Annotated in this window: 121 protein-coding genes, 2 tRNA genes and 1 pseudogene (1 of these 124 only partly in view); 46 read left to right on the forward strand and 78 right to left on the reverse strand. The window is 62.8% G+C overall.

The genetic code is table 11. From position 1 onward, the window contains the following. Window positions 1–53: 53 nt before the first annotated feature. Window positions 54–428 (forward strand): cupin domain-containing protein, encoded by a 375-nt coding sequence (locus GRX03_RS11670; protein WP_159764383.1) that lies wholly within the window; start codon window positions 54–56, stop codon window positions 426–428. Here the strand turns inward: GRX03_RS11670 and nucS are convergent, their stop codons facing one another. From nucS to GRX03_RS11685, 3 genes are all read right to left on the reverse strand, one after another. Beyond that, window positions 429–1,160, reverse strand: coding sequence for an endonuclease NucS (nucS, locus tag GRX03_RS11675; RefSeq protein WP_368278371.1), 732 nt, complete (start codon window positions 1,158–1,160; stop codon window positions 429–431). A gap of 45 nt (window positions 1,161–1,205) precedes the next feature. Further along, window positions 1,206–1,706, reverse strand: coding sequence for a hypothetical protein (locus tag GRX03_RS11680; protein ID WP_159764384.1), 501 nt, complete (start codon window positions 1,704–1,706; stop codon window positions 1,206–1,208). Window positions 1,707–1,772: 66 nt separating this feature from the next. Further along, window positions 1,773–1,943 (reverse strand): DUF7535 family protein, encoded by a 171-nt coding sequence (locus GRX03_RS11685; RefSeq protein ID WP_159764385.1) that lies wholly within the window; start codon window positions 1,941–1,943, stop codon window positions 1,773–1,775. 138 nt (window positions 1,944–2,081) lie between these two features. On the opposite strand from GRX03_RS11685, the gene GRX03_RS11690 reads away from it, so the two are divergent. Then, a complete protein-coding gene (locus tag GRX03_RS11690) occupies window positions 2,082–2,561 on the forward strand; it encodes a redoxin domain-containing protein (protein WP_159764386.1) in 480 nt (159 codons plus the stop codon). 73 nt (window positions 2,562–2,634) lie between these two features. Then, on the forward strand, window positions 2,635–2,946 hold the full coding sequence (locus GRX03_RS11695; RefSeq protein WP_159764387.1) for a CGCGG family putative rSAM-modified RiPP protein: 312 nt from the start codon (window positions 2,635–2,637) through the stop codon (window positions 2,944–2,946). A 257-nt stretch (window positions 2,947–3,203) separates the two neighbouring features. Here GRX03_RS11695 and GRX03_RS11700 read toward each other — a convergent pair whose 3' ends face one another. From GRX03_RS11700 to GRX03_RS16580, 3 genes are all read right to left on the reverse strand, one after another. Next, window positions 3,204–3,437 (reverse strand): hypothetical protein, encoded by a 234-nt coding sequence (locus GRX03_RS11700; RefSeq protein WP_159764388.1) that lies wholly within the window; start codon window positions 3,435–3,437, stop codon window positions 3,204–3,206. 258 nt (window positions 3,438–3,695) lie between these two features. Further along, complete coding sequence (locus GRX03_RS11705; protein WP_159764389.1) at window positions 3,696–4,673, reverse strand: phosphoadenosine phosphosulfate reductase family protein; 978 nt, start codon at window positions 4,671–4,673, stop codon at window positions 3,696–3,698. Between the two features lie 162 nt (window positions 4,674–4,835). Next, a complete protein-coding gene (locus GRX03_RS16580; protein WP_201289228.1) occupies window positions 4,836–4,997 on the reverse strand; it encodes a hypothetical protein in 162 nt (53 codons plus the stop codon). Window positions 4,998–5,100: 103 nt separating this feature from the next. Here GRX03_RS16580 and GRX03_RS11710 point away from each other — a divergent pair. From GRX03_RS11710 to GRX03_RS11720, 3 genes and pseudogenes are all read left to right on the forward strand, one after another. Next, window positions 5,101–5,633, forward strand: a pseudogene (locus GRX03_RS11710) (IS6 family transposase). Window positions 5,634–5,726: 93 nt separating this feature from the next. Next, window positions 5,727–6,614 (forward strand): DNA-3-methyladenine glycosylase family protein, encoded by an 888-nt coding sequence (locus tag GRX03_RS11715; RefSeq protein ID WP_159764390.1) that lies wholly within the window; start codon window positions 5,727–5,729, stop codon window positions 6,612–6,614. A 50-nt stretch (window positions 6,615–6,664) separates the two neighbouring features. After that, window positions 6,665–6,943 carry an acylphosphatase gene (locus GRX03_RS11720; RefSeq protein ID WP_159764391.1) on the forward strand — a complete coding sequence of 93 codons (279 nt, stop codon included), beginning with the start codon at window positions 6,665–6,667 and terminating at the stop codon, window positions 6,941–6,943. On the opposite strand, the gene GRX03_RS11725 is transcribed toward GRX03_RS11720, so the two are convergent. The 8 genes from GRX03_RS11725 to GRX03_RS11760 all read right to left on the reverse strand — a co-directional run bounded on the left by GRX03_RS11725 (window position 6,944) and on the right by GRX03_RS11760 (window position 15,280). Beyond that, window positions 6,944–9,610 (reverse strand): valine--tRNA ligase, encoded by a 2,667-nt coding sequence (locus GRX03_RS11725; protein ID WP_159764392.1) that lies wholly within the window; start codon window positions 9,608–9,610, stop codon window positions 6,944–6,946. Window positions 9,611–9,777: 167 nt separating this feature from the next. Further along, the gene (locus GRX03_RS11730; protein ID WP_159764393.1) at window positions 9,778–10,107 is read right to left on the reverse strand and encodes a YbjQ family protein; all 330 of its coding nucleotides are present in this window, start codon (window positions 10,105–10,107) and stop codon (window positions 9,778–9,780) included. Window positions 10,108–10,209: 102 nt separating this feature from the next. Then, window positions 10,210–11,136 (reverse strand): HFX_2341 family transcriptional regulator, encoded by a 927-nt coding sequence (locus GRX03_RS11735; protein WP_159764394.1) that lies wholly within the window; start codon window positions 11,134–11,136, stop codon window positions 10,210–10,212. Window positions 11,137–11,485: 349 nt separating this feature from the next. After that, entirely contained in the window at window positions 11,486–12,442 is a 957-nt protein-coding gene (locus GRX03_RS11740) for an LLM class flavin-dependent oxidoreductase (RefSeq protein ID WP_159764395.1), read from the reverse strand. Window positions 12,443–12,486: 44 nt separating this feature from the next. Then, entirely contained in the window at window positions 12,487–13,182 is a 696-nt protein-coding gene (gene queC / locus GRX03_RS11745) for a 7-cyano-7-deazaguanine synthase QueC (protein ID WP_159764396.1), read from the reverse strand. A gap of 1 nt (window position 13,183) precedes the next feature. Next, entirely contained in the window at window positions 13,184–13,957 is a 774-nt protein-coding gene (locus tag GRX03_RS11750) for a 7-carboxy-7-deazaguanine synthase QueE (protein WP_159764397.1), read from the reverse strand. Next, complete coding sequence (locus tag GRX03_RS11755) at window positions 13,941–14,414, reverse strand: 6-pyruvoyl trahydropterin synthase family protein (protein WP_159764398.1); 474 nt, start codon at window positions 14,412–14,414, stop codon at window positions 13,941–13,943. Before GRX03_RS11755 ends, GRX03_RS11750 begins: the two co-directional genes overlap by 17 nt. A 50-nt stretch (window positions 14,415–14,464) precedes the next feature. Next, complete coding sequence (locus tag GRX03_RS11760) at window positions 14,465–15,280, reverse strand: phosphorylase family protein (RefSeq protein WP_159764399.1); 816 nt, start codon at window positions 15,278–15,280, stop codon at window positions 14,465–14,467. Window positions 15,281–15,368: 88 nt separating this feature from the next. Here GRX03_RS11760 and GRX03_RS11765 point away from each other — a divergent pair, with 88 nt between their 5' ends. Continuing rightward, on the forward strand, window positions 15,369–15,674 hold the full coding sequence (locus GRX03_RS11765; RefSeq protein WP_159764400.1) for a hypothetical protein: 306 nt from the start codon (window positions 15,369–15,371) through the stop codon (window positions 15,672–15,674). 3 nt (window positions 15,675–15,677) lie between these two features. On the opposite strand, the gene GRX03_RS11770 is transcribed toward GRX03_RS11765, so the two are convergent. From GRX03_RS11770 to trpD, 5 genes are read right to left on the reverse strand one after another with little or no spacing between them, the layout of a single operon-like run. Further along, window positions 15,678–16,124: a metal-dependent hydrolase gene (locus GRX03_RS11770; protein WP_159764401.1), complete on the reverse strand. Its 447-nt coding sequence runs from the start codon at window positions 16,122–16,124 to the stop codon at window positions 15,678–15,680. A 40-nt stretch (window positions 16,125–16,164) separates the two neighbouring features. Beyond that, a complete protein-coding gene (gene trpG, locus GRX03_RS11775; protein WP_159764402.1) occupies window positions 16,165–16,770 on the reverse strand; it encodes an anthranilate synthase component II in 606 nt (201 codons plus the stop codon). After that, complete coding sequence (gene trpE / locus GRX03_RS11780) at window positions 16,767–18,341, reverse strand: anthranilate synthase component I (RefSeq protein ID WP_159764403.1); 1,575 nt, start codon at window positions 18,339–18,341, stop codon at window positions 16,767–16,769. The genes trpG and trpE overlap by 4 nt, the downstream gene beginning before the upstream one ends. Then, window positions 18,338–18,988: a phosphoribosylanthranilate isomerase gene (locus GRX03_RS11785; RefSeq protein WP_159764404.1), complete on the reverse strand. Its 651-nt coding sequence runs from the start codon at window positions 18,986–18,988 to the stop codon at window positions 18,338–18,340. The genes trpE and GRX03_RS11785 overlap by 4 nt, the downstream gene beginning before the upstream one ends. Continuing rightward, a complete protein-coding gene (gene trpD, locus GRX03_RS11790; RefSeq protein WP_159764530.1) occupies window positions 18,985–19,986 on the reverse strand; it encodes an anthranilate phosphoribosyltransferase in 1,002 nt (333 codons plus the stop codon). The genes GRX03_RS11785 and trpD overlap by 4 nt, the downstream gene beginning before the upstream one ends. A gap of 186 nt (window positions 19,987–20,172) precedes the next feature. Here trpD and GRX03_RS11795 point away from each other — a divergent pair, with 186 nt between their 5' ends. Next, the gene (locus tag GRX03_RS11795) at window positions 20,173–23,214 is read left to right on the forward strand and encodes an FAD-binding and (Fe-S)-binding domain-containing protein (protein ID WP_159764405.1); all 3,042 of its coding nucleotides are present in this window, start codon (window positions 20,173–20,175) and stop codon (window positions 23,212–23,214) included. Here the strand turns inward: GRX03_RS11795 and GRX03_RS11800 are convergent, their stop codons facing one another. Beyond that, window positions 23,215–24,165, reverse strand: a complete 951-nt coding sequence (locus GRX03_RS11800) for a D-2-hydroxyacid dehydrogenase (protein ID WP_159764406.1) — start codon at window positions 24,163–24,165, stop codon at window positions 23,215–23,217. Window positions 24,166–24,295: 130 nt separating this feature from the next. Here GRX03_RS11800 and GRX03_RS11805 point away from each other — a divergent pair, with 130 nt between their 5' ends. Both GRX03_RS11805 and mfnA read left to right on the forward strand, forming a co-directional pair. After that, window positions 24,296–24,712 carry a hypothetical protein gene (locus GRX03_RS11805; protein WP_159764407.1) on the forward strand — a complete coding sequence of 139 codons (417 nt, stop codon included), beginning with the start codon at window positions 24,296–24,298 and terminating at the stop codon, window positions 24,710–24,712. A gap of 88 nt (window positions 24,713–24,800) precedes the next feature. Continuing rightward, the gene (mfnA, locus tag GRX03_RS11810) at window positions 24,801–25,859 is read left to right on the forward strand and encodes a tyrosine decarboxylase MfnA (RefSeq protein WP_159764408.1); all 1,059 of its coding nucleotides are present in this window, start codon (window positions 24,801–24,803) and stop codon (window positions 25,857–25,859) included. Between the two features lie 2 nt (window positions 25,860–25,861). On the opposite strand, the gene GRX03_RS11815 is transcribed toward mfnA, so the two are convergent. The 3 genes from GRX03_RS11815 to GRX03_RS11825 are packed head-to-tail and all read right to left on the reverse strand — an operon-like array spanning window position 25,862 to window position 28,437. Further along, window positions 25,862–26,524, reverse strand: a complete 663-nt coding sequence (locus GRX03_RS11815; protein WP_159764409.1) for a DUF7504 family protein — start codon at window positions 26,522–26,524, stop codon at window positions 25,862–25,864. Continuing rightward, window positions 26,521–27,381, reverse strand: coding sequence for a GAF domain-containing protein (locus tag GRX03_RS11820; RefSeq protein ID WP_159764410.1), 861 nt, complete (start codon window positions 27,379–27,381; stop codon window positions 26,521–26,523). Before GRX03_RS11820 ends, GRX03_RS11815 begins: the two co-directional genes overlap by 4 nt. A 45-nt stretch (window positions 27,382–27,426) precedes the next feature. After that, a complete protein-coding gene (locus GRX03_RS11825) occupies window positions 27,427–28,437 on the reverse strand; it encodes a class I SAM-dependent methyltransferase (RefSeq protein WP_159764411.1) in 1,011 nt (336 codons plus the stop codon). 272 nt (window positions 28,438–28,709) lie between these two features. On the opposite strand from GRX03_RS11825, the gene GRX03_RS11830 reads away from it, so the two are divergent. The 5 genes from GRX03_RS11830 to GRX03_RS11850 all read left to right on the forward strand — a co-directional run bounded on the left by GRX03_RS11830 (window position 28,710) and on the right by GRX03_RS11850 (window position 34,323). Then, complete coding sequence (locus GRX03_RS11830; RefSeq protein WP_159764412.1) at window positions 28,710–29,882, forward strand: CaiB/BaiF CoA transferase family protein; 1,173 nt, start codon at window positions 28,710–28,712, stop codon at window positions 29,880–29,882. Window positions 29,883–30,134: 252 nt separating this feature from the next. After that, window positions 30,135–31,265: an AI-2E family transporter gene (locus GRX03_RS11835; protein WP_159764413.1), complete on the forward strand. Its 1,131-nt coding sequence runs from the start codon at window positions 30,135–30,137 to the stop codon at window positions 31,263–31,265. A 97-nt stretch (window positions 31,266–31,362) separates the two neighbouring features. Next, window positions 31,363–31,731 (forward strand): ArsR/SmtB family transcription factor, encoded by a 369-nt coding sequence (locus GRX03_RS11840; RefSeq protein ID WP_159764414.1) that lies wholly within the window; start codon window positions 31,363–31,365, stop codon window positions 31,729–31,731. 97 nt (window positions 31,732–31,828) lie between these two features. Beyond that, window positions 31,829–32,791, forward strand: a complete 963-nt coding sequence (locus GRX03_RS11845; protein ID WP_159764415.1) for a sensor histidine kinase — start codon at window positions 31,829–31,831, stop codon at window positions 32,789–32,791. Window positions 32,792–32,793: 2 nt separating this feature from the next. Further along, the gene (locus GRX03_RS11850; RefSeq protein ID WP_159764416.1) at window positions 32,794–34,323 is read left to right on the forward strand and encodes a bacterio-opsin activator domain-containing protein; all 1,530 of its coding nucleotides are present in this window, start codon (window positions 32,794–32,796) and stop codon (window positions 34,321–34,323) included. Between the two features lie 6 nt (window positions 34,324–34,329). Here GRX03_RS11850 and GRX03_RS11855 read toward each other — a convergent pair whose 3' ends face one another. Continuing rightward, on the reverse strand, window positions 34,330–34,911 hold the full coding sequence (locus GRX03_RS11855) for a response regulator (protein ID WP_159764417.1): 582 nt from the start codon (window positions 34,909–34,911) through the stop codon (window positions 34,330–34,332). Window positions 34,912–35,018: 107 nt separating this feature from the next. On the opposite strand from GRX03_RS11855, the gene aglF reads away from it, so the two are divergent. Beyond that, entirely contained in the window at window positions 35,019–35,810 is a 792-nt protein-coding gene (aglF, locus tag GRX03_RS11860; RefSeq protein ID WP_159764418.1) for a UTP--glucose-1-phosphate uridylyltransferase AglF, read from the forward strand. Window positions 35,811–35,825: 15 nt separating this feature from the next. Then, on the forward strand, window positions 35,826–37,343 hold the full coding sequence (locus GRX03_RS11865) for a hypothetical protein (protein ID WP_159764419.1): 1,518 nt from the start codon (window positions 35,826–35,828) through the stop codon (window positions 37,341–37,343). A gap of 4 nt (window positions 37,344–37,347) precedes the next feature. Here the strand turns inward: GRX03_RS11865 and GRX03_RS11870 are convergent, their stop codons facing one another. Continuing rightward, window positions 37,348–38,601, reverse strand: coding sequence for a YncE family protein (locus tag GRX03_RS11870; RefSeq protein ID WP_159764420.1), 1,254 nt, complete (start codon window positions 38,599–38,601; stop codon window positions 37,348–37,350). 176 nt (window positions 38,602–38,777) lie between these two features. On the opposite strand from GRX03_RS11870, the gene GRX03_RS11875 reads away from it, so the two are divergent. After that, window positions 38,778–40,253: an aldehyde dehydrogenase family protein gene (locus GRX03_RS11875; RefSeq protein ID WP_159764421.1), complete on the forward strand. Its 1,476-nt coding sequence runs from the start codon at window positions 38,778–38,780 to the stop codon at window positions 40,251–40,253. A gap of 101 nt (window positions 40,254–40,354) precedes the next feature. Continuing rightward, a complete protein-coding gene (locus GRX03_RS11880; RefSeq protein WP_159764422.1) occupies window positions 40,355–40,555 on the forward strand; it encodes a hypothetical protein in 201 nt (66 codons plus the stop codon). A 6-nt stretch (window positions 40,556–40,561) separates the two neighbouring features. On the opposite strand, the gene GRX03_RS11885 is transcribed toward GRX03_RS11880, so the two are convergent. Beyond that, entirely contained in the window at window positions 40,562–41,365 is an 804-nt protein-coding gene (locus GRX03_RS11885) for an iron-sulfur cluster assembly protein (protein ID WP_159764423.1), read from the reverse strand. Continuing rightward, the gene (locus GRX03_RS11890) at window positions 41,365–42,423 is read right to left on the reverse strand and encodes an amidohydrolase family protein (protein ID WP_159764424.1); all 1,059 of its coding nucleotides are present in this window, start codon (window positions 42,421–42,423) and stop codon (window positions 41,365–41,367) included. Before GRX03_RS11890 ends, GRX03_RS11885 begins: the two co-directional genes overlap by 1 nt. Window positions 42,424–42,712: 289 nt before the next feature. Between GRX03_RS11890 and GRX03_RS11895 the strand changes: the two genes are divergently transcribed. The 5 genes from GRX03_RS11895 (at window position 42,713) to GRX03_RS11910 (ending at window position 44,772) form a co-directional block, all read left to right on the forward strand. Then, window positions 42,713–42,783, forward strand: a tRNA-Gly gene (locus GRX03_RS11895). Window positions 42,784–42,847: 64 nt separating this feature from the next. Next, on the forward strand, window positions 42,848–43,396 hold the full coding sequence (locus GRX03_RS11900; RefSeq protein ID WP_233739927.1) for an SWIM zinc finger family protein: 549 nt from the start codon (window positions 42,848–42,850) through the stop codon (window positions 43,394–43,396). Window positions 43,397–43,607: 211 nt separating this feature from the next. Next, window positions 43,608–43,733, forward strand: a complete 126-nt coding sequence (locus GRX03_RS16910; protein ID WP_267902776.1) for a hypothetical protein — start codon at window positions 43,608–43,610, stop codon at window positions 43,731–43,733. Beyond that, window positions 43,726–44,160 carry a ribbon-helix-helix domain-containing protein gene (locus GRX03_RS11905; protein WP_159764425.1) on the forward strand — a complete coding sequence of 145 codons (435 nt, stop codon included), beginning with the start codon at window positions 43,726–43,728 and terminating at the stop codon, window positions 44,158–44,160. The genes GRX03_RS16910 and GRX03_RS11905 overlap by 8 nt, the downstream gene beginning before the upstream one ends. A 132-nt stretch (window positions 44,161–44,292) precedes the next feature. After that, window positions 44,293–44,772: a hypothetical protein gene (locus GRX03_RS11910; protein ID WP_368278381.1), complete on the forward strand. Its 480-nt coding sequence runs from the start codon at window positions 44,293–44,295 to the stop codon at window positions 44,770–44,772. Between the two features lie 407 nt (window positions 44,773–45,179). Here GRX03_RS11910 and GRX03_RS11915 read toward each other — a convergent pair whose 3' ends face one another. The 11 genes from GRX03_RS11915 to GRX03_RS11960 form a co-directional block, all read right to left on the reverse strand. Beyond that, on the reverse strand, window positions 45,180–45,770 hold the full coding sequence (locus GRX03_RS11915; protein WP_159764426.1) for a hypothetical protein: 591 nt from the start codon (window positions 45,768–45,770) through the stop codon (window positions 45,180–45,182). 105 nt (window positions 45,771–45,875) lie between these two features. Continuing rightward, window positions 45,876–46,283 carry a hypothetical protein gene (locus tag GRX03_RS11920; RefSeq protein WP_159764427.1) on the reverse strand — a complete coding sequence of 136 codons (408 nt, stop codon included), beginning with the start codon at window positions 46,281–46,283 and terminating at the stop codon, window positions 45,876–45,878. After that, entirely contained in the window at window positions 46,280–46,414 is a 135-nt protein-coding gene (locus GRX03_RS16915; RefSeq protein ID WP_267902777.1) for a hypothetical protein, read from the reverse strand. Before GRX03_RS16915 ends, GRX03_RS11920 begins: the two co-directional genes overlap by 4 nt. Window positions 46,415–46,618: 204 nt before the next feature. Further along, window positions 46,619–47,701 (reverse strand): hypothetical protein, encoded by a 1,083-nt coding sequence (locus tag GRX03_RS11925; RefSeq protein ID WP_159764428.1) that lies wholly within the window; start codon window positions 47,699–47,701, stop codon window positions 46,619–46,621. Next, window positions 47,698–48,549: a hypothetical protein gene (locus tag GRX03_RS11930; RefSeq protein ID WP_159764429.1), complete on the reverse strand. Its 852-nt coding sequence runs from the start codon at window positions 48,547–48,549 to the stop codon at window positions 47,698–47,700. The genes GRX03_RS11925 and GRX03_RS11930 overlap by 4 nt, the downstream gene beginning before the upstream one ends. Next, window positions 48,546–49,115 (reverse strand): hypothetical protein, encoded by a 570-nt coding sequence (locus GRX03_RS11935; RefSeq protein WP_159764430.1) that lies wholly within the window; start codon window positions 49,113–49,115, stop codon window positions 48,546–48,548. Before GRX03_RS11935 ends, GRX03_RS11930 begins: the two co-directional genes overlap by 4 nt. Window positions 49,116–49,117: 2 nt before the next feature. Continuing rightward, window positions 49,118–50,755, reverse strand: coding sequence for a hypothetical protein (locus tag GRX03_RS11940; protein WP_159764431.1), 1,638 nt, complete (start codon window positions 50,753–50,755; stop codon window positions 49,118–49,120). A 139-nt stretch (window positions 50,756–50,894) separates the two neighbouring features. Continuing rightward, window positions 50,895–51,107: a hypothetical protein gene (locus tag GRX03_RS11945; RefSeq protein WP_159764432.1), complete on the reverse strand. Its 213-nt coding sequence runs from the start codon at window positions 51,105–51,107 to the stop codon at window positions 50,895–50,897. Then, window positions 51,104–51,628 (reverse strand): hypothetical protein, encoded by a 525-nt coding sequence (locus GRX03_RS11950; protein WP_159764433.1) that lies wholly within the window; start codon window positions 51,626–51,628, stop codon window positions 51,104–51,106. Before GRX03_RS11950 ends, GRX03_RS11945 begins: the two co-directional genes overlap by 4 nt. A gap of 9 nt (window positions 51,629–51,637) precedes the next feature. Beyond that, window positions 51,638–52,027: a hypothetical protein gene (locus GRX03_RS11955; RefSeq protein WP_159764434.1), complete on the reverse strand. Its 390-nt coding sequence runs from the start codon at window positions 52,025–52,027 to the stop codon at window positions 51,638–51,640. Between the two features lie 3 nt (window positions 52,028–52,030). Next, on the reverse strand, window positions 52,031–52,246 hold the full coding sequence (locus GRX03_RS11960; RefSeq protein WP_159764435.1) for a hypothetical protein: 216 nt from the start codon (window positions 52,244–52,246) through the stop codon (window positions 52,031–52,033). 250 nt (window positions 52,247–52,496) lie between these two features. On the opposite strand from GRX03_RS11960, the gene GRX03_RS11965 reads away from it, so the two are divergent. Then, window positions 52,497–53,099, forward strand: coding sequence for a site-specific integrase (locus GRX03_RS11965; RefSeq protein ID WP_159764436.1), 603 nt, complete (start codon window positions 52,497–52,499; stop codon window positions 53,097–53,099). Window positions 53,100–53,124: 25 nt separating this feature from the next. Here the strand turns inward: GRX03_RS11965 and GRX03_RS11970 are convergent, their stop codons facing one another. Together GRX03_RS11970 and GRX03_RS11975 are read right to left on the reverse strand one after the other, a co-directional pair. Then, on the reverse strand, window positions 53,125–53,943 hold the full coding sequence (locus tag GRX03_RS11970; RefSeq protein ID WP_159764437.1) for a hypothetical protein: 819 nt from the start codon (window positions 53,941–53,943) through the stop codon (window positions 53,125–53,127). A 30-nt stretch (window positions 53,944–53,973) separates the two neighbouring features. Beyond that, a complete protein-coding gene (locus GRX03_RS11975) occupies window positions 53,974–54,492 on the reverse strand; it encodes a type IV pilin (RefSeq protein WP_159764438.1) in 519 nt (172 codons plus the stop codon). Window positions 54,493–54,965: 473 nt separating this feature from the next. Between GRX03_RS11975 and GRX03_RS16780 the strand changes: the two genes are divergently transcribed. Further along, a complete protein-coding gene (locus GRX03_RS16780; RefSeq protein WP_159764439.1) occupies window positions 54,966–55,475 on the forward strand; it encodes a type IV pilin in 510 nt (169 codons plus the stop codon). 136 nt (window positions 55,476–55,611) lie between these two features. On the opposite strand, the gene GRX03_RS11985 is transcribed toward GRX03_RS16780, so the two are convergent. Next, complete coding sequence (locus GRX03_RS11985) at window positions 55,612–55,872, reverse strand: hypothetical protein (RefSeq protein ID WP_159764440.1); 261 nt, start codon at window positions 55,870–55,872, stop codon at window positions 55,612–55,614. Between the two features lie 42 nt (window positions 55,873–55,914). Further along, window positions 55,915–56,241: a MarR family transcriptional regulator gene (locus tag GRX03_RS11990; protein ID WP_159764441.1), complete on the reverse strand. Its 327-nt coding sequence runs from the start codon at window positions 56,239–56,241 to the stop codon at window positions 55,915–55,917. Between the two features lie 218 nt (window positions 56,242–56,459). Here GRX03_RS11990 and GRX03_RS17075 point away from each other — a divergent pair, with 218 nt between their 5' ends. The 8 genes from GRX03_RS17075 (at window position 56,460) to GRX03_RS12030 (ending at window position 59,767) form a co-directional block, all read left to right on the forward strand. Continuing rightward, the gene (locus GRX03_RS17075) at window positions 56,460–56,744 is read left to right on the forward strand and encodes a sigma factor-like helix-turn-helix DNA-binding protein (protein ID WP_159764442.1); all 285 of its coding nucleotides are present in this window, start codon (window positions 56,460–56,462) and stop codon (window positions 56,742–56,744) included. Window positions 56,745–56,871: 127 nt separating this feature from the next. Then, window positions 56,872–57,609: a PD-(D/E)XK nuclease family protein gene (locus GRX03_RS12000; RefSeq protein ID WP_201289229.1), complete on the forward strand. Its 738-nt coding sequence runs from the start codon at window positions 56,872–56,874 to the stop codon at window positions 57,607–57,609. Next, a complete protein-coding gene (locus GRX03_RS12005; RefSeq protein WP_159764443.1) occupies window positions 57,602–57,826 on the forward strand; it encodes a hypothetical protein in 225 nt (74 codons plus the stop codon). The genes GRX03_RS12000 and GRX03_RS12005 overlap by 8 nt, the downstream gene beginning before the upstream one ends. Next, the gene (locus tag GRX03_RS12010; RefSeq protein WP_159764444.1) at window positions 57,823–58,230 is read left to right on the forward strand and encodes a hypothetical protein; all 408 of its coding nucleotides are present in this window, start codon (window positions 57,823–57,825) and stop codon (window positions 58,228–58,230) included. Before GRX03_RS12005 ends, GRX03_RS12010 begins: the two co-directional genes overlap by 4 nt. Then, a complete protein-coding gene (locus GRX03_RS12015; protein WP_159764445.1) occupies window positions 58,223–58,420 on the forward strand; it encodes a hypothetical protein in 198 nt (65 codons plus the stop codon). Before GRX03_RS12010 ends, GRX03_RS12015 begins: the two co-directional genes overlap by 8 nt. Then, window positions 58,417–58,566, forward strand: coding sequence for a hypothetical protein (locus tag GRX03_RS12020; protein ID WP_159764446.1), 150 nt, complete (start codon window positions 58,417–58,419; stop codon window positions 58,564–58,566). The genes GRX03_RS12015 and GRX03_RS12020 overlap by 4 nt, the downstream gene beginning before the upstream one ends. Next, on the forward strand, window positions 58,563–58,703 hold the full coding sequence (locus GRX03_RS12025) for a hypothetical protein (protein WP_159764447.1): 141 nt from the start codon (window positions 58,563–58,565) through the stop codon (window positions 58,701–58,703). Before GRX03_RS12020 ends, GRX03_RS12025 begins: the two co-directional genes overlap by 4 nt. A 143-nt stretch (window positions 58,704–58,846) precedes the next feature. Beyond that, complete coding sequence (locus GRX03_RS12030; RefSeq protein ID WP_368278385.1) at window positions 58,847–59,767, forward strand: tyrosine-type recombinase/integrase; 921 nt, start codon at window positions 58,847–58,849, stop codon at window positions 59,765–59,767. A gap of 282 nt (window positions 59,768–60,049) precedes the next feature. On the opposite strand, the gene GRX03_RS12035 is transcribed toward GRX03_RS12030, so the two are convergent. The 3 genes from GRX03_RS12035 to GRX03_RS12045 all read right to left on the reverse strand — a co-directional run bounded on the left by GRX03_RS12035 (window position 60,050) and on the right by GRX03_RS12045 (window position 62,128). Beyond that, window positions 60,050–60,694, reverse strand: a complete 645-nt coding sequence (locus GRX03_RS12035; RefSeq protein ID WP_159764448.1) for a hypothetical protein — start codon at window positions 60,692–60,694, stop codon at window positions 60,050–60,052. A 167-nt stretch (window positions 60,695–60,861) separates the two neighbouring features. After that, entirely contained in the window at window positions 60,862–61,173 is a 312-nt protein-coding gene (locus GRX03_RS12040; RefSeq protein WP_159764449.1) for a sulfurtransferase TusA family protein, read from the reverse strand. Further along, window positions 61,166–62,128 (reverse strand): CopD family protein, encoded by a 963-nt coding sequence (locus GRX03_RS12045; protein ID WP_159764450.1) that lies wholly within the window; start codon window positions 62,126–62,128, stop codon window positions 61,166–61,168. Before GRX03_RS12045 ends, GRX03_RS12040 begins: the two co-directional genes overlap by 8 nt. An 89-nt stretch (window positions 62,129–62,217) precedes the next feature. On the opposite strand from GRX03_RS12045, the gene GRX03_RS12050 reads away from it, so the two are divergent. After that, entirely contained in the window at window positions 62,218–63,081 is an 864-nt protein-coding gene (locus GRX03_RS12050) for a hypothetical protein (RefSeq protein WP_159764451.1), read from the forward strand. Window positions 63,082–63,088: 7 nt separating this feature from the next. Here GRX03_RS12050 and GRX03_RS12055 read toward each other — a convergent pair whose 3' ends face one another. From GRX03_RS12055 to GRX03_RS12090, 8 genes are all read right to left on the reverse strand, one after another. Then, window positions 63,089–63,754, reverse strand: a complete 666-nt coding sequence (locus GRX03_RS12055) for a helix-turn-helix domain-containing protein (protein WP_159764452.1) — start codon at window positions 63,752–63,754, stop codon at window positions 63,089–63,091. 128 nt (window positions 63,755–63,882) lie between these two features. Then, entirely contained in the window at window positions 63,883–64,341 is a 459-nt protein-coding gene (locus GRX03_RS12060) for a metal-dependent transcriptional regulator (protein ID WP_159764453.1), read from the reverse strand. 68 nt (window positions 64,342–64,409) lie between these two features. Beyond that, entirely contained in the window at window positions 64,410–64,685 is a 276-nt protein-coding gene (locus GRX03_RS12065; protein ID WP_159764454.1) for a DUF7521 family protein, read from the reverse strand. Beyond that, window positions 64,682–65,059, reverse strand: coding sequence for a winged helix-turn-helix domain-containing protein (locus GRX03_RS12070; protein WP_159764455.1), 378 nt, complete (start codon window positions 65,057–65,059; stop codon window positions 64,682–64,684). Before GRX03_RS12070 ends, GRX03_RS12065 begins: the two co-directional genes overlap by 4 nt. 70 nt (window positions 65,060–65,129) lie before the next feature. Beyond that, window positions 65,130–66,938 carry a multicopper oxidase family protein gene (locus tag GRX03_RS12075; RefSeq protein ID WP_159764456.1) on the reverse strand — a complete coding sequence of 603 codons (1,809 nt, stop codon included), beginning with the start codon at window positions 66,936–66,938 and terminating at the stop codon, window positions 65,130–65,132. Between the two features lie 200 nt (window positions 66,939–67,138). Then, window positions 67,139–67,648 carry a hemerythrin domain-containing protein gene (locus GRX03_RS12080; RefSeq protein WP_159764457.1) on the reverse strand — a complete coding sequence of 170 codons (510 nt, stop codon included), beginning with the start codon at window positions 67,646–67,648 and terminating at the stop codon, window positions 67,139–67,141. Between the two features lie 63 nt (window positions 67,649–67,711). Next, window positions 67,712–68,485 carry a sulfurtransferase gene (locus GRX03_RS12085; RefSeq protein WP_159764458.1) on the reverse strand — a complete coding sequence of 258 codons (774 nt, stop codon included), beginning with the start codon at window positions 68,483–68,485 and terminating at the stop codon, window positions 67,712–67,714. A gap of 68 nt (window positions 68,486–68,553) precedes the next feature. Further along, complete coding sequence (locus tag GRX03_RS12090) at window positions 68,554–70,842, reverse strand: PAS domain S-box protein (protein ID WP_159764459.1); 2,289 nt, start codon at window positions 70,840–70,842, stop codon at window positions 68,554–68,556. Window positions 70,843–71,047: 205 nt separating this feature from the next. Here GRX03_RS12090 and GRX03_RS12095 point away from each other — a divergent pair, with 205 nt between their 5' ends. Both GRX03_RS12095 and GRX03_RS12100 read left to right on the forward strand, forming a co-directional pair. Next, on the forward strand, window positions 71,048–71,914 hold the full coding sequence (locus GRX03_RS12095; protein WP_233739931.1) for a M48 family metallopeptidase: 867 nt from the start codon (window positions 71,048–71,050) through the stop codon (window positions 71,912–71,914). Between the two features lie 68 nt (window positions 71,915–71,982). Next, a complete protein-coding gene (locus GRX03_RS12100; protein ID WP_159764460.1) occupies window positions 71,983–72,876 on the forward strand; it encodes a ketopantoate reductase family protein in 894 nt (297 codons plus the stop codon). 43 nt (window positions 72,877–72,919) lie between these two features. On the opposite strand, the gene GRX03_RS12105 is transcribed toward GRX03_RS12100, so the two are convergent. Together GRX03_RS12105 and GRX03_RS12110 are read right to left on the reverse strand one after the other, a co-directional pair. Beyond that, entirely contained in the window at window positions 72,920–73,294 is a 375-nt protein-coding gene (locus tag GRX03_RS12105; protein WP_159764461.1) for a NifU family protein, read from the reverse strand. A 57-nt stretch (window positions 73,295–73,351) separates the two neighbouring features. Further along, entirely contained in the window at window positions 73,352–73,672 is a 321-nt protein-coding gene (locus GRX03_RS12110; RefSeq protein WP_159764462.1) for a DUF5783 family protein, read from the reverse strand. A 174-nt stretch (window positions 73,673–73,846) separates the two neighbouring features. Here GRX03_RS12110 and GRX03_RS12115 point away from each other — a divergent pair, with 174 nt between their 5' ends. After that, window positions 73,847–74,665 carry an alpha/beta hydrolase gene (locus tag GRX03_RS12115; RefSeq protein WP_159764463.1) on the forward strand — a complete coding sequence of 273 codons (819 nt, stop codon included), beginning with the start codon at window positions 73,847–73,849 and terminating at the stop codon, window positions 74,663–74,665. Between the two features lie 45 nt (window positions 74,666–74,710). On the opposite strand, the gene GRX03_RS12120 is transcribed toward GRX03_RS12115, so the two are convergent. From GRX03_RS12120 to GRX03_RS12130, 3 genes are read right to left on the reverse strand one after another with little or no spacing between them, the layout of a single operon-like run. Beyond that, window positions 74,711–76,135, reverse strand: coding sequence for a single-stranded-DNA-specific exonuclease RecJ (locus GRX03_RS12120; RefSeq protein ID WP_233739933.1), 1,425 nt, complete (start codon window positions 76,133–76,135; stop codon window positions 74,711–74,713). 26 nt (window positions 76,136–76,161) lie between these two features. Continuing rightward, a complete protein-coding gene (locus GRX03_RS12125) occupies window positions 76,162–76,896 on the reverse strand; it encodes a phosphoglycolate phosphatase (protein ID WP_159764465.1) in 735 nt (244 codons plus the stop codon). Window positions 76,897–76,936: 40 nt separating this feature from the next. After that, the gene (locus GRX03_RS12130) at window positions 76,937–77,776 is read right to left on the reverse strand and encodes an ABC transporter permease subunit (protein WP_159764466.1); all 840 of its coding nucleotides are present in this window, start codon (window positions 77,774–77,776) and stop codon (window positions 76,937–76,939) included. Window positions 77,777–77,865: 89 nt separating this feature from the next. On the opposite strand from GRX03_RS12130, the gene GRX03_RS12135 reads away from it, so the two are divergent. Then, window positions 77,866–78,102 carry a hypothetical protein gene (locus tag GRX03_RS12135; RefSeq protein WP_159764467.1) on the forward strand — a complete coding sequence of 79 codons (237 nt, stop codon included), beginning with the start codon at window positions 77,866–77,868 and terminating at the stop codon, window positions 78,100–78,102. 13 nt (window positions 78,103–78,115) lie between these two features. On the opposite strand, the gene idsA3 is transcribed toward GRX03_RS12135, so the two are convergent. From idsA3 to GRX03_RS12165, 6 genes are all read right to left on the reverse strand, one after another. Next, window positions 78,116–79,150 (reverse strand): geranylfarnesyl diphosphate synthase, encoded by a 1,035-nt coding sequence (gene idsA3, locus GRX03_RS12140; protein WP_159764468.1) that lies wholly within the window; start codon window positions 79,148–79,150, stop codon window positions 78,116–78,118. 2 nt (window positions 79,151–79,152) lie between these two features. After that, window positions 79,153–80,499 (reverse strand): RNase J family beta-CASP ribonuclease, encoded by a 1,347-nt coding sequence (locus GRX03_RS12145; RefSeq protein ID WP_159764469.1) that lies wholly within the window; start codon window positions 80,497–80,499, stop codon window positions 79,153–79,155. A 237-nt stretch (window positions 80,500–80,736) separates the two neighbouring features. Further along, the gene (locus GRX03_RS12150; protein ID WP_159764470.1) at window positions 80,737–81,450 is read right to left on the reverse strand and encodes a hypothetical protein; all 714 of its coding nucleotides are present in this window, start codon (window positions 81,448–81,450) and stop codon (window positions 80,737–80,739) included. A gap of 66 nt (window positions 81,451–81,516) precedes the next feature. After that, on the reverse strand, window positions 81,517–82,257 hold the full coding sequence (locus GRX03_RS12155; protein WP_159764471.1) for an isopentenyl phosphate kinase: 741 nt from the start codon (window positions 82,255–82,257) through the stop codon (window positions 81,517–81,519). After that, window positions 82,254–83,243, reverse strand: a complete 990-nt coding sequence (gene mvk / locus GRX03_RS12160) for a mevalonate kinase (RefSeq protein WP_159764472.1) — start codon at window positions 83,241–83,243, stop codon at window positions 82,254–82,256. The genes GRX03_RS12155 and mvk overlap by 4 nt, the downstream gene beginning before the upstream one ends. 27 nt (window positions 83,244–83,270) lie before the next feature. Further along, entirely contained in the window at window positions 83,271–84,428 is a 1,158-nt protein-coding gene (locus GRX03_RS12165; protein WP_159764473.1) for an ABC transporter ATP-binding protein, read from the reverse strand. A 326-nt stretch (window positions 84,429–84,754) separates the two neighbouring features. Here GRX03_RS12165 and GRX03_RS12170 point away from each other — a divergent pair, with 326 nt between their 5' ends. Then, on the forward strand, window positions 84,755–87,130 hold the full coding sequence (locus tag GRX03_RS12170) for a methyl-accepting chemotaxis protein (protein ID WP_159764474.1): 2,376 nt from the start codon (window positions 84,755–84,757) through the stop codon (window positions 87,128–87,130). Window positions 87,131–87,142: 12 nt separating this feature from the next. Here the strand turns inward: GRX03_RS12170 and GRX03_RS12175 are convergent, their stop codons facing one another. The 4 genes from GRX03_RS12175 to lonB form a co-directional block, all read right to left on the reverse strand. Further along, window positions 87,143–87,571 carry a dCTP deaminase gene (locus tag GRX03_RS12175; RefSeq protein ID WP_159764475.1) on the reverse strand — a complete coding sequence of 143 codons (429 nt, stop codon included), beginning with the start codon at window positions 87,569–87,571 and terminating at the stop codon, window positions 87,143–87,145. Between the two features lie 43 nt (window positions 87,572–87,614). Continuing rightward, a complete protein-coding gene (locus GRX03_RS12180) occupies window positions 87,615–88,616 on the reverse strand; it encodes a zinc ribbon domain-containing protein (RefSeq protein WP_159764476.1) in 1,002 nt (333 codons plus the stop codon). 70 nt (window positions 88,617–88,686) lie between these two features. Then, window positions 88,687–89,565, reverse strand: coding sequence for a lysostaphin resistance A-like protein (locus GRX03_RS12185; protein ID WP_368278388.1), 879 nt, complete (start codon window positions 89,563–89,565; stop codon window positions 88,687–88,689). Between the two features lie 2 nt (window positions 89,566–89,567). Beyond that, window positions 89,568–91,832, reverse strand: coding sequence for an ATP-dependent protease LonB (lonB, locus tag GRX03_RS12190; RefSeq protein WP_233739936.1), 2,265 nt, complete (start codon window positions 91,830–91,832; stop codon window positions 89,568–89,570). A gap of 166 nt (window positions 91,833–91,998) precedes the next feature. Between lonB and GRX03_RS12195 the strand changes: the two genes are divergently transcribed. Next, a complete protein-coding gene (locus tag GRX03_RS12195; RefSeq protein WP_159764477.1) occupies window positions 91,999–92,502 on the forward strand; it encodes a nicotinamide-nucleotide adenylyltransferase in 504 nt (167 codons plus the stop codon). A gap of 160 nt (window positions 92,503–92,662) precedes the next feature. Then, complete coding sequence (gene dnaG / locus GRX03_RS12200; protein WP_159764478.1) at window positions 92,663–94,015, forward strand: DNA primase DnaG; 1,353 nt, start codon at window positions 92,663–92,665, stop codon at window positions 94,013–94,015. Here dnaG and GRX03_RS12205 read toward each other — a convergent pair. From GRX03_RS12205 to GRX03_RS12235, 7 genes are all read right to left on the reverse strand, one after another. Then, window positions 94,008–94,448: a GNAT family N-acetyltransferase gene (locus tag GRX03_RS12205; protein WP_159764479.1), complete on the reverse strand. Its 441-nt coding sequence runs from the start codon at window positions 94,446–94,448 to the stop codon at window positions 94,008–94,010. The genes dnaG and GRX03_RS12205 overlap by 8 nt on opposite strands. Window positions 94,449–94,450: 2 nt before the next feature. Further along, window positions 94,451–95,791 (reverse strand): TIGR00297 family protein, encoded by a 1,341-nt coding sequence (locus GRX03_RS12210; protein WP_368278390.1) that lies wholly within the window; start codon window positions 95,789–95,791, stop codon window positions 94,451–94,453. A 54-nt stretch (window positions 95,792–95,845) separates the two neighbouring features. After that, a complete protein-coding gene (locus GRX03_RS12215; RefSeq protein ID WP_159764480.1) occupies window positions 95,846–96,598 on the reverse strand; it encodes an SIR2 family NAD-dependent protein deacylase in 753 nt (250 codons plus the stop codon). A gap of 40 nt (window positions 96,599–96,638) precedes the next feature. Further along, entirely contained in the window at window positions 96,639–97,610 is a 972-nt protein-coding gene (locus tag GRX03_RS12220) for a DUF368 domain-containing protein (RefSeq protein ID WP_368278392.1), read from the reverse strand. 26 nt (window positions 97,611–97,636) lie between these two features. Further along, complete coding sequence (locus GRX03_RS12225) at window positions 97,637–100,885, reverse strand: oligosaccharyl transferase, archaeosortase A system-associated (protein WP_159764481.1); 3,249 nt, start codon at window positions 100,883–100,885, stop codon at window positions 97,637–97,639. A gap of 60 nt (window positions 100,886–100,945) precedes the next feature. Beyond that, window positions 100,946–101,422 (reverse strand): DUF5804 family protein, encoded by a 477-nt coding sequence (locus tag GRX03_RS12230; RefSeq protein ID WP_159764482.1) that lies wholly within the window; start codon window positions 101,420–101,422, stop codon window positions 100,946–100,948. 100 nt (window positions 101,423–101,522) lie between these two features. Next, complete coding sequence (locus GRX03_RS12235; RefSeq protein ID WP_159764483.1) at window positions 101,523–102,206, reverse strand: enoyl-CoA hydratase/isomerase family protein; 684 nt, start codon at window positions 102,204–102,206, stop codon at window positions 101,523–101,525. 60 nt (window positions 102,207–102,266) lie between these two features. Here GRX03_RS12235 and GRX03_RS12240 point away from each other — a divergent pair, with 60 nt between their 5' ends. From GRX03_RS12240 to GRX03_RS12255, 4 genes are all read left to right on the forward strand, one after another. After that, window positions 102,267–102,947: a DUF7114 family protein gene (locus tag GRX03_RS12240; RefSeq protein ID WP_159764484.1), complete on the forward strand. Its 681-nt coding sequence runs from the start codon at window positions 102,267–102,269 to the stop codon at window positions 102,945–102,947. A 60-nt stretch (window positions 102,948–103,007) separates the two neighbouring features. Then, a tRNA-Thr gene (locus GRX03_RS12245) sits at window positions 103,008–103,079 on the forward strand. A gap of 196 nt (window positions 103,080–103,275) precedes the next feature. Then, entirely contained in the window at window positions 103,276–104,400 is a 1,125-nt protein-coding gene (locus tag GRX03_RS12250; protein ID WP_159764485.1) for a tyrosine-type recombinase/integrase, read from the forward strand. A gap of 244 nt (window positions 104,401–104,644) precedes the next feature. Next, window positions 104,645–104,890 carry a ribbon-helix-helix domain-containing protein gene (locus tag GRX03_RS12255; protein WP_159764486.1) on the forward strand — a complete coding sequence of 82 codons (246 nt, stop codon included), beginning with the start codon at window positions 104,645–104,647 and terminating at the stop codon, window positions 104,888–104,890. Between the two features lie 86 nt (window positions 104,891–104,976). On the opposite strand, the gene GRX03_RS12260 is transcribed toward GRX03_RS12255, so the two are convergent. From GRX03_RS12260 to GRX03_RS12270, 3 genes are all read right to left on the reverse strand, one after another. After that, on the reverse strand, window positions 104,977–105,462 hold the full coding sequence (locus tag GRX03_RS12260; RefSeq protein WP_159764487.1) for a hypothetical protein: 486 nt from the start codon (window positions 105,460–105,462) through the stop codon (window positions 104,977–104,979). 13 nt (window positions 105,463–105,475) lie between these two features. Next, window positions 105,476–105,778, reverse strand: coding sequence for a ribbon-helix-helix domain-containing protein (locus GRX03_RS12265; protein WP_159764488.1), 303 nt, complete (start codon window positions 105,776–105,778; stop codon window positions 105,476–105,478). Between the two features lie 156 nt (window positions 105,779–105,934). Continuing rightward, window positions 105,935–109,862 carry the 3' portion of a hypothetical protein gene (locus tag GRX03_RS12270; RefSeq protein ID WP_201289230.1) on the reverse strand. Its footprint extends 593 nt past the window's final position, so only the last 3,928 of its 4,521 coding nucleotides appear in the window; its start codon lies beyond the right edge, outside the window — the gene reads right to left on this strand; its stop codon occupies window positions 105,935–105,937.

A 109,862-nucleotide genomic window follows, 5' to 3' on the forward strand; every position in this document is an offset into this window, starting at 1 on the left:
TATGCCAGTAGTACACTCACCGACGAACAGTCCGAGCCGTTCTCTTTGCACCTATGCCTAAGACGACCATCGAAGCCGAACGGGCCTTCGACGACGAGCAGTTCGCGACCTCCGGCGTCTTCCAGAGCGACCGGATGAAAGTCGTCTGTGGCTACTTCGAGCCAGGGCAGTTCATCCCCGTCCACGCGCCGGGCAGCGACGTGATGATCCACATCAAATCCGGTACGGGCGTCGTCCGTGAGGGGCCGACCGAACACGAGGTGTCGCCCGGCGATATCGTCGTCGTTCCCGCCGATACCGACCGCGGAATCAAAGCCGACGACGACACTCGCCTCGAAGCAGTACTCGTGACGGCACCGCCGCCGACCGACGAGGAACACGCGCCGGTCCGGGCAGGGCTGAGAAACGACGAGTTCGACCCGCAGTGATCACTCCGGGTCCGGAGAGAGCGAGACGAATTCGAGTCCGCGGCGTTCGAGCAGGTTGTGCGCCCGGTCAGTCACGGAGGGCGCGACGAGGATTCCACGGACCGTCCGGCCCGCGTGCAGGTCGGATTCCAGCGCCTCTACGTACCGGTTGAGTTGGCTCACCGCGTCCGGTCCGACGCGGCGGCGCTTGAGTTCGACCGCCACGGCGTTGTCGTCGCTGTCGGTTCCGTAGATATCCACCGCGCCGGCGGACGTCTCCCGTTCGGTCGCCCGCGGCTCGAACCCGGCTTCGACGAGTTCGGGCCGGTCGAGAATCCGATCACGAAGGTCCGCTTCGGTCCCCATCACGGTCACGTCGCTCTCGCCGCTGCCGTCGTAGACGACGACCTGATCGACCCGCTCGAAGGTGACGAGCAACTGTTCGTCGGGGTTCGAGCGGTGGCTCTCGACGACTAACTGGCCGCCTTCGAGCCGACTCTCGTGGGTACAGCCCGGCGGCTGCCAGTTGACCGGCTGTTGGCCGGTGTCAGTGTGGACGAGGATGGTCCCGTCCGGCTTGAGGACGGTAAGTCGGTTGCCGGCCTCCAGCGAACTCGCTGCCCGACCCTCGTACTCGACGCGGCACTGTCCGAAGACCGTGATGAGTCGGTCCGCCTCGATCCCGCGTTCGAGCAGGTCGAGTGCCTCACTGGCCGTGGGCGCGCTGTGTGCCTGTAGTCCCTGCCCAGTCACGTTCGGTGGCTCCGGGACGGATCAGTATGTGGCTGGCGGTCTGGATCACCCCCGGAGTTGTCGTCTCCGGGCCGAGGCAGAGACGTATCGGATCCGAGTTGCGAACTCCGTACACAGAATCCGCCGCGCCTCGGCCGTCTCGAGGCTGCCGCTCTCGATTTCGCGGCCCAGTCGCTCCTTGCATCCCCGGATCTGGCCTCGAAGTTGGACCAGCCCGGATACCGACCCGACCCGAAGCAGGAGACCACACGCCGTACCGATTTCGTCCGCGTCGCCCGCCGGAATCCCCAGCCAGACCGGCAGATACAGACGGACTGCGGTTTCGTCACACCGTACACAGAGGTCGAGCGACAGGTAGTCAAGACCGTCGACGAGCGCTTCCCACCTGATCCGTCCACACCGTTTCCACTCGCTCGATGCGCGTGTCGTGGGGCACTCTCCCCGCTTGGCGACAGCACAGATGCGGACGGTATTCGCCCACTGCGTCCGGGAGAGATCGTATCGGTCCAACCGACGGTGACGGGCAACCACGGCCCGCTCACCCACGAGAGTCGCCTCCGTTGTGCTGCATTCGGCGGGGTTGGCCGCGGGCTCGTAGAAAAATCTCCGGAGTTACTCGGGTCGGTCCCCCGCGCCAAACAGACGCAGTACGACCACCACGAGCAGGATAAACGGAAGCACCGGCAGGAAGAGCAGTCCGATCAGAATCGCGATGAACCAGCCGACGGGTCCCATCCCGCCCTTGCTGCCGTACTCGCGCTGTGGGGTGACGGTATCAGTCATACCTGAATCTACCTCTGCCGGTCCAAAGAGAGTATCGACTCTCCACCGAGCGTTTGCTCTCCGTCCGTTCTCCGTGTCGGGTCGTCCGGAACCTGTTTGGCTCCACTTTTATTGATCTTGCAGTCCAATATCACGACGATGTCTACGCCACAAACAGGTGACGACGCACCGCTGTTTACTGCCACAGTCGGAACGAGCGATCACGAACCGTTCGACCTGGGAGAGCATATCGGGGACGGACCGATCGTCCTCGCTACCTTCCCCGGAGCGTTCACCCCCCCGTGTACAAACGAGATGATCGCCTTCCAGGAGCATCTGGCGGAGTTCGAGGAGGCCGGAGCGACGATCCTCGGTCTCAGCGCTGACTCGCCGTTCTCCCAGGGGGCTTTCCGGGAAGAACACGGCATCGAGTTCGATCTCGTCAGCGATATGTCCGGCGAGGCGATCCGCGCCTACGGGCTGGAGATGGATATCGAGGACCTCGGTCTCTACGGCATCGCCAACCGTGCGGTGTTCGTCATCGACAACGACGGCCAGATCGTCTACGACTGGGTCGCCGACGACCCGACCAACGAACCGGACTACGAGGACGTTCTCGCCGCAGTGCAGGACGTCTGATCCGGCTGGCCGCTGTTTTCACTCTCCGGGAACGGTATTCGGGCTCAAGTGCCACCGGATCGAACCATCCCGTATGGGGACTACTGACGACCACGATCACGACGCCGAACCGGTCACGGCGGAGATGCACGACAACTCCTGGTCCGTAAACCTGGAGACTCCCGAGTACGCCGACGATCCGGCGCGGGCGGTTCGTGACGGTGTCGACGCCATCGAACACACCGTCTCCGGCAACCACGTCAACCTCGTCACCCACGGGGAGTTGGGTCACCCGGAGACGTTTCTCTACGACGAACTGGAGGCGTACTCCGAGCGCTCCATCGAGTGGGAGTACATCGATCAGTGTGGCTGTGGGGGCCACGTCACGCGGGTTTACGTGGAGTAGTCGGGCGTGAGTGGTAGCCGGAACCGGCCCTCGGCTTAGCCGGAGCGACGAGTTCGGGCGACATCAAGCTATTTGGAAACGTGGCACAAATGACAGTGTATGGATGAGATCGATCCGGACACGATCGTCATCGCAGCAGGAGCGCTCCTCAGTCTGATCGCGCTGTACGAGATTTACCCGGATCTGAAAAGCGAGGAGACGGCGACCGCGTGAGTCGGCTCCCCCCTCGTCGTCCGACGAGCGTGTTCGCGACCGCGTCAGTCTTGCTGGTCCGACAGTGCTTGCTGGATCTCCCGTAGCTTGAAGTACGATGCCAGTGCGAGAATCGTTGTCGGCCACAACCCGATGAACTGCCCACGCTGTTTGTCATCGCGGACGTAGTAGAAATACAGCGCGAGCAGTACCGATCCGACCGATGCGAGGACGGCAGGGCCAATCGCGTCTACCTCCTCGACCGCTTCGACCGCCGATTGTTCGCTTGAGTCTGTCACACGTAATAGTCAGTCTGAAGAACAAAAGCAGTTTTCATGTGAGCAAATCACGCGGTAATCACTCGTCGCGTTCCTCACGCCAGACTGCGAGGAAAATCACGACCGACAGGAGGATCATTGCGAGTGCGAATCGCTGGTCGCCGTCCAGCCTTCGGGAGCGTTGCAGGCCCATACGCGGCATATGCCGCTCGACCCAGTAGTAACTTGTTGGTCTTCGAGAAAGATCGCCAGGGGAGAAACCGCGAGTCTCTCGTTAGTCTACATGTAGCCGAGGTCGCGCAGGCGCTCCATCAGGTCCTCTTTGTCCTGGGCGCGGCCCGCGCGCTCGGTCGTCGATTCGAGATCCTGCAACCAGGCTGGCTCCTCGTCGCTCTTTTCGGTGCTCACTTCGCTGCCGAGCGACCGGAACCCGGCGAAGTACTTCGGCGAGACGGGGATGTCTTCCTGGGTGATGCCCTCGGGAAGGTCCTCGGCACCTTCGGGGACGTAGCCGTCGTCCGGGTAGCCCTCGACGGTCTCGGGGACGACGATCTGCCAGAAGGTGTCCCAGACCGCGCGCTCGTCGAACTGGAGGATCGGCTGAATGCGGTCGTGTGGCGGGTAGATGTCCGGATCGTGTCGCTCCGAGAAGAACGTCTCGTCGGCACGGGCTTCCTGTTCGTCCCAGCGAACGCCCGAGATGACGCCGTCGGCGCCGAGTTCTTCCAGGGCGTCGTTCAGCGCGACCGTCTTGAGCAGGTGGTTGCCGACGTACGTGTCGAGCAGGAACGGGAACGAGTCTTCCTCGTACTCGAGAATCTCTCGAACGTGGTGCTGGTTGTGCTCGTTCAGCGCGTCGATCGGAATGTCGTCGCCCGGCGAGAGGTCGTTCTCCTTCGCGTAGTCACCGACGTCGTCGTTCGAGGCGTAGACGACGTCGAGGTCCCACTCCTCGGCCCAGTGGTCGACGAAGTCGTGGATCTCGTCGAAGTGCTGGAAGTGGTCGATGAAGACGGCGGTCGGCAGGTCGTAGCCGAACTCCTCGGCGACCTCCTTGATGAAGTACAGCGTCAGCGTCGAGTCCTTCCCGCCGGTCCACATCACGACCGGGTTCTCGTACTGTTCGAGACCCTCTCGGGTCACTTCGATCGCCTTCTCGACTTTGTCCTCGATCGTCGGGTAGTCGGCGGGGTCCTCGCCCTCTCCGTCCGTGTAATCTACGTCCAGGTACTCCGGAAACTCCGCTTGGTCTGCCATAATCTAATTACATATAATTACATCAGGGATAAGTACCTTTCGAGTTCGAAGACGCGGCGTTACTGGAGATGACTCACTCGGTCGGATATAAATCCACTGGCTCGGGCCGTCTCAGTCCTCGTCCTTGGCGGCTTCAACCCGGGACGAACGACGGTCGCAGCCTCACGCAATCTCTGCGAGGGAATCGAGGTCGTCCCAGCACTGACAGTCCAGGTCGTCGACCGATTCGACCTCGTCCGGCAGGTCCGAAATCGGCATTCCGTCGTCGACGTTCTGACAGCCCTGCCGGTGAATAGAGAAGTCATCGCTCGACATGATCGGCATACGTGATCGTTTGACGTTGCCGATGAAAATATTTCCCCTGAACAGAAGGTCGCGGTGTTCAGATAAGGATTGAAGAGTGAGGCGAGGCGTTTTTTGAGTGCTTATGCCAGAAAACGCCCGCCTCAGCGGTAGTATCGGCCAGTTCGACTTAGATTTTGTGGAGCGAGAAGCAACCCCACGACTGTTGATGAAGCTCAGTATTCAACTCCATCTTGCTGGATTATCATTATCTAATACTGTTTCAATTCTCGAAATATTTGGTGTTGAACGCGCACGATCCACCGTCCATAACTGGGTTCATAAGGCTGATTTACAGCCCACAGATGGACACGATCCGAATCACGTTGCACAAATAGCGTTCTCGCACAACAATTTCTTGCGACACTCCGCGCGAAACACGACGTTGACGACGCTGTGTTTCTCATCGACGGCTCGCATTCGTTGAAAGACGCTTGTTCTCGTCACGGCCTCGATCTCCGCGTCGAACGTCACGGAGATCGCAACAGCGCTGAACGTGTCTTTCGAGAAGTAAAACGACGAACCTCTTCGTTTTCAAACTGTTTCAGCAACGCCGAAGCAGAAACTGCTGACGAGTGGTTACGAAAATTTGCCTTCGCGTGGAATCAGCTTATCTGAACACTATGGAGTGAATAGTTAACACATGCCTACTCGGGGTAATCTCGGTCCGTCTCGAAAGCCAAAAGCGGCTGGTTCCCCTCCCTCTGTACGATGGAACGAGGCCGAATCGACCTCGATGGGGTGCCGTTCGATCTGCAGTCGACTCTGGAGAGCGGCCAGACCTACCTCTGGTGGCGGGCAGACGGAGCGGATTACGACGCGACCTACGGCGGCGACGACTGGTATCTCACGACGACCCGGGCCACCGGGGAACCGGGCGTCATCAAGGTCCGCCAGCGGGAGGGCGGACTCGAATACCGCTCGACGGTCGACGCCGAACCGGTGTTGCGTCGACGCCTCGGACTCGGTGACGACCTCCGGACGATCCGCGCCTCTGTCCCCGACGACGACGTCATCGAGGCGGCCTACGACGAGTACTGGGGGATGCGAATCGTCCGCGAACCGGCCTTCGGGGGGGTGATCTCGTTTATTTGCTCGGCACAGATGCGTGTCTCCCGGATCCACGGGATGCAACAGTCACTCCGGGAGGCCTTCGGCACGCCAATCGAGTTCGAGGGCGACACCTATCACGCGTATCCGACGCCCGAGCAACTCGCCGCGGCGACCGAACAGGAACTGCGAGACCTCTCCCTCGGCTATCGGGCCCCTTACGTGCAGGAGACGGCGGAGATGGTCGCCGACGGCGCGGACCCACGGGAGGCACAGGGCCTACCCTACGAGGAGGCTCGCGACCTGCTGACCCGCTACGTCGGTGTCGGTGACAAGGTCGCTGATTGCGCTCTCCTGTTCTCGCTGGGCTATCTCGAATCGGTCCCGCTGGATACCTGGATTCGCACCGCCATCGAGGAGTACTACCCCGACTGCGAGCAGGGGAACTACACCGATACCTCGCGTGCGATCCGGGAACGACTCGGCGGGGAGTACGCGGGATACACCCAGACGTATCTCTTCCACTACCTCCGCAATCGCGAGGAGTGACCCTCCGGCCCGCCGCAAGCGATTTTATTCCGGCCGACCGACACGAACGTATGACAGACCGCACGCGCGCTCACGTCTACGTCACCGGCAAGGTGCAGGGAGTGTACTTCCGGGCGACGACGCGGGACACCGCCCGAGAGGCCGGCGTCGACGGCTGGGTTCGCAACCTCGACGACGGCCGCGTCGAAGCGGTCTTCGAGGGACCGGAGGAGGCCGTCGAATCGCTCGTCGAGTTCTGTCACGAGGGCAGCGACGCCGCTCGCGTCGAGGATGTCGAGGTGAACTACGAGCAACCGCAGGGAGAAGACGGCTTCCGGGTGCGCTGGTAGCTACTCCTGAACGATCACGACGGCGTTGTCGGTCTCGATCATCTCGCCGTCGCCCGAGTAGATCCGTCGGCGTTCGATCTCGAACATCTCGTCGTCGAGTTCGTACTCGCCGCCGACCAGCAGCGTGTCGCCGTCGATCTCGAACTCGCCGGCCTCGATGGCGTCGTCGATCGCACCGACCTCGTTACCGAACTCGGGACCGACCAGCGAGTAGTCCAGGTCGATTCCGCTGATCTCGGTCGTGATCTCCGGTTCGTCCTCGCTGGCTTCGATCTCCTCGACGTGCATCACCTCGGCGACGGGACCGGCGAACTCCCCGACGTGGCCGAAGATCTTCACGCGGGACAGGGTGGCGTTCAGCGCGAGGCCGTTCTCGCTTTTGTACCCGCGCAGCGCCGAGATGGCTTCCATCGCCGTCTCGCCGGCGTCGAGGTCGGCCTCGTAGCCGCCGGCGGTCGGCCAGTCTGTCGTGTGGACCGACCCCGCTTCGTCGTAGATCCGGTGCCACAGTTCCTCGGTGATGTGCGGCAGGAAGGGCGCGAACAGTTTCAGGAAGGTCCGATGCGCCCGGACGAGCGCGAACTCCGTCGAGGCGTTCGGCCCGTCGTCGAGTCGCTGTTTGGCGATTTCGAGGTAGTCGTCACAGAAGGTCGACCAGAAGAAATCGCGCAGTTCCGTCCGGGCTTTCGAGAACTCGTAGTTCTCGAAGCGCTGGGTCACGAGATCGATCGTCTCGTCGAGTTCGGCCAGCAGCCAGCGGTCGATCTCCGCGAGGTCGTCCTCGGCCACGTCCTCGACGGTGCCGGCCTGGGGGGTGAGCTGGTCGACCAGCCGCGAGGCGTTCCAGAGCTTCTGCAGGAGCCGCTCGCCCGCTTCGAGGTCACCTTCGCGGTAGGGGAAGTCGTCACCGATGGAGGTGCCCGCGGCCCAGTAGCGGGCGGCGTCGACCGGGAAGTTCTCCAGCACTTCGCTCGGTTCGATGACGTTGCCCTTGGACTTGGACATGGCCTCGCGGTTCTCGTCCAGAACCATCCCGTTGATCATCACGTGATCGAACGGCACCTCGCCGGTGTGCTCGTAGCACTTGATGACGGTGTGGAACAGCCAGAAGGAGATGATGTCGTGGCCCTGCGGGCGGAGATTCGAGGGGTACAGCTCCGGGTTCTCGAAGGTGAACTCCCCGTCCTCCCAGTCCCAGCCGGCGTTGATCAGCGGCGTCAGCGAGGAGGTCGCCCACGTGTCGAAGACGTCCTCCTCGGGGACGAACTCGCCGCCGCCGCACTCGGGACAGGCGTCGACCGGCGGTTCGTCCTCGATGGGGTCGACCGGCAGATCCTCCCGGTCGGCAAACAGCGTCTCGCCGCACTCGTCGCAGTACCAGACCGGGAACGGAATCCCGGAGTCGCGCTGGCGGGAGATACACCAGTCCCACTCGAGTCCCTCGATCCAGTGCTCGTAGCGGGTGAACATCTTCTCTGGGAACCAGTCCATCTCCCGGCCGGCTTCGAGGTACTCCTCTTTCTTGTCGAGCAGTTTCACGTACCACTGCTCGGTGACGAGATACTCGACCTCCTCGCCACAGCGTTCGTGGACCTGTACCGTGTGCTCGTGATCGCGGGATTCGAGCAGATAGCCCGCCTCGTCGAGATCCTCGATGATCTGCTCGCGGGCCTCCTCGGTGGTGAGTCCCTCGTAGTCGTCGGCCACGTCGGTCATCGTCCCCGACTCGTCGATTGCGATGCGCAGATCCAGATCGTGGGCCTGGTACCACTCGATGTCGGTCTGGTCACCGAAGGTACAGCACATCACCAGCCCGCTGCCCGTTTCGAGGTCGACACGGTCGTCTTCGAGGATCGGCACTTCCTGGCCGAACAGCGGCACTCGAGCGGTTCCGCCGACGAGATGCTGGTTCTCGTCGTCGTCGGGGTGGACGAACACCGACACGCAGGCCGGCAGCAGTTCGGGTCGGGTCGTCGAGATTGTGAAGGTGTCCTCTTCGGAGCCGTCGCCCGTCTCCACGACCTCGAAGGCGATGTCGTTGAACTTCGTGTGTTTGTCCTCGTCCTCCTGCTCGACCTGCGAGATGGCGGTCTCACAGTCGGGACACCAGATCGTCGGCGCGCGCTGCTGGTACTCACGACCCTGTTCGTAGAGATCGAGGAAAGAGAGCTGTGAGATCCGCTGGACGCGGGGCTCGATAGTCTTGTAGGTGTTGTCCCAATCGACGGAGATTGCCAGCGACTGAATGTCGTCGGTGAACGCCGCTTCGTACTCCTGGCAGACGTCCCGGCACTTCTCCTGGAACTCCCGTCGGGAGTAGTCGCTGTGGTTGATCCCGAGTTCGCGTTCGGTCAGCCGTTCGGAGGCGATGCCGTTGTCGTCGTAGCCGAAGGGGAAAAAGACCGTCCCCTCCTTCATCCGGCGGTAGCGGGCGACGAAATCCTGCAGCGTGAACTGGTAGAGATGGCCCATGTGCAGGTTCCCCGAGACCGTCGGCGGCGGCGTATCGATGCTGTAACGGGTGTCGGCGTCGCCGTCGTAGGCGTAGGTCCCGTCTTCGACCCACTGGTCTTGCCAGTTCGGCTCGACCGTCTCCGGGTCGTACTCGCCGTCTAACCGTTGTTCTGTGGCCGGTTCCTCCGTCGATCGATCCTGTGTGTCACTCATAGGTAGCTCCCGTGGGCTTGCTCGAAAACCGGTGCGTCCGCCGAGTGTGTGGTGGTGGTGGGGCTACGAGGCCCCTACTACGAAAACCAGTACCGGAGCCACTCGGCGTCTCATGGTTGTATATGGACGGAGCGACTGTATTAATGACTTGGTTCTCCCGCGCGGCCTCACTCCGACCGGGTCGTCACTGCGGTCCCGGAGATATTCACCCACAGCATCCCCTCCGCCATCTCCTCGTAATCGAACGTCGCGCCGACGACGGCGTCCGCGCCGAGGTCTTCGGCTTCGGCCCGGATGTCGGCCAGCGCCTCCTGCCGGCCGGACTCGATTTTCTTCTCGTAGGAACCGCTTCGCCCGCCAACGACGTCTCGAATCCCCGCGGCGATGTCGCTGACGACGTTCGCTCCGATCACCGCCTCGCCGGCGATGACGTCGCGATACTCGACAATTTCTGTTCCATCGAGGCTGTCTGTCGTCGTGACCGTGATCTCTGGCATACAGTTAGTTATCGCACAAGCAACACAAAAACCCGCAGGCAGCGATTCACTGTCAGCAACGGGGGAGCCGATTCGGTGGCCTGCCGGCGAGCTATCGGCCGGTCAGAACAGATCCAGGTCCAGCCGAGCGTCTTCCTGGCCGGAGTGTGCGCGGACCCAGAGTTCCCCGATGCGGGAGAGCCGCGTCCGGTAGGATTTCCCGTGTTCTTCCTGCTCGATGTAGCCTTTCCCGCCCGGGCCGAGGCGGTCGACGTTGTAGATGACCTTCGAGCGGAAGGAGTCGGTGTACTCTTCCCCGAGTTCCCGGGCCAACTGCTGTGCGAGCTCCGAGACGGACTCGAACTCGCCGTGTTCGCCGAGGGTGAACAGGATGACCTCCTCGAATGGCTCGACGTTCGAGAACAGCGCGACCGGCAGTTCGACGACGTGGCTGCCGTCGATCTCCTTGGCGCCGATGGTCGTCCCGCGCTCGTCGAACTCCGAGAGCAGTTGTCTCGCGCTTTCGAGTCGCTCCTCCAGTTGCTCGTCGTCCTTGTCGCTCGACTGGAGGTCTTCGAGCAGTTCGATCTGTGCGCGCAGTTCCTCGGCCAGTTCGGTTTCGAGGTACTTCTCGGGAACCGTGTAGTAGGTGTGAATCCGGTTGCGGTCGCCCTCGCGTTCGACCATGATCGAGTGGGCGGCCGTCGCGAAGGCGAACGAAACCGTGCGGGGCATCGCGGAGATGTTCACCCAGACCTCTCCCTCGCCGTCGCTGGCGTCGAGTTCGCGGTTGATCAACTCGAAGGCCTGCTCGAAGGCCTCGTCGTAGTCGTAGACGTCCTCGATGACGAACCGCTCGGTCTCGGCGCCGAGCAGATTGATGTAGTCCTGTTCGAGCTTCTCGGCGATCTGACGGGAGTACTCGACGTTTGCCTCGCTCCCCACGTCCCCCTCCAGTAGGATCACCCGGTCGACGTCCATCTGCTCGCGCACCAGCGGCGCGATCAGCCGGTCGTAATCGAACCCGACCGGGACGATATGTGTCTGCATACTCGGCATGTGGGGCGGGCACCAGTATAAACCACCAGTTCTTCACCACGCGACCGAGACAGCCACCCCCCTCGCGGACCGACGGTTCACAGCACTGGAGGCGGCGGTCAGATCCAGCCGACAAAACAAACGCCCAATTAACGGGTCAAATATTCCCGATTAGCAATAAGACTTAATGTTATACGGCGGTATAGTGTACGATACGAATGACCTGTCCCGAATGCGGGGAGACAATCGTCTCCCAGACCGGTTTCGTATCGACCAGCTACCAGTGCGAGGGGTGTGGCTACGTCGTCCCCCGCGGCGCTGACTAACTCCGGGGGCGTGTCGGTCCGCCCGTCGTCGAGGCTCAGGAGACGGCGGGGAGGACCGTCTCACAGAGGTGATCGATCGTCTCCGGATCGTTGCGCTCGGCGCGCACCATGGCCATCCCCGCCCCGAGGCTCTCGAAACGCTGGAGTCGATCGATCACGTCCTCGGGCGTTCCGATCAGTCCGCGGTACTCCTCGCGCGGAGTCGGACCTGCGGCCGTCTCGCTCCGAACGCGCTCGTAGGCCTCGTGAGCGCCCTCGCGGTCGTCCCGGATGACCGCCGTCTGCAGGACCGTCTTCTCGATGGCTGCAGGGTCGGTGCCGAACGCCTCACAGTACTCCCCGAGAACGTCGACTTTCCGCTCGAAGGCGTCGGGGCTGACGGCCGGGGCGTTCCAGCGGTCTGCCAGGTCCGCGACCGCCTTGAGCGTGAGATCCTCACCGTTGCCGCCGACGAGCACCTCCGGACCGCCCTCCTGGAGCGGTTTCGGCTCGTGGATCACGTCCTCGACGGTGATCGACTCAGAGTCGAACGAAACCGGCGAGGGCTCGCTCCAGAGCGTCCGGCAGAGCCGCACCGTCTCGCGCATGTCCCGCACGCGCCGTTCCGCGTCGGGGAACTCGAACCCGTAGGCGTCGTACTCCTCCTCGAACCAGCCGGCACCGATCCCGAAGACGCTCCGGCCGGCGGCGGCGTGATCCAGCGAGGTCATCTCCCGCGCGAGGACTCCCGGGTCCCGGTAGTGCGGACAGGTCACGAGCGCACCGATCTCGATGTCCTCGGTCTCGCGCGCGACGGCAGGTAACACGCTGTAGGCGTCGAAAAACGGCTCGTCGCGCTCGCCGACGAACGGCAACTGCCAGAGGTGATCCATCACCGAAAACCAGTCGAAACCCGCGGCCTCGACACGACGCGCCAGCGCCATCGCCGACTCGAACGGCCGCCGCTGGCTCCCGGGGAACTGAAACGAGGCACAGTGGTAGCCGAGTCGCATATCCCGTGTACGGCGACAACGCCCCTAAATCCCGGGGGCGGCGCTCACTCGACGTAGGAGGGGCGCTCGGCGTACTCGATGGGGTCGGTCTCGCCCAGTGACTGGAAGGCTTCGAGCCGGAACGCGCAGGCGTCGCAGGTCCCACAGGCCGGCCGCTCGCTGCGGTAACACGACCAGGTGTGCTCGTAGGGCACGCCGAGTTCGAGTCCCCGCTCGGCGATCTCCGTCTTCGAGTACTCAACGAAGGGCGCGACGAGATCGATCTCTGTCTCGGGTTTCGTGCCGACGTCGATCACGGTCTGGAAGGCCTCGAAAAACGCCGGGCGACAGTCCGGATAGCCGGAGAAATCCTCGGAGTGTGCACCGATGAACACCGCCGAGCAGTCGTTCGCCTCCGCATACGAGACGGCCATCGAGAGCAGGTTCGCGTTGCGGAAGGGGACGTACGAGGAGGGAATCTCGTCGCTGTCCAGGTCGGCGTCGGCCACCTCCATCTCCTCGTCGGTGAGACTCGACGCCCCGATCCTGGCGAGGTGGTCGGTCTCGATGTGGAGAAAGTCGGCCGCGTCCACCTCCTCCGCGAGACGCTCGGCACAGGCCCGCTCGCGGTCTTCGGTCTCCTGGCCGTAGGAGGCGTGCAGGAAGTAGGGTTCGTAGCCTCGCTCCATCGCCTCGTAGACCGCCGTTGCGCTGTCCATACCGCCCGATACGAGTACAACTGCGCTGTCGTTCGCTGTCATCTTAGGTACCTGGTTCGTCGTTCCAGAGGTCGACGTGAAGTCGCGGCGTGTAGCGGTATCCGTACTCCTGTGCGAGTTCCGCCGTGAGCGTGCGCGTCTCCGCGAGTTCCTCGCGCGTGGTTCCCTCGGGCATCAGCAACACGTCGGTGTCACTGATCGCTGTCGCGGCGCGGTCGCGGAGCCGATCCAGGAGCGATTCGATCTCGGTTACGTCCGCACGGTCGGTGACGACGAATTTCAACTGGTGGTCGTACTCCTCGACGAGCGTCGCCAGCGCGCCGAGGTCGATCCGTCGCTCCTCGTGGCGGTCGGCCCACTCGCCGTCGCCGTCCGGGTCGAGGTCGGCGGTCGGCGTCGAACTCGCGAGTTTGGGGCTGACACTCGCCAGATCGATCGGAGCGTCCCGATAGATCGTCCCGTTGGTCTCGACGGTCGTGTGGTAGCCGCGCTCGCCGAGTTCGCCCAGCAGGGACATCGCCTCGTCGTGGATCATCGGCTCGCCGCCGGTCAGCACGACGTGGTCGGCGTCGAACCCCTCGACCTCCTCGATAATCTCCTCGACGGTGAGCCAACTCCCGGTCGGTTCCCAGGAGGTGTGATAGGAGTCACAGAACCAACAGCGGAGATTGCAGCCCGAGGTGCGGACGAACACCGAGGGCACGCCCGCCAGTTTCCCCTCGCCCTGCAACGAGACGAACAGTTCGTTGATCGGTAGCGCCGGCTCGTCGGGCGGGCTCTCCCGGCCGAGTTCGGCGGCGTCACTGGCGACTGGCATCGGTAGCACAGAGTTCGCTCGTCTCTCGGACCGTCGCGGAGACGGCGCTGACGTTCTCCGGCAGCCGGCTTTCGAGCTCTCGCTCCAGGAGGACCGAGAGCACCTCGGAGGTCGGTGGCTGGTCGATGACGACCAGGCCGTCCTCGTCGCCGGACTGTCGGAAGGCCTCGACCAGCGGGTCGCCCGATTCGACGATGAACCGGTGGTCCCACTCGTCGATCACGTCGGTCACCGCGCCCTTGTCGACGACCCACCCCTCGTCGGTGAGCGTGCCGGTCACTTCGACCGTGATCTCGAAGTTGTGGCCGTGCGGGCGCGAACAGGCGCCGTCGTGGTGCATAATCCGGTGGCCGGTGCTGATCCGGATCGGGCTGTCCTCGCCGATCCGGAGCGTTCGCTCGCCGGCCGCCGCGAGCGGACTCTCGCCGTCTGACTCGCTCGATAATCCTCTGCTCATACTCGTAGCATACTCTCCGCAGCGTTAAACGTCCTGTTTTCCCGACCGTCTCAGGCGAGTCGGTCGTCGACGACCGCCCGAGCGACCGCGGCCGCGTTCTCGACGCCGAGGCCGAACCCGTCCTCGAACCCCTCCGCGAAGAAGCTCTCGCGTGCCGACCGGTCCCCGGTTGGACGGTCGTGGTTCGAGACGCCGCGGATCGCACAGTAGGAGTCGAGCCGGCCGAAGCGTTCGAGCGCCGTCGCCGTCCCCGCGTCCTCCATCTCGGTCACGCAGTACGGCGACGCGTCGTACTGTTCGGCGAGCCACTCGGCCTGTTCGGCGACCGCCGCGCCGTGCCAGAGTTCGTCGCCACAGAGGTTCGTCCCCCGCCGGAGCCGCGGCTCCTCGGTGCTCTGTTCGGGCGTGTCGAGGTCGACCTCCCGTCCGAGACTGGTGATCTCCGAGACGAGCGCGGCGTCGAGCGTGTAACAGCCTCGTCCCTCCGTGTACGGGTTCATCGCGAGTTCACCGTCGTCGAATCGACACTTCTCGTCCCAGTCGACGACGCGTTCGCTGACGACGACGGAGCCGACCGGCAGTGACGGCGGCGCACCCGCGACCCCGACAGAGAGCACGAGACCGTCGCCGAGATCGATCAGATCACTCCCGAGCAGCGCCGCGGTCGTCACCGCCGCTCTCGACTTTCCGACGCCGGTCGGGACGACGCCGACCCCGCGTTCTGTGTACCGAAGCGGTCGGGATAGCCCCGCAATCTCGCGCTGGCGGTCGAGGTCGTAGGCCCGTTCCCACGGCGTCGTCTCGGCGGGGAGATCTCCGAGATTGTCGAAGGCCGGCAGAACGAGCACGTCCAGATCGGTCGCCATGGCAACGCTTCGAGCCGGGACGGTGAAAAGGCGTGTGTCCCGCAGTCCCCCCGGAACGAGTTTGAGGACGGCAGACGAACTAGCCGGTATGCCGACGACCTGTGCACTCTGTCGCCGCCGGATTCCGGACGAGCGCATCGCGGATCCCCGTGTCGTCCAGGAACATCACCTCCGGCCCGAGCGCCGGGCGGAGAGTCCGACGGTGACGCTCTGTCGGCCCTGCCACAAACAGATTCACGCGCTGTTTACGAACGAGGAACTGCGCGAGGGGTACGACACGGTCGACTCGCTCCGCACCGCCTCCCGTCTGGAGGGGTATCTCGACTGGATCCGCGGGACCGAGAAACTCGACATCGACGTGACTACCAGCGACCACGTCCGCGACCGCCGCTGAGAGTCAGCGCCGGACGTACCAGTACCCGAGCGCGCTCAGCCCGCACAGCCAGAACAGCACCGTCACCCACGGCGCGTGTCCGGTCACAGCCACATCGAGATGTAGCCGCTCGCTGACCAGCGGGTAGAACAGCGGAATCCCCATCGGTGTCGTGATATCGATGAGGAAGTGCGAGCCGTATCCCACCCCGACCGCGGCGGCGGTCCGTCGGTCTCTGAGGGCGGCCGCGAGCAAGACGACCGCAAGCAGTGCAACCGCGGCGTGTGTCACCCCTCGGTGGACCAGCGGCCAGCCGAACAGGTCGGGAAACAGGAAGTCGCCGTCGGGCGCGAGGCCGGCGATCAGCCCCGCGAGCGGGCGGTCGAACAGCACCGCTCCCAGGGCGAGTCCGACCAGCCCGTGGGTCGCGATTGCGATCGCAACGAACGTTCCGGGCGGATACGAGAGCACACCGGGTGTTCGCCGGCCCGGAGTATGAAAGTAGGTGACCCTACTCGACCTGCGCGAGGAAGTTCTGTATGAGGTCGTGGCCGACCGCGGTCAGCACCGACTCGGGGTGGAACTGGACGCACTCGATCGGGTACTCCTCGTGGCGGATGCCCATGACCAACTGCTCGTCGCCGACCTCCGTCGTCGCCGTCACCTCGAAGCAGTCGGGGACCTCGCTGGCGATCAACGAGTGGTATCGGCCGCCCTGAAAGCCCTGCTCCAGGCCCGCGAAGACGCCCTCGCCGTCGTGGTCCATCGGAAAGGCCTTGCCGTGGATCGGTTCGGGGGCGCGGCCGATTTCGCCGCCGTAGGCGTAGACCGCGGCTTCGAGGCCGAGACAGACGCCGAGGGTCGGCACTTCGGGGCTGATCTCCCGCAGTACCTCGTTCGTGACGCCGATGTCGCGGTCGTTTTTGGGGTGGCCGGGGCCCGGCGAGATGACGATCGCGTCCGGGTCGGTCTCCCGCACCTCCGACAGCGACGCCGTGTTTTTCAGCACGGTCGTCTCGGCGTGTTCGCTGACGTACTCCACGAGGTTGTAGGTGAACGAGTCGAAGTTGTCGATGAACAGGACCTCTGTCTGTTCGCTGGCGGTAGTTTGGCTCATCGACTCACCTCCTCCATCTCGATGCGATCCAGCGCGTCGAGGACGCCGTCCATCTTGTTCTCCGTCTCCTCGTACTCCGCCTCGGGGTCGCTGTCGGCGACGATGCCCGCCCCGGCCTGGACGGTGATCCGCTGCTCGTCGCCCTCGTCTTCGACGACCGCCGACCTGATGACGATAGCGAAATCGGCGTCGTCACCCCAGGAGACGTAGCCGACGCCGCCGCCGTAGGGGCCGCGTGGTTGCCGCTCGAGGTCGTCGATGATCTCCATCGCCCGGATCTTCGGCGCGCCCGACAGCGTCCCCGCCGGGAACGACGCCCGGACGGCGTCGAAAGCGTCGTGATCGTCGTCGAGCGTTCCCGTCACCGTGGACTCGATGTGCTGGACGTGGGAGTACTTGAGCACGTTCATAAACTCCTGGACGCGGACGCTCCCGGCCTGTGCGACTCGACGCACGTCGTTGCGCGCGAGGTCGACCAACATCGTGTGTTCGGCCCGCTCCTTGCCGTCGGCGAGCATCTCCCCGGCGAGTCGGCGGTCCTCGACGGGAGAGTTCCCGCGCGGGCACGTCCCCGCAATGGGGTTCGAGACGATGGTGTCGTCGCCCACCGAGACCAGCGTCTCCGGGCTCGCACCGACGATGGTTCGGTCCCCGTAGGAGAGCAGATACATGTACGGCGAGGGGTTGACCGTCCGAAGCGAGTCGTAGAAGCCGAGCGGATCGACATCCCCGTACAGCTCTCGGGTCCGCGAGATGACGCCCTGGTAGATGTCGCCGCTGTAGACGTGTTCTTTGGCTCGCTCGACGGCCCGTTCGTACTGGTCTTTCGGCCCGGCGCGCTCGCGGTCCTTCCGGAAGCCGCCGGTGTCGAGCGCGGCGGCTTCGGAGAGGGTTCGCTCGACGCGTTCGGCCTCGGCTTCGAGATCAGCGTAGACCGCGTCCGGGTCGTCGCCCTCGCGGATGATCGGCGTGAACACCAGCGACAGCGTCTCCTCGACGTGATCGAAGACGAGCGTCTTCGTCGTCAGGACGAACTGCGCGTCGGGAAACCGCGACTCTGGGCGTTCGACGCCGACTTCCGACAGCCAGAGATCGTAGACCGCGTCGTAGCTCAGAAAGCCGACGAGCCCGCCGTCGAGGTGCTGACGGTCCCGGTCGGGGAAGTTCCGCAGTCGCACGTCGGGCATCGCCGCGCGGAGGCTGTCGACGGTGTCGCCGCCGTTCGGTTCGATCAGCCCCTCGTAGCGGTCGTCGAGCACGTCGACGGTGGTGTCCTCCGGATCGACGGTGACGACCGCGGCGGGATCGTAGCCCACGAACGAGAACCGCGCGTGGCGGTCCTCGTGGGTCGGCGCGAACGCACCGTCGGGATCGCTGGAGGCGACTTTCTCGGCGCTTTCGAGCAAGAACGCGTACTCGGAGTCGTCGGCGTCGCCGGTTCGGCCGGTCAGTGCGGCGTACGCCGCCAGCGGATCGATCTCGGTCTCGACCGCCCCCGCGACGCGGACGACCGTCGGGTCGTCGCCGTCTGCCAACTCCGCGAACGTCTCGCCGTCAGTGTCGACGTTCATACGTCTTCACCTCCGTCACGGACTCCCCGCGCCCGGTCGACGAACGCGGCAACCGCGTCGGTATCTTTCTCCCCCCCGGTCCGCTCGACTCCGCTGGCCGTGTCGACGGCGAAGGGGTCGACGGCGTCGATGGCCGCCTCGACGTTTTCGGGTGTCAGCCCGCCGGCGAGGATCAGCGGCGTCTCGATCCGCTCGCGAACCGCGCGAGTCCGCTCCCAGTCGTGGGTCTCACCGGTGCCGCCGCCGCCCTCCTCGTCGGTCGAATCCACCAGAACGGCGTCGGCGGCCGCGGCGTACTCCTCGATGTCGGCCGACAGATCGACCGCCGCGACGACGGGCGCGTCGACTCTGGCCCGGAGTCCCCCGACTTTCTCCGGCGGGAGCGTCCCGTGGATCTGGATTGCGTCGGCTCCGACCTCCGCCTGTAGGTTCACGGCGTCCTGGACGCTGTCGGGCATCGTCACGAGGACGCTCGTCACGAGCGGCGGGACGCCGCCGGCCAGCCGCTCGGCCTCCGACGGCGACAGCTCTCGCGGGGTGTCGACGGGCACGCCGGTGATGAATCCGACGGCGTCCGCGCCGGCCCGGACGGCGGCGTCCCGGTCGGCCGCACTCGTCAGCCCACAGATCTTGACGCGCGCGCTCATGCACTGACGCCGCGGAGTTCTTCGAGTTTCGCCGCGGCCTCTCCCGAATCGATTCCGTGCCGCGCTCGCTCGACACCCTCGGCGATGGTGTCGGTCTCGCCGGCGATGTAGATGGCCGCGCCGGCGTTGGCGAGGATGATATCGCGCTTCGCGCCGTCGATCTCACCCTCGATGATCCCGCGCATATCCTCGGCGTTCTCGGCGGGTTGGCCGCCGGCGATCTCCTCGATGTCGTACCGCTTGAGACCGAGGTTGCCGGGCGTCAGGGTGTACTCCTCGATTTCGTCGCCGTCGACCTCTGCGACCGTCGTCTCGCCGTGGACGGCAATCTCGTCGAGGCCGGAACCGTGGACCACGAGCGCGCGCTCGACGTCCATCTTCGCCAGCGCCTCGGCGATGACGGGGACGAGTTCGGGATCGTAGACGCCGACGACCTGGGCGTCCGCGCCGGCGGGGTTGGTCAGCGGCCCGAGCACGTTGAAAATCGTCCGCATCCCGAGCTCCTTCCGCGGGCCGATGACCGCCTTCATAGCCGGGTGGAAGACAGGCGCGAGCATGAATCCGATCCCCTTCTCCTCGATGGCCTCCTGCACGGCGGGCGGTTCGGCGTCGACTTTCACGCCCGCTTCCTCCAGTACGTCGGCACTCCCGGACGAGGAGGAGACGGAGTAGTTGCCGTGTTTGGCGATGGGGACGCCGACCCCGGCGGCGACGATGGCGCTGGTCGTCGAGACGTTGATCGTGTCGTAATCGTCCCCGCCCGTCCCGCAGGTGTCGACGAGAATATCGCGGTCGGGGTCGATGGTCCGGGCGGCGTCGCGCATCCCCTCCGCGAAACCGGCAATCTCGGCCTCCGTCTCGCCTTTGGCCCGCAGTGCCGTCAGCAACGCGCCGATCTGTGCTTCCGTCGCTTCCTCGAAGATCAGTGTCGAGGCCTCTCTCGCCTCCTCCTGTGTGAGATCTTCGCCCTCCGTCACCCGCTCGATATAAGATTCCATTGTCATTCAGTATCACCAATGAACGTTTCCGGTATACAATGGACAAATCCGTACACTAACTTAAGCGTATCGCATCCTTCGTGACGGGGAGATTGGTTTTCTGTCCGAAACGCTTCCCCTGGGGGTTTGTACCCCCACAAGGCCGCGGACGCCAGTTTTTTCTTATCGAGGCCTGGTACATCGGGTATGGCACGAAGCGATCCGGGTGGATGGGACACCTCGGTGACAGCACTCGACACGCAACGACCGGACGTCCCCGAATACCGCGCGTTCGCGGCGACACTCCGGGAACACGTCGAGGGAGACGTCCAGTTCGACGAATACACGCAGGTTCTCTACGCGACTGACGGCAGTATCTACCAGGCGCGACCCGCGGGGGTCGTGCTCCCTCGAACCGTCGAGGACGTGCAGGCGACGATTCGGCTCGCCGAGGAGTACGACGTTCCGATCCTGCCGCGAGGAACCGGCTCCTCGCTTGCCGGGCAGTCCGTGGGTCCGGGCTGTGTCGTTCTCGATTTCACGAAGTACATGGACGACACCGTCGATATCGACCCCGAGGCACAGCGGGCGACGATCCAGCCCGGGAAGGTCCAGGACCACCTCGACGCGGAACTGGCGGAACACGGCCTGAAGTTCGCCCCCGACCCCGCCTCCTCGAACCGGGCGACCGTCGTCGGCGGCATCGGGAACAACTCCACGGGCGCGCACTCGGTCCGGTACGGCATCACCGACGCGTACACCGAGGAGCTGAAGGTGGTCCTGTCGAACGGCGAGCTGATTCACACCCGCGAGGTCGTCCTCGACTCCGAGGAGTACGAGGACATCGTCGCCAAGGACGATCTGGAGGCGAATATCTACGAGACGGTCCGCTCGCTCGTCGAGGACAACCAGGAGGAGATCGACGACAAGTACCCCTCGCTCAAGCGCTCTGTCTCGGGCTACAACCTCCACAAGGTCATCTACGAGAACGACGAGGGCGAGGAGGTCATCAACCTCTCGAAACTGTTCGTCGGCGCGGAGGGAACCCTCGGCGTCATCGTCGAGGCGACGGTCTCGCTGGTCACGAAACCCGACGAGACGGCGCTCGCGCTGTACTGTTTCGACGATCTGATCGACGCCCTGAAGGCCGTCCCCGAGGCGCTGGAGTATCCGGTCAGCGCGGTCGAGTTGATGGACGACGAGGTGTTCCGCCTGGCCGAGGAGTCGGAGGGCTACGCCGAATACGCCGAACCGATTCCCGACGGGGCCGCAGCGGCGCTCATGCTCGAGTGGGACGACGAACTCGTCCCGGCCGAAGACGGCACCCAGCGCGAGGCCTTCGAGTCGGCGATTGCCGACACGAACGCCCACTTCGTCGAGGAGGGTGACGCCTTCGACGTGCTCGAAGCGTACACCGAGGCGGATCAGGACGACCTCTGGAAACTGCGGAAGGCGGCGATTCCGCTGCTGATGAGCCTGCAAGGCGATCCGAAACCGTATCCGTTCATCGAGGACGCGACGGTTCCGCCGGAGGAACTCGCCGAGTACGTCCAGAAGTTCGAGGAGATTCTGACCGACCACGACACCTCCGCCGCCTACTTCGCACACGCCGGCTCCGGGACGCTGCACATCCGCCCGATTCTCAACCTCAAGGAGGACGAGGGCATCCAGAAGATGCACTCGATCACCGACGACGTGACCGATCTGGTGCTCGAACACGGCGGGGCCTTCTCGGGCGAACACGGCGACGGGATGGCCCGCACGGAGTTCACCCCGAAGATGTACGGCGAGGACCTCTGGCAGGCGTTCAAGGAGCTGAAGACCGCGTTCGACCCGGACTGGCAGATGCACCCCGGAAACGTCGTCTACCGGGACAGCCCCGACGACGTGGGGCCGGACAACGACCGCGGCGTCGGCGCCGACAACCGCGAGAACCTCCGCTACGGCGCGGCCTACCAGTCCCTGGAGCCGACGACCGAACTCGACTTCGAGGACGAGGGCGGGTTCTCCCATCTGGTCGAACTCTGTAACGGCTGTGGGACCTGCCGCCAGACCGACTCGGACGTGATGTGTCCGACCTACCGCGCCTCCGGCGAGGAGATTCAGGCCACCCGCGGTCGAGCGAATATGCTCCGGGCGGCGATCAGCGGCGAACTCCCGGAAGAGGAGATCCACTCTGACCGGTTCCAGGAGGAGGTGCTCGACCTCTGTGTCGGCTGTAAAGGCTGTAAGAGCAACTGTCCGACCGGCGTCGACCTGGCGAAGTTGAAAGCCGAGGTGAAACACGAACACCACCAGGAGGAGGGATCGAGCCTGCGCTCGAAACTGTTCGGAAACATCGACCGCGCCGCGGCGCTGGGCAGTGCTCTGGCCCCGCTGTCGAACATCGCACCGCGACTTCCGGGCGCGCGGATCGTCATGGAGAAGACCCTCGGCATCGCTCGTGACCGCGAACTCCCGACGTTCAAGCGGCAGACGCTGGTCGACTGGTTCGACGAACGCGGCGGCTCGACGGTCTCCGAGGCCGAGGCCGACGCGAAGGTCCTGCTGTTCCCCGACACGTTCACGAACTACAGCTATCTCGACCCCGGAAAGGCCGCCGTCGAGGTGCTCGAAGCCGCCAACGTCCACGTCGACATCCCGACCGACCTGGCTCCGTCCGGCCGGGCCGCGTTCTCGATGGGCTATCTCGACAAGGCGAAATCCCACGCCCAGGAGAACGTCGACAAACTCGCCGGCCGCGTCGACGACGGCTGGTCCGTGGTCTTCGTCGAGCCGTCCGACGCCGTGATGTTCCAGGACGAGTATCTCGACCTGCTCGATGGAACGAACGTCCAGAAGGTCTCGGCCGCGGCCTACGGCATCCTCGAATACCTCGACAACACACGTCTCGACGAGGCAATCGAGTTCGACGCGCCGGCCGAGTCGCTGACCTACCACGGCCACTGCAACCAGAAGGCGACGAACAAGGACCACCACGCCGTCGGCGTGCTCCGCCGCGCGGGCTACGAGGTCGATCCGCTGGATTCTTCCTGCTGTGGCATGGCCGGCTCTTTCGGCTACGAGGAGGAACACTACGACCTCTCGAAGGCCATCGGACAGATTCTCTTCGATCAGGTCGAGGAGAGCCACGGCGAGACGGTGACCGCACCGGGCGCGTCCTGTCGCTCACAGCTCGGCGACCGGCCCGGGAAGTCGAACCCGCCACACCCCATCGAGAAGGTGGCCGACGCCGTCGACTCGGCCTGACTACCGGACCTGGTTTTCGAGTTCGTCGACGCCGCTCCGGAGACGGTCGACGTTTTCCGCGAGAATGTCTGCACAGCGGGCGAAGTACTCCGGCGTGTCGCCAGCGTTGTGCGGCGTGATGACGACGTTGCCCATCCCCCAGAGCGGATGATCCTCCGGCAACGGCTCCGGATCGGTCACGTCCAGAACGGCACCGCGGAGGCGGTTCGCCTGCAGGCTCGCGAGTAATGCGTCCGTGTCGACGACGGGGCCGCGGGCGATGTTGACGAGAACCGCATCGGAGGGCATCGTCATCAGAACCTCCTCGTCGATCAGTCCGCGGGTCGCGTCGGTCAGCGGACAGGCCAGCGCGACGTACTCGGCGTCTGCGACGGCCTCGTGAATCTCCTCGAAGCCGAGAACCTCGTCGGTCGGTCCGCCCTTCTCCGGCGAGTACCGGACGCCGACGGTGTCCATCCCGAACGCGTCGAGTCGGTCCGCAATCGCCTGCCCGATGGCACCGAGACCGACGATGGCGGCCGTCGAGCCGTGCAGTTCCCTGGTCGGATAGCTGCGCCACTCCCGTCGGTCGGTGCGTTCGTACGCCAGCGGGAACTGCTGGGCCATCGAGATCATCGCGCCGACGACGTACTCGGCGATGTTGGTCCTGTGGACGCCCGACGCGTTCGTGACCGACACGCCGTGTCTCTCGAAGGCGTCCAGGTCGAGGTGGCCGGTGCCGGCGTAGACACAGGCGAACAGTTTCAGATTCTCCGCCCGGTCGAGTTGCGATTCGGTGACCTCCAGTCCCGTGACAATATCCGCCCGCTGGAGTGCCTTGCGCTCCTCTGCGGGCGTCTCCGCGACCGTGATATCGCAGTCGGGGAGCCGCTGGCGGAGTTCCGCTCCGTATACCGTCGCGTCGGTACCGTGGATCTTCTGTCGCATGACCAGTATCTTCGGATCGTCCATATCGGACCCACGCGGGGGGGTCGTAAAATCCTGATGCAGTCCTCCCGCCGCCGGGCCAACGGGCCCGCCGGACGGCGCGAAATTCACCGGAATCGGTACACCGTTTTCCACGCGGCGGTACTTCGAAGCGATGCCAAATCCGTGGACGTTCGACGAGGACGAGATTCCGGAGGATCCGCGAAAGCGGAGGCGGCGACGCAGGATGCGGCTCGTCGGCGCGTTCTTCTGGGGGCTGTTCGTCGCCGGCGTGACCGTCCTGCTCGCGGCCGATACCGGCGGTCTCACGCGGACCGAGACGCTCTCGCTCGTCGCGCTCTCGCTCGGGACGGCGCTGGTCGCAGTCGGACTCGGCGTCGTGCTGCTGGTGTTGCTCGGCACGTTCTCGATTCTCGGCAAGGCCGTGATCGGACTCGTCGGGCTGGGGGTCTTTTTCGTCGCCCTCCCGGCCGGGGTCTCGTTCGTCCTCGATAACGTCTCCCTGTTCGAGGGAGTCGGAACCGGGGCAGAACAGCCGTTCGTGGATCTCGTTCGCTCCCTTCTCGGCTGATCTCTCCCTTCGACGGTCGACGGCCGTATGGGATACGGACACAACGAACGCACAACCACTAAGACAGTCGGGGCACTGTCTCTCAGACATGCAGACGGTACAGCGCGCCGAGCCGCAGAATTTCGAGCGGGTTCTCACTTCGATGTGTACGGAACCACACCCGAAGGCTCGGGAGGCCGCAGAGCGGTTTCTCGCGACGAACCCTGGCGATCCAGGCACCTACAAGACGGTCGCCAAACTCGAAGATCAGGCCGTCGAGATGCTCGGTGAGATCGCGGGTCTCCCCGACCCGTCCGGCTATATCACCAGCGGCGGGACGGAGGCGAACATCCAGGCCGTCCGAATCGCTCGCAACCACGGCGACAGCCGCGCCCCGAACATCGTCGCCCCGGAGAGCGTCCACTTCAGTTTCCGAAAGGCGGCGGAACTGCTCGGCGTCGAACTGCGGACCGCGCCGACGACCGACCACCGCGCCGACCTCGACGCGATGCACGAACTGATCGACGAGGACACCGTCGGCGTGGTCGGCGTCGCCGGATCGACGGAGTACGGCGTCGTCGATCCGATTCCGGAGATTGCGGAGTTGGCCGCGGATGCCGGCGCGCTCTGTCACGTCGACGCCGCCTGGGGCGGTTTCTACCTCCCCTTCACCGACTTCGACTGGAACTTCGAGCACGCCGATATCGACACGCTGACCATCGATCCGCACAAGGGCGGGCAGGCGGCCGTCCCCGCGGGGGGCCTGCTCGCTCGCTCGCGCGAACTCTTCGACGATCTGGCGATCGACACCCCGTATCTCGAATCGACCTCTCAGATCACGCTGACAGGCACGCGTAGCGGTGCCGGCGTGGCGAGCGCCGTCGCCGCGATGGAGGCGCTGTGGCCGGTCGGCTACCGCGAGCAGTACGAACGGGCGATGGACAACGCCGAGTGGCTAGCCGACGCGCTGTCGGACCGCGGCCACGAGGTCTTCGGTCCGGAACTGCCGCTGGTGACGGCGGACCTCTCGGTCCCGATGACCGACGAACTCCGCGACCGGGGCTGGCGCGTCTCCAAGACCGGCGCGGGCGAGATGCGGATCGTCTGTATGCCGCACGTCACGCGGTCGATGCTGCGGTCGTTCGTGGCGGATCTGGACTGGTACTGACCTCACGCCGAGGTGATATCGACGGACTGCCAGCCCTCGTGCTGTCCGGGCAACCCCTCCGTTCGAATCTCGTAGCCGCCGTCTGCCACTCGGATCTCGATAGCGCCGTCGCAGATCGATTTGAGCGTGTACTCGACCTGCGGGCTGTGCATCGTCGGGTCGAGGACGAAGACCCCGAACCCGTCGGTCGCCCTGACCCGCCCGCCCAGCGTGTGCGTGAACCGGACGACGGTCCGGAGTTCGGTGTACAACAGCAAAAGTGAAAGTGAGTCGACACAGAGTCTGAGCCGGTCGATTCCGTCCTCGTTGAGTGCGCTCGAAAGGATCGAGAAGTCGATGCTCATCCCCGTCAGATCGCCCGTCCCGGAGACGGCCTCTATCCGGGCGGCGGTGTCACTCTCGACATCCGCCCGTCCGGTCGCGTCGACGACGCCGATCCGGCTCAGATCTAAATCGGGGTACGACGCCGCGGCCTCGGCGGCCAGCGAGCGCCCGGTCGTGTTCGTCGAGATGAGCACCGCCCCCTCGTTTTGCCCGGGATCGAGTTCGATACTCAGCCGGCGAGCGAGCTTCGAGGCCGCGCGTCCCGGCCCGGTCACCAGCACGGACGAACCGGCACGAACCGGTTCGAGCGGTAACTCGGGAAAGGTGAAATCGGCGGTCACGGCTGCTCACCTCCGTCGAGTAGGTCACCCGCGAGCGTCGCCAGGCGGCCGAGATACGCGCGGTCCTCGGCGTCGAACGTCCGGGGCTCCGTCCCGTACACCGACAGCACGCCGACCGCCAGCCCCTCCGGATCTCGAATCGTCCCGCCGAGGTAGGAGACGATACCTGCCTCGTGGATGGCGTTGATGTCTGCAAAACGCGGGTCCGTTCGTGTGTCCTCGACGCCCACCACCTGCTGGTCGGCCGTCAGCGTGTGTGCACCGAGCGACTGTTCGCGCAGTCGGGGCGTCCGTTCCGGCCCGACGGTCGTCAGGACCCCGACGTCGTCGCGGTGGATCGTCACGATCGCGGCAGAATCGAGGCCGAAGTGATCCGCCGCCAGCCGGCTGATCCGCCTGAACGGCTCCGTCTGTGTCTGCTCGGCGAACGCCTCCGTCGCGTCGAGACGCTGTTGTTCGCGCTCCGGGACCGGGTGTGCCGCCTGGCTCTGTTCGATCCCCGTCTGTTCGATCAGCGCTCGGAGGGTCTGCTCGGCGTCCGGTGCCTCCTTCGGAACGAAGTCGACGATCACGTTCTCGAAAGATGTCGTGTCGACGGCTTCGGAGTGCGTATAGAGAATACACCCGCAGCCCCGATTGCGCTCGCGCGCGAGTTCGACCAGTTCGAGTCCGTTGCCGTCGGGGAACGCGTAGCCGGTGACCAGCACTGTCGGCGGTTCCGTCTCGATCAGTTCCGACGCCGCCGCCACCGACTCGGCCGTCTGTACGTCGGCATCGAACTCCTCGGTGACGAACGCGGCGGTCTCCGACCGTGTCGGCTCGTCTCGGTCCGCGACGAGCACCCGTAGCCTCTCCATATCGGGGCAGAGGTATTCCCGACAAATATAGTTGGCCGGATCGGGCTACTCGATATCGGCGTCGACGACGATGTGCGAGACTCCCTCGCTGTAGCCTTTGACCGTCCGTGTGTCCAGTTTCGCGACGGATCGCTCGGCCCGGCCGGCGGCCTCACGAAGCCGTCGCTCGGGCCGGTCCGGAACGAGTTCCTCCGGTGTCGCCTCGTGCATGTGTATCGTTCCGTTCGGGCCGAGTGCCGCAAACGCGCTGTCGAGATACTCGTAGGCGTCGTAGTAGCCCATCACGATCCGGTCGAACTCGAAGCCCTCGGCCTCCGCGATCACGTCCCGACAGTCCGCTCGGTAGGTCTCGACAGACTCCTGAACGCCGTTTCTGACGACGTTCTCGACGAGATACGCGAAGGTCGTCGGACTGTGTTCGACCGCCGTGACGTGTGCACCGGCCCGGGCCATCGGCAGCGTGAAGTAGCCGATTCCGGCGAACATATCCAGCACACGCTCCCCGGAACCGGTCACGTCCCCCATACGCGCCCGCTCGGCCTTGTTTCCCGGTGAGAACATCACCTCGGAGAGATCCATCGCGTAGGTGGTGCCGTGTTCCTGGTGGACCGTCTCCGTGTCCCCGGCCCCGGCGATCACCTCGACCGCCGGTTCGCGGTGGCGGCCGGAGATACCCTGCCGGGCCAGCACCGTGTCCGCCTGGCCGTGCATCGCGAGCAGCGCCTCTCCGACATCCTCCGGCCGCGGGCAGTCACTCACGTCGACGAGGATGACTGTCCCGATGACGGCCCACGACCCCGGTGCCTGGTCGAGTTCCGACTCGCTCCAGCCGGCCTCCCGAAGATGATCTTCGAGGCTCTGGAGTCGGGGTTCGCCCGCCTCCTCGATCACCTCTCGCACCGGGGTCTCTTCCGGCGGTTCCGTGACCGGAATCGCGACCGTCTCCGACCCGCACTCGTAGACGCTGCGAGAATCGTCGTAGACGCCCTCGACGCGTAGCGCACCGATCGCCGCGTCGGCCCGCGGTTTTTCGACCACTGCGGCTAGCTCGCCCATTTGCGCTCTCTCGGCTCCCGCCCGATAAATATGATTCGCTGTCTCCCCCGATACTGATTGGCCGAAAACATAATGATCTTTCATTACGTATGTTCGCACGGAGCCATGACACCCGACAAGATCCGCAAACGGCTCGAAGAGGCGGAGGGGCGCATCGACCCGGCGGAGTACGCCGAGGCGTTGCGATACGTCCGCGAGGACGGCCGGTAACTCGTCTTTTTACTGCGGGCCGACAGTGACATTTTAACACGGCCCTCTCCGTGAGTAGCCGTATGCAACTCGATTCGGTTCGCGTGCTGGATCTGAGCCGGCTGCTGCCGGGACCGTACGCCACGCAACTGCTCGCCGACGCCGGTGCCGAGGTGATCAAAATCGAGGATACCGGCTCGGGGGATTACGCCCGCGCGATGCCGCCGTACACCGACAGCGGCGTCGGTGCGGTCTTCGACGCCGTCAACCGCGGGAAGAAGGGCGTCGCGCTGGACCTGAAATCCGAGGAGGGGCAGGAAGCCCTCTACCGACTGGCCGAGGACGCCGACGTGTTGCTTGAATCCTTCCGGCCCGAGGTTGTCGACCGACTCGGCGTCGACTACGACCGACTCAGCGAGATCAACGAGGACCTGGTCTACTGCTCGCTGACCGGTTACGGCCAGGGCGGACCGATGGCCGACAGCGTCGGCCACGACCTCAACTACGTCGGCCGCGCCGGGATGTTGGATCTCACCCGAGAGGACGAAACCGCTCGCCCGCAGGTGCCGGGTTACACGGTTGCCGACATGGCCGGCGGACTCTTCGCGGCGTTCGGCATCGTCTCGGCGCTGCTCACCCGGGAACTCGGCTCGGGGGGTGGGGAGTACATCGACGTGGCGATGACCGACGTGGTGCTGTCGTTCTCGCAGGCGGTCGTACAGCCGGTGTTCGAGGGCGACCAGCCCCGGCCGGGCGAGGGCGAACTCAACGGCGGCTATCCGTGGTACGACGTCTACGAGTGTGCTGACGGCCGGTACGTGACCTTTGCCGCCCTGGAGCCGCAGTTCTTCCGGGCGTTCTGTGAGGCCGTCGACCGGGAGGATCTCATCGACGCCCACATGACCGACGACGACGCCGAACGCGAGGCGCTCCGGGCCGAACTGACCGACCTCTTCGGCTCCCGGAGTCGTGACGAGTGGATGGAGACGCTCGACGGGGTCGAAGCCTCCGTCGAACCGGTGTATACGCTCACGGAGGCACTCGACGACGAACAGGTCGGTACGCGGGATCTGATCTGGGACGAGCGGCGTCCCCGAATTGGATTTCCTGCACAGGGCACGGACGTGCCCCGTGACCGGGGACGACCGGTCCCAAAGCAGGGCGAACACACCGAGGCGGTCCTGCGCGAGGTCGGCTACGACGACGACGAACTCGACAGGTTAGCCGGAAACGGCGTAATAAGGCGGGCCGAGTAGGTGAGCACCGAGACACAGGCGGCCCCCCGTCGGGCACGGAAACGGGAAAGCGGCGGGGAGCCGCTTTCGACTGGGTGGGGCGGGGGCGGCAGTCAGATGCCGCCACCAATTCGTACGACGGGAGCGTATATAATCGACCTTGTCGCCTTTCTTTCTCAGAAACGCCACACAAAACTTATAATGCTGGCTGGGCACAGTCTCCAATCTATCGAACCGGTAGAATGAAGCAACGACCGGTTAAATCTCGAACCGATGATGGATGATCGGGAGCGGCTGAGGAGACTGCTGATCGGCGGCGGGATCGCGATTCTCTTTCTGATCATCGCGTACGTTGCTCTGGTTTTCGCTGCCGTCGTCGTCTTCACGATCTTTCTGTACTACGCCGTCCGACCGATCTTCCGCTCGCTGGATCGGTTCGACCTCGGCCGCCGGGTGCGGGCCGCGCTGTCGATTCTGCTGTTCGGCCTTCCGTTCGTCGTGCTGATCGTCTACACCGCGACGATCGTCGCCTCGAGTGTCCAGGAGTTTTTGAACAGCCGAGGTCTGCTGGAAAGTGGTCTCGGCCAGCTGTTCAGAGAACTGAACACCGGAGGTATCGACCTTACGTCTCTCCAGGGCCTCGGCGGGTCACAGATGGGGTTGGAGGCGGTCGCCGGCCGACTGCTGGAGGCCGCGAGTCTGGCCGGTAGCCTCTTCGTCCAGTTGCTTCTCATCGTCAGCGGGACGTACTATCTGTTAGTCGACGGCCCCAAACTCGCAGAGTGGTTTTTCCAGACCTACGATGACACGGGTATCGTCCGCCGGTACGCCCGCGCCGTCGACGACGAACTCTCGCTCACGCTGTTCGGTAACATCGTGAACATCTTCATCACGGCGGTTATCTCGCTCACGACCTTCTCGGTCTACAACCTCTTCGCACCGACGGGCGCTGCCGTTCCGTTTCCGGCGCTGCTCGCGGCGCTGGCGGGCGTCGCCAGCCTCATCCCGGTCATCGGCATCAAAATCGTATACATCCCGGTCTGTCTCGCACTCGCGGCGAACGCCTGGGTGATCGGTCAACTGGAACTCCTCGTCCCGATCGGTATTCTCGCGGTCGTGAGCGCGGTTGTCGTCGACTTCATTCCCGATATCGTCGTCAGGGCACAGGTGAGCAGCGACCAGACTCACACCGGTCTGTTGCTGGTCGCCTACATCGTCGGTCCGACCGTCTTCGGGCTGTACGGTCTGTTCCTCGCCCCGATCCTGCTCGTCTGTACGACCAACGCCGTGACGATCCTGCTTCCGTACGTGCTGTCCGGACAACGACTCGACATCCAACACACGCTCGACGAGTACACCGACCAGGAGCCGTCCGACGCTGTACCGGAGGACTCGACCGAATAGTCCGGCGAGTGTCTGTACTACTAGATACTGTCTTGGCGGTGGATCTGTATAGCTAGCATACACTCCCAGGGGAAACGGGGCCATCTGTTGTGATAAGATGGCGCAGACAGCATCCAAGCGTAGCGAGCGATACGCCCCGGCGGAGAATCCGACTGCACCGGAGACGACCGACCCCGAAGAACTGCTCTCGCTTCTCGGCGACGAGTACGCGCGGGCCATCCTCGAAGCAATCGCGGGTTCACCGCAGGCCGGCCGCGACATCGTCGACGCGACCGGTTTCTCGAAGGCGACGGTGTATCGCCGTCTCGACCGCCTCGAAGAAGCGGGGTTGGTCGCGTCGGAGACCGTCTTCGATCCCGACGGACACCACCGCGAGCGCTTTCGAGCGACGTTCGAGGGCGCCACCTGTCGCTTCGGCCCCGATGGGATCGAGACGGTAATTCATCCTGCCGATAACGACCGGTAGGTATCTATATGCCTAGAGGCTATGAATGGATACCAGCGTAAACGGACGGGATAGAGATGAGCGACGCTCTCAACCAACGGGGGACTCCTGCCCGAGCATGACAGCGAACGAATCGTGGTCGCTTCCGATGGAGCGGTATCCCGACCCGGCCTGTAGCTACGCCTTCGAGGACGACCGTGCGGTCGTCCAGGCGAGCAACGAGCAGTTCGGTCGGATCAGCGGGCTCTCGGCCGGTGATCCGCTCGCGGACGGGTTCGGGGAGGAGTTGCCGGTGCTGGGCGATCAGCCGTCGTTCGACCGGAGCGGCCGGTGCTGGGTTCGTGACCCCGACCACAGGGAGCGTCGATATCTCGTCCGCATCATCGCACCCGAGAACGATCAACCCGGACACCTCGTTTTCAACGCCGTCGATCAGGAGAGAGAGTCACAGAACGTCGGCGTCGACCGGGTGGCAAGCGTTCTCAGCCACGATCTGCGCAACCCGCTCGACGTGGCTCGCGCCCGGCTACGCGCGGGCCGTGAACTCGAATCCGAGGAGCACTTCGATCACGTCGAACAGGCTCACGACCGGATGGAGCGGATCATCCAGGACGTACTGACCCTCGCTCGCGGCGAGGATGTCGTCAATCCGGAGGAGGTCGTCGACCTGGACGCGGTCGTCAGAAACGCCTGGCAGACCGTCGAGACGAACGGCGCGACGCTCGATGTCGTCGAAGACCTGCCCGAGGCGACCGCCGACCGCGACCGGGTGACCCGCCTGTTCGAGAACCTCTTTCGTAACGCCGTCGAACACGGTCCTCCGGAGACCGAGGAGGAGCACATCACGATCAGCGTCGGGCGGCTCCCGGACGGGCTGTTCGTCGCCGACGACGGCGTCGGGATTCCGCCCGAGAACCGCGAACGCGTCTTCGAGCCGGGCTTTTCCTCGGACGATCACGGAACGGGACTGGGGCTGGCTATCGTCGCCCGGATCGTCGACCTCCACGGCTGGTCCGTCCGGGTGACCGACTCGGAGACTGGCGGAGCGCGGTTCGAAATCGTGGGGTTGGACCCCGAATAAGCATGGAGGATCGATACGACGCCGCGCCGATCGGGATCATCGAAACCGGTACCGACGGCGTCGTCGCGGCCGCAAACCGACGGGCGCGGGAACTGCTCGGGCGCGCCCTCCGGGAGCGACAGATCGAGGAGGTGTTCCCCGAGTCCGTCGAGAACACCGTCCCCGCCGCGTTCGATCTCCCGACCCCGGAGTCCTGTGAGGTCGAGGAGTACTACCCCGAACTCGACCGCTGGTTCGAGGTCTCGGTCGTCCCCTCCGCGGAACGGGTGACGATCTACCTGCAGGACGTGACCGAACGCCACCGGGCCCGACAGCGAACCGAGCGACTGCGCGGCGACATCGACCGGTTGACGATCACGAACACGCTCATCTCCGATATTCTGGGCGAACTCGTCGACGCCTCCTCCCGGACGGAAATCGCGGCGACGATCTGTGATCGGCTGGGCGAAACTGATCTCTACGAGTTCGCCTGGGTCGGCGAGCGCGAACTCGGCGGCGACGAGATCCAGGTCCAGGCGTCCGCGGGCACGCCCGGGCGGACCCTCGATGCGATCACCGAAGCGCTCGACGGCGAGGATCCGCTCCCCGAACAGCAGACGATCGAAACTGCGACGCCGGAGATCGTCCAGCCCCTGGGTGGTGATCGGTCCGTGCCCGAACCGGTCCGGCGGGCCGCCTTCGCCGACGGACTCCAGTCGCTGCTCGCTATCCCGCTGACCTACGGCTCGAACGTCTACGGCGTCGTCGGCATCTACGCGGCCGACCAGGAGGCCTTCTCCGAGCGCGAACGCGCGAGTTTCGAGACCGTCGGTGAGATGGCCGGCTTCGCGATCAACGCCAGCCGCCAGCGCAGCCTCATCCGCTCGGACGCGGTCGTCGAACTCACCATCGAACTCACGGACGGGGATGCGCCGCTGGTCTCGGTCGCGACCGCGACCGACAGCCGGATCGTTCTCGACGGCATCGTCGGTCAGGGGGGTGATCTCTACTGCTACGTGGTCGTCGAAGACGCTCACCCCGAGTCCGTCGCCGATCACCTCACCGACCATCCGGAGGCCAGAGAGGCCCGCGTCATCAGCGAACGAGAGACGAGCGGCTCTCTCGAAGTCGACCTCACGCCGGAGACGCCGCTCGGGACCCTCGCCGCACAGGGAGTGACCGTCGCTCACGCGGAGTTCGAGGACGGCCGCGGGGAGTGCGTCGTCGAACTCTCTCCGGAGACGGACGTTCGCCGCATCGCGGATGCTGTCACCCGCGAGTACGACGGCGAAGTGGTCGCGAAACACCGCCGCGAACGGGAGCTAACGACGCCGCAGGAGTTCCGTGACGAACTGAGCGAGCGGCTCACGGACAAACAGGAGACAGCTCTCCGGACGGCGTTTTTCGCTGATTACTTCGAGTCGCCCCGCGGATCGACCGCGGAGGAGGTCGCGGACACTCTCGACATCACCGGGCCGACGCTGCTCCACCATCTCCGCGCCGGACAGAGGAAACTGCTCGCGGAGTTTTTCGACACGACGGACAGAACCTGAGCCGGTTCACCGCCCCTCGCGTTCGATCCCCTCGAAGGTCTCGAACAGCTCCTCGGCGTCCGACAGCAGTCGCGTCGCCCGCTCCCGAAGCCGTTCCGTGCGCTCGACGACGGCTTGGTACTCCTCGTGGTTGGCTCGTTTCTCCTCGGGCAGTTCCGTCTCGATGACGCTGCGTTTCGAGGCGGCGCTGAAGTACTCGCCGAGTGTCTCGTAGCCGAGGACCGTACACTGCTGGGAGACAGCATCGCGGATATCCTCCCTGTCGACGGGTTTACAGAGGTAATCGTCGAACGGCATATCGAGCACGTCGAAGCCGGGGTCGATGGCCGTCACCATGATGACCCGGCCGGAAAAGCCCGTCTCGGGAAGCCGTTCGAGCACCTCGTCGCCCGACATCCCCGGCATGTGCCGGTCGAGCAGCAGGATATCGATCTCGTCGTCTTCGATCTGTTCGAGAGCCGCCTGCCCGTCGTAGACGGTCTCGATGTCACAGAGTCCGCGCAGTCTGAGGGCGTACGCGTCCGCGACCTCCTTCTCGTCGTCGACGAGGAGCGCGACCGGTAGGTCTTCTTCCGCTGTCTCGCTCATGAAACGTTCTCGTTGGTGGATTTGACAGCCACTGGTATAATCCCTGCCATTGTACTCTCGTTCGATCATCCACAAAGTGTTTTACTTGGTATCCAGACACATCAGGTATGAAGGCTGTCGTGCTCGCGGCTGGCAAGGGGACTCGACTCCGGCCACTGACCGATGACAAACCGAAGGGGATGGTCGAAGTGGCCGGCAAGCCGCTTTTGACCCACTGTTTCGAGCAGTTGATCGAGGTCGGCATCGACGAACTGCTGGTCGTCGTCGGCTACAAGAAGGAAAATATCATCGAACACTACGGCGACGAGTTCGAGGGCATCCCGATCACCTACGCCCACCAGCGCGAACAGAAGGGGCTCGCACACGCGCTGTTGACCGTCGAGGAGTACATCGACGACGACTTCGTGTTGATGCTCGGGGACAACATCTTCCGGGCGAACCTGGAGGACGTGATCAACCGCCAGCAGGAACAGCGCGCCGACGCCGCCTTCCTCGTCGAAGAAGTGCCCTACGAGGAGGCCAGCCGCTACGGCGTCTGTGACACCAACAAGTACGGCGAGATCGTCGATGTCGTCGAGAAACCGGAGGAGCCGCCGTCGAACCTCGTGATGACCGGTTTCTACACGTTCAGTCCCGAGATCTTCCACGCCTGTCACCTGGTCCAGCCCTCGAACCGCGGGGAGTACGAGATCAGTGAGGCGATCGATCTGTTGATCGAATCCGGGCGGACGATCGACGCCATCCGGATGGACGGCTGGCGTATCGACGTCGGCTATCCCGAGGACCGCGACGAGGCCGAACGCCGACTCCAGGAGGAAGCCGAGGAAGAGTCCGAGACCGGTGAGGGGTCCGAAACCGACGAGGAGAGCGAGAAGGCATCGACCGAGACGGGGGACTGAGATGCGGGGGCGGGGATGAGCGAGACGACCGACCTGGTCGAGCGCTCGCTCTCGGCCGACGCCGCCGACCGGTTCACCGAGCGCGTCGAGCACCAGGCCGATCGGCTTCGGGAAGCGATCCGCGGCGGTCGGCTCGACAACCCCGACTTCGCGGTCGGCCTCGAAATGGAGGTCTACGGCGTCGACCCCGACGGGCGCCTCACGGCCGTCCCCGACGACGCGTACGAGGCCGGCGCGACCAAGGAGTTGGGCGTTCACAACGCCGAACTCAACACCGACCCGGACCCTTTCGACGAGTCGGGACTCACCGAGCAGGCCGACCGCATCGAGTCGGCGTTCGCAGCGGCAGACGACGCCGTCGCACCCGACTGTCGGCTGGTCAACGACGCGATGTGGGCGATTCCGCCGGAGGCCGGAAGCGTCTCGTATCTCACGGCGACCGAGCGACGCGACGGCGTCGTCTTCGCGACGAATATGCGGGCAGACCCGCGGTACACCGCCCTCGACAACGAGACGCTTCGGCTGTGTGACGGGAGCGTCGAGTTCGACGCGCCGGGGATCGACCGCGCGTTCCCGTCGATTCTCTTCGAGTCGCTGGCCACTTCGATCCAGCCACATCTCCAGATTCCGAGCGCAGAGGAGTTCCCGGAGTACTACAACGCGGCGATCAGGACCCTCGGCCCGGTGCTGGCGCTGTCGACGAACTCGCCGTTTCTGCCGCCGGATCTGTACACCGACACCGACGATCCGGAGGCGCTCCTCGCGCAGACCCACCACGAGCTTCGCATCGCGGTGTTCGAGCAGTCGATGAACGTCACCCCCTCGCCGAAAGTCCGGGTGCCGGCCGACATCGACAGCGCCGCCGAAACCGTCGACCGGGTCGTGGCAGACGACCTCTTCGCCCCCGTTCTCCGCGAGTGGATCACCGACGAGCCGCGCCGTTCCTTCGCCGACGAACACTGGGAGTTCGACCACAAGCGCTCGACCTATTGGCGGTGGCTCCGCTGTGTGATCGGCGGCGATCCGGTCGGCGGCGGCGACGAGCGGTCGCTACGTATCGAGTACCGTCCGATCCCGACCCAGCCGACCGTCGCCGACGTGGTCTCGATGCAGTGGTTGACCGTCGGGCTGATCCGCGGACTCGTCGAGACCGACCACCCGCTGTCGGAGCTATCGTGGGAGTCGGCCAGAGAGAGCTTCTACAACGCCGCCCGCGACGGGCTCGCGGGCACGCTCCACTGGCTGACGGCCGAGGGAGAGCGAACGACCGACTCGGAACTGATCTTCGAGGAGGTCTTTGAGACCGCCCGTGCGGGGCTTGAGGCGGCCGGTGTCGGGGGACAGCACGTCGATTCGCGTCTCGACCCCCTCGAACAGCGGGTCGCAGCGGGGGTCACCCCCAGCGTCTGGAAGCGCCGGCAGGTCCGCGACCGACTCCGGGCCGGCGACGATCTGTCGGCCGCGATCACGGGGATGCAACGGGAGTACATCCGCCGGAGCCGCGAGACGGACTCCTTCGCGGAGTGGCTCTGAGTTCTCAGAGTTCGTGCCCGCACGCACACTGACCCATGCAGTAGGTCGTCTCGTACTCGCCGGCGACCTGTTCGAGGCTGGTCGCCGTCTCGCCGCCCGAGCCACGAAGCGGCGCGGCCGTCGCCCCGTACGGCTCCGCGCCGACGTCGAGTCGGTCGACGATCGCTCGCTCCCCGGCGTCGATGACAGCGACCTCGTCGTTCGTCTGGACCGGGACGTACAGTTTCGAGCGGTCGACGTTCCACGATCCGACGAACGCCTCTCCGCCGAGATCCAGCCGATCCACCACTGCTTCGTCCTCGATGTCGATCACGGTCACGTCCTCGGTCTCCCGGGTGAATACGTAGCCGTACTCCGAGTTCGGTCCGATCTCGCTGGTCAGCGGTCCTCGCCCCAGTCCGTCGTCGGGTCCGAGTCGGGCCATCTCGACCGGCCCCGCCGGATCGGTCACGTCCCAGAGACTCTCACTCCCGCCGTCGCCGCCGCTGTTCTCGACGAGTAGCGTCGAGCCGTCCCACGAGGCCGTCCCCATCCACGGTGCCGTCGGCTCCCCGTCGGTTCCCGGGACGGCGACCTGTCGAGCGATCTCGAAGGAGTCGATGTCGAGGACGGTTAGCGTGTCACCGAACAGGTCCGGGACGTACGCGTACTCGCCGTCCGGGTGGATGGTCACGTCACACGGGCCGGGGCCGTCGTTGTCGCCGCGGCCTCCCTCCGAGGAACGCTCGATTCGTCCGGTCACCTCCCCGAACCCGTCCGAGGCGGGATCGGCGTCGAGTCTGAACTGGCGGTGGGCTGGCTCGCGGGCGCTGACGACGACGTTGTCGCCGTCTGGAGTCTGCTCCTGCCAGTTCGCGCCCGATCCCGTCTCGACGTGCGCTCGCTGCTCGAAGGTGCCGACGGCGACGGCCCGTACCCCGTCGTCGACGTTGAGCCAGAGCGGATCCGACTCGCTATCGATCACCCGCGGCGCGAACTGGTTCGCGGGAAAGGAGGCGGTCATCCCGATGGACTGGGTCCGGACGACGGAGTCGCGTTCGCTGTCGATGACGCTTACGGTGCCGTCGCCGGTGTTGAACACGTACACGGTCGGCGCTTCGACGGGTTCGGCCGCGGCCTGCTCGGTGTCGTCGCCGAGACAGCCTGCCGTCGCCGCCGCGCCGGCCGCGACCGACCCGGCGAGCATCGCTCGCCGCGGGACCGACGGGCGAGCGGAGTCGCTCTCGTCTGCGTTCGGGTAGACCGTAGATTCATCCATGTCTTTTCGGATAGTCCCCACCTGTACCTAAATTGTCCCCCGTCGTGTCCCAGTTCCGCATACTCGATCCGATCTAAGTGCTTTCGATTACATTGGCGCGTATATTTCCGCCTTATTTTAATGGTCAGTAATGGAATCATGAAGGTCTATGAGTGTCCAAGCCCTACCGAACAGAGATGGCACCACAAGAGGTCCAACCTGACGCGCAGTGGGACACACTCTACATTGACGGACAGTGGCGCGAGTCGGCGAGCGGCGAGACCATCCCCGTCGAGAACCCCGCGACCCGGGAGACGTTTGCGGAAGTTCCGGCGGCGACGGTCGACGACGTCGACGAGGCCTACGAGGCCGCCGACCGCGCGCAGGACGACTGGGCGGCGCTCGACCGCGAGCAGCGCCTGGAGTACGTCGAGGAGATGCGCGACCTCATGCAGCAGAAGTTCGGCGAAATCGTCGAACTGCTCGCCAAGGAGTCCGGCAGCGCCCAGGGAAAGGCCCAGGGCGAGGCCGGCATCGCTCTCTCTGATTTCGAGACCGCACTCGATGTCGAACCCCCAGCGAAAGAAGAACGTGATTCGGTCTTCCACAGCGACAAGACGCACCACATCGTCCAGGAACCGGTCGGCGTGGTCAGCATCATCTCGCCGTGGAACTACCCCCTCCATCTCACGACGCGAGCGCTCGCTCCGGCCCTCGCGCTGGGCAACACCGTCGTGGTCAAGCCCGCGACGGACACGCCGATCATCGGCGGACTGATGCTCGCGAAAATCGCCGACGAAGCCGGACTCCCCGACGGCGTCGTCAACGTCGTCACCGGCCGTGGCTCGGAGATCGGTGACCGCGTCGCCGGACACCCGGTCCCCCGTGTCCTCGCCTTTACCGGATCGACGGGCGTCGGCAAGTCCGTCGCCGGGCAGGCCGGTGAGAATCTCACCATGCCGACGCTGGAACTGGGCGGCAACGGTCCCTTCCTCGTCACCGACGACGTGGATGTCGAGCAGGCCGCCAAGATCGGCGCTGTCGGGTCGTTCACCCACCAGGGACAGGTCTGTATCTCGATCAACCGGCATCTCGTCCACGAGGACGTCTACGACGAGTACGTCGACCACCTCGTCGAGTACGCCGAGTCGCTGACCGTCGGGGACCCGATGGACCCCGACACCGACTTCGGTCCGATCATCAACGAGACCCAGCGCGACGACCTCCTCGAATACGTCGAGGAGACCGTCGAGCAGGGTGCGACGCTGGAGACCGGCGGCGAGGCCGACGATCTGTTCTTCGAGCCGACGGTGCTCTCGGACGCGACCAACGACATGGCCGCGGCGTGCAACGAGCACTTCGGCCCGATTGCGCCGGTCATTCCGATCTCCTCGGACGAGGAGGGGGTCGAAATCGCCAACGACACCGAGTACGGCCTCGCGGCCGCGGTCAACTGCAACGACGAGGACCGCGCCTACGAGCTTGCCAGTCAGATCGACGCCGGGATGGTCCACGTCAACGACCACCCGATCCAGGACGAGCCAAACGCTCCCTTCGGCGGCATGAAAAGCTCCGGTCTGGGCCGGTACAACGGCGAGTGGGTCGTCGACAAACTCGTCGAGCCGAAGTGGATCTCCGTCCAGCACGAGGAACGGGACTACGACCTGCTGTAAGGCGTCCGAACTGATCCAGTTGATTTTGCTGATTTTTTCTGTCGGTTGATTCGACAGCCGATACAGATTTGACGCTGGCTGTGCATGTGGAACACACACACATGCTCGACACCTGTCTCGGCTGTGGGGCTTCCCTCGACGGCGAGCGACAGTGCCCCGACTGCGGGTGGGATCTCGACTCGTTTCGAGACGGGGATCGCCACGGGTTAGCGAAACCCGGCCACGGCGAACCGGAAGACAGCGACGATGACCGCGGTACGGACGGTCCGCCGCCGGGCCCGCGAAGCGTCCTCGGGTTCTGAGCGGCGTCAGTGATCGAGTTCGCTCAGCGGCGGTCGGTCCTCCGCGCGGCGGGCCTCGTTGAGTGCGTCGCAGATGTTCCCTTGTCCGGACATGTTGACACTCGCGAGGCGTGCTCGCTTCTGAACCACCGCGAACCGCTCGGGATCGATCGGTTCCCCCTCGGGATCGCGAAACACCGGCTCTTCCTCTCGGTAGAGGCCGACGGTGCGAGCCTTCTGCAGGTACTCCGCAATCGGTTCGCGGGAAACCGCGACGGCGACCGCGCTGTTGCGGACGTAGACGATCGCGCTCTCGTCCGAGAGTTCGATATCCGGCTCCGTCAGGTCGACGATCTGCTCGGGATCGAGGCCCGCGTCGGTGAGCGCGTTGATCGCCTCGTACTGCCGAGCGAGGCGGGCCTTCTGATCGAGCGTCGCACGGATCTCGGCGACGCCGCCGTCCGCGTCGGGGAACGTCTCGGCGAAGGACTGCCGCTGATTGACCCCTTCGGTAATCTCCGTCTCGTGCATGTGTTCGTGGAGGCGAATCGTCGCCGTATCGACACTCTCTAGCGTCTCGATTTCGTCCCGCGCGTCGGTCGCCATCATCCACGCGAACGCCGGCGAACACCAGGCTGTCGGGAGCGTGAAATCGACCGTGACCGTCTCTCCCTCAATAGCGATCTCGTCGATGTACTCAAGCGCCACGATAGACTCGTCGAGTTCCGGATCGGTCACCCGATCCAGTCGGTCGCGGACGGCCGCCTCAGTCGGCTCCCTACGCGTTGCCGCCGCTGTCGCCGCCGGATCGTCAGTCGAGCGTCCCGACATCAGTCGTCGGCGGCGGCGGGTTCGCCGTAGTGGTCTCCGAGACCGAACTGCTCGCTGATGTCGTCGGTCCGGAACTCCCGCTTTTTCGCCTCGATATCGATATCGTACAGTTCGGCGGCGTTCTCGCCCATGATCTTCTTCATCGTGTCGATGTCGAGTCTGACGTCGTACTCGTCGCGTTGCTCGTCGGTCAGTTCGGCGTCCATCACCGTTTCGACGAGCCAGTCGGGGTTCCACAGCGCGTAATCCGAGCCGAACAGGAGGCGGTCCTCACCGAGCCAGAACAGCAGTTCGCCCATGATCTCGCCGAACTTCCGCGGTCGGTGGACCGCCAGCGGTGCGGCCACTGCGAGTCCGCCGTAGACGTTCGGCTCCTGGGCGGCGATCCAGCAGAAGTCATCGAGTCGCGGGAGTCCGACGTGTTCGACGACGAACTCCAGTTCGGGGAACGAACTCGCGGCGTCGTCGACATCGGCAACGTCGAACGCGTCACGGTTGAGCGGGCGGATCGTCGGCCCCTTGTGTGCGTGAATCTTGTCGATGCCCAGTTCGGAACACTTTTCGAGGAACTCGAAGGCGGCCTCGCTGTCGAGTCGCCAGCCCTTCGAGTCACCCTTCCACTCGGCCGTGTATAGCTTCACCCCCTCGATGTCGTACTCCTCTTTCTGTCGTTCGAGGTCGGCAAGTCCGTCCTCGCCCTCGCGTGGATCGAACCGCCCGTTGTTGATGAACCGCTCGGGATACTTCTCGGCCAGCCGTCCGTTCTGGTCGATGGTGTTGAACCCCTCGTCGTAGAAGTCCGTCAGGTACGACGGCTGGAAGATACCCATGTCGACCGCGGCGTTCCCGAACAGGTCCTCGACCATCCGCTCGGCCCCGTACTTCCGGTACTCATCCAGCGACCACTGTTTGTCCTCCGGCGTGAATCCGGTGTGGTAGTCGTAGAAACACTGGATGAACTGCTCTCCCCCCTCGTGTTTGATGTTCTCTTTACTCGCGTCCCACAGGTGGACGTGCCCATCGATGACGAAGATGTCCTCTCCGTTCGCCTGGTACATGTTCACATGCTTATGGGGGTTGTGAACATAAATCTCCGTGAAATAATTATGATGTATTCCAAATTTCAGATACCTCGTCGATCACTCGAACCGTCGGTCGGGGGTTTTCCGGCGTGGTCCGATCACCTAGGGCAGGGAGCGACTCGGCCGCTGTCCGGCATTCCGTGGCGACCGCTTGGCCAATTCGGAAGCCTTTTATTGGTTTGCCGGTGTACAGAGTAATGTAGACAACGTGAGCGCTGGTGGTGAGCAGACGAGATGTCTGCGAGGCTCAGCGTGAACGAAGTGAGCGCTGGTGGTGTAGTGGTATCACAGGACCCTGCCACGGTCCTAACCCGAGTTCAAATCTCGGCCAGCGCACTACATATATACCCTTTTTCCCGGGTTTCCTGACAGGTAGCGGCCGCTCTACGGGGTGGTCTGCATGAGCAGCCAGTCCGAGGCAACCCCGGATCTGGCGACGATCGAGACGACCGCCAGCCCGCTCACCTTCCCGGATGAGTTCGACATGTCTGGGAGTTGGGAGCGCAAGACCGAGCGCGATCGCGGCGGCTGGGTCAACGACGCCGAGCGCATGGTCTGGCTGGAGAACTCAGACGAACCCCGCCGCGTCGTGTTCGTGCTCAGCGGTCGCGTCCTGCGTGTCAACTGCGACTGTCCCGGCTATCACTACGACGACTGGTGTGCTCACGTCGCGAGTTGCTGGTGGGACTGGATCACCGGCGGGCTCGTCGTGACGCACCTGCAGACTGGTCGCGAGTACGACGCGCCGCCGTCCTGGCTTCGCGTGGCCGAGCGCGGCGATGCGCGGGAGTTCGCCGGGCTCACGCCGAAAGAACTCGACGCATACCTCACCTGCGAGTTGGGCGAGTGCGGTGTTCGGGAGTACGCGCGGGAGACCGGCCGCGCTCCGGGGACCGTCGGGAATCAGCTTCGGTGGGCTCGCGAGAAGGTCGGAGGTGAGCAGGCGTGACGAGCGCTTGTGTTGTGCGCCGGTTCCGAGTCGGCTTCGAGGGCTCCGTATCATCACACGCGGGGACGCCCGCTGGCGCGAGACCTTCGCAGAGTGGTGGGGGGAGTGGTACCACTATTGCTCTCGCCGGCGGAAATCGCCACACGTCGGCCAACCGACCCTGTGGTACCACACCCCCGAAAAGTGGTACCACTCACGGAGGTGTCCCGGCGTGACGCTTGCCGAGTTCGGCTACTGCGAACGATGCGACGCACGCCGTGAACTCGTCCCCGTCGCTGGCGGTGACGCGCTCGCCTGCTGTCGGTGTGACGCAATCGTTGGAGGTGACGATGAGTAATCAGCTCCCTCACAGCGAAGACGGTGGTCAGAAACAGGTGAAGGTTCGCGCCGACGAGGAACTCGTCGAGCGCTTCGACGCTCACGTCGAGCAGTCCGAGCAGTACAGCAGTCGCGCCGAAGCGCTCCGGGCGGCGATGAAACGATCACTCAGCCAAGCCGACGGCACCGACGCCCCGCGGGTGGCCCCGACTGACGACGACATGCTCCGGGAAGGGTACATGACACTGGTCGCGATCGCCAACTCGGACGGCCTCATCCCGCACGACCTCGCTGTGGCGGAACTCTCGACGACACTCGGCAAGTCCGAAAAAGTCGTCGAGCGAGCGGTGCTCGGAAAACTCCGCCGGCGCGGGTACCTCCGACAGCAGACGAATTTCGACACCAGCAACCGAAGCTGGAAATTGCGAGGTGCCGACGATGCGTAACGCCGACACCGTTGGAATGACGCGAGTTCGGGCGCGAGCTGTCAAGCATCTCACCGACCCAGCACAACTGCACCTGAGTCGGCGTCACTGGGGGACCGAGACCCCCCACCCGCACGCGGGGGGTGGTCAGGCGTGAGTTTGGACTCGTTGCACCCGAAGCGAACTGGGAGTTCGGTCGAAGCCGCCGTGATCGAGCGCGAGCCCGCGCTTGCCCCCGTCGACGACCGCGAAGCGGAGTGGCACGACGCCGAGACGGTCGAGGTGCTGGCCCCACGGCCGAACCGTCCGCTCGGTGGTGTCTGTCTCGTCGAGCCTGAGACGCCCGTCGAAATCAAAGGCTGCATTCCTGAGCAGAGCAACGGCGACGGCCAGACGCCCGGCCGGTGGTACATCAAGCGAGTGAGCCACGACCAACTCGTCGACGCCGGCGCGTTCTACTATCTGACAGTGTACGCTCCGCTGCCGGAGACGCCGCTCATCGCCAGCATGGTTGTCCCGGCCGCGACGGTCGGCGATCTGCTCGACGGGAGTTGGTACGACAACGGACGGCGTGAGGTGGCGAAACTCGGCTGGCCGAGGATTTTCGACCGTGAGGTGGTCCGTCGTGATTGAACCGTTACTGGTGTACTCCAGCACGGCGCTGTTCTGGTATCTACACATCTGTTATTACTGGGATTCGGTAGACCGTAATCTCACTTAGGCGTACTTTCTATGACTCTTCACCGAAGATAATAATCTCCAAGAGGTCCGTTTTGGAACTGGTAGATAGAGATGGGCAAGATTGAGAGTGTGAATACAGCAAACGGACCGAATTTGTTCTGAGCGAACCACGCTAAATCAATTCCTCAGCAAAATACATACTGAATGATGGGATCAACCGCATGCACTGAGGCCCCTAAAATGGCCAAGATTCAGTAATAATCGGCTTGAGTTCCCCCCAGCACCAGATATTCGAGGACAAGTGGGTCTAAGAAACATGGACTGATTTTGGCAAGCAACCAAATCCAGCCTAAAAGCTACTAAAGACTGCCCTTAATTACTCCACCAACTCCTCCGCCGATGACAGGATATGCGATTCCGACTATGAGCACTGCGTTGGTGAGTGGAAGCTGGTAGGTTAGTCCTTGAGCCGAGATTTTGAAAAACAGAGCACCACCTACTGCCAAGATACCGTAGCCAACAACAAGTGCAGTACCAGCAACCAGACCAGAACGGGCAGAGGTTGCTGAAGCCCGCTGTGCAAGTATTATTCCAAAAATAATGAGAACGACAGCTGGAATCGCATTATAAATTAGTGGATTACCGGCACCTATTTCGCGGAGGGCATTAACCGTGATTTGTGAACCATCTCGGCCGGTAATCTGGATTGGAACTGTTTGCGCGTTATAATAAATCCAGCCAATCGTGTTAATTAGGAGTTCAGAGTTCGTTCCTGTCCCGGGTTCAAATTGATAGATGTTCTGAAGCTCATTCCCAGTTTCTGGCTGTGTAGTCAAGAGGTATACCAGAGTAACAATAAAGCCGACAATATATGCTGCCACGCCATAAATCAGGCCGCCGACGACGGGAATGGATGTGCTTTCGTTACCTTTAGGCTCATAACTTGCCATATCTGAATTATAAATAAGAACTTTTACTAAAGTTTTTTCATACCAAATTAGAATAGTAATTTAACTTTACCTTCAGATAGTTTTTACAGGGGGTAGGGCAGGGACTCAGTTGAACACTTGCCGCGCCGGAAGTTCTGCCTGTTCGGAGCCACGTGGGGCGGTGTCGCCGTACCAGTTGATATTCAACGAGTCGGCGCGAACGCTCTGCGCATCTTGAACGGCAACCCCCTCGGAGCGCAAATAGTAGGCGACGAACACATAGTACCCGCCCGCGCGGTTTAGCGCGTCGTGCTGGTCCCGCCAGATCTTGAACCGTGTCTGATTCGCCCGGCCACCTTTCCGGTTCAGTGCCACGGCTTTGATTTCGACCGGCTGGCCGTTTTCGGGAACGACAGCGTCCATGCGTGCGCCGTTCACAGGTTCGTATGAGCGTTCCAGCCCGTAGTGGTCGAGTACCCAGTCTTCGACCTTCGCGCCGTAGAAGCCCGGCGCGCGTCTGTTCTCGACGGTCACTGTAGCGGCCCCCGGAGCCAGTCTATCGGCACCGCGCGGATCAGTGCGTCAAGGAGATCGACGCCGGTCTGTACGTCCAGCCATGCCGCGACAATCAACGCGGCGATCGCCACGAGGAGAACTCGTTTCATCGTTGTGTGTTGTGTTTTGTGTGGGTGCGCCAGCTCGACAGCGCCCAGCAGCGCAGCCATTTTTTCTTTTTCCATCCCGATTTGCCCCGCCGCGGGACCCGATTGCTGACCAATCCACGACCCCGCCTCACGCACGTATTAAAATTGTATTCGCGGGGGGGCTGTGGATGGATGGATAGCGCTGTCGTTGCGCTGTCTGTTAGTTTACTCATCGTCAACCTCCACGAAGTCGTGTTCTCCATCTTTCCATTCCTGGACGCGATCGCCGACCCACGACGACGAGTAGCCGACTGCATCGGCGGCGTCATCGTAGGTGAGCCCTTGGTCTTGTGTGAGTACGATCGCCGACTGAATGGACGCCTTCTTGTCTGCAGAGAGGCCGCTGTCGTCGCTGTCGTCGTCGCTATCGTAATCCTCGCTCACCTCGAAGTCTGAAGCCTGATACTCGTCGTAGGTCTCTGCGGTGTCCGTGAGGCCCTGATACGTGGCGAGTTCGTCCCACTCGTCTTTGCCGCCCTCGCTTTCGAGAATCCGGGCTTTGTCCGGGCGGGTCTTGTCAGGCTTCTCGACGGCGAAACTCGCGACGCGACGAATTTCCTTGGCGGTCTTCGTGCGGGTGTGCGCGACCGAGAGCACGCTCCCGCGTTTGGCGTACTCGCCGTGTTCTTCCTGGCGCTTGCGGATGAACAGCAGTGAGTCACTGAAGGCTTCGGCTTTCTTCGAGCCTGTCCCGAACCCAGAGAGTTCCTGGGCTACTTCGTCGAGGACGGCCAGCACCGGCCCCTGATACGAGGCCATCGTTTCGAGCATTTCTTCATCACTATAGAACTGAGCGTCAGCGCCGTCCCAGTCGACGTTTGCGATGACCTTCCCGCCGGTGACCGCACGCCAGACGTTCGCCGTATCGAGGACGAGCGATGTCTTCCCGCTGCCGGGCGAGCCGAAGACGAGCCCGACCGCGCCCTCGTGGGTGAGTCGGTCGGCCACCTCGACGAAGAACCGCTCTTTCTTTTCTGATTGGTTCGTGAGCCCGGTCGCCGTTTTCATCTGGGAGACGTTGCCCGCTCGCACGGACTCGTCGATTGTCTCCGTCGCGGCGTTCGCGATGATCTCCTGGCCGACCCGTGTCTCTTCGACCGATTCGGTGAGCACGGTATCGAGGTGGTTTAGCAGTTGGAGTGTATCGCGATCGTCGATCAGGCCGGCGTAGCCGCGGACGTGCTCGTCGGGCTCGTCGCGGAGTGTAGTTGCCAGTTCGGCCGCCGCGTATGCACTCCCGTCACTCATTGGTGTGCCCTCAGTGGATCTTCCTCGAAGTCGACCCCGGAGAGATCGACCATCGGTTCGTCGCGCCAGTGCTCGTCGGCTTTGTCCCCGTTCTTTTTCTCGTCGGTTTCACCCCCACCCGCGTGCGGGTGCAGGTCGTCGGGGAGTGCGTCGTCGAGAATCTGGGAGATCGTCGCCTCGCCCATGTCAGCGTCGACGGTCGCCTCGTCGATTGCCGTGTTGAGTTCCTGGGCGCGCTGGCGGTCGAGCTGGCGTGTGATCCCGCGGATACGCCGGCGCATCTCGCGGGCTTTCGCGGCTTCGGGTTCGAGATCCTGCCGGAGTTCGCGCACGGCGGCGAGTGCGTCGTCGACGCTTCGTTCTTCGGCGAACTCACTGGCGGGTGCGGATTCCCGCCAGTTGGCGACCGCGTGATTGCTGTCGGGGTCGTAATCGCGGCACTCGTAGATCCGGCGGTGGGACTGAGACCACTCGAAGAGCGTGCCGTCGACGGTCATCTCCGCCCACGTGTCTTCGGAAACCTCCCAGATCGCCCCGCCAGTGCCGTCGTCGACCGTGTAGGAGACGAGCAGGATCCCGTCTTCCTCGGGGATGAGGTCGGCGACCTTGTCTGCACCCACGTAGGCCGCGGCCGTCGCGGAGAGGGTGATCGCCAGCGCGTAGGGCCACCAGTTCGGGATTGCGAGGTTGATGATGCCCGCCCACTGGAGCAGTACGACGAGCAAGCCGAACAGCAGCAGCAGTCGGGAGTTCTCGTCGGCGAACGTGCGCAGGCCAGCGAGTCGGTCGAGTGTGCGTCGTTCCAAGTTGGAGCTGATCTCTTTGGCGCGTTGGGTGGTGTCGCTCATGCGAGTCGATCCACCTCCTGCTCTTCCTCGTGTTTCCGCCTGAGCACAAACACAAAGGTCAGTGCGGCCGCGCCGGCGGCAGCTATTCCAGCCCCAAGGATTGCATTTCGCTGTGGAATGAGTGTGTCCGGCTCGGACGGTTTGCCCGCCTGGAGGACCAGCGCTTCGTTCATTTCTGTGCCCTGGGGCGTGGTGACGAGGACGGCCGCGGTGCCGCCGGTACGCGTCTCAGCGTCGATCGTGAGTTTCGTGCGTTCGTTCGGCAAGAGTCGTTGAGTCTGGAAGGAGATTGAGGTAGTGCCCTCGCTGTCGAGTTCGATCATTTCGGTAAGTGTAATCGTCTCGGGGGTGGGGCCGCGCCAGGTCGCCTCGATGGTCATGGTGCCATCGCTGTAGCTGTAGGAATGGATCACGAGATCGCCGAGCTGGTCGGCAACTTCGGTGCTGGGTTCGTTGGGTGCGGTGGCGTTCTGGGCGGTGTCGGTCTGGGCGAGTGCTGGTGCGGGGACGGCCAGCAGTGCGAGCGCACACACACAAGCCAGCGCGGTGAGTCTGTATCCCGTCATTGTTACCCGGTTAGCACCCTCACGCCGAGTATCGCAGCAACACCAAGCACGAGTATCTGTGTGAGGCTCTTGCCGGGAACCCCTGGCACAACTCCGTCGAAGGGATTGCCGACGAGATTGCCAAGCGCGTTAGCAATCCCCTGTACAAACCCTGTGCCTGCAGATTTGCCACTTGTAACTACTGTCGTCCTCTGTAACTTCTGCAACTTGTCAATCTGCTCTTGGAGTCGCTGAGTCCGGTTTTGCAACTCAGTCGTGTTGCTCACCGAGTAATCTCGGGTTTCGGTGGTGATGTTCACACTGCCTACGTCCTCGCCATTCTCGTTGTAGACGTTCTGAATCTCAAACCGTCCGTCAAGTTGCTGATAGCCACCCTCAATCAGCGCGACCGTCTGGCTCCCTTCGAGATTATTGGTCTCGTACGTTCGGTTGACCTCCCAATCACCGGTCGGAGGTTCGTTCGTTGACGCCAGCAATCCATTCAGTGTTCGATTAGCCCCGAAATCTGTTCCTGAAGTGTCGCTATATGGCCTGTATCGAATATCCATGTAGCTGGCATTATCCGGCGTAGCCATTCCGGATGCCTCTAAGAATGCTGATACTTCATCGAAACTTCCTCCCTTTGGGTTGACTTCCGCGATGAAGTTGTTGATCTGATTGACTTGTGATAAGACTTGTTCGGGATCCAGTTTCCCACTCTCAAACTTGGCGTATGTGTTCTCAACATACGAATTTATATCGTTTAGCACTTCCTGTTTCGTTGACTCTAACTTTTCATATTCATCCCAAATTGGGCCGTAGATGTAGACTTGCTGAGGCCCATTATCCGGAGATGGTGGTCGTGCGACTGTTTGGAATGGTCCATCTATCGCAATCTCAGTCTTCTGAGCGCCCGTGAGGGAGTGCTGGATCTCACTAATCGGGTCGAACCAGAACGGTTCGGAATCACTCACACCGTCCTTGTCTTTCCAGTTCACTCGGAGTTTGACCTGTTGGACAGTGAGGGATTTGTTGAGTTGCTGAAATTCAACTGTACGCGTCCTGAGACCCTTGTAATTCACTCCTTGGACAGTAGATGCATCTTTGGGATTTGCCATCGTCTTAGGAGCGTAGATTGCTTCTGGGGCAGTGCTGTGGATATTATCCTGTGCTACGACGTACTGATTCCAGAAGTCCAAGTAATTGAACTGTTTAGTTTCATAGTATTCAGTTACAGAAGTCTTTGCCTTTGATAGCGCAACTGCCTTGCTGGATCCGTTAACAATTGCTTTGTAGATCTCCCGTTCGGCAATCAAAAATGCGACATCTTTCGTATCTTTCGCGTAGTTGCCAATAATATCCAAGACAGTTTTCCGAGCAGCCACTTTACTGACTGCTTTTTGATATGCTTGGAGATGATCAAGATTCTTCTCAACACCAGTGTTGAACTGGATGTCACACGGTCGATTTTGAGTCAGATAAACATTCATTGAGCAAACGATTTGTCCGCCTGACTGCGCTTTCGCTTCCTGAACAGGCGAAAGCTCGCTGGTCCCGTCCGTTGTCGGATGTGGGACCGCCAGTGGTAATCCTACGGTAGTCAGCATGATCAACCCGACCAGCAGCAGCGCGAACAACTGACTTCGTGCTGAGTCAGACATCACGGTCCTCCCTAATAAGATACGCTCCGCCGAGCACGCCACGGCGGGGGATCGTTCGTTGGTCGTCCAGTTCGGTCGTCTGTTGGGATTTGGTCATATGTTGAGTAATCCCCCGCATTCGGGTGGGGGGGTGAATCCGTTAGTCGTCCACTTGATACACGTAGGCGTTGATCGTCACGCCGGCCGCGACGAGAGCTGCCAGCCCGACCGAGACCGAATCGATGGCGGCGGTCGTGGTGCCGGTGATGTTCGGGATCTGGTCAGTGATCGAGCTGGCGTGTAGCCACTCGTGGCCGACAACGATGACGATCGCCGAGATTACAGCAAGGTACGACGCCTCTTTGTCGATCATAGCCAATCCTTCCGGTAGGCGTAAGCCAGTCCGGCGATGATTGCTCCGAAGGCGATCAACTGAGTCGAGCCAGCGCCGGCGATGATTCCGCCACCGCCGAGCAGTCCACCGCCGGTCGTCGCTGAGGGAACCTCTGTGTCTGTCGAGGCAACGTAGTCCTGTGCAGTTGCGTTGACGACGACCGTGTAGCTCCCCGCTGCAGGGGAGAAATCCGCCGTTCGGAACACAGTGTCCGAGCCGGAGTACGTCCCGTTGAAGGCGGTGTCTTCGACAGTGAGTGTGGTCGAGTTGACGACGGTTCCGGTGTCGTCTTTGAGTTGTACGTCGACGGATGTGCTCGTCTGGGAGTCGTTGATGAACTCGTCGGTGACTTCGACATCGACAGTGACGGTCTGTCCGTCGTCGACCGTGATTTGTTCACTCGATACGTTGACGGCCGCCGCGCCGGCAGTCAGGATACCGAGGATCGCAACGAGACCGATGGCCGCGAGCACGAATCCGATTTTCGTGTGTCGTGTCATGTTCATAGGTCAGTTGACGTAGGTGATCAGTGCAAAGCCGATACTCTGGATGGTGAAGGAGACGAACGCGGCGGGTGTCTCGGTAATCCAGCCCTCGAAAACGGGGAAGAACGGTGGGGCGATGATGAGCCCGACAGTCACGTACAGGACCCAGACTTCGAGGACGCCCCAGGCGTCAAAGTCGAGTGGGTCGTCTCGATTGAGGATGACAGCGCCAAGGGCTCCGACGGAGAGGAGCCGGCCGATGGTCCACTGGATACCGCTCACCTCGACGAACACGTCTCCGAGTGAGATAACCGGGAGCCAGTCGGCTGCGACGAGTCCAAGTGTTGAGGCGGTCCCGAGCGCGAAGAGGGGGAAGATGACGAACGTCTCTAGGTCCAACTCGAATTGCGTCATAGATCAGTCCCCGAGGTAGTGTGCGGCAGTGTTGTAGAGGCCGACCGCGCCGGCCGCGCCGATCACGCCGAAGGTGACCGTCAGCGGATCACCGGAGAGACCGAGCACGTCGGTCAGGAGGTTGGTGTCGGCGAACTCGACGAGTCCCCAGTTGAGCGCTGCAAGTTCGGTAATCGCCCATGTTGCGGGGCGAAATTTCGGTGGTAGGAGTTGTTCCATGGTTTGAGTAGAGTTGTTGTCGGCTCAATTTTACAAGCCGATACACTGGATTTACCTTGCCACCTAGTAATATTCTTCGGTGGTAATTTCTACCACTGGAGAATAAAACCGCATTGCGGGGTGACGGCTTGTTATACAAGTCGGAAACAGACCCCTCTGAAATCGCTCGTGCTTGTGCCAATTACCCAGAAGATTGGTCCGATGTATGTCATACAGTAGAAATAATACGTGAGAAATTAGACAAAGCTACATGCGAATCGAAGCCACGAAGGCCGACAACGAGACGAAGGTGTGGCTCACGGACAGCGAGATCGAGGATCTTCGACGGGCGGCCGCCAGCTACCGCGACGATGTGATCATCCAGCTCGGTGCGTACGTCGGACTCCGGGCTTTTGAGATTCCCCAAGTGACGCCGTCCGGTATCTCAACGACCGATAGCGGCCAGTACCGGCTTCGGGTGCCCCGCGGAAAGGATACGACCGGCTCTGGCGGGAAGCCTCGGGACGCTTACCTGCCGCCGGCCGTTGAGCGCGATCTCCAGCAGTTCCAGAATGCAGAGAACATTGCTCCGAACGACCCGTTTGTTGAGCTGACCGAACGCGGTGTTCGGGCGGCGGTGAAGCGGACGGCTGAAGCGGCAGCCGAGCGGACGGGGAATGACGATTTTGAGCACATCTCAAGTCACGATCTTCGCCGGCGGTTCGCACAGCGCCTACTGGTAGACGAGGACCTGAACCCACGGATAGTGATGCAGGTTGGTGGTTGGGACTCATTTGCTGCCATCGAGCCGTATCTCAATAGTCCGACTGAGGGGGTTGTCGACGATGAGTTTGCTTCGGTCGATGTTGTCTGACCCTCACCCGAATGCAGGTGTGGGGTTACGAGGCTCCGATGGTTGGAGGCTGGTAAAGTTCTTCAGCCGCTGCTTTCGAGAGGGTGAATGTCTGGCCTGTTGCTGTGACTGCTCCAGAGATCAGACTGTTGAGCAGGGCCCGGATCTCAGCCCGGTATGATGCTGCGCGCCGTTCGCTAATCTGAATTGGACGGTTTGGTCGATTCGGACGATCAGTCGCCCGGAGACAGACATACGTTCGGGCGAACGCGCGACGGTGCGAGTCGGGTGCCTCTCGTAGATACGACGGGAGTGATAGATCAGCACGGTCGTCGTTCTTTGTCCCGACCGGTGCGCCGAGGATGGCAAGGAACCGGCCGAGTACCGCTTGGTGCTGTTGAATGGTCACTTCTCGGGCCCGGTTTTCTGTGCGGTCGTTGTAATAGAGTCGCGCGTTGACAGCGGTCTGAAGGAGTGATCTAAGGACTGTTTCGTCATCGTCTGTGTCGACTGTGAATAATGGCACATAAGTTTCTGTCCTGATCGACCCTCCCGCGAAGATCCAGGCCACCAGACAGTTCAGTGCCTGTATTGTGTCTGTCTCCCAGTCCCAATCAAGCCAGTCGTGTTGTTCGGCGATCTCGATTGCGCGGACTGGATCCGGCTTCGAGCCGTCCATCCAGACACGGATGCGACCGCGTGGTTGCTCAAGTGCCCGAGCTACAGATGTCGATCCTTCTTCTGGATTTTCGGCGGTATAGTCCAGATACGCACGGTAGGCTTCGACGTAGTCCCACGGATCGCCGTAGCGGCCGCCAGTGTACGTTTCGGCAAGGTCACGTGTGAGTGTCTGACGGTCAGGCATTATAATAAAAAACTAAGATATTTCGGGGGTTTAGGAATTATCGATGTCGTAGTCTTCATTCACCTCAAACTGGCTGAGGATTGCGCTGCTCCCTTCCTCATTCTGCCATCGAAGACTAATCGTGTCTCCCTGTGAGACTGGCTCTGGACTGGTTCCGTAGACAACTATTGTATCGCCAGCAGACATATCCTCATTGGCTGGGTTAATTCCCTTTTCAGTAGCATTTATTTGTAAGTTGCTTGCATCACCAGCGAGACTAAGCGACCCTGCTTCGATCGTCGGTCCGCTCGTGTGGGTGATTTCGATGACTGTCGAGTTCTCGGCGGAAACGTCTGAAGTGCCAGCTCCGGCTGACACTGTGTATGAGCTGTTTCCAGCAAAGTCACCGTTGAAATTCGCGTTTGGTGTGGTGCTGCTCACCTGTTCGCCCAATCCGAGTACGAAGGTTGCGATTACGGCTGCGAGAATCACGGTGATGGCCACCATGAGGATCACGCCGATTACCGGACTCACGGCATCGTCGTCCTTGAATAGTTGTTTCAGTTTCATAGTTTTGTTGTCCACCGGACGAAAACGAGATGGATGTAATAGCTTTGTGTTAGCCATTACGAAATGAACGTGGAGGCTACGCGCGCCGTAGACCCCGGTCGTTCTATCCCGTTTTCGGCGGCTCTGTCCACACGTATGCCAACAAGTAATAAAAGTGTGCCTACTCGTTTACAGCGTTTGATAACACCGCTTTCGTGGTTCTCGGGAGTCGGTCGGGTTCGTAATGTTGGTGAGATGAGAATTATTCTCCTCTGGTATTCTCCTGTTTTCAGATACAATACCTCTACGAGTTTGTGTCGTGATCTTACTCAAACGATGCTGGCGGTCGATAATCGCAAGACGGTGCCGTTTTTTCTCGCCGTGAAACAGGCATACCCAGCTACGAAGTTGCTGCGAGGGCCGATTCTCAAGTCTAATATTTGTTAATCGGTCACCCATCTTTATACGTTACTCTCCTACTACTCTGATTCGTAATGTCGATACGACAACTACTGACAGACGACGACAGTGCAGTAAGTCCAGTGATCGGCGTGATCCTCATGGTGGCCATCACCGTGATTCTCGCGGCCGTGATCGCTTCATTTGTACTCGGACTTGGTGGAAATACTGGCGAGCCTGCGCCCAGTCCGACTATTGAGTCAAGTGTTGATAATGGGAACCTCACACTTGAGGTGACCGGTGGAGATGATTTTGAGGCCTCTTCGGCAACAGTGCAAGGAACAATCAATGGTAATGATGTTAAATTTGCCATGGATGCAGCAAACGCAAACCTTGGTGAAGTGACTGCTGGCGATACAATCCGTATTAATACCACCGAGGCATTCATCAACGAACAAAAAATCACCTCCGGTGCCGGTGGTGGTAGCGCTGTCGCAAATTCGGGAGGAGGTGGTTCTGTTGTCCCGATTGATAGCTGGGAAATCGAAATCATCTGGAACCCGGCCGACCAAGACTCTCAGGTCATCTACTCCGACTCGTCGTAACGCCCACGCAACATCTTTTTATTGTCGTGTCGCAGGTCATTAGCGACGCGCGTGAGCCCATCCACTGGACATTTTGAATCACTGCAATCGCACTTCCACTTGTCCAGCTTTTGGGGTTGTTCCTCCCGCAGCTTGTCTACCGCAATACCGTGTCGACTGTCGGTGTCGGTCGGTTCCTCGCGTCGAGATCGCCGTTAAGGTACATTCGCCCCTCAGTCGTGAGTTCGTAACTCTCCCAGCCCTCACAAGACACAAAACCTGCGTATTCGAGCATCGCGAGGCGCTCGGCGACGTGAGGCGGTGAGACGCTCTCAAAAACTTCGCGAGAGATGAGTTGATGGGTTGCCAAATCCTCTTCGCAGAGAAATTCGAGGATACGGTCGTCTTCTCGTTTCATCCATCTGGCACTCTGACGGTCTGCATCTGACATTTGAGTAATTCAGGGTGACGGGCTACTGGGGGACGATACTCCACTATCCTCGTCGTCTGTCTCGGGTACCTTGTCCGGCTGGTCCTCGTAGGTGTTGATCTTACCGTCGAGATACCCCTCTCCGCGTTCGGTGAGGAGATATACACCGTCTCCGACTTTTCTGAGAAGACCGTGTTCCGCGAGTTTCTTGCACCTTCGAGAAACTGAGGGCTGTGAGATACGGATGTGTTCATGATCCGCTAAATCACCCACACTACAAACATTGTCCTCATCGTTACGACAGATCTCTAAAATCCTGTCGTCCCACAATACCATCCATTCACCGGACTTACGCATTATAATATCTCATACACAATACCTATTTGAATAGCTGGCCTATGCTACTATTCCAAATTATCTATGTTTGAGATCATCAACGATACATTTTTGAATAACCGCTGCATCTGTATGACACACGAAGCCGTCTAATCGCTCGCAAATGCCTCTCGACATTTGCGATTTCGGGCCTGTGCTGCAACACAGGCCCGGAAAAGGCGGTTTCGTGGACAGATCCTATGTCCGAAACCAACCGCACGGGCCGCGAGGCCCGTACTGAGCCGGAGGTACCGCCAGCAGATAAGCGCCCCGCACTCGACGAGCTGACCGAGTCGGAGCGCGAGGTTTTCGAAACCGTCGAGATGGGTGAACCCGGCGTTCGGGAGTTCGCTCGCGAAACCGAGCGCCACCCGTCGACGGTGCAGACGTTACTTCGCCGCGCTCGGCTGAAGATCGAGCTGGCCGAAGCGCGCGACGACGGGGGCGAGACCTCCCACCCGCACGCGGGGGTTGGTTCGCAATGAACCAGCCGAAAGACAACCCGGCGCTGACGTACATTTTCATCCGCGAAGCGGTAGGTCGGGCCGAGAGACTCGATGAGTCGCTGATGAGAGTTAGCGGCCGCGTGTGGTCTGAGCGGGGTGAGCAGGCGTGAGTTCCGACGACCTCGGCGACTTTGAGTCCGACCTCGTCGACAGCGACGAGCCGGCGACGCCAGACCCAATCGACTGGGCAGACGAACTCGCCCGAACGCTGGCCGTTGCGAACGACGACGACAGCCACACCGAGCCCGACTCGTTCACCTTCCACCCGTCGCAACTCGCGCGCTGTCCGCGACAGGCGGCGTTGAGCAAGTGCGGGCTCGAAGATCACGACACCGAAATGCTTGGTGTGCTCCAGATCGGGACGCTGGTTCACGAGTGGCTCGAAGAGCAGTTTTCGGACCGGTTCCCCGGCGTGCATCACGAGATACCGATCACCCAAGAGTACGACCGCTCGGGGTATCACGGGCTCGTCCGTGTGACCGGCCACGCCGACGTGTACGACGCTCACGACAATGTCGTCTACGACTGGAAGACTCGCGGCGGGTGGTACAAGTTCGACCCGCCGAGTGAACGGCACCTCGATCAACTGACGCTATACATGGATGCCCTTGATGCCGACGCCGGCCAAGTCGTCTATCTCAACAAGAAGAATCTGGAAGTGCGAACGTGGCCCGACAACGATACGTTCGCCTTCGAGCCCGATCGGCGAGATCGGCTCGTCGAGCAGGCTTTCGAGATGCGCGAGACGCTGAAAGACGTTGAGGAGATTCAGACAAAAACGGATCTGCCCTTCGAGCGCTGTGGTTGTTGGCTGTGCGAGCAGGAAGGTGATTCCGATGAGTGAGACCGAGTACAACGCGGAGGGTGGCGTGACCATCCGCCTCGACGCCGACGACCTGAACCACCTGCTGACCCACGGCCGGTCGACCGTCTGTAAGGACGCCGGCCCGCTCGAAATCAAGATCCAGGCCGAGGGGAAGGTCCGTCATCAGGTCGTCCTCGACGACCGCGAGGGTAATACCGAGACGATTGTCAGCCCTGACGGTGGTGAGCAAGCGTGATCGAAGTCGCCACGTATGACGACCTCGCCAGTCACGACCGACTTACCGGCAGTGCGGTCGACGTTGTCGCCGAGACGCTGCTCCGGCGGCCCGAGTCGGTCGTCGTTGCGATGGACGAGTGGCTGGTTGAGGAGAAGGACCTCACCGGAGTCAGCGGTCGCCACCCCGAGCTGGTCGTCGGCGTGATCGCCCGCGAGACCGACGACGCTTGGCTCGTCTCCGAGGGTAGCGCCGAGGACTGGGTCCCGAAGTCTTGTGCTTGTGCCTTCGAGCTGGCCGACGATCACGACCTCTCGACGCCACAGGAAGGGCTCGACGCCTTTGCCGACGGCGGTCGGCCCCTCGGTTTCGAGACGCCCGACGAACACGGCTCGATTCAATACGCGGGTGGTCGCGATGCGTGAGCGGTGTGCGTGCTGTGGCGCGCGGATCAAGCCCCATCCCGTCGAGGGGACCGATCCCGACGAGGCGCACGGTAGTTGGTACGAGATCTACGAGTGCGAGAACGGATGCACTGGCAGGTTGGAGTACGAGACCGGGCGTGGCGTCGAAGCCAGCGGCGCGCTGGCGGAGGATCAGCAGGTGATCGCATGAGTTGGGACCTCTGTCTCGGCTGTGGGACTCGGCTCTCCCACCCAGTCGAGCACGATACCGGACTCTGCGAGGAGTGCGGGCCGTTCGTGATCGACGATGCGAACGCCGGCACCCCCACCCCGCACGCGGGGGGTGGTTCAGCGTGACGCTGTCCTGCCCCGCCTGCGGGTGTACGGACGTGACGATGGTCGCCGACAACGGCGCGGAGTACCCGCAGACGCGCGTCGAGTTCTACCAGTGCGTCGACTGTAGCGAGCGGTTTCGGGAGGTGTTGACCGCGTGAGCCGGCAACGAAAATCACCGGAGGAACTCACTCCCCGCGAGGCCCGGGACCGTTACCTTCGCCGACGGCGGCCTGACGCCTCAGATCGGAGCATCAGTACGTGGGAGTACCGTCTGAAGCTCTTCACAGAGTGGTGTGATTCGGTGGGGATTCGGAACGTCGGGAATCTGAAACGCTACGACATCGACGAGTTCTATGAGCTGCGTAGCTCGGAGATCGCTCCCGCGACCTTGGAGGGAGAGATGTGGACGTTCAAGATGTTCATCCGCTTCTTGGAGGACATCGGCGCTGTCGAGCAGGGGTTGGCTGACGCTGTTCGGATTCCTGACCTTGATGAAGACGACCGGACGGACGACACAAAACTGCACACCGACGCTGCGCTCGCGCTGTTGCGGTACTATCGTGACTCGCCGAAGCACTACGGCTCGCGACTGCACGCCTTTTTCGAGCTGGCGTGGGTGACAGGTGCCAGGCAGGGTGGGATTCGCGCGCTCGACCTGCAAGACTGCGAACTCGGCAACTCTCCGTATGTCGAGTTCAGGCACCGACCAGAGACGGATACACCGCTGAAGAACAAAGTTCGGGGCGAGCGGCCGGTTGCTCTGCCGAAGCCGACTGCGAACGCGCTGCAGGCGTATATCGATAATGAGCGGTACGACACTCGGGATGAGTTCGGCCGCCAACCCTTGTTGTCGAGCAATCAGGGCCGTCCGCACGAGAACACGATGCGGACGTGGTCGTACGTGTCGACACAGCCCTGTCTACACAGCGAGTGTCCGCACGGGAAGTCTCGCGAGTCCTGCGAGTGGGTCGACATCCACCACGGGAGTAAGTGTCCGTCAAGTCGCTCACCGCACCCGATTCGCACCGGTGCGATCACGTACATGCTCAACGCCGGCTGGCCGCCGGAGGATGTCGCCGAGCGTGTGAATTCGAGCGTCGAGACGATTGAACAGCACTACGACAAGGCTGATCCCGAGGAACGACGGCAGCGCCTTCGGGATCGGATGGAGAACCGCCGACGAAACCTCGTCGTCAACACGGAGTTCACCAATGATTTCTGAAAACACCGACCGATCAAACCGCGGAGTAGAGGCACAAAAACGGGCACTCAACGCCAGTATTTACACTCTCGGCCAGCGCACTTCCTTCCGACGCTATGCGGTGAGCCACCACTGTGTGTCGGCCTCACCTTCCGCCCGTAATGTATTTTACTCAACAGTAGTTACGATAGCGCATGATCGAAGAGGAAGACCAATCGCGGCGTACGTTCGAGGGCCAGAAAATTCCAGACGGCGGCCGAATCGTACGCAACTCCGAGGACCCCGACTCCTCCGAGTAGCGTCCTAGTCTCTGAATACGTCGAGTGCGGCGGCAACCGGTTCGTATCCGTTCGTTCTGAGCAGTACTAGATCGGTGGCCAGCGTGATGGCCGCAGTCAGGAGAAGGTAGAGCGGGCGGCTTCCGAACCCCGGGTCGTAGATTCCCGCGACGAACCCGGCGCCCAGAAAGATGGCCGAATTGATGAACAACAGCATCGACAGGATAAATACGCCGTTCTGTCTCATCAGCGTCCTGTGGTTCTCTGCGATCCACTCCGCGTAGCTTTCGGAGAGACGCTCGTGAAACTCCCGTCCGCTCGGCTCGTCGCTCGTGACCGTCATCAGCCCCCCGGGTCCTATACCGGCGCTGGCCGTCGTCAGCGTGTGTGCTGCCGCGGCAGTGAGGATCGATCCGAACAGGAAACCGACTCCCGGCACGGTGAACTCGTTGATAAACACGCCGATCGGAATGGCAAACTGTGCCGCGACCGGCACGGAACTCAACAGCGCGCCGATCAGGACGAGGTTGAGCCGAAGCATCCGAAACGCGAAATCTGACGTGTTTCGAATCGTCGCTATCTGGTGGTCCAAGGTAACTCGTCCCTCGTCTGTTGCGCTGCTCAGGATCTCCGATTCGGGAGCCTCGGTATCGCTCGACTCGTCGTCCATACTCGATAGCCCACTCCACAGGAGAATAAAATGATTGGATGCTGTCATACCTCCCTATCACCGCAGGATCCGGCGGACCAGCTTGCGAGGCGACCGTCGTCGCTGCCAGTTGTTTTCGATATCCGTCCGCCCCGATTCGGCGGTCTCTGGATCGTCCTACGCTTCTGTTACGACTCCCCCGAATCGCCGCCCTCGGTCCGCTCTCGAACCCGGAGATAGGTCGTGTACTCGGTCCGAACGAGGCGTTTGCGTTCCGACTCGATGCCCAGCAGTTCGTGGGGAGTCTGCTCGGCCAGTCGGGGGTACTCCTCTTTCGCTCGCCTGTCGGTGCTCAGAATCTCCAGCACGTCGCCGTCGTCGAGGTCTTCGAGTGCCCGCTGGACGCGCGCGATACCGTTCGCACAGCCGGTTCCGCGGTTGTCGACCGACATCTCGGGCTCGCATTCCGGAAGCCCAGAGGGGACCTGTGACTCAGTCATCGCCGCTCACCTCGCCGCCGCCGAGTTCCTCCAGATCACACACGCCCTCGATAGGCGAACAGGCCCGCCACATCGGACAGAGCTTGAAGATCACGAACAGCACGACAATGAGTCCGAGTTTCCCGACGATCACGCGTCCCAGCGTCGAGTGCAGGTAGATGCTCGCGTTCCAGCCGAACAGCGCGTGGGCCTGGTACAGTCCCGTCACCACGACTGTCGGGAAGACGAACCGAACGACCCAGCGGAACCGTTCGAGTTGCTGGCCCGCGGCGCGCACCACCGGGACTGTCGGTGACTCCTGCCCGACCGGGACGGCGACGAAGATGTTCCAGACAGCGCCGCCGACCCAGAGCGCGAACGCCAGCAGATGGAGCGTCCTGACCGCGACGATGTCGACCGCTCCTCCCCTGAGTGACACCTCTGCGGCGGCCGTCGCGACCAAGAGCCCGACAGCGCTCCCGAACGCGGCCAGTCCGAGCGGACTCCGGAACTGTCCGTCGACGGAGCCAGACCGGAACAGCGTTGCGGCGAACGTAACGAGCAGTCCCGCGAACACCAGTGCCGTGAGACCGGACACCGCCGGCCCGGCGGTCGACCGCCAGTAGCGGGGGAGAACGACAACCCCGCTGAGCGCGAGGGCGCCGGCCGCATAGAGCCCGACAGACTCGAACCGGTCGTACATCCGCTCGCAGTACGATCCGGTGTCGTCGAGGTCCTGCGGTCGCACGAAGAGGTGTTTCCAACACAGGCCGCCGACGAGGACACCGAGCGCCACGAGATACCCCCACTTTGCCAGCACCACCGCGACCGCTCCGACGCCGCTGAGCCGGAGCGTGAGTGTGGTGCCGGCGAGCGAGGCGACGAGGATGATCGTCAGTGCGACTTTCGGCAGCGTGTACCTGTCGAAAAGCTCCGTTCCCCCGGTCTCGACCGATTCGTGCTGTGACTGGCCCATCCTGGCTGTGCTTTCTCGTCGACGCTCAAAGCCGTCCCGTCGAAGATATTCGCCAGTAGGTCCATCCCTCGGAGGTCGAAACAGCGCGTATGAGCAACCGGGGTGCCAACACGAGCGAGGCGACCGTGGAGTGGGGGCTCGCTCCGGCCGAGCGATTCGCGTCGCCGCTGACCTGGACGGGGCCGTACGTCGAGTGCAAACTCGAACATCCGGATCTGGAACCGACCTGTCTGGGCGAGCAGTTCTTTCCCGACTCGATTCCCTACGAGACGGACGACGAACAGCGGGTCTTCTACTGGCGCCGCCGGCTTCCCGATGTCGTTCCTCCGGTCCGCGAGTGGACGGGCGTCTGTGCGACGACGCACGAACTCGCTCCGCTCCGGGCCGAGTTCAACCACGGGCCGACACTCGTCCAGTCCTGTCCGGACGGCTCCGAACTCGTCGTCGACGGGACAATCGTCGGTGACTCGAAGACGGCGCTCGTTGCGGCGTACTCGCAGCCGGATATCGAACTCGTCCGGGTGACCCCGGACGCGGTCGAATTGACCGTCGAGGGGAGTAGCCGGACAATCTCGGCAGGCACCTGCGAGCGCATCCCGCTCTCTCGCCGGTCTGTCGAGACGACGGGCGGGGCGACTCTCTCGACGCGTCCGGAGCTGGTGGTCCGGTTTCCCGGCCGGCGGACGCTGTACCACCCGAACGGGGAGTACTGTCTGTTTCCCTCCTTCGGGATCGACCTCGAAACGGTCCCGTCCCCGGTCGAGGTGCCGACGGCCTGGGGAGAACTCGATTACGATCGGCTCGCCTCGGCGTTCGGGATCGATATCGCTGCCCGGCCCTATCCCGAACGAATCCTCTGGCAAGCTTTCGCGGTCACTGCCTTCGATCCGAACGCGGCCGGATCCACAGAGATCGCACAGTTTCCCTCAGGTGCGCTCGCGGTCAGGTCGTGAGGGCCGGTCAGTCCGCCGTAATGGACACTTCGGACCGGCCCTGGCGCTCGTCTTCGAGAAACTCCTTGAGGACCTGGCCCTCCGCCCGGTGGAGAATTTCGCTACAGGTCGATTTGGCGATCCCGGCCTGCTCGGCCAGTTCGACGAGCGTGATCCGTCGGGGGGTGTCGTAGTATCCCCGCTCGATCGCCTCCCGCAACAGCCACTCCTGCCGGTCGGTCAACAGCGGCTCCTCCGATTCGGTCTCCTGTTGAATCCGCTCGACGGTATAGCTGATCCCCAGCGAATCGAGCGTCTCGCCCAGCCGTGAGAGTTTCTCCTGGGGAACGGTCGTTTCGAGTTCGAAGACTCCATCTTCGATCTCGACCGGCAGATCGAGTGGAACGCCGGCGGTCTGGACCGCGTTCATCAACACCGGCACCGTCGTCTCGACCTGGAGTCGGCGTCGCTCCGACTCCCGGGCCGAGACGATCATGTTCGTCACCGCATCGTACGACTCCATCTGCTCGCAGACGGCGCCGACGTTCGGCCCGCTCAGTTCGAGGCGGGCGACACCTGTCTCGTCGTTGGCCGTCGCCGCGAGCACTCGAAACCGCACCGCCGGGAACTCCTGAGATAGTTCGCTGAGCCAGACATCCTCCGGGACCGTGATCGAGAGTTTCGCGTATGGCATGGTCTGAGTCTCCGTGAGCGGCCGTCGGCCGCGGTCTCACACCATTGTCTTAGGCATACCTAAAAGTATCTTGCCGGGCAGGTATTCGGGGGTGGTTTATATGATTTTTATACCTCGTCGGGAGCAAGTTAGACCGGGGAGCCGTCCGGGTGGCCGCGTTCGGGGCAGTACTCCGGACACGCCGCAGAGTTGATCGCTCGGAGTCGGGTAACGCTGTCTTCGGGGAGGAGATAGCCGATCTCGAAGGCGACCTCCCTGTCGAGGTCGGCGTCTAGCACCGACTCGAAGAAGGTCGTGACTGCGCAGAAGCGCCGTGTCGTCCGCGCGGCGACCTCTTCGCCGGCGTCGGTGAGCACGACGCCGTCGTACTTCTCGTAGTCGGCAAGCCCTGCTTCGTCTAACTTCCCGAGCATCTCCGTCACGCTCGCCGGTGTGACACCGACTGCGCTCTGTATATCACCCGTCGTGACCCGGTCCGCTCCGTCGCCGTTACGGGAGATGGCAAACAGATACCGCGCCATCGCCTGTCCCACCGCCGGCGGCCTCGGCGGCGAGTCGGCCGCCGGGGTCGGAGACTCCGTTGACATGCTCGTCTCTCGGTCACGGATCGTCCAAAGTATGGTCCCGAACCCGTTCGGACGACCCGCCCACCCTCTCACTGGATGTACAGGGAGTAGAGGATCACGGCGAGTCCGCACGCGACGAAGATACTGTTGACGAACACGCCGATCTCCAGAGAGACCGAGAAGAGCTGGTTGGCGATGCCGGAGATCGCGGCCCCGAGCGTGATGATACCGAACCCGATGCTCAGCGCTCGCAGCGACTTCTCGCCGGTCCGTCGGTACGCCTTCACCGCGATGTAGGTGATCCCGCCCCCGAGGACGAGCGTGATCGATTTGACGACGGCGATTGCCATCGCGATCTCGTTCATAACTCTTCCCCCATCATCGACCAGATATCCGCGAGTCGTTCGTCGCTCGTCTGTTCCGGCCGCTCGACCTGTATCGAGAACTCGCCAGTCTCGTCGATGCTGACGGTCACGTTCTCGAAGGAACACTCGTAGTGTGTCACTCGCCCGCCGTCGGCGTTGACCGTCTCGCGCTCGCGCAGGAGCGAGGCGGTCCTGAGCAGGTCCAGTTTCCGGTACAGCGTCGACTTCGGAATCTCGCAGGCGTCGATGAGTTCGGTTGCGGTCATGGGTTCGATTGCCTCCCGGAGAATGGAGCGACAGTCCGGATCGTCGAGTGCGTCCAGCACGTCCTGCAGCGCCGGTGGTTCGTCCTCGGATCTGCGGCCGTCCTCCATTGTTCGTGTGTGATCGCTTGGCGACATATGTCGTCCGGTTTGGCTGTCCGGGACGCCCCCCGGATTCGACTCAGTCGTCGCTTCCCTCCTCGGAGGTCGATCGCACGTCGAGCGGCCGCATCATGTCGTGATCCTCGTGTTCGATCATGTGACAGTGCCACATGTACTCGCCGGTCTGGTCGGTGAACAGTCCCTCGTACTCCCCGAAGTGGACGAGAATGTGGACAACCTCTCCGGGATCGACGGAGACTACGTCGCTCCACCCTCGCTCGAACTGTTTCGGCGGCCTGAGCGAGTCGGGATCGATCTCGTCGCCGGGATCGTAGCCGACCGACTGCCGGCCCAGCACCTGAAAGTGAACGAGGTGGAGATGGATCGGGTGGGACATCCCGGTCAGGTTCGGAATACTCCAGAGTTCGGTGTCACCGACGGTCGGCGTTTCCGTCGCGGGATCGGTGAGTCTGTGCCCGGACTGGTTCCCCTCCGAGCCGAGTAGAAACAGCGGCCGCCCGTACTCGTCGCTGCTCCGTAGTAGCGGGAGATACCGCTCGGTGTCGACCGCTTCGAGCGACAACTCCGGCACCCGGGTCAGCGTTTCGGGGACGTTCGTCTCGGTCTGTTCGCCCTCTTCGACGTCGATCAGCATGATCTCCGGCAACGGTTCGACATCGTCCGCCTCTGCCCTGCTCTGGCCGCGGTACATCGCCGGCGCATCGTTGTGTACTAACAGCGTCTCTCCCGCGTACTCGCTGAAATCGACGAGTACGTCCGCTCGCTGGGCGGAACCGAGTTCGAGGCGACCGTCCAGTTCGACCGGCGACGGGAGGAGTCCGCCGTCCGTTCCGATCTGGACAAACTCCGGCCCGGCCGCTCCCGTCTCGCCCGACTGCTCGTCGTATTCGAGCAGCGCGAGGCGGTAGTAGCGACTGTTCGCCCCGTTGAGCAACCGAAACCGATACAGTCGCGGCTCGACCGAGAGGCGCGGCCACGCTTTCCCGTTGACCGTCGAGACATCGCCGTAGAACTGCGGGACGATGCTCGGATCGGGGCTTTCGCTCTCGACGGGGCCGTCCGGGTAGTACATCGCACCGTCATCGGTGAACTTTCGGTCCTGCAACACCAGCGGAATCTCGTATTCGCCGTCCGGTAACCCGAGACTTCGTTCGTGGTCGTTGCGCAGTAGATAAAATCCCGAAAGCCCGGCATAGACGTTTAGCCGGGTGATCCCGAGCGCGTGATCGTGATACCACAGCGTCGCCGGGGGCTGGTCGTTGGCGTAGTAGTAGTCTTTCTTCTCGAAGTCCGGCCCGGTCTCGGCGAAATCTCTGGTGAACCACCCGCGCGCCTTCCCGTCGCTGGCGGCTTCGACGTTGCCGCCGTGGAGGTGTGTGACCGTCCGGACTCCCTCGATATCGTAGGGAATGATATCGCCGTGTACCGTCGTATCGACCGGAAAGAGGTGTTCGTCGGGGAGGTTGTTCGTCCACCTGACGTAGATCGGTTCGCCCTGCTCGGCCTCGATTGTCGGCCCGGGGAACGACCCCTCGTATCCCCAGACAGTCGTCTCGGGCAAGTCGCGGTGTAGCTTCTGCTGGCTCTCCCGCATCTCGATTTCGTAGTACGGCTGCCCGTCCTTCGTCCCGGTCGGCTCCTGCGTCGCGGGGCGCGGCACCTCGTCCACCCACCGTTCGAGGGCCGGCGAACGGTGTCCCCGCGGTTGCTCGTCGCCGGGGTTCGAGTCGTCTTCATCCGGGCTCCCGGTCTGGTCGTCGGTACGACCCGCACAGCCCGCGAGCGCCATCGTACCCGTCGCTCCGGCAGCGAGGAGGAGTTTTCGCCGTGAGAGCGGGCGTACCGGGGTGGTGTTCTTGTCGTTCATTCCGACGTGGTCGTAAGAATCCCCGTGATATGAGGGAGTCGCGCCGTCCCATTTCCTGGGAGGTTCGCTGAACGTGTTCGGGAGAGGATATAAGACGATTTGATACTTAGCTTACTGGGCCAGTATCGAAAAACCAGGCACGCCGTCGATACCGCTCGTTCTCAGCATCCCCCGGAGAGGCTGGGTCGACTCGGCAGACGTCAGGCGACAATCTCCTCTGGGGACGGACGTGCCGTCTCGTCGTACTCGGTCAGTGTCAGCCCCCGGCTGTTGGCCTCCTCCATGCTCTGTTCGATCTCCTCGAAGACCTCCTCGTCGGCCTTCTCGAGATAGACGGTGAGGCCGTCACAGTCGCTCACGTGGACCATGATGTTCGGGAGCGCACGCAGTGCCTCTTGGCGCTCCTCCTCCGTCAGCGACTCCTGACTCGTCAACTCCGCGAGCGTCTCCGCAGCCTCGATTGCCTCGTCGTGTTCGGCGACGAGTTCCTTCACCTTCTCCTCGCCGAAGAACGGAATCAGCGCGGGGTACAGCGCATCCTCTTCGTACTGGAAGTGCGGTCCGGCGGCCTCGTTGATCTCCTCGACGAGCGTCTCTGCGCGGTCGAGGTCCCCCTCTTCGATCGCGTCCGAGAGTTCGAGACACTTGTCCCTGGTCTGGCGGTGCTCCTCCTGGAACTGCTCGATAACTCGCTGTTCGACCGAACTCATACGCATCGTAACAGTAGTCCCGAACCACAATAGGTCGCGTGTCGAACATTTTCGGCACGGCGGTCAGGTCGTCTCGACCGGGCCGCCGTAGTCCGCCCAGTTGTCGATTCCACCCTCGTAAAACGCGACATCGTCGTGACCGAGATGGCGCAACACGACGTAGAGGAAACTGAGCCGACGTGCGGTGTTACAGTACAGCCGAACCGGTCGATCCAGCGGGATCCCCTCGGCTGTGAGGACGCTCCGGAGTTCGTCAGCAGGGAGCAGCGCCCGGTCCGCTTCGTCGACGAGCGAGCGCCACTGGAAATTGATCGCGCCCGGAATGTGGACAGTGTCGTACTCGATGTCGTCACGAGTGTCGACGATCACGGCACTATCGAGTGCGTCTTCGAGTTCCTCCGCCGCGAGCAACGGGCTGTCTGCCGCCCGCTCACAGTCGTAGCTCCTCGGCGTGATGTCGGGTGGCTCCGCCGCTGTGGCGTGTTCTCGCTCCCAGCCGTCGATATCGGTGTGCAGGAGGTGCAAGCGGTCGGGGTCGTGTCCGAACACCTCGGCGGTGAGCAGAAACCGCGAGGCGTAGGTTCCGAATGTCCCGTCGTAGGCGACGATTACATCGTCGGACTCGATTCCGGCGCTGCCGAGCAGGTCCCCGAACGCCTTCGCTGTCGGGAGCTTCCCAGGTGTCTGCTCGCCCGGGTCCCGAAACGACTCGTAGGGGACGTTTACCGCTCCCGGAACGTGTTTCTCGTCGTACTCCCACTCGCGGCGAACGTCGACGACCGAGACGGCAGTTCTGTTCGCTTCGAGCCACTCCGTCGAGACGACTCGTCCGGCCATATCGGCCCTTCCCGATCCGGCGCCAAAGGTTCTCTCACGAACATTTCCGGCTCCGCTCGACGGCCGCCTCAGTCCTCGACGAACTCGACGCCGGTAATCTCGAACCGGGCGCCGCCGGTCGAACTCTCCGTCACGGCGACCTCCCAGCCGTGTGCGGTGGCGACCTGCTCGACGATACTCAGACCGAAGCCGGTGCCGTCGTCGCTCGTCGAGAACCCCGGTTCGAAGATGTTCTCGCGATCCTCGGGGTCGATTCCGGGCCCGTCGTCCTCGACGTAGAAGCCGTCCGCAAGCGGTCCGACGGTGATCGACACGCCCTCAGTCTCGCCCCCTGCGGTGGCTCCGGCACCCGACCGACCGTTCGGAGTGCCGTGTTCGACGCTGTTTCGGACCAGGTTCTCGAATAGCTGCTGGAGTCGGCTTTCGTCGGCTTCGAGTGTCCGGTCTTCGAGTACCGTCAGCCTCCCCCCGCGCGTGTCGACGTGTTGCCGACAGTGATCGACGAGGGATTCGAGCGTGACCGGGATCGTCTCGTCGACCGTTTCGCCTTCGAGCGCGAGATCCAGCAGGTCCTCGATCAACTGCTTCATTCGTCCGTGGGCCTGTTCGACCTCGCGGAGGTGGTCGCTGTCGCACTCGTCCATCGCCAACTCCAGGCGGAGCGACGCGACGTTCAGCGGATTGCGGAGGTCGTGGGAGACAATCGACGCGAACTGCTCTAGCTGCTCGTTTTTCGCCTCCAACTGCTCGGTCGTCTTCGAGCGTTCGAGTTCGTGGCTCGCCCACCGGCTCATCAGATCGACGAGCGTCTGCTCCCACTCCGAGAACTCCTGCGTCCGTGTCTCGGTGTCGTAGAAACAGAAGGTGCCGTAGACCTCGTCGTTGACGTGGACGGGCGCACCGATGTACGAGCAGATCCCCATTTCCTGATAGCCGGCGCGTTCGGTCTCCTCCGGCGCATCCTCGGCCACGTCACCGAGGACGACCGTCTCCTCCGTCTCGGCGACGCGCTCGCAGTTGGTGGCCTCCAGCGGGACCTGATCGCCCTGGTGGATCCGGTCGTCCTCGCCGGCGACAATCTCGAACAGATACTCGTCGCCGTGGATCTGTGAGAGCGTGCCGTACTGCGTTCCGAGCTCCCGACGACCTAAATCGAGCAGCGATCTGACCTGCTCCTCGAAGGTCTGTTCGCGGTCGGAGATGATCTCGTACATCTCCCGGAGGACTTCCTCCCGGGCCTTCCGCTCGGTCACGTCCTTGACGGCCCCGCGGAGCGTCGTCACCTCGCCGTCCTCGACTGTCGGGGTCCCCTGTACGTGCAACCAGCGAAGCTCTCCGTCCGAGCGCTCGAACCGGACCTCGACATCGAAGGGCTCGCCGGTCTCGAGCGCTCGGTTGACGGCCTCTTCGACGACTTGCTTGTCGGAACCGTAGTACACCTCAAGCGCGTCCTCCAGCGGCGGCTCTTCGGATCCTTCCCTGCCGATGATCTCGAACAGGTGATCCGTCCAGAACACCTCCATCGTCTCGGTATCGATCTCCCACCCGCCGACGTCCGCGATCCGCTCCGTCTGGTCCAGCAGGTCCCGTGTCCGTTCGAGTTCCCGCTCCCGCTCGGTCCGGTCGGTGATATCTCGGACCGTACAGACGAGTTCCCCGTTGTCGGTCAACGCGAGGACGTGATCCTCGACGAAGGTAGTTCCGTCGGCCCGGAGTCCGGTCGTCGTTCCCTCCCAGTAGCCCTGCCGTTCGACGGTTTCGAGCACACTGTCTCGGATCTCCGCGACGTCTTCGTCCTGATACACCAACTCCCAGTGTTCGCCGTGCATCTCCTCCCGGGTGTAGCCGTAGAGATCCGCGTACGCCTCGTTGACGTAAATGTACTGACCGTCGCTGTCGAGGATGCTGATGCCCTCCTGGGCGCTCTCGATTGCGTCTAGCTGTCGGCGCCGTTCGCGCTCTGCCCGCTGGGCCTCGACGGCGTTTCTGATCTTGTTCGCCACCATCACAGACTGATCGGTCCCCGGCTCCTTCCGGAGGTAATCGGTCACGCCGGCAGAAATCGCCTCGCTGGCCACCTGTTCCGATCCGTTCTCGGTGTAGAGCACGAACGGGAGGTCGCCGTGGTCGTCCCGGACGGACGTGAGAAACTCGATTCCTGTCCGGTCGGGGAGATCGTACTCCGCGATGATACAGTCGATCGGCTCTGCGGCAAGTGCCGCCAACCCGTCAGCGACGGTGCGCTCGCTGCGGACCGTGATACGTTCCTCCGCCGCTTCGAGGGAGTCCGACAGCCGTCGAGTCGCGTCTGGTTCGTCGACGTAGAGTACGTCAATCTGACCACCTGTTCCGTTCATCTCTCAAAACTCCATACCCCACAAATGGCTGGTGTAAACTTAAGATGTGCCCCAAGTCGTGGGATTCGGCCGGCTTCGAACCGTCGGACGGTCTGCCGGTCCGGATTCGCTGCTCGGGCCGGTAGTTCAGCCTTCCGGCGGATCCGTGCGGGGCAGTGACAGTAAGCACTCACTTTTTTACCGTCCATCACGAACTAGCAGAACGATGGTAGGACACAACGGACTGAAACTGCGGATGATGGTCGCGGGGTCCATCCTCTTCGGATTCTACGCGGCTGTCGCCGCAGTAGTAATGGCGATGTTCGGAACGGGAACATCCGTCCTCGCCCTCCTGTTGGTCGGTAGCCTCGCCTTCGTCGGTTTCCAGTATAAGTTCGGGAAGTGGATGGCGATCCGAAGCGTCGGCGCGGAGGATATGCCCGAGCAGAGCCAGGGCAGATACGATTACAGCCGCATCCACCAGTCGACAGAACAGCTCTGCCGGGAGATGGATATCGAGAAGCCGCGCCTGATGGTCGCCGAGATGGGCGTTCCGAACGCCTTCGCCGTCGGCCGGAAAGGGTCCGGAACCGTCGTGATCTCGAAAGAGATCATTCAACTGCTCGATCACGACGAACTCGAAGGCGTCATCGCCCACGAACTCTCGCACATCAAAAACCGCGACGTCGTCATCATGGTCCTCGGCCAGTCGATCGCCTCGATGGTCGGGATCATCGCCCAGTGGGCGGTGATCCTCGGCGGCGAGCGCAACATCGGCACCTACATCTTCGCGATGTTCGTCGGCACCATCGCTCAGATGATCGTGATGATCTTCGTGATGGCTATCTCCCGATACCGGGAGTACGTCGCCGACGAAGACGCCGCGACCTACACCCGCAATCCCGACGCCATGGCCCGGGCGCTGGAGAAGATTAGCTCCGGCGCACAGGGCAGAGAGATGAAAGGCGAGGAGACGGTCAACGCGCTCTGTATCTTCGGTTCCAGCGGGAGCACGCTCCAGAAGATCTTCTCGACGCACCCGCCGACGGAGAAGCGAATCGAGCGCCTCCGTTCACAGACGGTCGGCTACTGAGGTCGCCGGGTCCCCGCGCTCTGTCGCAGCCGCTGCCGTTTTTGCGCTGGCCGCCGGACAGACAGCCGATGGAGATCTGTGTGTTCGGCGCCGGCAGCCTCGGCACGCTCGTCGGCGGCCGTCTCGCCGAGGAGCACAGCGTCACCCTGGTCGGCCGCGACCCCCACGTCTCCGCGATCGAGGCGGGGGGCGTCCGAATCAGCGGCGCAATCGAAGCCACGACGTATCCCGCCGCAGCCACGACGCCCCCGGAGGCGGCGGATCTCGCCGTCGTGACGGTCAAAAGCTTCGATACGCCCGCGGCCGCCGAGGCACTCGCGGACTGTTCACTCGACGCCGTGCTCTCTCTGCAGAACGGGCTGGGCAACGAGGAGACGCTCGCCGCGGGTCTCGAGGCTCCGGTCCTCGCGGCGACGTGCACCTACGGTGCACGCCGCGGCGACCCCGGAACGGTCGAATGTACCGGGATCGGCGAGATCACGATCGGCACCCCCGACGGCGGTCCGTCTTCGCTCGCAGAGGAGGTTGTCGCGGCCTTCTCTGCCGCGGGACTGGTCACGGAGTACTCGACGGCGATGCCCGAGCAACTCTGGCTGAAACTGGCGGTCAACGCCGGCATCAACGCCACGACCGCCCTCGCTCGCGTCCCCAACGGGGCGTTGCTCGACGGGCCCGCCGACACGGTCGCCGCCGAAGCCGCCCGGGAAACCGCACGGGTAGCCCGTAAACGCGGCGTCGACATCTCCGAGGAGGCCGCCGTCCGGCGAACCCGAGAGGTCGCTGAGGCGACCGCTGCGAACACCTCCTCCATGCAGCAAGACGTTCGCGCCGCCGCCCGGACGGAGATCGACGCGATCAACGGCTACGTCGCGGAGACCGCGGAGAAGACGCCCGTCCCGGTCAACGAGACGCTGGCGGCGCTGATCAGGGCGTGGGAACACGAGCGGGGCCTTCGGTCGTGAGCGGTCGCTGTCGACGGCCGAAAACAGCGTCCAACGGACAGAGTTAGAACGGGGCCTCGGGGCCTTCGTCGCTGTCGGAGTCGCCGGTACCGCCGCCGGGGAAGGAGGGCTCCATACCGCCTGCACCTCCGGCCATCCCTTCGTTTCCGCCCATGCCGGTGTCGGCGTGGACCTCTTCGATCTCGGGGATCTCCTTCGTCATCCGGGTCTTGATGGCCTGGATCGTCATCGGCGAGATGCCGCAGCCGGAACAGGCGCCGCCGAGCTGGATCGACACCGTACCCTCCTCGCGGTCGAGATCCTGAATCGCCGCGCTGCCGCCGTGCATCTGGATCTGCGGGAAGTTCCGCCGCAGGAAGTTCGTGATCCGCTCGCGGAGTTCGTCCTCGGGATCCTGATCCTCAGTCTCAGTGCTCATTGTGCATCCGGCTACGTCTCGGGTGGGCTTAGGCTTTGGGTCTCACACGTTCGCGGCTCAGTCCCCGAAGCCGAACACCGACCGCAGTTCCGCCTCGATCTCGTCCTCGTACCGGTCCATGATCGCCGCCAGTTTCTCGTCGTCGACGATCACGCCGGAGAGTCGGTCGTCGATATCTTCGGGGAGATCGATCCGAAACTCCCCGTCCCCCTCGTAGAACGGCTCGCTCTCGGCGAGCACCTGCTGATCGATGGCGTGGATCAGTTCGGAGTCGTACTGGTCGTTCATCGTCTCGAAGGCCTGCTTGTACGCCCGCTGTAGCTCCGGAAAGTAGTGCTGGTATTTGTCCTCGAATTTCTCTGGATCGAACTCGGCCATGACCGTGGCTTTGCCCCCGACGGGCAAATCCTTGCTGTTTCGCCCGCCGTGGCGGCCGCACGCCGAACGGGTCCTATCCGGCCTGTGTCGGGCGGTTTGCCGGGGCTGTTATAAATACGTAACTATAGCCATAACAACATATAGGCCGTTTATGCTCCCTTGTCCTACTGTCTCATGAGAGACGCTGACTCGACACAGAGGGAAGGGGAACCGACGACAATCAACCGACGTACACTGCTGAAGGGGGTCGGCGCGGCGGCGCTCGCCGGCACCGGCGCGGCCGCGTTCTCCGGGACGGCCGCCGCTGCACAGACGGATCTCCAGATCATCGAAGTCGACGATAGCCTTTTCGGCTGGTACGCCGACGGCTCGCTGCCGGTCGTCGACGAGTTGTTCGTCTTCATCCACGGCTGGTTCGGCAATTCGACCGTCGAGAGCCAGGCCAACGACGTGCTCACGTCCGTCGAGAACGCGGGTTACAATCCCGACGCCGCCGTCGCAATCGAGTGGCCGGCGTCGAATCTCAACTACTTCGAGTCCGAGGGCGACACCGAAGAGGTCGCGGAGGTCACCGCGGACCTGATCGAGGAGTTCTACGATTCCGGCGGCGGCAGCGTTCGGCTGACGGGCCACTCGCTGGGGGGACGGACGGTCTGCTGGATCCCGACCAAGATCCGCGACAGCTCCGACATCGAGACCATCGCCGCGCTCGGCGCGGCCGCGGACGGCTCGAACGTCTGCGACGGGATCTGGACCGAGGGGATCGCCGAGAACGCCAACGTGTTCCGCAACATCCACTCGCTCAACGACGATGTCGTCGGGAGCGCGTACGGCGGTTCCGGCGACACGGCGCTGGGCACCGAGGGCGCTGGCTGTGACGGGCCCGCCGGCTACGCGGATGTCGACGTGACGAGCTCCGTCGGCGGCCACCTCGAATACCTCGGTGACTCGCTGACCGGCCAGAAGATTGCGCAGGCGATCGACAACAGCTAGTAATCCGTCGATCCGGTCGTCTGCGGCGGCCTCGGTCCCGAAGCCTCACCCGATCTGCGACGCGACGAGTTCGTCTGCTCGCTCGACGAACGCCTCTCGTCTGTCGTCTGGAATCGTCGCCCCGGCAGCGATATCGTGACCGCCGCCGTCACCGCCGACCGCTCGGGAGGCTTCGCTCATCACGACCGAGAGATCTAGTCCCCGTCCGACCAGCGGTCCCGTGCCGCGGGCGGACACCTTCAGTTCCTCCTCGTTTTTCCGGGCGAAGGCGACGATCGGACGGTCGCTATCGACGCCGTCCACTCCGAGCGCCATCCCGGCGACGATACCGACGATTGTCTCGCGGATCTCCTCGCCGGCGTCGAAATACTGCAGGTGCTCGGCCGTCTCGACGCCCTGTCGTTTGACCTGCTCCAGCCCCTCCGAGAGATTCCTGCGGTGGGTTTCGAGCAACCGCCGCGCCTGCTCGAAGGGTTCGCCCCGCTCGCCGAGACAGACCGCCAGCCCGACATCGGCGCGTTCGTACCGGGCGGTCGCGTTCAGAAGCGTCGAAAACTCGCTCGCGTCCCGCAGACTCGTCCCCGGTCGTTCGTCGGTCAGCGTGTAGGTCGTTCCGACCAGCCGCTCGGCCTTGTTCGGCGGGACACCGCGTTCGAGCGCCCGCTGTAACAGGGCGCTGACGACGGTCTGTTTCTCGTCGTCGGTCAGATCGACCCACCGCCGCCACTCGCCGTCGCCATCCGGTGTCTTGAGATCGACCGGTAGCTCTTCGAGGAAGCCGACTGCGCCCTGTTCGTTGTTGGTGATCCCCGGAATCCGCACGTCGGTCGCGTATTCGAGCAACTTCGGAAGCGGCCGCGTCTGCTTGCCGTAGATGGCGATATCCTGTCCCTCTTCGAGGACGCCCGCCTCGGAGCCCTCCTCGACGAGCGCCCGGTTCGCGCCGACGAGTTCGCCGTCGACCGCCTGCATGTCTCCGACCGCGCCGACGACCGCGAGCGCGGCCAGGTCGCGGTTGTCCTCTCTCTGGCCGGACCGCTCGGCCATCGCCCGCGCGAGGAGGTAGCTCGCTCCGGCGCCGGAAAGCTCCGAGGCCCCGTCGATCCCCTCCAGCAAGGGGTTGAGGTGATACTCGGTCTCGGCGTCGGCGGGCTGGTGGTGATCCGCGATCACCGCCTCGAAGTCGCCGGCCCGCTCGTGTTTCGCGATGTCGTCCAACTGTCCGCTCCCGAAGTCCGTAAAGAGCACCGTCTCGAACTCCCGGGCGGCGATACTCGCAATCTCCGTCTCGTCCAACTGTTTTTTGAACACGACTTCGTGGTCGAGTCCGGCTCGTTCGAGCGCCCGCGAGGCAATCGCGGCGCTGGTCAGGCCGTCGGCGTCGATATGTGAGGCCAACAGCACGCGGTCGCTGTCGAGCAGGCGACTCGCACAGGCCCGTGCGCGCTCGTCGAGTTCCGGAACCGGCATTACCCGAGGTTGGGTCGGCATCGCTCTTAAGCTTCCGGCTCCCGGCCGAGGAACCACTCGACGGCCCGCAGAAATCCGTCACCGAACGTGGCGGACGTGACGCGGTCAGCCGCCGCTTTCGCGTCCTCGTCGGCGTTGCCGACCGCGACGCTTCGCCCGGCAACCTCGAACGTCGACACGTCGTTCGTCGAGTCTCCGACCGCCAGACACTCCTCCGGGGACACTCCGAGATCGTCGCTGATTGCTTCGAGTGCCCGCCCCTTGCTCTGGTCGGGGGACTTGACGTGGTAGGCGTAGCCGGTGTCGACGACGACCAGCCCGTGCTCGGCCGCGATACTCTCCAGCGGGTCCAGCGGCGAGTCCCGGCTGACCGCAATCTCGGTCTCGCGCCAGCGATTGACGAGGTCAGTCTCGCCCCAGCCGAGGCTGTACCCCCGATCGCGGTACTCCTCGACGACGGCCGTCGCCGCCTCCGGATCGCCGGTGAACCGGACCGGGTGGTCGTAACCCGCCAGCGCGACGCCGCCGTTTTCGGCGATGACGTTCGGCTCCAGACCGGCAAACTCCGCGAGCGCCACGGGGTAGGGCATCGCCTTCCCGGTTGCGATGACGACCGCCTCCGGCCAGGCCCGCAGGACCGGCAGGACGCGCGGGTCCAGCGCCCGCTGGTCGTCGGTGAGCGTCCCGTCGATGTCCGCGACCAGCGGACCGAGCGTCTCGGGCAGCCCTGCGGCGAGTTCTAGCGTCTCCTGAAAATCCATACCTCCCGTTGTTCGGCGGCGGTCTTTTCGGTATCGACTCTCAGCCGAGATCGAGTCGCCGGAAGCGGAGATAGCCGACGGTGACGGGCACGATCACCCAGACCACGAGCACGACGATCCCGAGCCAGTTCTGGAGAAAGACGGCGTCCGGCTCCGGGTATCTCGTTATCTCGGCGAACTCGGGGATGAGTCCCCTGGCGGCGTAGCCGAAGGCGTTTGCGGGGTTCAACAGGCCGACGAACTCGATCCAGTTCGGCAGGCCGCCCTCCGGGAGTTCCGAACCGACGGTCGCCAGTTGTAACACGAGAAGGAACACGTTCCAGAACAGCAGAAACAGGCCGTACAGCCCGACCATCACCGCCAGCGCGGCCGTCCGTGATCGGAGAAACACCGACAGCCCGATCCCCACACTGACGTAGACCGCTCCGTACAGGAGCGTCAACAGCGTATACAGCCCGAATATTCGGAGCGAGAAGGCGTCGTAGCCGACGACCGCGATCACGGCGGCCGTCCCGTATCCGACCGCGACAGCGCCACACAGAACAGCCACCCGACCCAACAGTTTCCCGAAGACGAAATCCCGCCTGCTGTGTGGCAGCGCGAGCATGAGCTTGAAACTCCCGCTCGCCCGGTCGTCGACGACGGCCGCGTACCCGAGCATCAGCCCGATCAACGGGACGAAGTACACCGCCGACTGCTGCATGCTGTTCATCATCGCCAGCGTGCTGGTCGAGAGTTCGCTGTCGCGGTATATATTCGGCACCCACTGAATCCCGGCGAGAAACCCGGCCCAGAGGACGAACAGTGCAGTCGTCGCTGCCAGCGTGTACGACCGCCGGGTGTCCAGAAACTCCTTTTTCGTGACTGCCCAGAGACTCACTCCTGTCCGATACTTCTCAACGAACGAATATATCTGCGTCGGCGCGTTTCTCACGCTGAAACGGCGTAGAGGAGTTGCCGCACCGCCGGATGCGAGCGGCCACAAAGGTCTTCGGTGTGTCCGCGGTAGCTACTCACGTGCTCGCACTGTTCGTCGGTCCGCTCGGCCTCCTGCTCTCGGCGCTGGTGACGATACTGCTGATTCTCGTCGTGTTGCGGATCGTGTTCGCGCTGGCGTGGCGACTGGTCGTCGTCGTCGCGGTCGTTCTCGCGATTCTCTGGCTGCTCGGTGCGGTCGGAATCGGGACGCCGGGACCGCCGTTCTGACAACCGCCCGCGCTCAGTACTCCCGCTCGATGAGATAGTCCGCGATGTCGTCGAGCAGGTCGTGCGCTTCGTTGTCGGGCAGGGTTTCGAGGTGTGATTTCCCGCTATCGACCAGCCGTTGAGCCGTCGAGCGGGCGTACTCGATACTGCCGACCTCCTCCAGTGTTGCGACCGCCTCGTCGATTTCGGCCTCGGTCACGTCCTCGACCGTCTCCGCAGTGACGAGGTCGTCGACATCGACGCCGTGGTCGCGGGCGTGGACGGTGATGATCGTCCGCTTACCCTCGACGAGGTCGCTGCCTCGCTGTTTGCCCAGTTTCTCGGTCGGCGTCGTCAGGTCCAGCAGGTCGTCCTGGATCTGGAACGCCCGGCCAACGTCGAGTCCGTAGCTGTGTAGCGGTTCGACGGCGTCGTCGTAGCCCATGAGAACCGCCGGGATACTCGCCGCCGCGGCGTACAGCACCGCCGTCTTCAGTTCCACCATCCCGAGGTACTCGTCCGGCGTCACGGCCGCCCGCTTCTCGAACTCGATGTCCAGCGACTGCCCTTCACAGATCTCCGTGCAGGTCGTCGCCAACTCCGAGAGCGCTCGCACGGAGCGGTCGGCCGACGCGCCCGTTTCGAGCATGTTCTCGAAGGCCTTGGAGTACAGCGTGTCACCGGCGAGAATCGCCGTCGAGAGATCGTACTCCTGGTGGACCGCTGGGACGCCACGGCGCATGTCGTCGTCGTCCATGATGTCGTCGTGGATCAGCGTGAACGACTGGATGATCTCGATGCTCACCGCGGCGGCCATCACGTCGACCGCGCCGCCGTCGGCGGCGGGAAACGCCCGGTAGTCCTCGGACTCCGGCTCGACGTCTGCGAGCGCCTCCGCGGCGAGCAGGAGGATCGTCGGGCGAAGCCGTTTCCCGCCGGCTTCGAGGAGATACCGGGACGCCTCGTAGAGCCGCTGTGGCTCGTCGATGGGCAGATCCTCCTCGATTGCGTCGTTGACGAGTCGTCGTCGCCGTTCGAGCGCGGCCTCGACTGCCTGCTGACGGGACATGATCACTCGACCAGCGTGATCAGGTTCCCGTTCCGTGTGACGTGCAGGTCACGACCCATCTTGTAGCCCTGGTTCTCGGCGAGGTTGACGTAGTCCGAGAAGCCGCTCATGTCCTGGTGGGCCGGGATGACGTTCTGTGGCTGCAGCGCCTGCAGCATCTCGTAGTGCCCTTCGCGGTTCAGGTGTCCGGAGACGTGGATGTCATCGTAGATGCGTGCGCCCTGCATGCCGAGCAGTCGCTCTGACTGGTAGCGCTGGCCCTCGTTCATCGGCTCCGGAATCACGCGCGCGGAGAACAGCACTTTGTCACCGTCGTCCAGTTCGTACGGCGTCTCGCCGCGACCCATCCGCGTGAGCATCGCTCGCGGCTCACCCTGGTGGCCGGTGACGATGGGCAGGAAGTTCTCCTTGCCCTCGTTCATGACTCGCTTGAACGTCCGGTCGACGGACTTGCGGTGGCCGTACATGCCCAGATCCTCCGGGAAGTCGACGAAGTCCAGTCGCTCGGCGGTGCCGGAGTACTTCTCCATCGACCGCCCCAGAAGCACCGGCTGGCGACCGATGTCGTCGGCGAACTCGACCAGCGACTTCACGCGCGCGATGTGACTGGAGAACGTCGTGGCGACGATTCCGCCGTCGTAGTCCTCGATGCTGTACATCACGTCCTTGAGGTGGCGTCGCGCGACCGACTCCGAGGGCGTGCGACCCTTCTTGCCGGCGTTCGTACAGTCCTCGATGTAACAGAGGACACCGTTGTCCTCGCGACCGATCTCGCGGAACCGCTCCATGTCGATGGGGTCGCCGATGACCGGCGTGTGGTCCATCCGTTTGTCCAGCCCGTAGACGATTGCCCCCTCCGGCGTGTGCAGGACGGGGTTGATCGCGTCGATGATCGAGTGGGTGACGTTGACGAACTCGAGTTCGTTTCGCTCGCCGATACTCATCGTCTCGCCGGCTTCCATCTTCACGAGGTCGTTCTGGACGCCGAACTTCTCCTCGCCCTGAATCTGCTGTTTGACCAGCTCGATCGTGTACGGCGTCGCCACAATCGGCGCGTCGTATCGGTGCGCGAGTTTCGAGATGGCACCGATGTGATCGAGGTGGCCGTGTGTCGGCACGATGGCCTTCACGTCGCCTTCCAACTCGGACATGATCCGATCGTCCGGGATCGCACCCATGTCGATCAGATCCAGCGAGTGCATCCGCTCTGTTTCCACGTTGTCGTGGATCAGTACCTTCGAGAGGTTCAGGCCCATGTCGAAGACGACGACGTCGTCGCCCGCCCGCACTGCCGTCATCTGTCGCCCGACCTCTTCGTATCCGCCAATCGTTGCGATTTCGATTTCCATAGTGATCACGCCGAGGCGCTCGCCACGCCCGGACGAACCGGCAACCACAGCACGGCCAACTAATCGGCCGGCGAGTGGTCCCGACGCTGTCGGTCGGCCGCCGTCGGACGGACGGCCCGTTGCCGAGTCCGTCGTCAGTGGCGGCACGCCGGTCGCCCGTCGTTCCCGTGGCGACCGTTCGCTCGGATACGCGGAAGTCGTACCGCAAGCCTAAAAAGAACGTCGGTTGGTCCTTCGTTACTCCTCGTCGAAATTATCGGCCAGCGGATCAGTGTCCGCGCTTCCGGCGGTTTCGGCGTCTTCACGGGACTGTTCCGGCCCTTCGTCGATACCGTCACCGCCCGCTCCGTCTTCGGGTTCGCTGCTCCCGAAGACGATCTCCTCCGCAGTCTGTTCGCGGCCGGCGTCGTCGTTCTCCTCGGCTTCTACCGGCCGAGCGGGCTCCGTCGGTTCGGCCGCCGAACTCTCCATCGGGGGCTGTTCGCCGGCGGCCGGACTCGGCTGTTGGTCGGGTTCGGTCGGCGGCTGGCGACTCTCGGCGTCGGCCTCCGTCCGTGTCGGCTCGCGTTCGACCGGCTCGGCCGTCAGGCTCTGCTGGTCCGGCGTCTGCTCGTCGTCACCTGGTTCCGGGGCTTGCTCGGTCCCGCTCCCGGCAGCCTCGATGTCGACGCTCATCTCCGTCGACCCTCTCGCGACGCCGTCGGCGATTAGCTTGTGAACGATTGCGAAGTGGCCGATGACGAGTACGCTGGTCCCGAGCACGCCGAGCACGGCCCCGCCGGCGAAGATGGCGACATCCGGATCGCTCGGGAGGTCCCACCCGACCATCTCGGATTCGATGAGCGCGGCGCCGAGGCCCAGGCCGCCCCCACCGACGATGACGACGGCGAGAAAGAGCACGAACAGTCGAGCGCCGTATTTGAAACTCTCCGCGAACGATGTCGTAGCCATACCGTGGCAATTGTCTGAAACCCGTAAATGCATTTCGGCGTCACACCGCTCCCGGTGCGGGCGGGTTCACCTGACGACTGTCCCCGCGCGTCCGGTGTCGAGAAACTCGCTCAGTCCGTCGGGATCGAATACCGAGGCGGGGGTGTCGAGTTCGAGCAACCGCTGTACCTTCGCCGCCATCCCGCCGGTCACGTCCGTCGACTCGCTCTCCCCGAGCACGTCCGCCACCGCCTCGAAGGATCTGATCTCGTCGATGACGGCACCGTCGTCGTCGAGCACTCCCGGCACCGTCGAGCAGAGTCCGACGCGGTCGGCGTCCAGCGACTCGGCGAGGGAGACGACGAGGGTATCGCCGCTGACGATGGTCCCCCCGTGACCGGCGTGTGCGATCACGTCGCCGTTGAGCACCGGTACGAACCCCTCCGCGAGCATGGTTCGGACGCTCCCGTCCGCGAGCGTAACGGTCCCGTCTTCGCCCCGAAAGCCCGCTGACAGCGGTCGCACCGGGAGCGGGTCGACGCCCCGGTCCGCGAGTGCGTCGAGGACGGCGTCGGTGAGCCGTCCCATCGCCCGGTGAATCGCGAGCAGTCCCTCACCATCGTGGCTCCCGTCAGCTCGGGTCACCCCGTGTGCGGCGGCGTGGTGATGGCCGAAACTCCCGCCGCCGTGGACGACGACAATCTCCCCGCCGCTGTCGACGTAGCCGGCGATTGCCTCGGCCGCGCGCCCGAGTTGCTCGTCGTCGACCGTCTCTGGTTCGTCCTTGTCGGTGATGACGCTGCCGCCGAGTTTGAGAATCGTCGTCATCGGTGTCCCTCGGTGTGGACGCCCTCGGCGTCGAGTTCCGCCCGCAGTGCCTGTTCACAGCCCGGGGTGTATTCGAGGGCGGTGATCGTCTCCGGGGAGTCGTCCAGCGCGACGATACACCCACCGCCCCCTGCGCCGGTTAGCTTCGCGCCGTCGGCACCCGCGTTTCGGGCCGCCCAGACCATCGCGTCCAGCGAGCGCGAGGAGACACCGAGCGCCGAGAGCAGGCCGTGGTTGAAGTTCATCAACTGACCGAGTTCCGCGACGTCGCCGTCGGCCAACGCCTGCTCGCCGCACCTGACGATGTCTCCGATGGCCTCGACCGTGTCGGCGGCGAACCCGTACTCCTCGCGCAGTTCGCGGACGCCCGCGACGAGCGCACCGGTATCGCCCGCCCCGCCGTCGTAGCCGATCACGAAGGGGAGGTCGGGTGTGCCGATCTGCCGGCAGTCCTCGCCCTCGACCCGGACGGCCCCGCCCATCGCCGAACAGAACGTGTCCGCACGGGACGCCTGCCCGTCCTGTACCTCGTTTTCCACCCGGTAGGCGCGCTCGGCGATCTCCTCGGGTGCGAGTTCGACGCCGAGTTCCCGCGTGCCGGCGTCGATAGCCGCGACGGCGACCGCCGCAGAGGAGCCGAGTCCCGCCCCCAGCGGAATCTCACTGTCGATCTGTACCTCGAAGCCGGCGTCCTCGACGCCCGCGGCGTCCTCGACCTGTGCGATGGCCTCGTTGACGTAGCCCATCGCCGCGTCGACCAGCGAATCGGACACGTCGATGTCCGGCCGACCCGAGGCGTCCCCGTCGTACTCGACGGTGAACCCGTCCAAGGAGAGGTCGTTCGCCTGCACGCGCAACCCGTCCTCTCGCTGCGTGACAGTAACCTCGGCCCGCAGTTCGATTGCACACGGCACCGCTGGCTCGCCGTAGACGACCGCGTGCTCCCCGAACAGATAGACCTTGCCGGGGGCGCTCGCTGTGACCATACCTGTCCCTGCGGCGGGGAGGCTGTTTTAGATGTCGGTTTCCTCGGTCGGGTACCACGCCAGGTCGTGGTCGGCGGTGATCGAGACCTCGACCGGTTGGCCGTGCTCGAAGACCTCGACGTGGTTGTGGAGACACCGCAGCGTCGTTCCATCCGTTAGCTCGACCCCGTAGACGAAGTTCGGCCCGTTGTACTGCCGGTGGACGACCTCGCCGTCGGCCGATCCGTCGGTGGCGGGGACGGCTTCCAGGTCGTCCGGCCGGACGAGAATGTCGATCTGCGCGCCGTCGTACGCGTCGACGGGGCCGTTTAGCTGTGCGGTCTCCAGTTGTTCGAGTTCGGTCTCGACGGTCTCCCCGCGGACCCGGCCGGTGAGGAAACTCGCGCGGCCGAGGAAACTCGCCACGAACCGCGACTCCGGATTCTCGAAGACGAGTTCCGGCTTGCCGACCTGTTCGAGGTGGCCGTCGCTCATGATCGCCACCCGGTCGGAGATAGACAGCGCCTCCTCCTGGTCGTGGGTGACCGAGATGGCCGTCACGCCGGCCTCCTTCAGAATCCGACGGACTTCCTGTCGCATGTCGATCCGCAGTCGAACGTCGAGGTTCGAGAACGGCTCGTCGAGCAGCAGGATGTCCGGCTCGGGAGCCAGCGACCGCGCGAGCGCGACGCGCTGTTGCTGGCCGCCCGAGAGCGCGTCCGGATACTTGTCCTCGTGTTCTTCCAGATCAACCAGTGCCAACAACTCCGCCAGCCGCTCCTGCTGGCGCTCCTGCTCCCAGTCGTCGATTCCGAAGGTGATGTTCTCCCCGACGGTCAGGTGGGGGAACAGCGCGAACTCCTGAAACACCAGCCCGACATCGCGCTCTTCCGGCGGCGTCGCGGTACTTCCGTCGGCAACCGTCTCTCCGCCGATCCGGATCGAGCCGGAACTGGGCTGTTCCAGGCCGGCGATCATCCGCAGCGTCGTCGTCTTGCCACAGCCCGACGGCCCCAGAAGCGTCAACAACTCGCCCTGGCCGACGGACAGCGAGAAGTCCTCGACGGCCGTCTCGATCCCGTACCTCCGGGTGAGTCCGTCGAGTTCCAGCACTGTCTCGGCGTCTGTCGTCTCCTCGCGCTCGTCGTGCCAGCCGATTGCGGGCTGACCCGTCTGCACGCGTTCGTCGAGTTTTTGTCCAGACATAGTCACTGAATCCTGCCCCGAGTCCGAACTCCCCGAACAGAGCAGTTCGGCAACGGGGGTCGGCGGCGCATTTTCTACCAACACTTTTTAGGCTAACCAAAAGTATCTATCGGTCTTTCCCACGCGCTGAATCACCGAAGAGCCTCGACGCCGGAGCCGACCACTCCCCTGGCCTGGAGGCACAACTGTGTCGTCTGGTAAACACGACTGGTTAACATCTTATGGGAGATTGCTCCCATCGTCTTCTCACGGTAAAATATGTGTCGGTATCAAATACAAAATTGGGGTAGCCATATTCATTACCCCCAGCAGTCATTCCTCCTGATATGAGCGCTGAACGTGCAGGTGACGGCTCCGTCCGGAGTCGTATCCGGAGTGTCTACGACGTTTTGCGTGGACGCTATCTCTTCAAGATCGGCGGGCTAGTTGTCGCGGTGACGGTGCTGTTGCTCGCTGCCAGCTACGTCGGCTACTCCCAGACTGCATCGACGGTCGAACAACAGGCGGAAGACGAGATGCTCTCTTCTGCCGAGCGCGAGGCTCAGGGCCTCGACAGCTACATCGCCAACATGAACAGCGATGTCGTCTCGATGTCGAGCAAGAGTGTCTACGCCGAAGGGTCGACAGAACAGATCAGGAACAACTTGATCCAGGACCTCTCGCTGTTCCCGGACTCGGCGCAGGCGGCCCATCTCTACGATATGAGTTCCGATACGATCGTCGTCAGTACGGACCCCTCACAGGAGGGGATCGTGATCAGCCGCCAGGACCGCGCCTGGGCCGTCGCCTCGGATCAGTTCGAGGGGCCGGCGGACGTTCGTTCGTTCGAGCCCTACCAGTACCAGGGGCGCCAGGAGATCGGGTTCGTCAGTCCGCTGCCCGACAACCCCGACAAGGCGATTGTCGTCACCGTCAGCCTCGAAGCCCGGAGCGAGCGACTGTCCTCTCCGATCGAGGGCGGGGTTATCGAAGTCGTCGCGAAGCGGTCCGGTCAGGTCGCGCTCGCGCCGGAACTCGATCAGATTCTCACGCGGTTTTTCCTCGCCGACCGGATCCAACCCCTCACCCAGTTAGCGGCCGGTGAATCCCGCGTCGAGACAGTCGCCGTCGGGGATACCGAGGTGATGCAGGCCGATTCCGCGCTGGTCACCACCGTCGCTCTCGAAAACAAAGACTGGGCCGTCGTCGTCGCCGCCCCGGAGAGCACCGTGTACGCCACCTCCAGGGATGTCGGTCAGAACCTGCTGTTTCTGATCGGACTCTCGGTCCTCGGACTGCTCGCCATCGGTGCCGTCGTCTCCCGGGACATCTCGAACTCTATCGAGACGATCTCGGGCTACGCCGAGGAGATCGAAAACGAGAACCTCGACGTCGAGATCGACCAGTCCCGGACAGACGAGTTCGGTGAACTGTCGGCTATCCTGGCCCGGATTCGGGACGCCCTGACCGAGCAGATCGCGGAGGCGGACAAGCGGGCCGCAGAGGCCGAACAGGCCCAACAGGAAGCCACGGAGGCGAAACAGCAGGCCCAGGAGGCCCGCGAGCGCGCCGAGCGGTTCAGCGAACAACTCCAGGAGGAGGCCGGCCGCTTCAGCACGCAGATGCAACGCGCCGCCGAGGGCGACCTCACACAGCGACTCGAAAGCCGGACCGACAGCGACGCGATGTCCGAGATTGCCAGTGCCTTCAACGACATGATGACCGATCTGGAGGAGACGATCAGGGATCTCCAGGCGTTCGCACAGGAAGTCGCGGCCGCAAGCGAACAGGCTAACGCCGGTGCCAGCGAGGTCAAACAGGCGAGTCAGGAGGTGAGCGAAGTGATCCAGAACATCGCCCACAGCGCCGACCAACAGCGGGACCGGCTGGAGGCTGTCTCCGAGGAGATGACGACGCTGTCGGCTACTATCGAGGAGGCGGCCTCGACGGCACAGACCGTCGCGCAGACCTCGGAGGAGACCGCAGCGGTCGCCGCGGAGGGCGAGACGACCGCCCAGGAGGCCATCGAGGAGATGGAGACGGTCCAGCAACGGATGGGTACGACCGTCGACAACGTCGAACGACTCGACGAACAGATGGACGAGATCGACGAGATCGTCGAGTTGATCGGCGATATCGCCGAGCAGACGAACATGCTCGCGCTGAACGCAAACATTGAAGCCGCCCGCGCCGGCGGTGCCGGGGACGGCGACGGCTTCGCGGTCGTCGCGGACGAGGTCAAGCAACTCGCGGAGGAGACTCAGGACTCCGCGAGCGACGTGGCGGCGCTGATCGAGGAGGTCCAACAGCAGACGACCACGACCGTCACGGAGATCCAGACCGCCGAACAGCAGGTCGAGCAGGCGACGGAGTCGGTCGAGGACGCGGCCGGCGCGTTCGTACGCGTCGCCGAAAACGTCGAGCAGACCGACGACGGGGTGCAGGAGATTTCACAGGCGACCGACGACCAGGCACAGAGCGCCGAGGAGGTCGTGACGATGGTCGACGAGGTCGCGGAACTCAGCGAATCGACCGCCGACGACACCGAGGACGTCTCCGCGGCCGCAGAGGAACAGGCGGCGTCGATGAGCCAGGTCACCGCAAACGTCGAGTCGCTCGCCGAGCAGGCGGAGCAACTCCAGGCGAACATCGACCGGTTCGAGGTCGGCGCTGCCGAGACGGCACCGCGGCCCCGCAGTGACGGCGGCTCCGAGGACGTCTGAGCCGGGGCACGTTCACTCTCGTTCCGTCGCGACCAGCGTCGAAACCCGGGCGTTTTCCTTGAGTTCGAGCCCGGCCCCACTGACCGACAGCGGCACTCGTGGCAACTGACGCACCGACAGCGTCGGGTGAGCGGCCCCGCGTTCCAGCAGTTCGGTCCGGGTCTGCAGCGTGAACACCAGATCTGACGCTCGCAGTGACTCGTTGTACTCGATGAGATACCGTCCGGCGTCGAGATGCCACCACTCGTAGTCGTCGTCCGGATTTCGCTTTTCGCTGTCGTGTGGCTCCGCCGCCGCGGGGTCGAGTTCACCGCCGCCGAAATCCACTCGCCCCGGCCCCGTAACCTCGTACACCTCCGCGACGGTCAGATCGAACCCCCGGCCCTCCGTCTGTGTCGGTTCGTGGACGATTCCGTCGAGAAACTGGCCGTACTCGACCATATCGAAGATGTGTCACGAGATCCCATAACGGTGCGGGATGTACTCACGTCTCTCCGGACTCACGCTCTCGCTCTCCGGTCGCCGCCTCCGCGTCGTCCTCACGGAGGCGTTCGAGCTCCCGCGTGACGCTGTCTTCGGCGTTTTCGTCGGTGTCGTAGCCGGTATCGACGCCGCCGGACAGTTCGCGGCTCACGTCGAGACTCCGGCAGTCCCGACAGTAGTAGTTCTCTCCCCGCTCCATCGTGTACAGCGGGAGGCCGGCGAGGACGTACTCCTGCTCGTACTCCCGGACGAGGCCGTCGAGCACTCGCGACCCGCAGATCGCGCAGGGGCGGTCGGTCTGCTCGACGTACCGTTCGTCGACGGTTTCCGTCGGACCGAACGTCATCAGCGTGTGTCGGTTCCGAAGCCGCCGCCTGACCGGCGGGAGCACGTAGAGGCCGACGATCCCGGAGGCGAGTCCGAGCAGCGTCGAGACGAGCGTGAGTCCCGTCGTCAGGACCATGATGATGCCGATGACGAGCATGGCGACCCCGCCGCCGAGCTGCAGCGGGGACGTCTGTGGTGAACTCTGTCCCTGCGGAGTTTCCGCCGTGGGGTCTGCCGGGGAGAGTATCTCGTAGCCCTCTCCGTCGGCGCGGAGCGTGACTCGGGTCGGTGCGACGGAGTAGTGATACCAGGCGTACAGCAGGTTCCCGACTCCGGTGGTGAAGATGAACAGGAGACTGTGAATCGCTATCGAGCCGAGGCCTCTGTCGACGAGAACCACCTCGTCGTGGCCGTCGTACTCGATCTCCCACCCGCGGGAGACGAGATACCCGATCCGCCTGCGAAAAGCCGTCAGGTCGTCTCCGGTCGACCGTCTCCCGCGGTCCTGCTCGGCGTCCGCCCGCTCTGTCGTGGTCTCGTAATCGGCGTCTGCGACCTCCTGTAGCGGGGCGAGATCGTGTCCGCAGTGGATGCAGTAGTCGTGCTCGGGTGTCGCACTGTTGCCGCAGTTCGGGCAGAACAGCCCCGATCCGTCACACCGAACGGGATCAGCCATTCGTTCGATGTCGTTTTTCTACATATAAATACTGCCGCGCTCTGTCGCCGGTACTGAAACACCCCGACTGCTATCGACTCGTCCCCAGCGGGTCGACTCCCAGATACTCGTGGACGAGAAACTCCAGTCCGTTGATGACGTAGTGAGCGACGACGACCAGCAGCAGGCTCCCGCTGACGATGTAGCCGGCCGCGAGGACGAACCCGAGCACGCCCGTGACGATGACGCCGACCTGTCCCTGGGCACCGTGACCCAGCGCGAACGCCAGCGAGGCGACGACGGCGAGCAGCCACGGCGAGACCGAAAAGCTCGCGGCCGGAACGCCGATCAGCGCCGCCCGAAAGAGCAGTTCTTCGCCGACCGCGATGATCGGCAGGACGGCACCGAACAGGACGACCCACCCGCCCGGCGAATCCGGCGCGAGCAGTTCTCTCAGTCGTTCGTCGTAGGCCGCACCCACGGCGTCCGCGACCGTCGTCGAGAGTTCGTTTCCGACCCAGAGGACGGCCCCGAATCCGACGCCGAGGGCGACTGCCGGGGCCCCGGTCGAGAGCGGTTCGCTCGCCACGCCGAACGCCGCGGCGGGGATCGAGAAGTACCAGCCCGCGACGAGCAGTACCGCCGCGAGAAGTCCCTGTGTCGCGGCGACGTTTCCGAGCACCATCGCCGGCGTCAGTTCGACCTCCGGGGACGGCTCGCCGGTCGGCACCGGATCGGTCTCGGAGTGCTCGCCCTGTGCCGGTGACTCGGCCATCGACTCCGATGCCGGCTGCTCGGCCCGTCCCCCCGGAGTGGTCGCTGCGGTGTGCTCCGCTGTGGGCGCGTTCGTCTCGCCCGCAGTCGACTCTCCGTCCCCAGCCTGGGGGAGGTCCTGGGACTGGCGGGACAAGACGAGCAAAACGACGGTCAACAGCCCTGCGACGAGCGAAAACGCGAGCGGCTGAGCCACGCTTACTGCGGGCTCGGGTTCGTGCCGCCGGCACCGACCTCACGCTGTTCGAGCGCGCGGCCGGTGATCGACTTGAGTCGGTCGACCAGTGAGTCCTTCTCGGGTTCGCCGGCCAGCGCGACTTCGAGCACCTCGGAGATGTGCGAGACCGGGATGATCTCGACCTGCTCCTCGTATTCGGGCTCGATCATCACGTCCTGCTCGTTGGCTTTCGGGATGATGATCTTGTCGATGCCCGACTTCGCGGCGGCTTCGATCTTGTGCGTGACACCGCCGACGGGCAGCACGTCGCCGCGAACCGACAGCGAGCCGGTCATGGCGACGTTCTGCTCGACGGGGATCTCTTCGAGCGCACTGATCACTGCCGTCGCGACGGTGATCGAGGCGGAGTCGCCGTCGACACCGCCCTCACCGACCTGGACGAACTGGATGTGGATGTCCTTCTCGGAGATGTCCTGGTCGGAGAACTTCTTGATGATGGCGCTGACGTTCTCGACGGCCTCTTCGGCCATCTCCTTCAGCTGGCCGGTGGCGATCACCTGGCCCGGCCCCTGGGAGGGGGCGATCTCGGCCATCACGGGGAGGACGATACCGGAGTCCTCGCCCATCACTGCCAGCCCGTTGACCCGGCCGACAGCGCCGCCCTCGTTGACGGTGAGTTCGTAATCCTTCCGGCGCTCGATGAACTCGTCGGCCAGTTGCTGTTCGATCGAGCGCGAGCGGCCTTTCGCCTGGAGCACGTCCTCACGTTCGGTGTACTCCTTGCCCTCTGCACGGGCGATGTCGCCCGCGACGCGGACGAGTCCACCGAGGTTCCGGAGTTCGAGCGTGAGGTGATCCTTCCGCCCGGCACGGCGCTGGGCTTCGAGGATGATCTCCTCCATCGCCTCCCGCGTGAAGTGCGGCAGGCGGCCGTCTTTCTCGACTTCCTGGGCGACGAAGCGGGCGTACTTCCGGCGCATCTCCGGCGTGTCGTCGATGGTGTCGTCCATGTACACCTCGTAGCCGTACCCCTTGATCCGGGAGCGCAGCGCCGGGTGCATGTTCTCCATGGCGTCCATGTTCCCCGAGGCCACCATGATGAAATCACAGGGGACGGGTTCGGTCTGGACCATCGCGCCCGAGGAGCGCTCGGACTGGCCGGTGATCGAGAACTCACCCTCCTGGATCGCGGTCATCAGTTTCTGCTGGGACCGGATATCGAGGGTGTTGATCTCGTCGATGTAGAGCACGCCCTTGTTGGCCTTGTGGATCGCGCCGGGTTCGACGCGGTCGTGGCTGGGCGTCTCCATGCCGCCGGACTGGAACGGGTCGTGTCGAACGTCGCCCAGCAGCGCACCGGCGTGGGCACCCGTCGCGTCCTCGAACGGCGCGGTCTGCTGATCTGCGGTGTTGACCAGCAGGTTCGGCACCATCGCGTCGTTGCCCCGGGAGATGTACCGGAAGGCCAGGTAGATGATCCCCGCCGCGAGGATGCCGAGCAGAATCTGCCCGACGATTATCAGCGCGTATCCCAGGATGAGGGCGATGATGATCCACATGATCACCGTCCGCATCTGGTTGCGCTTGCGGGCCTCCTCCTTGTGGGCCTCGACGATCTGTTCGCCCTTGCCAGCCGGGACCGTCCGGACCTTCGGCTCGTTACCGTCGTCGGGGTTGTGGTAGACGAGCACGTCCTGAAGCTCCTCTTTGGGGAGCAGTTGGCTCATCGCCTTCGCCAGCATCGACTTCCCGGTTCCCGGGGAGCCGATCATCATCACGTGTCGGCGCTGTTTGGCCGCCTTCAGGACGATGTCTCGGGCGTGATCCTGCCCGATCACCTGATCGACGAGTCGGTCGGGGACGCTGATCTCCTTGGAGGTCTCGACCTTGAGACCGCCGAGCAGATCGTCTTCCTCGATCTCTTCGTCGATCTCCATGTCCTCGTCGACATCGCTCCCGAGCGCCTCGTCGAGGGGGTTCTCCTCGTCGTCCCCGGCCGTTCTCACGGGTCTGTCAGCGCCCGGCCGCTCGTCGTCCGATCCCGGACGGCTGCCTGGGGGCCGGATGCCCTGGTCGTCGCGCTTGTCCGTCTCACCGACATCTGCGGCTGTCGTCTCGTCGCCGGCCGACCCCTCCGGGCTCGTCTCCTCGGCTGGCGTGTCCGCTCCGTCTCCAGCCGTATCAGCGTCGGCCGCCGGCCTGGCAGACTCCGATGAGTCCGACTCAGCCGCCTCGTCGGCGTCCATTTCCCGGTCGGTATCCGGGACATCTGATTCGTTGCTCATGCAAACGTTGCTATGTTGTTTTGGAAGGGCTGTCGACTGATATACTTTCTCCCCAACTATCGCTCCTGCAAATGGCAAATTGGGCGACAGAGCTGTTCTACGAGGCAATTACGCCGCCAGTCCGAACACCGTCCATTCTTATAATCCGCGTCCAAATGGCATGCAAATGGCTCCCTATCGAGGCTGTCTGATCGGCCGGTTCCAACCGTTTCACCGCGGTCACCGAAAGCTTGCCGAGTACGTCGCCGACGACGTCGACGAACTGGTCGTCGGGATCGGCAGTGCGGACGCGTCGCACACCAGACGTAATCCGTTCACCGCCGGCGAACGCGTCATGATGGTCCGCAAAACCCTGGAACCGTTCGACATCACCGACTACGTCGTTCCGATCGAGGATCTCGACCGCAACTCGGTGTGGGTCAGCCACGTCCAGAGCATGGCTCCGGAGTTCGACGTGGCGTACTCGAACAATCCGCTCGTGATTCGGCTCTTCTCCGAGGCGGGTATCGAGGTCAGACAGACCGAGATGTTCGACCGCGACGAACTGAAGGGCAGCGAGATCCGCCGGCAGATGATCGACGGAGAAGACTGGCGACAGCACGTCCCACAACCGGTCCAGGACGTGATCGACGAGGTCGACGGCGTCGGTCGCCTCCGGGACATCGAGTGATCGACCCGACGCCCCGGATCGTCGATTCGCTTCGTCGTCGGAGACACGCCCAGTCACCACCGGCCTTCTGTCGCCGATCCTGTCCCGCCACTTATATGACTTCACCAGCCGTAGTATCCGGTGTCAGAACCGTGCGATCGGATCGCCCGACGAGACAGATATGCCACACTCAGCAAAGTACGTCATTCACGCGGATATTCGCACCAGCGGTGTCGTCGAGCGCAGCGACGTGGTCGGCGCAATCTTCGGCCAGACCGAGGGGCTGCTCGGTGAGGACATGGACCTGCGGGACCTGCAGGACGCCTCGAAGGTCGGCCGGATCGACGTCGACATCGAATCTGAAGGTGGCCGCTCGTTCGGTACGATCCAGATCGCGAGCGGGATGGACCGCGCCGAGACCGCCGTCCTCGCCGCCGCGTTAGAGACCATCGAGCGGGTCGGCCCCTGCCGGGCGTCGTGTTCGATCATCAAAATCGAGGACGCCCGCGCCGCCAAACGCCGAGAGATTGTCGACCGCGCGACGGAACTGCTCGCGGCCTTCGAGGACGAACAACTCACCAGCGAACGCCTCGTCGAGGAGGTCCGCGAGCGCGTCCGCGAGTCGGAGTTGACCGAGTACCGCGGCTTCCCCGCCGGCCCCCGCGTCGCCGACAGCGACGCGATCATCGTCGTCGAGGGCCGTGCAGATGTCCGAAAACTACTCTCGGTCGGTATCAAGAACGCGATTGCCGTCGAGGGGACCGACGTGCCCGAGGAGATCGCACGGCTCACACAGGACCGGACGACGACGGCGTTTCTCGACGGCGACCGCGGCGGCGATCTGATCCTCCGCGAACTCGCTCAGGTCGGCAACGTCGACTACGTCGCCTTCGCCCCGCACGACCGCTCCGTCGAAGACCTCGACAGGGCGGCGGTCATGGCCGCACTCCGCAAGAAACTCCCCTACGAACAGGTCGAGGAGGGGAACACCCCGCGGGAGGCGTTCGCACCGACAGACGGGGGAACTGTCCCCGAGGACCCGCCTGCCGGCGCGGACGCTTCCGCGGGAGCGGACCCGGCCCCTGCGACCGGGCCGGACGACGCCGACGGGAGCGAACCGGACCGGGAGGCGGTAACGCCGTCCCCGTCGACCGACGGGCACTCCTCCGGGCCGGCGGAATCGACAGCCGAGGAACCCACTCCGGACTCCTCGTCCGAGGAATCCGAACGGGAACCGACGACCCTCGCCGGGCACGTCGAGGCGGTGATCGAAGACGGTGCCGGGACCGTTCGCTTGCTCGACTCGGAGTTTGCGATCCGCGCCGAATCCGACGCGGAGTCCGCCTTCGAGACCATCGAGGACGCCGAGGACGCTCCCCACACCGTCGTCCTCGACGGGACCGCCACGCAGCGGCTGTTAGATATCAGCGCACAGCGCGGGGTCGGCCAGATCATCGCCGCCGAGACCGGCGAGTTCGTCAAACAGCCCGCGAGCGTCAGGGTGCACGCGGCCGAGGAGATCGATCTCAGTTGATCGGCTCGGTCAGATCGCGCACGAGCAGAAACCCCGCACCGCTGTCGTACTCGTCCGGGAGCCGTTCGACTGTCTCGAACCCGTGCTCCCGGTAGAACTCCTTTGCGCCCTCGTCGACGGCCCGGACCGTCAGTGCGAGTCGCTCGTAGCCGTCCGAGCGCTGGGTCTCCGCGATGTGCCGCAGCAGCGCCGAGCCGTATCCCTTCCGCTGTTCGTCGGGAGCGACCGCGAGTTCGGTGAGATAAGCGGTCTCTTCCGGCCCGGGCATGACGATACCGTAGCCGACCGGCCGCGTCTCGGTTGCGACGAACAGCGGGGGAAAGCCTCCGAGCGCGGCGTCGAGCAGTTCCGGCCACGGCTCCGGGAGTGCCGCCGCCTGGATCTCCCGGAGGCGGTCCCCGTCGACGGCCGTCGTCTGTCGGACTCGAACCATCGTTACAGAGTCAATCCAGCGGTGGCGGCGATCGTCGCGCCGGCGATGGCGGCCGACAGCGTGGCGAGAAAGTTCACTCCCTGATTCCCGCAGAGCCAGCCCTCGATGGTCGCGCCGAGAAGGCTGTCGACGGTCATCCCGACGATTCCCGCGGCGACGACCGCGCTGGCTCCGAGCGGGTCCACTGCCTCGAAGGTCACGAGCGCGATCCCGGCGACGATTGCGGCCCCGCAGACGCCGACGGCCTCGCCCTGCCAGGTCACCGCGCCGTCGGTGCCCGGTTCGACGACCTGTAACGTGGTAATCAATCGGGGGTTGTCGAAGAGCCCGCCGATCTCGCTAGAGAGGGTGTCGGCAAGTGCGGCCCCGACAGCGCCGGCGAAGGCGAAGAAAAACACCGCCTCCGAGACGCCGAGTTGCTGGCTAGCGGCCGCGCCGACGACGGCGAACAGCGCGACGAGAGAGTTCGCGAGCACGTTGCCGGTTCCGCGCGCCCCCTCGTTTTCCTCGGCGATCCCGCGGTCGAGTTTGCGGTCGTAGCGGTACTTCGAGGCCAGGCCGCCGATCCCGAAGAAGGCGATCAACATCGCGAACCAGCCGTAACTGCCGAGGACGATCGTCAACAGCCCCAGCAGGACGCCGGTCAACATCCCCGGCAGCGACGCCGTGTCCAGTGCGAAGGAGGCGTAGCCGAGGACGACAGTCACGACGAGCGCGACGGCGATCCGTACCGTCGAGATTTCGACGGGGAGCGCGCCGAGAAACCACAACAGCAGGGCGACGCTGACAAGCACCAGCACGTCGTCACGCTTGAACAGCGCCTCTCGGAGCAGGGCAGCGAGCAGGCTGCCGCTGGCCGCGAGGAAGGCGACGGTCTGGTACTGCACGCTCGGCCCGGTCACCCCGGCGGCGAGAAACTGGGCACAGCTCCCGGCCAGAAAGCCGCCGCCGACGAACCCGGCCGTCGCCAGGAAGGGATCGCTCGTGGAGTGGCGGCTGGCCTGGCCGACGAGATTCCCGACCGAGAGCAGGAGGACGGTGCCGACGTAGATCGGCACCGGCATCCCGAACTCGATCGCCAGCACCGCCGTTCCGGCGGCCGCGAGGGCGAAGCCTGCGAGCCCGTACAACGTCCCGTCCCGACGGTCGCCCGGTCGTGCGAACAGCTCGAACAGGACCGTATCGGCGTCGAGGGCGAGGGCACCGGCGGCGATCAACAGGAACGGACCGATCGCGAGTACCGTCGCCACGGCGGGTTCGTCGACCCCGTCGACGAACGGAACGACGAAGGCGAACAGGCTCACGACGAAAAACGCCGCTGCTCGTCGGACGGGTCCAGTCACTACCCCGGGGTATTGCCGAACAGCACTTACGTTTTCCGAACCGCTCCGACCGGCTCAGACCGATTCGACCGCGTCTCGGATCGCCGGAAGCACGTTCGCCACGTCACCGCGGATATCGAACTCGGCCCTCTCGGAAACGGGGGTCTCTTCGAGATTGACGATTGCGAGTGTCGCGCCTTTTCGGGTAGCGATCCGCGGCAGCGACGCGGCGGGTTCGACCGTCAGCGAGGAGCCGACCGCGAGCAGTACGTCGGCGTCCCGGGCGAGTCGCTTGGCCTGCTGCAACGCGACGCGGGGTAGCTGCTCGCCGAAGAGCACGACATCCGGCTTCAAAACGCCGCCACAGTCCGGACACTCCGGCGGGAGCGTTCCGTTTTCGATCTGTTCGCGAGCGGTGTCGAGCGGCGCGGTCCGGTCACAGCTCTCGCAGGCGACTCGCTGACCGTTTCCGTGAATCTCGATCACGGAGGAGCCAGCGGCCGCGTGTAGTCCGTCGACATTCTGCGTGATGACGGTATCGAGGTGGCCTGCCTCCTCCAGGGCGGCCAACGCCTCGTGTGCGCTGTTCGGCCGGATCTCCTCGCCGTAGATCTCGTCGTACAGTTCGAGTCGCTTCTCCCAGAAGGCGGCGGGGTCGGCTTTGAACTTGCTGTAGTGAAACTCCGAGGGGTCGTACCGATCCCAGATCCCCCCCTCGCTCCGGAAGTCGGGAATTCCGGAGGCCGTGCTGATTCCGGCCCCGGTGAACGCGACCGTCGACTCCGCCTCGGAAATCGCTCGGGCGACAGCCGTGATGTCCTCGGTCATACTCCCGCTCCGTGTGGAGCGGTCAAAGGCGTTTTGTCGCTCAATACGAGAGGTCCGCGGTCGATCTGTCGAGACCGACCACGAGTACGGCACCGAACACGGCGGCACCGACGACGGTACCGATCCCGGTCGCCGTCGACTCCGTGACTGCGAGCACTTCGAGCACCGGCAGCCGAAGCGAGCCGAGCATCAGGCTCACGAGGAAGACCAGCGTCGCCTGCCGGTAGTGATCCAGCGCCCACCGCACCACGTACGCGACGGTGAACACGCCGACCGCCGCCCCCGAGAGGAAGGCCGCGATCCGAATTCCGTCCTGAACGAGCGTGGCCGTGATCCCGTTTCGCCCCAGCGCCAACAGCCCGTCGACGAAGCCGTTCAGCGTCTCGGTCATGGTCTCGTACTGGCCGAGCAACAGCAGGATGAAGGCCCCGGAGATGCCCGGCAACAGCATACCGCTGATCGCGACCGACCCGGCGACGAAGATCACCGGCAGCGAACTCGGGATGGAGCCGCCGCCGGAGACGCCGGCGAGAGCGAACGCGAACAGGAAGCCGACGACCCCGGCTCCGGCCTGGCGTGGCCCGCGGAGCCAGTCCCGTCGGGCGAGCACGAGCGCGGACGCCCCGATCAGCCCGAAAAAGAAGGCGAAGGTCGGGCCCGGGACGACCTCCAGGGCGAACTCGACGACCCGGGCGAGCACCACCACTGCGGTCGCCATCCCGCCGCCGAGGGCGACCAGAAACGGCACGTCCATCGCCCGCAACTCCCGGGCCAGCGCCCGGCGGCCGGATCGGCGGTGGGCTGTCCGAAGATGTCTCACGACGGCGGGGTCGAGTTCGGTGAGCGCGCTGATCAACCGTTCGTAGACGCCGACGATCAGCGCAATCGTGCCCCCCGAGACACCGGGGACGGCGTCGGCGCTCCCCATCGCGAGCCCTTTCAGATAGATCGTCAGCAACGCCAGTACGCCGCCGTCGTGCGCTGCCGTCTCGGTTCGGTCTCGGTGATCCACTGTTTGTATCTCTCGACGCTCGGCGCTCAGCTGCCGACGTTGTTCTCTACGCCCGTCGTGAACGACTCGATCGGTCGGGTACCGATGATGATCGCCGGATCGTTCTGCCTGGTGGAGTAGCTGAGTTCGACGGAGTCACCGGCCGCGACCGGCTCGGCCAGTGAGACGGTGACGGCCGTGTTCACCTCGCCGCTGGAGACTCCCGTCACCTCGACGGGCTCGCCGTTGACAGTCGCGTTCATCCTCGCGGCCGCGGCCGTCGGGTCGGCGACGGTCGTCTCCCCGTTGAACTCGACGGTGATCTGGTCGGCGGGCTCGCTGACGGTCGCCGACTGGACCTGCCCGGACTCAGACTCGTTCTCGTCGGTCCCGAAGTCCCGCTTGTCGAGTTCGACGGAGATCGGCTCCGAGTCCTCGGTGACGACGGCTTCCTCGGAGACGTTGAACTGGCCGCTGTAGAGGGCCTGCTCCTCCGAACTGAAGCCGGTGATCCGGTAGCTCCCGTTCGCACGGGCGCTGACGTTGGTGTGTCCGTCCTCGACACCGATCTCGTCGTAGCCGGTCGTCGAGTACGGCACCGTCGTGTTGAACGTCCCGTCTTCGTCAGTTTCGATCCGCTGCGTGTACTGGAACTCGTTGCCGTTCGGTGGCTTGATCGGCACGCTGAGCCGCAGGGTTCCGTTCTCCGGCCCGTTCTCGCCCTGGATCGTCGCGCCGGGGACGCGCTCGAAGGTCTTCACCCACGCCGGGTTCGAGCCCTGCAGCGCCCGCTGTGACCGCAGGATCGCCTGCTGTGTCCTGTTCGGACCCAGCATACTCCGGTACGCCTGTGTGATTCCGGAGTTCGAGAGGTCCCGCTGAATCACGCTCAACCGCCCGAAACTGACGCCGCTGTTGGCTAGCTCCTGGACGTTCTCGTCTCCCTGTGACGGCACCGCGGACGTTTCGCTCATGTGTACCAGCCGGAAGTGCTTCAGCGCCTCGACGCGCTCCTCGGGCAGCACTCCGACGCCGCCGACCTGTCTCGTGTCGGACTGAGACGCCCACTGACGGGCCTCCTGGAGGCTACCGAACGACCGGACCGCCGGCTGGCCGGCACCCGGCAGCCGTTCGACACCGATCGCCTCGGGGGCCCGTGAACTCCCGTGGTAGTGATAGAGGCGGGTCAGCATCGAGTTGTAGTATCGCTGATCGTGAGCGATCAGCATCGTCTGCTGGAAGATCTCCTGGGCGGAGGTCAGCTGGCGCGGGTTCGCCGACGGATTGATGACCCGCTGGTAGAAGTCATCCGTCGAGTAGTCCGGGTGGAACTCTGCCGGCGCGAAGTACTTCCCGCCGACCTGGCCCTCCGTCTCGGCCATCTGCCAGTCGATCATCACGTATCGGGTCTCCGCGCCCTGGCTCTCGTCGAACTCCTTTTCGAGCGTGGTGAGTGCCTCGGACTCGTTTTGCGCCAGGAGGAACCTCGCCGCTGATTGAACGCCCTGCTGGAACGGGTTCGCGTTCGGAATCCGCTCTGCGCGGTTCGTTATCCAGTGGCCGTAGTCCCACCAGGACAACACTCCGTACGCTCCCTGGGGGTACTCGTAGTTTTCAGTCCGCTTGTACGTTCCCAGGTAATCCATGGCCTCGCCGTCCGGGTTGTTGTACCGTCCCGGTTCGGGCGTGTTCTCCTCCATCCACTGGAGGCTCTGGTCCCAGACGAGCACGTTGCCGGGCTGAGAGAGGTTGTCAGCCCGTTCCGTCGCCGTCCGGTCGACGCCCGTGTACGGCAGCCCGAGCAACGGAACGAACATCACCATCACGATCAACACGAGCGTCAGCACCTGGTGGGTTTCGATGGTGAACTCGTCGGTGTCCGGCGTCCCGATCGTCTGGATCAGGAACCCGGCGACCGTCGCGTTGAGCGCTCCGATCGGCACGGTGAGATAGTAGCCGAACCGGGTCTGTGTCATCGTGGCCGCGATCATAAACGCCGCCCAGAAGACCATCAGCAACTGCTGGCCTTCCGGCTCTCGTTTCAGCGCCTGCCGGCCGAGAATCACGGCCGCGCCGACGCCCGCGGTGACGATACCCAGTCCGTACCGGTCGTAGAGATACTGCTGTGGGTTCTCCGGCGGTTGAGCTTCACCGATCGTCCCGGCGGTCGTCCCCGGGGAGGTGATGAAGCCGAAGACGCGGTCGACCTGCGAGATGAAAAAGTCGAACAGGCTCGGGAGGGCGAGGGCGACGAACACGACTCCGACGACGAGCAGTCCTCCGACGATTCCCGGATACGCCGACCGGGACAGGTCCCGGCTGTCGACCTCGCGAGAGAGCCAGGCCATGAAGACGAGTCCGAGCGCGACGACGAAGGCCAGCCCCGGCTGTACGAACGACCGACTCGCCACGCCCATGTCAAAAGTTCGAATCGTGCTCAACTGGAGCACTCCCGCCGTCGTGAGGCTGATGACGCCGACAAACGCCGTGTGCTCCGGACTCCGGCCCCGGAGGTGCTCGAAGGAGAGATGGAAGATGAAGAAGACAGCGAGGATACCGAACAGCCAGGCGCCCGGGGGCCACGCCCAGAGATACATCCCCATCGCGATCCCGGTGAGTATCGACCAGCCGATGGTCCGCCGAAGCGCCGAAATCTCGCCGGCCGCGATCAGTTCGTACACCGGCCGTTCCTCCTCTGCGACCGAAAGCGACACCATGACGCCGAGAATCGACAGCGTCATGAACAGCGCCTCGGCCGCGTGGTGTTGGGTGTGCCCGGCGAGGGTCATCTGGAGGAACCGGTCCGGCGCGAAGGCGATGAAGCCGACGACCACCAGCCCCCCGAACCGACCGCCGAGGCGTCGCCCGATCAGATACGCCGGGATGCAGATCGCGACCGCGAACAGCGGCGGCGCGAGCAGTACGACGTGATCGAAGAGGCTACTGCTCGGCGAGCCGAGTCCCAGGATGAGCGCGAGCAGCGCGATGATCTGATCGAACAGCGCCCCGAACTGCCCCGTGGAGGTCCCGTACGGGAAATACGTCCAGGGATCGAACGGCATCGTGCCGAGGAAGTTCTCCGTGGCGTACTCCGCCGAGCGGTGGTTGTACCACGGGTCGTTTCCGCTGTAATACACCTGTCCCTCGTAGATGAAGTTCCGCCAGTTGCGGATCCGGTTCCAGAAGACGAACCCGACGAGAAAGACGAGCAACGGATAGTGATAGAACTCCGTCAGCCAGTCTATCACTGCCTTTGTCTCGGATTCGTCTGCCAGCTGTTCCCGCCAGTTGCTCATTAGCAGATGACAGAAGCAGTGCGCGCATAAGCCTTATGTAATATACCGACACCCGCTCGGTCACGCTCCGAACTCGGACTCGGTCAGCCGCACGATCACAGTCCGGTCGACCTCCCGGAGATCGTACTCGGGAATCTCCGCGCCGGTTCGTGTCACGAGCATCGGTTCGACCAGCCGCGGCTTCGTCTCCCCCTCTCCGTCGTCGGTCTCGACGCCGTAGACGCGGAGGAACCGCCCGCTGTCGGCCGGGTCGACGTCGTCGTTTCGGATCGCCGTTGCGAGAGCACGCGAGAGCCACTCCTCGCTGCTGATCGACGGATCGCGGACGAAGGCGTCCGAGACGAACCGAGTCAGATACCAGTCGAGGTCGTTCAACAGCGAGACCGCCGCTCCGAGACTGACCGTTTCGACGGCGAGGGCGTTCTCGAAGGGCTCGGTGATCTCGTACGCGGCCAGCGCATCGCGAGCCGTCTCCCGGGAGAGTAGCTCGTACTGGAGGTTGGTCTCCTCCTCGCCCAGCAGACAGACCCGGGTCATCGCCACCCCCTCCGGGCCGGTGGATCGACTCGTCTCATCTGGCGTTCGTACGGTGTTGCGATTCCGGCGGTGATAGTGGTTTCGCACGCTCCGCCTGGGATCACGACCCGTCGTCGAGGGCTCCGATTAGCTCCGTGAACGCCGCACGCTCCCGGCGTTGCTGGTCCTCGACGGCCCCGGTGTCGCGGATCCGCTCTTTGATCCGTCTCATCGCGGTCGGGTCGTTCTCTGCGAGGGAGTCGGCCACGCGCCGCGGCCGTTCGGTGACTCGACTGCAGAGGCCGTGGTCGTACGCCTCCTCAGCGTCGAGGACTCGGCCCGAGAGTGCGATGTCGAGCGCGACGCCCTCTCCGACGACCCGCGGCAGTCGAGCCGTGCCGCCCCACGCCCCGAACAGGCCGAGACTGACCCCGTTTTCAGCGAACGTCGCCGCCGGCGTCGCGACCCGTAGATCACAGGCCAGCGCCAACTCGACGCCGCCGCCGCGGGCCGGCCCGTCGACACCGGCAACGACCGCGCCGTCGTAGTTCGCGAGCGCGTGTGCGACGGTTTGCCCTCTCTCGGCGAACGCCGCAGCGGACTCCTCGTCGAGCGAGCGGACGGTGTCCAGATCCGCACCGGCACAGAACGCCTCGCCCTCCCCGCAGAGATACAGGACCGGTTCCGTGGCGTCGTCGATGGCCGCCTGTAGTTCGTCGAGTCCCTCGCTGGTGAGCGCGTTGCGCCGGTCTGGCCGGTCGAGGGTCACCGTTCGCACGGCCCCCCTCACGTCTGTGGTAATCATGGGCTGTCCAGGGCGGTGGTTTCCAAAGTTCTTTGCCTTTCCTCCCGCTAGAGCGGGGTAATGGACGAAGCCGGGGCGACGCGTCGGGCGGCGCTCGGTGCCGTGCGGGATGTCGAACCCGCGGGGTTACACGAGCGCATTGCCGAGTGGCTCGATCAGGGATCGATGGCACCGGGTGTACTGACCATCAGATTCGCACGCGCAACGTCGAGTACAGTCTCACAGGCGACCGATGACGAACTCGCCGACCCGGTCGGCGAACGTGCCGCGGGCGTGCAACTCATCTACGACGGACTCCGCCTCACTCGTCGACTCGCGTCGGAGGAGCCGTGGGAGACCGGAACGAGTGAGAGCGGAGATCTGGATATTCTCGTCGCGGACGTACTCGTCGCACGCGGGTTCTATCTGCTCGCCAAGACGGAGGCGTCGGATCGAGCGGTCGAAACGGTTCGGGCGTTCGGCCGCGACCAGACGGTTCAACGCGAGACTGGCGACGACTCGCTCGCGCGCAACCTCGAAGCCGACGCGCTGGAGTTGGCTGCCGTCGCGGGCACCACGGTCGGTGACCGGACAGTCTCGCCGAACGTCCAGTCGTTCGCCGCCGAACTCGCCGAGAGCGTCGCCGACGATGGCTTTCCACCCGCCGAGCGGTTTCTGGCCGATGTCGATTGCGATCGACTCCGCGGGCTGATTGCCGACCAGAGCGGCAGCGATGGCCTGACGACATCGGTTGATGACTGATCGCACGGTCGGATCGAACCGAAACGTTCAAAGATCACTCGCGGCAATCACCGTATGCGCGCCTGGGTAGCTTAGCGGTAAAGCGCGTCCTTGGTAAGGACGAGACCCCGGATTCAAATTCCGGCCTAGGCTCTCTTTCCTTGTTACGTCCGGTAGTTACCGGGTTCTTCGTCGGTGAAACAATGTACACCATGCAAGAACGAGTACCCGGGTGTGTTTCTCCTGGGCCGACGCAGTCATGCGGTTACGAAGAACAGTCAGGCATATTACAGTATATATTTAAAACTTGGTGGCCTCTAGTTCTAGCTTCTAGACAGAGGTGTCGAAGATGACGCACAGCGATGAGAACAAGGTTGATGGAATTGTCCTCGTGACAGAGGATGCTCAAGAATATCTAAATCCGAGGCAGGAGGTTACATATCGTGAACACCGGCGAGAGCTCGCGGAGTGGATGCTTGCGCTTGGAAAGAATCCGGACAAGGCGGAAGGTTACAGCCATTCCACTGCGAAGAACAGGATGAATCGGTTGGATCTGTTTTACCGTTTTGTTTGGGATCGTGAGGGCCGGTACGTTCAGGATTTAACTACTGATGATGCGGATGACTGGATGCGGCATTTGGCGCGGCAGGAGATGAAGGAGTCTACGAAGTGCCACTATCAGAAGGCGGCGAAGACGTTGTTCAAGTGGAAGAGGCACGCGCGTAACAAGGATGTGGAGTGGGATCCGGAAATTGAGTATAGTGATCCGTCTACGACTTATACACCTCGGGATTATCTTACCAGGGATGATCGCCGTAAGCTCCGGGAGGCGGCTATGGAGTACGGGAGTGTGCCGCATTACAACTCGGTGACTCCTGAGGAGCGTGAGAGGTGGAAGACGTATCTTGCGCAGCGTTTGCAGAAGCCGAAGGAAGAAATCACGATGAAGGACTGGCAGAAGGCTAACTCGTTCAAGTATACTTCGATGATTCATGTTGCGTTGGATGCGGGCCTACGTCCTATCGAAATCAAACGTGCCAACGTTTCCTGGGTTGATACACAAAATGGTATACTTCGTATCCCGAGAGAGGAGTCCAGTAAGAACCGGGAGAACTGGATAGTGGCGTTGAAAGAGGAGACTAGTCAGATCCTGAAGCGTTGGGTTGATGAGCGGGAGACACGGGAGAAGTACGATGGCCGGGATGCGTTGTGGCTGACGATGTACGGTAACAGGTACGACAAGGATTCGTTCAGGGACGTGTTCCGGAAGATTGCCGAAGAAGCTAATCTGGACTTGGAGAACCGTGATCTCACGCCGTACTCGATACGGCACAGTACTGCGACCTACGTAGCCGAGGAGGAAGGGTTAGCTGTTGCAGCGCAGCAGTGCCGGCATAAATCGAAGAGAACGACAGAGAAGTACGAGCACAGTTCGACGGCCCGGCAACAAGACGCCGTCAACAACATAGACTGAAAAATTCTCTTCCTTTCTCTCTTCTGTAAATCCCGTATACAACGGTTAGTCGTTGGAGTTTAGGACCTGTTTCAAACCCTTTTTTCAAACCAGGGAGTGATTGGTAGTGGCTGATTCAGGGCTGATCTTCTGACCTGGTGTTGGTTGGCACACCTGTTTTCGGTGCTGATTTTCTAAGGTGTTCCGGGGTGGTAGGTTAGATATTTAATATTTTCTTACCGTGGTCTTACTATGGTGAGATTTTGTGGCGTCGTTGACGATTAAGCTGCCGGATGACCAGAAAAACGAGATAGAAGCGGTAGCTCAAAGAAAAAACTACAATAGTACTTCTGAGTGCGTGCGTGAAGCACTGCGGGACAAAGTCGAGGAAGACCTTGTTCTACGCCCAGAAGTAGCAGAGAAGCTGCGGAAACGAATAAAAAAGTACGAAGAAGAAGAGTCGGAAGGCTACACATTGGAAGAGTTAGACGAGGAACTAGGGTTGTATTGAATGGAACTCGATGTCCAGGAAGGCGCGGTTGAAGCCCTTAGTATGGGGCTCTGGAGATTTGAAAGATGTATGGGGTAAAGCAGGTCCTACTCGAACAGGTTCTTGGCTCTTCTGTAGATGGGTGCGCCGAGCCAGTCTCGTTGTTCTGCGAGGTCGTCCAGTTTGTTTAGTGCTTCCTCGTGCTCCAGTACGTCTCTCTGGATGAGTGCTTTCAGTACGATGGGCGAGATCGCCACCTGGGCGTCCGCTACTGTCTGAAGTTCTGGGAGTGCTCGGAGATCGTCAGTGATCAAGAACTCCGCATCTATTTCCTGAGTGAGGAGTGCACAGCTTCCTTCTCCTTGGTCCACGCGAGAAGACGTGAATTCTTCTTTAACTTGATGAGTAGTTATCTGACTTAAATTTTTGAGTACATTTTCTGCGGCGTTTCCAGGGTTGTCGTTGTATTCTGCGGTGTCTTCCAGTTCTTCAATTACTGTTTCGGTGGTGTGGACGTTGAATTCTGTTAGAAAAATGTTGAGGAGGTCGATAGAGGCGAGTGAAACGAGTGCGCTTGTATCCGCTATGATCATTTCTTTTCAGCCTCTACAGTTCTGCGAGGTCGTCGGCCAAGTCTTCGCCCTGGTCGAGAATGTTTTTTGAGGCACGGACGGATTCGGCGTCCTGTCTACCGATAAATTCTTTGAGGACTTCAAATCCGATCTGGTCGTCGAGGTAGAGTTCCACGACTGCTTCTTTGAATTTTTCGTCGTCCTCTATGTCGTCCAAGTAGTCTTGTAGTGCTTCTACTATTATCTCAGTCCGGTTCTTGTGCGTGACTTCTGCTGCCACATCCGCCTTCTCAACCAGGTTTTCTGGGAGACGGAAATTAACTCTGGTACTTCCCATTCAACTCACCTAATGTATGTACATTGTGACCACAATTTTAAATAAGTTTCTTCAATCGAGTATACACTCCTGGATCACAGAATAGTGTAACTGCCTCAGAGAGTAGCCTGACAGAGTCATCGAATCGGTAGAGAGAACCAGATTCTGGAAATGGGTTCAGTGGTTATTGTCGAGAAAAGTTTGAGCTCGGTCGTCTCTCTCAGAGGCGTAAATTTGAGCGGTTTCGAAGGCTTTAGTATAGACTTCGTCACCGGATTCGAACTCCTCGAATGCTGGGCGTAGGATGTCTGCCACATCATCGTTGAAATCCTGTCCAAACGGTCTCTGATACCCCGTGACAAGCTTGTGGAAAATCCCTACTGCGGTCTCTGTGTAGTCTGCTGCTTGATGTGATAGATATTCTTCCAGAGTTGACCAGACACCCATGCTGTGTTGATGATTACCGATATGGAATATCGATCTTCTCAGAAGATCGTCGACCTCAGATAAATCAACTCTATTTCCAACATGGCTTAGGTAGCGGACAAACCATGTGATTTCTTCCGAATACGTGTCATCATCACCCACTTGTTCAACTCGCCTTTCCCATAGTGACCGGGTTTTATCCCATTTATCGTAAGCTTTGTCCTCTTCCTGATCTTCTCCCCATCTCCAGAGATTCCACGCGACTTGTCTTGCTAGATCTGGATCGCCACGATCATACAGATAGGCTAGTAAAGACTCAGACCATTCTTCAAGATCGTACTCAAATAGGTAGTTCCCAAGGAGATGTCCGGCCATTTGCTGGTCGGCGTTTATTGTCTCGGTAGTCTTGCCTTCGGCCATTAAGTCGATAGCATGGAAGTAATACTTCCTCAAGTACGGGAAAACATCGGGATGAGATTGGCTGAACGCGACATAGGAGTCCCAAGCTGCAGTAAATCTTTCCGTGTCTTTTTGACTCTGGCTACGCGGAAAAATGTCTGTCAGATGATTTATCATCCAGTCCTCGTCAACAGGCCACAGAGTTAGGAGTCGCCGACCGAAGACGGAGTGAACCCCGAGCGAGATATCGTTCATTCTCTCCTCCAATTTTTCAATTACTTTTGAGTCAGGTTCTGAGTCCTTGTCAACGGCTACCCGTCGCGCATAGATTATGAGGGCATCTACAGCTACTGGGCGCACCGTGTTTAATGCCGTATGTGATGGATCATTGTGGCCTGCGTATCCTTCCGGAGGCCGGTCTGTACTAATGTCTGGATCAGGATCATCTGCTAGGGTTAAGATGATTTCTCGAACTCTGTCTTCTTCTTGTAGGAAGTATTCGTACAGATCAGTATTGCTGAATCCATCTCTGAGGAGCCATCCTACTCGTTTTCTCGTGTGTTTCGGCCATTCCTCTGTATCCGCGATTATACTTTCAGAGAGTTCCCAAAGTGCTTCTCGGAAACCTTGGCTGTCTAATATTTCTCGTTCGTCTCCCATCCGGTCTCTCAGGTGTCCAAGAAGCCGGTTTGAGTAGGATGCAGGGGCTTCTCGAAGCCTTGATATTTCAGTGGCATATTCTTCTGGGTTGTCCAAGATTATATCTGCAATTTCTTCCGCTGCTCCCTGTCTCCCAATTTCCTCCACCGACCCCGTCCTTCCAGATCCTTCTATAGCTGATTCATACCATTCTTGCTCCTCAAAGGGTTCTTCGATACAGAAATCGATCAGCTCACTTGGAGAGTATTCTTCGAGTTCGGATCTGGGTTCTGGGCTTTCATGTGAGACAAACCCGCCTCTTATCGCGGGTGCTTCAGGATCTTCTGGTTCGTCTTCGAATTGATCAAGTAGTTCAGAGAGCTGCTCTTCCGCTTCTTCGGATAGATCTGCCCTGATAGGCCAGAGCCGATCCCTGATCCATCGATCGGAGCGCCTTTCGACAAATTCTTCTACACTTGTGTCTTCGAACTCGTCCTGTCTATCCTCGGCAATCCGCTCAAAGGAATCACGAACCGGAACCGAGGTTATCACTTCAACTACCTCTTGTTGTTGATCTTCTGGGAGAGAACTGAACCCGTGCTTCAGTAACAGGTTAAATTCTTTCGTTAATCGATTGTCCCGGTAATTCTCTTCATCAATCAGCTCTTCTCCAACCAAGTCGGTGTGGTCTTCACTGTGTTCACGGAGCAGATAGAATCCAAATCCACGGAGTATAACGTTCGAATCAAGATATTCCGCAATTTTTTCTCGTTGAGACTTTACATCAGATAATTCAAACCAGATATCAATTGTTTCTCGAAGGAACCCAACAAATAATTCAAATGGCTTATTCCTGTCGTCTTTTTCTATACTAAAGTTGGAAACCGCAAACTGGTGGAAGAAATGGATGTCGACAACTTCCTTTTCTCTTGCCTCCGCTCTCACGGTGGCAGCATCATTCAGTTTTTCCTCGAATAGTTCGAGCGTTTGATTCGGGCGATTTCGTACTAATCTCTCAAGGGTTCCTTCTTCGAATAATGAAGTCAGATAATATGAACCCATGATATCCTCATTGCGTCCCTCCGGCTCGGCTTCTAGACGAATAGTGAGCAGTGAATCAATCAGGTCTAGTCCCTCATCAAAATGCTCTCCATTCACGAGATCTTCAGCGAGTTCCGCGGACCGAGAATAGTACATATCGAGCCGCGGTTCCAACTCGTCTAGGCCGTCTTTCACAACATCATAAAGATCAACCCGATATTCCAGAGGTAATTCCTGGATGATGGAGACCACCAACGCTTTCTCGCTTCGATCTAAACCGCTAATATTCTCCCTGATTACGGAACTGACTTCTTCAGGATGTAGACTTGCGATATCGTGGAGGTAGGCCAGAAGGTGTCGCGGAGGGCTTTGGAATCTGTCCGTATCCACCAAGGCCTGAATCCAAGAAGTGTCGGTCTCTTCATCGAAGAAGTAATTGTAGAGTTTTTCTCTTGATTCGAGTTTTTCAAGGACTGTTTCAGTGACTGGCGTATTCACAGAGGCGTCCCATCGTTTCACGACATCCAGTATCTTCGATGCCCAGTAGAATTGGAACCCTTCTTCGTCAAGGACTTCTTCCAAAAAATCATCTGCGCCCTCCGGTAACTCCTCTTCCCTATCAGTATAGACCGCAAACATCCACTTGACCACGTCATTACTGATATTCTCGGATAGATCGTTGATGACATCTTGGAACAAGTGTTCGTCATCGACGGTTCGATTGACTAGTTGCCAGGCATAGAGGTATAACTGGAATTGGCGGTGCCTGAATCGGAATACACGGTCTCTCCCCGATTCTGTAACTCTCCGTATAGCCCCGATCGAGAGCAATTCCCTATCGGTCCATAGGATTTCATCCACGGAAAATACGGAGTTCCCGCTTTCAGTGGTTTCAATTGCGTGTTCAACTGCTCTATCGATTACTTGATCACCTCTCCGCTGACCGTCGCTAGGGTGATCTTCTGCCAAGAGTTCTCGATATTCCTCCCAGACCGCGACCTGTTCTGTTACGTCCTCCAGGTCTGATCCTTCTGCGACTAGTGTCCCTATTACATCAAGGTATTCTATTTCTTCACAGAGTTCGATCAAGTCTTGGGTGGGCGAGGTGATTCCCAATTCTTCTAGATGCTCCTCGGCTTGGGTTTCACTTAGAGTGTTGACCTCGATCTCGTTGTCGAAATATCCAGAAACGGTGAGATCTTGGAATTCATCATAGTTGTCTAATTCGTATGTTCGGCACGCGAATATTACGCCGACTCCGTTTAATTGTGCGACTGAATCAATTATCTCACTGTATACTTCTCCTGTTTCTCTTGTAGTGTCGTCTAATTGATCAAAAATAACTACCAAGGTTCTGTTTGCTGATACCTGATGGATACATCTCTTCAAAGATGTTTCAAGACCATCGAATATGTCGGAGTCGGATGAGATCGTTGCATGAGCACTTGCGTCGATGAAGAGTAGTTGGTGGTTGCTTTCTTCGCATACTCGTTTCAGTATCCCGCTTTTTCCAACACCACCACGCCCCTTGATTATCGAATTATCGGGGTTGTCTTGGTCTTCGATGCTTTCTATAATTCGGCTAGTTTCTGATCGGGGG

Origin of the sequence: Halovenus carboxidivorans (assembly GCF_009831575.1) — an archaeon.
GTDB lineage: Archaea > Halobacteriota > Halobacteria > Halobacteriales > Haloarculaceae > Halovenus > Halovenus carboxidivorans.

What these genes read in the sequence shown, in the direction of transcription:
- GRX03_RS11845 (WP_159764415.1), top strand. Translation starts at nt 31,829, where the DNA reads ATGACAGCGAACGAATCGTGGTCGCTTCCGATGGAGCGGTATCCCGAC.
- GRX03_RS12225 (WP_159764481.1), bottom strand. Translation starts at nt 100,885, where the DNA reads ATGAGCAACTGGCGGGAACAGCTGGCAGACGAATCCGAGACAAAGGCA.
- GRX03_RS12240 (WP_159764484.1), top strand. Translation starts at nt 102,267, where the DNA reads ATGGACGAAGCCGGGGCGACGCGTCGGGCGGCGCTCGGTGCCGTGCGG.
- GRX03_RS11720 (WP_159764391.1), top strand. Translation starts at nt 6,665, where the DNA reads ATGACAGACCGCACGCGCGCTCACGTCTACGTCACCGGCAAGGTGCAG.
- GRX03_RS11820 (WP_159764410.1), bottom strand. Translation starts at nt 27,381, where the DNA reads ATGGAGAGGCTACGGGTGCTCGTCGCGGACCGAGACGAGCCGACACGG.
- GRX03_RS11715 (WP_159764390.1), top strand. Translation starts at nt 5,727, where the DNA reads ATGGAACGAGGCCGAATCGACCTCGATGGGGTGCCGTTCGATCTGCAG.
- GRX03_RS12155 (WP_159764471.1), bottom strand. Translation starts at nt 82,257, where the DNA reads ATGACGACGATTCTCAAACTCGGCGGCAGCGTCATCACCGACAAGGAC.
- GRX03_RS11670 (WP_159764383.1), top strand. Translation starts at nt 54, where the DNA reads ATGCCTAAGACGACCATCGAAGCCGAACGGGCCTTCGACGACGAGCAG.
- GRX03_RS11785 (WP_159764404.1), bottom strand. Translation starts at nt 18,988, where the DNA reads ATGAGCGCGCGCGTCAAGATCTGTGGGCTGACGAGTGCGGCCGACCGG.
- GRX03_RS12150 (WP_159764470.1), bottom strand. Translation starts at nt 81,450, where the DNA reads ATGGCTACGACATCGTTCGCGGAGAGTTTCAAATACGGCGCTCGACTG.
- GRX03_RS11805 (WP_159764407.1), top strand. Translation starts at nt 24,296, where the DNA reads ATGCCAAATCCGTGGACGTTCGACGAGGACGAGATTCCGGAGGATCCG.
- queC (WP_159764396.1), bottom strand. Translation starts at nt 13,182, where the DNA reads ATGACAGCGAACGACAGCGCAGTTGTACTCGTATCGGGCGGTATGGAC.
- GRX03_RS11835 (WP_159764413.1), top strand. Translation starts at nt 30,135, where the DNA reads ATGATGGATGATCGGGAGCGGCTGAGGAGACTGCTGATCGGCGGCGGG.
- GRX03_RS16780 (WP_159764439.1), top strand. Translation starts at nt 54,966, where the DNA reads ATGTCGATACGACAACTACTGACAGACGACGACAGTGCAGTAAGTCCA.
- GRX03_RS11970 (WP_159764437.1), bottom strand. Translation starts at nt 53,943, where the DNA reads ATGCCTGACCGTCAGACACTCACACGTGACCTTGCCGAAACGTACACT.
- mvk (WP_159764472.1), bottom strand. Translation starts at nt 83,243, where the DNA reads ATGGTCACAGCGAGCGCCCCCGGCAAGGTCTATCTGTTCGGGGAGCAC.
- GRX03_RS12110 (WP_159764462.1), bottom strand. Translation starts at nt 73,672, where the DNA reads ATGGCCGAGTTCGATCCAGAGAAATTCGAGGACAAATACCAGCACTAC.
- trpE (WP_159764403.1), bottom strand. Translation starts at nt 18,341, where the DNA reads ATGAACGTCGACACTGACGGCGAGACGTTCGCGGAGTTGGCAGACGGC.
- GRX03_RS11960 (WP_159764435.1), bottom strand. Translation starts at nt 52,246, where the DNA reads ATGGAACAACTCCTACCACCGAAATTTCGCCCCGCAACATGGGCGATT.
- GRX03_RS11725 (WP_159764392.1), bottom strand. Translation starts at nt 9,610, where the DNA reads ATGAGTGACACACAGGATCGATCGACGGAGGAACCGGCCACAGAACAA.
- GRX03_RS11690 (WP_159764386.1), top strand. Translation starts at nt 2,082, where the DNA reads ATGTCTACGCCACAAACAGGTGACGACGCACCGCTGTTTACTGCCACA.
- GRX03_RS12250 (WP_159764485.1), top strand. Translation starts at nt 103,276, where the DNA reads ATGACGCACAGCGATGAGAACAAGGTTGATGGAATTGTCCTCGTGACA.
- GRX03_RS11985 (WP_159764440.1), bottom strand. Translation starts at nt 55,872, where the DNA reads ATGAAACGAGAAGACGACCGTATCCTCGAATTTCTCTGCGAAGAGGAT.
- GRX03_RS11945 (WP_159764432.1), bottom strand. Translation starts at nt 51,107, where the DNA reads ATGATCGACAAAGAGGCGTCGTACCTTGCTGTAATCTCGGCGATCGTC.
- GRX03_RS11850 (WP_159764416.1), top strand. Translation starts at nt 32,794, where the DNA reads ATGGAGGATCGATACGACGCCGCGCCGATCGGGATCATCGAAACCGGT.
- GRX03_RS11915 (WP_159764426.1), bottom strand. Translation starts at nt 45,770, where the DNA reads ATGGCAAGTTATGAGCCTAAAGGTAACGAAAGCACATCCATTCCCGTC.
- GRX03_RS11705 (WP_159764389.1), bottom strand. Translation starts at nt 4,673, where the DNA reads ATGGCAGACCAAGCGGAGTTTCCGGAGTACCTGGACGTAGATTACACG.
- GRX03_RS11870 (WP_159764420.1), bottom strand. Translation starts at nt 38,601, where the DNA reads ATGGATGAATCTACGGTCTACCCGAACGCAGACGAGAGCGACTCCGCT.
- GRX03_RS12015 (WP_159764445.1), top strand. Translation starts at nt 58,223, where the DNA reads ATGCGTGAGCGGTGTGCGTGCTGTGGCGCGCGGATCAAGCCCCATCCC.
- GRX03_RS11925 (WP_159764428.1), bottom strand. Translation starts at nt 47,701, where the DNA reads ATGAGTGACGGGAGTGCATACGCGGCGGCCGAACTGGCAACTACACTC.
- GRX03_RS12100 (WP_159764460.1), top strand. Translation starts at nt 71,983, where the DNA reads ATGGAGATCTGTGTGTTCGGCGCCGGCAGCCTCGGCACGCTCGTCGGC.
- GRX03_RS11855 (WP_159764417.1), bottom strand. Translation starts at nt 34,911, where the DNA reads ATGAGCGAGACAGCGGAAGAAGACCTACCGGTCGCGCTCCTCGTCGAC.
- GRX03_RS12095 (WP_233739931.1), top strand. Translation starts at nt 71,048, where the DNA reads ATGGTAGGACACAACGGACTGAAACTGCGGATGATGGTCGCGGGGTCC.
- GRX03_RS11765 (WP_159764400.1), top strand. Translation starts at nt 15,369, where the DNA reads ATGCCGACGACCTGTGCACTCTGTCGCCGCCGGATTCCGGACGAGCGC.
- GRX03_RS12125 (WP_159764465.1), bottom strand. Translation starts at nt 76,896, where the DNA reads ATGGATTTTCAGGAGACGCTAGAACTCGCCGCAGGGCTGCCCGAGACG.
- GRX03_RS11880 (WP_159764422.1), top strand. Translation starts at nt 40,355, where the DNA reads ATGCTCGACACCTGTCTCGGCTGTGGGGCTTCCCTCGACGGCGAGCGA.
- GRX03_RS12205 (WP_159764479.1), bottom strand. Translation starts at nt 94,448, where the DNA reads ATGGTTCGAGTCCGACAGACGACGGCCGTCGACGGGGACCGCCTCCGG.
- GRX03_RS12165 (WP_159764473.1), bottom strand. Translation starts at nt 84,428, where the DNA reads ATGTCTGGACAAAAACTCGACGAACGCGTGCAGACGGGTCAGCCCGCA.
- GRX03_RS12145 (WP_159764469.1), bottom strand. Translation starts at nt 80,499, where the DNA reads ATGGAAATCGAAATCGCAACGATTGGCGGATACGAAGAGGTCGGGCGA.
- GRX03_RS11950 (WP_159764433.1), bottom strand. Translation starts at nt 51,628, where the DNA reads ATGACACGACACACGAAAATCGGATTCGTGCTCGCGGCCATCGGTCTC.
- trpG (WP_159764402.1), bottom strand. Translation starts at nt 16,770, where the DNA reads ATGAGCCAAACTACCGCCAGCGAACAGACAGAGGTCCTGTTCATCGAC.
- GRX03_RS12005 (WP_159764443.1), top strand. Translation starts at nt 57,602, where the DNA reads ATGAGTGAGACCGAGTACAACGCGGAGGGTGGCGTGACCATCCGCCTC.
- GRX03_RS12085 (WP_159764458.1), bottom strand. Translation starts at nt 68,485, where the DNA reads ATGGCCGGACGAGTCGTCTCGACGGAGTGGCTCGAAGCGAACAGAACT.
- mfnA (WP_159764408.1), top strand. Translation starts at nt 24,801, where the DNA reads ATGCAGACGGTACAGCGCGCCGAGCCGCAGAATTTCGAGCGGGTTCTC.
- GRX03_RS11840 (WP_159764414.1), top strand. Translation starts at nt 31,363, where the DNA reads ATGGCGCAGACAGCATCCAAGCGTAGCGAGCGATACGCCCCGGCGGAG.
- GRX03_RS12195 (WP_159764477.1), top strand. Translation starts at nt 91,999, where the DNA reads ATGGCTCCCTATCGAGGCTGTCTGATCGGCCGGTTCCAACCGTTTCAC.
- GRX03_RS11955 (WP_159764434.1), bottom strand. Translation starts at nt 52,027, where the DNA reads ATGACGCAATTCGAGTTGGACCTAGAGACGTTCGTCATCTTCCCCCTC.
- GRX03_RS11865 (WP_159764419.1), top strand. Translation starts at nt 35,826, where the DNA reads ATGAGCGAGACGACCGACCTGGTCGAGCGCTCGCTCTCGGCCGACGCC.
- GRX03_RS11905 (WP_159764425.1), top strand. Translation starts at nt 43,726, where the DNA reads ATGAGTAATCAGCTCCCTCACAGCGAAGACGGTGGTCAGAAACAGGTG.
- GRX03_RS12080 (WP_159764457.1), bottom strand. Translation starts at nt 67,648, where the DNA reads ATGAGTTCGGTCGAACAGCGAGTTATCGAGCAGTTCCAGGAGGAGCAC.
- GRX03_RS11825 (WP_159764411.1), bottom strand. Translation starts at nt 28,437, where the DNA reads ATGGGCGAGCTAGCCGCAGTGGTCGAAAAACCGCGGGCCGACGCGGCG.
- GRX03_RS12050 (WP_159764451.1), top strand. Translation starts at nt 62,218, where the DNA reads ATGAGCAACCGGGGTGCCAACACGAGCGAGGCGACCGTGGAGTGGGGG.
- GRX03_RS12035 (WP_159764448.1), bottom strand. Translation starts at nt 60,694, where the DNA reads ATGGACGACGAGTCGAGCGATACCGAGGCTCCCGAATCGGAGATCCTG.
- GRX03_RS11885 (WP_159764423.1), bottom strand. Translation starts at nt 41,365, where the DNA reads ATGTCGGGACGCTCGACTGACGATCCGGCGGCGACAGCGGCGGCAACG.
- lonB (WP_233739936.1), bottom strand. Translation starts at nt 91,832, where the DNA reads ATGAGCAACGAATCAGATGTCCCGGATACCGACCGGGAAATGGACGCC.
- GRX03_RS12180 (WP_159764476.1), bottom strand. Translation starts at nt 88,616, where the DNA reads ATGGCTGATCCCGTTCGGTGTGACGGATCGGGGCTGTTCTGCCCGAAC.
- GRX03_RS12265 (WP_159764488.1), bottom strand. Translation starts at nt 105,778, where the DNA reads ATGGGAAGTACCAGAGTTAATTTCCGTCTCCCAGAAAACCTGGTTGAG.
- GRX03_RS12260 (WP_159764487.1), bottom strand. Translation starts at nt 105,462, where the DNA reads ATGATCATAGCGGATACAAGCGCACTCGTTTCACTCGCCTCTATCGAC.
- GRX03_RS12045 (WP_159764450.1), bottom strand. Translation starts at nt 62,128, where the DNA reads ATGGGCCAGTCACAGCACGAATCGGTCGAGACCGGGGGAACGGAGCTT.
- GRX03_RS12060 (WP_159764453.1), bottom strand. Translation starts at nt 64,341, where the DNA reads ATGTCAACGGAGTCTCCGACCCCGGCGGCCGACTCGCCGCCGAGGCCG.
- GRX03_RS12055 (WP_159764452.1), bottom strand. Translation starts at nt 63,754, where the DNA reads ATGCCATACGCGAAACTCTCGATCACGGTCCCGGAGGATGTCTGGCTC.
- GRX03_RS12040 (WP_159764449.1), bottom strand. Translation starts at nt 61,173, where the DNA reads ATGACTGAGTCACAGGTCCCCTCTGGGCTTCCGGAATGCGAGCCCGAG.
- GRX03_RS11740 (WP_159764395.1), bottom strand. Translation starts at nt 12,442, where the DNA reads ATGCGACTCGGCTACCACTGTGCCTCGTTTCAGTTCCCCGGGAGCCAG.
- GRX03_RS12105 (WP_159764461.1), bottom strand. Translation starts at nt 73,294, where the DNA reads ATGAGCACTGAGACTGAGGATCAGGATCCCGAGGACGAACTCCGCGAG.
- GRX03_RS11730 (WP_159764393.1), bottom strand. Translation starts at nt 10,107, where the DNA reads ATGCCAGAGATCACGGTCACGACGACAGACAGCCTCGATGGAACAGAA.
- GRX03_RS12020 (WP_159764446.1), top strand. Translation starts at nt 58,417, where the DNA reads ATGAGTTGGGACCTCTGTCTCGGCTGTGGGACTCGGCTCTCCCACCCA.
- GRX03_RS11990 (WP_159764441.1), bottom strand. Translation starts at nt 56,241, where the DNA reads ATGCGTAAGTCCGGTGAATGGATGGTATTGTGGGACGACAGGATTTTA.
- GRX03_RS11975 (WP_159764438.1), bottom strand. Translation starts at nt 54,492, where the DNA reads ATGAAACTGAAACAACTATTCAAGGACGACGATGCCGTGAGTCCGGTA.
- trpD (WP_159764530.1), bottom strand. Translation starts at nt 19,986, where the DNA reads ATGGAATCTTATATCGAGCGGGTGACGGAGGGCGAAGATCTCACACAG.
- GRX03_RS11735 (WP_159764394.1), bottom strand. Translation starts at nt 11,136, where the DNA reads ATGCAGACACATATCGTCCCGGTCGGGTTCGATTACGACCGGCTGATC.
- GRX03_RS12135 (WP_159764467.1), top strand. Translation starts at nt 77,866, where the DNA reads ATGCGAGCGGCCACAAAGGTCTTCGGTGTGTCCGCGGTAGCTACTCAC.
- GRX03_RS11935 (WP_159764430.1), bottom strand. Translation starts at nt 49,115, where the DNA reads ATGACGGGATACAGACTCACCGCGCTGGCTTGTGTGTGTGCGCTCGCA.
- GRX03_RS11830 (WP_159764412.1), top strand. Translation starts at nt 28,710, where the DNA reads ATGCAACTCGATTCGGTTCGCGTGCTGGATCTGAGCCGGCTGCTGCCG.
- GRX03_RS12115 (WP_159764463.1), top strand. Translation starts at nt 73,847, where the DNA reads ATGAGAGACGCTGACTCGACACAGAGGGAAGGGGAACCGACGACAATC.
- GRX03_RS11695 (WP_159764387.1), top strand. Translation starts at nt 2,635, where the DNA reads ATGGGGACTACTGACGACCACGATCACGACGCCGAACCGGTCACGGCG.
- GRX03_RS11900 (WP_233739927.1), top strand. Translation starts at nt 42,848, where the DNA reads ATGAGCAGCCAGTCCGAGGCAACCCCGGATCTGGCGACGATCGAGACG.
- GRX03_RS12170 (WP_159764474.1), top strand. Translation starts at nt 84,755, where the DNA reads ATGAGCGCTGAACGTGCAGGTGACGGCTCCGTCCGGAGTCGTATCCGG.
- GRX03_RS11800 (WP_159764406.1), bottom strand. Translation starts at nt 24,165, where the DNA reads ATGGACGATCCGAAGATACTGGTCATGCGACAGAAGATCCACGGTACC.
- GRX03_RS11750 (WP_159764397.1), bottom strand. Translation starts at nt 13,957, where the DNA reads ATGCCAGTCGCCAGTGACGCCGCCGAACTCGGCCGGGAGAGCCCGCCC.
- GRX03_RS12235 (WP_159764483.1), bottom strand. Translation starts at nt 102,206, where the DNA reads ATGATTACCACAGACGTGAGGGGGGCCGTGCGAACGGTGACCCTCGAC.
- GRX03_RS12230 (WP_159764482.1), bottom strand. Translation starts at nt 101,422, where the DNA reads ATGACCCGGGTCTGTCTGCTGGGCGAGGAGGAGACCAACCTCCAGTAC.
- GRX03_RS12120 (WP_233739933.1), bottom strand. Translation starts at nt 76,135, where the DNA reads ATGCCGGTTCCGGAACTCGACGAGCGCGCACGGGCCTGTGCGAGTCGC.
- idsA3 (WP_159764468.1), bottom strand. Translation starts at nt 79,150, where the DNA reads ATGTCCCGTCAGCAGGCAGTCGAGGCCGCGCTCGAACGGCGACGACGA.
- GRX03_RS16580 (WP_201289228.1), bottom strand. Translation starts at nt 4,997, where the DNA reads ATGCCGATCATGTCGAGCGATGACTTCTCTATTCACCGGCAGGGCTGT.
- GRX03_RS12075 (WP_159764456.1), bottom strand. Translation starts at nt 66,938, where the DNA reads ATGAACGACAAGAACACCACCCCGGTACGCCCGCTCTCACGGCGAAAA.
- GRX03_RS11760 (WP_159764399.1), bottom strand. Translation starts at nt 15,280, where the DNA reads ATGGCGACCGATCTGGACGTGCTCGTTCTGCCGGCCTTCGACAATCTC.
- GRX03_RS11965 (WP_159764436.1), top strand. Translation starts at nt 52,497, where the DNA reads ATGCGAATCGAAGCCACGAAGGCCGACAACGAGACGAAGGTGTGGCTC.
- GRX03_RS12070 (WP_159764455.1), bottom strand. Translation starts at nt 65,059, where the DNA reads ATGGAGGACGGCCGCAGATCCGAGGACGAACCACCGGCGCTGCAGGAC.
- GRX03_RS17075 (WP_159764442.1), top strand. Translation starts at nt 56,460, where the DNA reads ATGTCCGAAACCAACCGCACGGGCCGCGAGGCCCGTACTGAGCCGGAG.
- GRX03_RS11755 (WP_159764398.1), bottom strand. Translation starts at nt 14,414, where the DNA reads ATGAGCAGAGGATTATCGAGCGAGTCAGACGGCGAGAGTCCGCTCGCG.
- GRX03_RS12065 (WP_159764454.1), bottom strand. Translation starts at nt 64,685, where the DNA reads ATGAACGAGATCGCGATGGCAATCGCCGTCGTCAAATCGATCACGCTC.
- GRX03_RS11795 (WP_159764405.1), top strand. Translation starts at nt 20,173, where the DNA reads ATGGCACGAAGCGATCCGGGTGGATGGGACACCTCGGTGACAGCACTC.
- GRX03_RS11875 (WP_159764421.1), top strand. Translation starts at nt 38,778, where the DNA reads ATGGCACCACAAGAGGTCCAACCTGACGCGCAGTGGGACACACTCTAC.
- dnaG (WP_159764478.1), top strand. Translation starts at nt 92,663, where the DNA reads ATGCCACACTCAGCAAAGTACGTCATTCACGCGGATATTCGCACCAGC.
- GRX03_RS12175 (WP_159764475.1), bottom strand. Translation starts at nt 87,571, where the DNA reads ATGGTCGAGTACGGCCAGTTTCTCGACGGAATCGTCCACGAACCGACA.
- GRX03_RS11940 (WP_159764431.1), bottom strand. Translation starts at nt 50,755, where the DNA reads ATGTCTGACTCAGCACGAAGTCAGTTGTTCGCGCTGCTGCTGGTCGGG.
- aglF (WP_159764418.1), top strand. Translation starts at nt 35,019, where the DNA reads ATGAAGGCTGTCGTGCTCGCGGCTGGCAAGGGGACTCGACTCCGGCCA.
- GRX03_RS11685 (WP_159764385.1), bottom strand. Translation starts at nt 1,943, where the DNA reads ATGACTGATACCGTCACCCCACAGCGCGAGTACGGCAGCAAGGGCGGG.
- GRX03_RS11930 (WP_159764429.1), bottom strand. Translation starts at nt 48,549, where the DNA reads ATGAGCGACACCACCCAACGCGCCAAAGAGATCAGCTCCAACTTGGAA.
- GRX03_RS16915 (WP_267902777.1), bottom strand. Translation starts at nt 46,414, where the DNA reads ATGAAACGAGTTCTCCTCGTGGCGATCGCCGCGTTGATTGTCGCGGCA.
- GRX03_RS12215 (WP_159764480.1), bottom strand. Translation starts at nt 96,598, where the DNA reads ATGACCGAGGACATCACGGCTGTCGCCCGAGCGATTTCCGAGGCGGAG.
- GRX03_RS11890 (WP_159764424.1), bottom strand. Translation starts at nt 42,423, where the DNA reads ATGTACCAGGCGAACGGAGAGGACATCTTCGTCATCGATGGGCACGTC.
- GRX03_RS12090 (WP_159764459.1), bottom strand. Translation starts at nt 70,842, where the DNA reads ATGAACGGAACAGGTGGTCAGATTGACGTACTCTACGTCGACGAACCA.